The sequence below is a fragment of the Muriicola sp. SD30 genome (genome assembly GCF_041205185.1).
GTDB lineage: Bacteria > Bacteroidota > Bacteroidia > Flavobacteriales > Flavobacteriaceae > Muriicola.
Window position 1 is genome coordinate 230686 of the sequence record NZ_JBGEWB010000002.1, and the last position, 115343, is coordinate 346028.

At 43.5% G+C, this 115343-nt stretch carries 94 protein-coding genes and 3 tRNA genes (2 of these 97 only partly in view); 39 read left to right on the forward strand and 58 right to left on the reverse strand.

Annotated features, from left to right (window positions below):
* The 3 genes in view from mnmG to AB8P51_RS06130 are tightly spaced (at most 6 nt apart) and all read right to left on the reverse strand, a layout consistent with a single transcriptional unit that may run on beyond the window.
* On the reverse strand, positions 1-1249 hold the 5' portion of the coding sequence (mnmG, locus tag AB8P51_RS06120) for a tRNA uridine-5-carboxymethylaminomethyl(34) synthesis enzyme MnmG (protein WP_369747909.1). 620 nt of this gene lie to the left of the window's left edge; only the first 1249 of its 1869 coding nucleotides appear in the window; the start codon lies at positions 1247-1249; its stop codon lies off the left edge, out of view.
* A 6-nt stretch (positions 1250-1255) separates the two neighbouring features.
* Positions 1256-1675 carry an rRNA maturation RNase YbeY gene (gene ybeY, locus AB8P51_RS06125; protein ID WP_369747910.1) on the reverse strand — a complete coding sequence of 140 codons (420 nt, stop codon included), beginning with the start codon at positions 1673-1675 and terminating at the stop codon, positions 1256-1258.
* Entirely contained in the window at positions 1668-5024 is a 3357-nt protein-coding gene (locus tag AB8P51_RS06130; protein ID WP_369747911.1) for a DUF4175 family protein, read from the reverse strand. Before AB8P51_RS06130 ends, ybeY begins: the two co-directional genes overlap by 8 nt.
* Positions 5025-5097: 73 nt before the next feature.
* Here AB8P51_RS06130 and AB8P51_RS06135 point away from each other — a divergent pair, with 73 nt between their 5' ends.
* The 3 genes from AB8P51_RS06135 to AB8P51_RS06145 all read left to right on the forward strand — a co-directional run bounded on the left by AB8P51_RS06135 (position 5098) and on the right by AB8P51_RS06145 (position 8806).
* Entirely contained in the window at positions 5098-6174 is a 1077-nt protein-coding gene (locus AB8P51_RS06135) for an alkane 1-monooxygenase (RefSeq protein ID WP_369747912.1), read from the forward strand.
* A gap of 68 nt (positions 6175-6242) precedes the next feature.
* Positions 6243-7754, forward strand: coding sequence for a glutamate--tRNA ligase (gene gltX / locus AB8P51_RS06140; RefSeq protein ID WP_369747913.1), 1512 nt, complete (start codon positions 6243-6245; stop codon positions 7752-7754).
* A 122-nt stretch (positions 7755-7876) separates the two neighbouring features.
* On the forward strand, positions 7877-8806 hold the full coding sequence (locus tag AB8P51_RS06145; protein WP_369747914.1) for an SPFH domain-containing protein: 930 nt from the start codon (positions 7877-7879) through the stop codon (positions 8804-8806).
* A 228-nt stretch (positions 8807-9034) separates the two neighbouring features.
* Here the strand turns inward: AB8P51_RS06145 and AB8P51_RS06150 are convergent, their stop codons facing one another.
* Positions 9035-10720 carry a glutamine--tRNA ligase/YqeY domain fusion protein gene (locus AB8P51_RS06150; protein ID WP_369747915.1) on the reverse strand — a complete coding sequence of 562 codons (1686 nt, stop codon included), beginning with the start codon at positions 10718-10720 and terminating at the stop codon, positions 9035-9037.
* A gap of 231 nt (positions 10721-10951) precedes the next feature.
* Between AB8P51_RS06150 and AB8P51_RS06155 the strand changes: the two genes are divergently transcribed.
* From AB8P51_RS06155 to AB8P51_RS06185, 7 genes are all read left to right on the forward strand, one after another.
* Positions 10952-13207, forward strand: a complete 2256-nt coding sequence (locus AB8P51_RS06155; RefSeq protein ID WP_369747916.1) for a gliding motility-associated C-terminal domain-containing protein — start codon at positions 10952-10954, stop codon at positions 13205-13207.
* Positions 13208-13215: 8 nt separating this feature from the next.
* Positions 13216-15285, forward strand: a complete 2070-nt coding sequence (locus AB8P51_RS06160) for a PorP/SprF family type IX secretion system membrane protein (protein ID WP_369747917.1) — start codon at positions 13216-13218, stop codon at positions 15283-15285.
* Positions 15286-28695, forward strand: coding sequence for a T9SS type B sorting domain-containing protein (locus AB8P51_RS06165; protein WP_369747918.1), 13410 nt, complete (start codon positions 15286-15288; stop codon positions 28693-28695). It abuts the gene before it with no gap.
* Between the two features lie 21 nt (positions 28696-28716).
* Complete coding sequence (locus AB8P51_RS06170; RefSeq protein ID WP_369747919.1) at positions 28717-29661, forward strand: type IX secretion system membrane protein PorP/SprF; 945 nt, start codon at positions 28717-28719, stop codon at positions 29659-29661.
* A 43-nt stretch (positions 29662-29704) separates the two neighbouring features.
* Positions 29705-30061: a dihydroneopterin aldolase gene (gene folB, locus AB8P51_RS06175; protein ID WP_369747920.1), complete on the forward strand. Its 357-nt coding sequence runs from the start codon at positions 29705-29707 to the stop codon at positions 30059-30061.
* Positions 30062-30120: 59 nt separating this feature from the next.
* Positions 30121-30192: transfer RNA gene (locus tag AB8P51_RS06180), tRNA-Cys, on the forward strand.
* Positions 30193-30289: 97 nt separating this feature from the next.
* Positions 30290-30360 (forward strand) — tRNA-Cys (locus AB8P51_RS06185).
* A 33-nt stretch (positions 30361-30393) separates the two neighbouring features.
* On the opposite strand, the gene AB8P51_RS06190 is transcribed toward AB8P51_RS06185, so the two are convergent.
* The 3 genes from AB8P51_RS06190 to rnr are packed head-to-tail and all read right to left on the reverse strand — an operon-like array spanning position 30394 to position 33993.
* A complete protein-coding gene (locus tag AB8P51_RS06190; RefSeq protein WP_369747921.1) occupies positions 30394-31071 on the reverse strand; it encodes a LysE family translocator in 678 nt (225 codons plus the stop codon).
* 10 nt (positions 31072-31081) lie between these two features.
* Positions 31082-31756, reverse strand: a complete 675-nt coding sequence (locus AB8P51_RS06195; protein ID WP_369747922.1) for a head GIN domain-containing protein — start codon at positions 31754-31756, stop codon at positions 31082-31084.
* Between the two features lie 53 nt (positions 31757-31809).
* Entirely contained in the window at positions 31810-33993 is a 2184-nt protein-coding gene (gene rnr / locus AB8P51_RS06200) for a ribonuclease R (RefSeq protein WP_369747923.1), read from the reverse strand.
* Between the two features lie 605 nt (positions 33994-34598).
* On the opposite strand from rnr, the gene rpiB reads away from it, so the two are divergent.
* From rpiB to AB8P51_RS06215, 3 genes are read left to right on the forward strand one after another with little or no spacing between them, the layout of a single operon-like run.
* On the forward strand, positions 34599-35030 hold the full coding sequence (gene rpiB / locus AB8P51_RS06205; protein ID WP_369747924.1) for a ribose 5-phosphate isomerase B: 432 nt from the start codon (positions 34599-34601) through the stop codon (positions 35028-35030).
* A 39-nt stretch (positions 35031-35069) separates the two neighbouring features.
* Positions 35070-35981 (forward strand): cation diffusion facilitator family transporter, encoded by a 912-nt coding sequence (locus AB8P51_RS06210; protein WP_369747925.1) that lies wholly within the window; start codon positions 35070-35072, stop codon positions 35979-35981.
* Positions 35982-35989: 8 nt separating this feature from the next.
* Positions 35990-36430, forward strand: coding sequence for a GNAT family N-acetyltransferase (locus AB8P51_RS06215; protein WP_369747926.1), 441 nt, complete (start codon positions 35990-35992; stop codon positions 36428-36430).
* Between the two features lie 39 nt (positions 36431-36469).
* Here AB8P51_RS06215 and AB8P51_RS06220 read toward each other — a convergent pair whose 3' ends face one another.
* The 7 genes from AB8P51_RS06220 to rnpA form a co-directional block, all read right to left on the reverse strand.
* Positions 36470-36844: a hypothetical protein gene (locus AB8P51_RS06220; protein ID WP_369747927.1), complete on the reverse strand. Its 375-nt coding sequence runs from the start codon at positions 36842-36844 to the stop codon at positions 36470-36472.
* A 106-nt stretch (positions 36845-36950) separates the two neighbouring features.
* Positions 36951-38021, reverse strand: a complete 1071-nt coding sequence (locus AB8P51_RS06225; protein ID WP_369747928.1) for a Gfo/Idh/MocA family protein — start codon at positions 38019-38021, stop codon at positions 36951-36953.
* Between the two features lie 79 nt (positions 38022-38100).
* Positions 38101-38961, reverse strand: a complete 861-nt coding sequence (locus tag AB8P51_RS06230) for a fructosamine kinase family protein (protein ID WP_369747929.1) — start codon at positions 38959-38961, stop codon at positions 38101-38103.
* Positions 38962-38964: 3 nt separating this feature from the next.
* Positions 38965-39963, reverse strand: a complete 999-nt coding sequence (locus AB8P51_RS06235) for an MBL fold metallo-hydrolase (RefSeq protein WP_369747930.1) — start codon at positions 39961-39963, stop codon at positions 38965-38967.
* Complete coding sequence (glgP, locus tag AB8P51_RS06240) at positions 39960-41603, reverse strand: alpha-glucan family phosphorylase (protein ID WP_369747931.1); 1644 nt, start codon at positions 41601-41603, stop codon at positions 39960-39962. Before glgP ends, AB8P51_RS06235 begins: the two co-directional genes overlap by 4 nt.
* A gap of 148 nt (positions 41604-41751) precedes the next feature.
* Entirely contained in the window at positions 41752-43380 is a 1629-nt protein-coding gene (locus tag AB8P51_RS06245; RefSeq protein WP_369747932.1) for a S41 family peptidase, read from the reverse strand.
* Positions 43361-43747 (reverse strand): ribonuclease P protein component, encoded by a 387-nt coding sequence (rnpA, locus tag AB8P51_RS06250; protein WP_369747933.1) that lies wholly within the window; start codon positions 43745-43747, stop codon positions 43361-43363. The genes AB8P51_RS06245 and rnpA overlap by 20 nt, the downstream gene beginning before the upstream one ends.
* 119 nt (positions 43748-43866) lie before the next feature.
* On the opposite strand from rnpA, the gene AB8P51_RS06255 reads away from it, so the two are divergent.
* Both AB8P51_RS06255 and AB8P51_RS06260 read left to right on the forward strand, forming a co-directional pair.
* Positions 43867-45717, forward strand: a complete 1851-nt coding sequence (locus AB8P51_RS06255) for a CBS domain-containing protein (RefSeq protein WP_369747934.1) — start codon at positions 43867-43869, stop codon at positions 45715-45717.
* Between the two features lie 3 nt (positions 45718-45720).
* Positions 45721-46914 carry a succinylglutamate desuccinylase/aspartoacylase family protein gene (locus AB8P51_RS06260; protein WP_369747935.1) on the forward strand — a complete coding sequence of 398 codons (1194 nt, stop codon included), beginning with the start codon at positions 45721-45723 and terminating at the stop codon, positions 46912-46914.
* A gap of 6 nt (positions 46915-46920) precedes the next feature.
* Here AB8P51_RS06260 and AB8P51_RS06265 read toward each other — a convergent pair whose 3' ends face one another.
* The 6 genes from AB8P51_RS06265 to AB8P51_RS06290 form a co-directional block, all read right to left on the reverse strand.
* On the reverse strand, positions 46921-48783 hold the full coding sequence (locus tag AB8P51_RS06265) for a M1 family metallopeptidase (protein WP_369748473.1): 1863 nt from the start codon (positions 48781-48783) through the stop codon (positions 46921-46923).
* A gap of 7 nt (positions 48784-48790) precedes the next feature.
* Complete coding sequence (locus AB8P51_RS06270) at positions 48791-50467, reverse strand: S8 family peptidase (RefSeq protein ID WP_369748475.1); 1677 nt, start codon at positions 50465-50467, stop codon at positions 48791-48793.
* A gap of 1 nt (position 50468) precedes the next feature.
* Positions 50469-51368 (reverse strand): SMP-30/gluconolactonase/LRE family protein, encoded by a 900-nt coding sequence (locus AB8P51_RS06275; RefSeq protein ID WP_369747936.1) that lies wholly within the window; start codon positions 51366-51368, stop codon positions 50469-50471.
* The gene (locus AB8P51_RS06280; RefSeq protein ID WP_369747937.1) at positions 51352-52212 is read right to left on the reverse strand and encodes an MBL fold metallo-hydrolase; all 861 of its coding nucleotides are present in this window, start codon (positions 52210-52212) and stop codon (positions 51352-51354) included. The genes AB8P51_RS06275 and AB8P51_RS06280 overlap by 17 nt, the downstream gene beginning before the upstream one ends.
* A gap of 73 nt (positions 52213-52285) precedes the next feature.
* Positions 52286-54511, reverse strand: a complete 2226-nt coding sequence (locus AB8P51_RS06285; RefSeq protein WP_369747938.1) for a SulP family inorganic anion transporter — start codon at positions 54509-54511, stop codon at positions 52286-52288.
* On the reverse strand, positions 54508-55380 hold the full coding sequence (locus AB8P51_RS06290) for a universal stress protein (protein ID WP_369747939.1): 873 nt from the start codon (positions 55378-55380) through the stop codon (positions 54508-54510). Before AB8P51_RS06290 ends, AB8P51_RS06285 begins: the two co-directional genes overlap by 4 nt.
* Before the next feature lie 165 nt (positions 55381-55545).
* Between AB8P51_RS06290 and AB8P51_RS06295 the strand changes: the two genes are divergently transcribed.
* Positions 55546-57399, forward strand: coding sequence for a cation:proton antiporter (locus AB8P51_RS06295; RefSeq protein WP_369747940.1), 1854 nt, complete (start codon positions 55546-55548; stop codon positions 57397-57399).
* A gap of 4 nt (positions 57400-57403) precedes the next feature.
* Here the strand turns inward: AB8P51_RS06295 and lepA are convergent, their stop codons facing one another.
* Together lepA and AB8P51_RS06305 are read right to left on the reverse strand one after the other, a co-directional pair.
* Complete coding sequence (lepA, locus tag AB8P51_RS06300; RefSeq protein WP_369747941.1) at positions 57404-59200, reverse strand: translation elongation factor 4; 1797 nt, start codon at positions 59198-59200, stop codon at positions 57404-57406.
* A gap of 52 nt (positions 59201-59252) precedes the next feature.
* On the reverse strand, positions 59253-60359 hold the full coding sequence (locus AB8P51_RS06305; protein ID WP_369747942.1) for a hypothetical protein: 1107 nt from the start codon (positions 60357-60359) through the stop codon (positions 59253-59255).
* Between the two features lie 38 nt (positions 60360-60397).
* Here AB8P51_RS06305 and AB8P51_RS06310 point away from each other — a divergent pair, with 38 nt between their 5' ends.
* The 3 genes from AB8P51_RS06310 (at position 60398) to dusB (ending at position 65197) form a co-directional block, all read left to right on the forward strand.
* Positions 60398-61624: a DUF4910 domain-containing protein gene (locus tag AB8P51_RS06310; protein WP_369748477.1), complete on the forward strand. Its 1227-nt coding sequence runs from the start codon at positions 60398-60400 to the stop codon at positions 61622-61624.
* A 115-nt stretch (positions 61625-61739) separates the two neighbouring features.
* Entirely contained in the window at positions 61740-64151 is a 2412-nt protein-coding gene (locus tag AB8P51_RS06315) for an outer membrane beta-barrel family protein (RefSeq protein ID WP_369747943.1), read from the forward strand.
* 53 nt (positions 64152-64204) lie between these two features.
* Entirely contained in the window at positions 64205-65197 is a 993-nt protein-coding gene (gene dusB, locus AB8P51_RS06320; protein ID WP_369747944.1) for a tRNA dihydrouridine synthase DusB, read from the forward strand.
* Here the strand turns inward: dusB and AB8P51_RS06325 are convergent.
* Both AB8P51_RS06325 and rbfA read right to left on the reverse strand, forming a co-directional pair.
* Entirely contained in the window at positions 65194-66393 is a 1200-nt protein-coding gene (locus AB8P51_RS06325; protein ID WP_369747945.1) for an ABC transporter permease, read from the reverse strand. The two genes, dusB and AB8P51_RS06325, sit on opposite strands and share 4 nt — an antisense overlap.
* Positions 66394-66786 (reverse strand): 30S ribosome-binding factor RbfA, encoded by a 393-nt coding sequence (gene rbfA / locus AB8P51_RS06330; protein WP_369747946.1) that lies wholly within the window; start codon positions 66784-66786, stop codon positions 66394-66396.
* Positions 66787-66937: 151 nt separating this feature from the next.
* On the opposite strand from rbfA, the gene mce reads away from it, so the two are divergent.
* The gene (mce, locus tag AB8P51_RS06335; protein ID WP_369747947.1) at positions 66938-67339 is read left to right on the forward strand and encodes a methylmalonyl-CoA epimerase; all 402 of its coding nucleotides are present in this window, start codon (positions 66938-66940) and stop codon (positions 67337-67339) included.
* A 646-nt stretch (positions 67340-67985) separates the two neighbouring features.
* Complete coding sequence (locus AB8P51_RS06340) at positions 67986-68870, forward strand: DUF808 domain-containing protein (protein ID WP_369747948.1); 885 nt, start codon at positions 67986-67988, stop codon at positions 68868-68870.
* Positions 68871-69331: 461 nt separating this feature from the next.
* Here the strand turns inward: AB8P51_RS06340 and AB8P51_RS06345 are convergent, their stop codons facing one another.
* Positions 69332-72622 carry an amidohydrolase family protein gene (locus tag AB8P51_RS06345; protein ID WP_369747949.1) on the reverse strand — a complete coding sequence of 1097 codons (3291 nt, stop codon included), beginning with the start codon at positions 72620-72622 and terminating at the stop codon, positions 69332-69334.
* A 433-nt stretch (positions 72623-73055) separates the two neighbouring features.
* Here AB8P51_RS06345 and AB8P51_RS06350 point away from each other — a divergent pair, with 433 nt between their 5' ends.
* Complete coding sequence (locus AB8P51_RS06350; RefSeq protein WP_369747950.1) at positions 73056-73700, forward strand: hypothetical protein; 645 nt, start codon at positions 73056-73058, stop codon at positions 73698-73700.
* A gap of 281 nt (positions 73701-73981) precedes the next feature.
* Here AB8P51_RS06350 and AB8P51_RS06355 read toward each other — a convergent pair whose 3' ends face one another.
* From AB8P51_RS06355 to AB8P51_RS06365, 3 genes are all read right to left on the reverse strand, one after another.
* Positions 73982-76768 (reverse strand): prolyl oligopeptidase family serine peptidase, encoded by a 2787-nt coding sequence (locus tag AB8P51_RS06355; RefSeq protein ID WP_369747952.1) that lies wholly within the window; start codon positions 76766-76768, stop codon positions 73982-73984.
* A 184-nt stretch (positions 76769-76952) separates the two neighbouring features.
* Positions 76953-77378, reverse strand: a complete 426-nt coding sequence (locus AB8P51_RS06360; RefSeq protein WP_369747953.1) for a hypothetical protein — start codon at positions 77376-77378, stop codon at positions 76953-76955.
* 253 nt (positions 77379-77631) lie between these two features.
* Positions 77632-78552, reverse strand: coding sequence for a nuclear transport factor 2 family protein (locus AB8P51_RS06365; RefSeq protein ID WP_369747954.1), 921 nt, complete (start codon positions 78550-78552; stop codon positions 77632-77634).
* Between the two features lie 209 nt (positions 78553-78761).
* Here AB8P51_RS06365 and AB8P51_RS06370 point away from each other — a divergent pair, with 209 nt between their 5' ends.
* Positions 78762-78953, forward strand: a complete 192-nt coding sequence (locus AB8P51_RS06370) for a hypothetical protein (RefSeq protein WP_369747955.1) — start codon at positions 78762-78764, stop codon at positions 78951-78953.
* A 349-nt stretch (positions 78954-79302) separates the two neighbouring features.
* Here AB8P51_RS06370 and AB8P51_RS06375 read toward each other — a convergent pair whose 3' ends face one another.
* From AB8P51_RS06375 to AB8P51_RS06385, 3 genes are all read right to left on the reverse strand, one after another.
* Positions 79303-80160 carry a family 16 glycosylhydrolase gene (locus AB8P51_RS06375; protein ID WP_369747956.1) on the reverse strand — a complete coding sequence of 286 codons (858 nt, stop codon included), beginning with the start codon at positions 80158-80160 and terminating at the stop codon, positions 79303-79305.
* A 113-nt stretch (positions 80161-80273) separates the two neighbouring features.
* Positions 80274-80642, reverse strand: a complete 369-nt coding sequence (gene hemG / locus AB8P51_RS06380; RefSeq protein ID WP_369748479.1) for a menaquinone-dependent protoporphyrinogen IX dehydrogenase — start codon at positions 80640-80642, stop codon at positions 80274-80276.
* Positions 80611-80802: a hypothetical protein gene (locus AB8P51_RS06385; RefSeq protein WP_369747957.1), complete on the reverse strand. Its 192-nt coding sequence runs from the start codon at positions 80800-80802 to the stop codon at positions 80611-80613. Before AB8P51_RS06385 ends, hemG begins: the two co-directional genes overlap by 32 nt.
* Positions 80803-80960: 158 nt before the next feature.
* Here AB8P51_RS06385 and AB8P51_RS06390 point away from each other — a divergent pair, with 158 nt between their 5' ends.
* From AB8P51_RS06390 to AB8P51_RS06415, 6 genes are all read left to right on the forward strand, one after another.
* Complete coding sequence (locus tag AB8P51_RS06390; RefSeq protein WP_369747958.1) at positions 80961-81146, forward strand: hypothetical protein; 186 nt, start codon at positions 80961-80963, stop codon at positions 81144-81146.
* Positions 81147-81306: 160 nt separating this feature from the next.
* Positions 81307-81564, forward strand: a complete 258-nt coding sequence (locus AB8P51_RS06395) for a GIY-YIG nuclease family protein (protein WP_369747959.1) — start codon at positions 81307-81309, stop codon at positions 81562-81564.
* Between the two features lie 298 nt (positions 81565-81862).
* A tRNA-Ile gene (locus AB8P51_RS06400) sits at positions 81863-81936 on the forward strand.
* 367 nt (positions 81937-82303) lie between these two features.
* Positions 82304-82771 (forward strand): hypothetical protein, encoded by a 468-nt coding sequence (locus tag AB8P51_RS06405; protein ID WP_369747960.1) that lies wholly within the window; start codon positions 82304-82306, stop codon positions 82769-82771.
* A gap of 93 nt (positions 82772-82864) precedes the next feature.
* A complete protein-coding gene (locus AB8P51_RS06410; protein WP_369747961.1) occupies positions 82865-83488 on the forward strand; it encodes a porin family protein in 624 nt (207 codons plus the stop codon).
* A gap of 166 nt (positions 83489-83654) precedes the next feature.
* On the forward strand, positions 83655-84101 hold the full coding sequence (locus AB8P51_RS06415; RefSeq protein WP_369747962.1) for a hypothetical protein: 447 nt from the start codon (positions 83655-83657) through the stop codon (positions 84099-84101).
* A gap of 200 nt (positions 84102-84301) precedes the next feature.
* On the opposite strand, the gene AB8P51_RS06420 is transcribed toward AB8P51_RS06415, so the two are convergent.
* From AB8P51_RS06420 to AB8P51_RS06460, 9 genes are all read right to left on the reverse strand, one after another.
* Positions 84302-84784 carry a DUF6730 family protein gene (locus tag AB8P51_RS06420; RefSeq protein ID WP_369747963.1) on the reverse strand — a complete coding sequence of 161 codons (483 nt, stop codon included), beginning with the start codon at positions 84782-84784 and terminating at the stop codon, positions 84302-84304.
* Positions 84785-84795: 11 nt separating this feature from the next.
* Complete coding sequence (locus AB8P51_RS06425) at positions 84796-85665, reverse strand: relaxase/mobilization nuclease domain-containing protein (protein ID WP_369747964.1); 870 nt, start codon at positions 85663-85665, stop codon at positions 84796-84798.
* A complete protein-coding gene (mbpA, locus tag AB8P51_RS06430) occupies positions 85662-85958 on the reverse strand; it encodes a mobilization protein MbpA (protein WP_369747965.1) in 297 nt (98 codons plus the stop codon). The genes AB8P51_RS06425 and mbpA overlap by 4 nt, the downstream gene beginning before the upstream one ends.
* A complete protein-coding gene (locus AB8P51_RS06435; RefSeq protein ID WP_369747966.1) occupies positions 85955-86908 on the reverse strand; it encodes a toprim domain-containing protein in 954 nt (317 codons plus the stop codon). Before AB8P51_RS06435 ends, mbpA begins: the two co-directional genes overlap by 4 nt.
* Positions 86909-87116: 208 nt before the next feature.
* Positions 87117-88322 carry a primase-helicase family protein gene (locus AB8P51_RS06440; protein WP_369747967.1) on the reverse strand — a complete coding sequence of 402 codons (1206 nt, stop codon included), beginning with the start codon at positions 88320-88322 and terminating at the stop codon, positions 87117-87119.
* Between the two features lie 8 nt (positions 88323-88330).
* Positions 88331-88633, reverse strand: coding sequence for a helix-turn-helix domain-containing protein (locus AB8P51_RS06445; protein WP_369747968.1), 303 nt, complete (start codon positions 88631-88633; stop codon positions 88331-88333).
* 138 nt (positions 88634-88771) lie between these two features.
* A complete protein-coding gene (locus tag AB8P51_RS06450) occupies positions 88772-89620 on the reverse strand; it encodes a hypothetical protein (RefSeq protein WP_369747969.1) in 849 nt (282 codons plus the stop codon).
* A 332-nt stretch (positions 89621-89952) separates the two neighbouring features.
* The gene (locus AB8P51_RS06455) at positions 89953-91200 is read right to left on the reverse strand and encodes a tyrosine-type recombinase/integrase (protein WP_369747970.1); all 1248 of its coding nucleotides are present in this window, start codon (positions 91198-91200) and stop codon (positions 89953-89955) included.
* A gap of 416 nt (positions 91201-91616) precedes the next feature.
* Positions 91617-91736, reverse strand: coding sequence for a PrsW family glutamic-type intramembrane protease (locus tag AB8P51_RS06460; protein WP_369748481.1), 120 nt, complete (start codon positions 91734-91736; stop codon positions 91617-91619).
* An 81-nt stretch (positions 91737-91817) separates the two neighbouring features.
* Between AB8P51_RS06460 and AB8P51_RS06465 the strand changes: the two genes are divergently transcribed.
* A complete protein-coding gene (locus tag AB8P51_RS06465; protein ID WP_369747971.1) occupies positions 91818-92036 on the forward strand; it encodes a hypothetical protein in 219 nt (72 codons plus the stop codon).
* Between the two features lie 84 nt (positions 92037-92120).
* On the opposite strand, the gene AB8P51_RS06470 is transcribed toward AB8P51_RS06465, so the two are convergent.
* Positions 92121-94301, reverse strand: coding sequence for a prolyl oligopeptidase family serine peptidase (locus tag AB8P51_RS06470; RefSeq protein WP_369747972.1), 2181 nt, complete (start codon positions 94299-94301; stop codon positions 92121-92123).
* Positions 94302-94515: 214 nt separating this feature from the next.
* Between AB8P51_RS06470 and AB8P51_RS06475 the strand changes: the two genes are divergently transcribed.
* Both AB8P51_RS06475 and AB8P51_RS06480 read left to right on the forward strand, forming a co-directional pair.
* A complete protein-coding gene (locus AB8P51_RS06475; protein ID WP_369747973.1) occupies positions 94516-94806 on the forward strand; it encodes a DUF2188 domain-containing protein in 291 nt (96 codons plus the stop codon).
* A gap of 107 nt (positions 94807-94913) precedes the next feature.
* The gene (locus AB8P51_RS06480; protein ID WP_369747974.1) at positions 94914-95048 is read left to right on the forward strand and encodes a hypothetical protein; all 135 of its coding nucleotides are present in this window, start codon (positions 94914-94916) and stop codon (positions 95046-95048) included.
* A 117-nt stretch (positions 95049-95165) separates the two neighbouring features.
* On the opposite strand, the gene AB8P51_RS06485 is transcribed toward AB8P51_RS06480, so the two are convergent.
* The gene (locus tag AB8P51_RS06485; protein ID WP_369747975.1) at positions 95166-96095 is read right to left on the reverse strand and encodes a hypothetical protein; all 930 of its coding nucleotides are present in this window, start codon (positions 96093-96095) and stop codon (positions 95166-95168) included.
* 81 nt (positions 96096-96176) lie between these two features.
* Here AB8P51_RS06485 and AB8P51_RS06490 point away from each other — a divergent pair, with 81 nt between their 5' ends.
* Positions 96177-96920 (forward strand): DUF6090 family protein, encoded by a 744-nt coding sequence (locus AB8P51_RS06490; RefSeq protein WP_369747976.1) that lies wholly within the window; start codon positions 96177-96179, stop codon positions 96918-96920.
* On the forward strand, positions 96917-97693 hold the full coding sequence (locus AB8P51_RS06495) for a DUF6090 family protein (RefSeq protein WP_369747977.1): 777 nt from the start codon (positions 96917-96919) through the stop codon (positions 97691-97693). The genes AB8P51_RS06490 and AB8P51_RS06495 overlap by 4 nt, the downstream gene beginning before the upstream one ends.
* 25 nt (positions 97694-97718) lie before the next feature.
* Here the strand turns inward: AB8P51_RS06495 and AB8P51_RS06500 are convergent, their stop codons facing one another.
* The 3 genes from AB8P51_RS06500 to AB8P51_RS06510 all read right to left on the reverse strand — a co-directional run bounded on the left by AB8P51_RS06500 (position 97719) and on the right by AB8P51_RS06510 (position 101426).
* Complete coding sequence (locus AB8P51_RS06500) at positions 97719-98552, reverse strand: peptidylprolyl isomerase (RefSeq protein WP_369747978.1); 834 nt, start codon at positions 98550-98552, stop codon at positions 97719-97721.
* Positions 98553-98681: 129 nt separating this feature from the next.
* Positions 98682-100454 (reverse strand): adenylate/guanylate cyclase domain-containing protein, encoded by a 1773-nt coding sequence (locus tag AB8P51_RS06505; RefSeq protein WP_369747979.1) that lies wholly within the window; start codon positions 100452-100454, stop codon positions 98682-98684.
* 57 nt (positions 100455-100511) lie between these two features.
* Complete coding sequence (locus AB8P51_RS06510; protein ID WP_369747980.1) at positions 100512-101426, reverse strand: RICIN domain-containing protein; 915 nt, start codon at positions 101424-101426, stop codon at positions 100512-100514.
* A gap of 286 nt (positions 101427-101712) precedes the next feature.
* On the opposite strand from AB8P51_RS06510, the gene AB8P51_RS06515 reads away from it, so the two are divergent.
* Both AB8P51_RS06515 and AB8P51_RS06520 read left to right on the forward strand, forming a co-directional pair.
* A complete protein-coding gene (locus AB8P51_RS06515; protein ID WP_369747981.1) occupies positions 101713-102126 on the forward strand; it encodes a hypothetical protein in 414 nt (137 codons plus the stop codon).
* Between the two features lie 102 nt (positions 102127-102228).
* A complete protein-coding gene (locus AB8P51_RS06520) occupies positions 102229-102681 on the forward strand; it encodes an endonuclease domain-containing protein (RefSeq protein ID WP_369747982.1) in 453 nt (150 codons plus the stop codon).
* 144 nt (positions 102682-102825) lie between these two features.
* Here AB8P51_RS06520 and AB8P51_RS06525 read toward each other — a convergent pair whose 3' ends face one another.
* Together AB8P51_RS06525 and AB8P51_RS06530 are read right to left on the reverse strand one after the other, a co-directional pair.
* A complete protein-coding gene (locus tag AB8P51_RS06525) occupies positions 102826-102954 on the reverse strand; it encodes a hypothetical protein (RefSeq protein WP_369747983.1) in 129 nt (42 codons plus the stop codon).
* A 163-nt stretch (positions 102955-103117) separates the two neighbouring features.
* The gene (locus AB8P51_RS06530) at positions 103118-105613 is read right to left on the reverse strand and encodes a DUF2339 domain-containing protein (RefSeq protein ID WP_369747984.1); all 2496 of its coding nucleotides are present in this window, start codon (positions 105611-105613) and stop codon (positions 103118-103120) included.
* A gap of 179 nt (positions 105614-105792) precedes the next feature.
* Between AB8P51_RS06530 and AB8P51_RS06535 the strand changes: the two genes are divergently transcribed.
* A complete protein-coding gene (locus tag AB8P51_RS06535) occupies positions 105793-106287 on the forward strand; it encodes a heme-binding domain-containing protein (RefSeq protein ID WP_369747985.1) in 495 nt (164 codons plus the stop codon).
* A 32-nt stretch (positions 106288-106319) separates the two neighbouring features.
* On the opposite strand, the gene AB8P51_RS06540 is transcribed toward AB8P51_RS06535, so the two are convergent.
* The 9 genes from AB8P51_RS06540 to AB8P51_RS06580 form a co-directional block, all read right to left on the reverse strand.
* A complete protein-coding gene (locus tag AB8P51_RS06540) occupies positions 106320-106742 on the reverse strand; it encodes a DoxX family protein (RefSeq protein WP_369747986.1) in 423 nt (140 codons plus the stop codon).
* A 71-nt stretch (positions 106743-106813) separates the two neighbouring features.
* A complete protein-coding gene (locus AB8P51_RS06545; protein WP_369747987.1) occupies positions 106814-107326 on the reverse strand; it encodes a peptide-methionine (S)-S-oxide reductase in 513 nt (170 codons plus the stop codon).
* Positions 107327-107449: 123 nt separating this feature from the next.
* A complete protein-coding gene (mscL, locus tag AB8P51_RS06550; RefSeq protein ID WP_369747988.1) occupies positions 107450-107851 on the reverse strand; it encodes a large conductance mechanosensitive channel protein MscL in 402 nt (133 codons plus the stop codon).
* Positions 107852-107904: 53 nt separating this feature from the next.
* On the reverse strand, positions 107905-108831 hold the full coding sequence (locus AB8P51_RS06555) for a DUF3078 domain-containing protein (RefSeq protein ID WP_369747989.1): 927 nt from the start codon (positions 108829-108831) through the stop codon (positions 107905-107907).
* A 34-nt stretch (positions 108832-108865) separates the two neighbouring features.
* Entirely contained in the window at positions 108866-109195 is a 330-nt protein-coding gene (locus AB8P51_RS06560) for a YegP family protein (protein ID WP_369747990.1), read from the reverse strand.
* Positions 109196-109291: 96 nt separating this feature from the next.
* Positions 109292-110110 carry a mechanosensitive ion channel domain-containing protein gene (locus AB8P51_RS06565; RefSeq protein ID WP_369747991.1) on the reverse strand — a complete coding sequence of 273 codons (819 nt, stop codon included), beginning with the start codon at positions 110108-110110 and terminating at the stop codon, positions 109292-109294.
* A 13-nt stretch (positions 110111-110123) separates the two neighbouring features.
* Positions 110124-110315 carry a hypothetical protein gene (locus AB8P51_RS06570; protein WP_369747992.1) on the reverse strand — a complete coding sequence of 64 codons (192 nt, stop codon included), beginning with the start codon at positions 110313-110315 and terminating at the stop codon, positions 110124-110126.
* Positions 110315-110947, reverse strand: a complete 633-nt coding sequence (locus tag AB8P51_RS06575; RefSeq protein WP_369747993.1) for an RNA polymerase sigma factor — start codon at positions 110945-110947, stop codon at positions 110315-110317. The genes AB8P51_RS06570 and AB8P51_RS06575 overlap by 1 nt, the downstream gene beginning before the upstream one ends.
* A gap of 379 nt (positions 110948-111326) precedes the next feature.
* Complete coding sequence (locus tag AB8P51_RS06580) at positions 111327-111503, reverse strand: hypothetical protein (RefSeq protein ID WP_369747994.1); 177 nt, start codon at positions 111501-111503, stop codon at positions 111327-111329.
* Between the two features lie 167 nt (positions 111504-111670).
* Here AB8P51_RS06580 and AB8P51_RS06585 point away from each other — a divergent pair, with 167 nt between their 5' ends.
* Entirely contained in the window at positions 111671-112717 is a 1047-nt protein-coding gene (locus tag AB8P51_RS06585) for a hypothetical protein (protein WP_369747995.1), read from the forward strand.
* Here AB8P51_RS06585 and AB8P51_RS06590 read toward each other — a convergent pair.
* Both AB8P51_RS06590 and AB8P51_RS06595 read right to left on the reverse strand, forming a co-directional pair.
* Positions 112703-114166, reverse strand: a complete 1464-nt coding sequence (locus tag AB8P51_RS06590) for a transporter substrate-binding domain-containing protein (RefSeq protein WP_369747996.1) — start codon at positions 114164-114166, stop codon at positions 112703-112705. The genes AB8P51_RS06585 and AB8P51_RS06590 overlap by 15 nt on opposite strands.
* Before the next feature lie 67 nt (positions 114167-114233).
* A complete protein-coding gene (locus tag AB8P51_RS06595; RefSeq protein WP_369747997.1) occupies positions 114234-114971 on the reverse strand; it encodes a sulfite exporter TauE/SafE family protein in 738 nt (245 codons plus the stop codon).
* An 86-nt stretch (positions 114972-115057) separates the two neighbouring features.
* On the opposite strand from AB8P51_RS06595, the gene AB8P51_RS06600 reads away from it, so the two are divergent.
* On the forward strand, positions 115058-115343 hold the 5' portion of the coding sequence (locus AB8P51_RS06600; protein WP_369747998.1) for a sodium:solute symporter family protein. 1526 nt of this gene lie beyond the right edge of the window; 286 of the gene's 1812 nt are visible here — the first part of the coding sequence; it begins with the start codon at positions 115058-115060; the stop codon falls past the right edge of the window.

A 115343-nucleotide genomic window follows, 5' to 3' on the forward strand; every position in this document is an offset into this window, starting at 1 on the left:
TGATCAGATCATCAATAAGCACTCCTATATAGGCTTCGTCCCTCTTCAAAGTAAAAGGTGGAAGATCATTGATCTTCAGATGGGCGTTTATTCCTGCCATCAAGCCTTGGGATGCAGCCTCTTCATACCCTGTGGTTCCATTAATTTGCCCTGCGAAATAGAGATTCTCTATGATCTTTGTTTCCAGGGAATGCTTTAATTGCGTTGGTGGAAAGTAATCGTACTCTATTGCATATCCCGGACGAAAAAACTTTACTTTTTCAAAACCTTTTACCGATTTCAATGCCTTGTATTGAATATCTTCTGGCAGAGATGTTGAAAAGCCATTTACATACACTTCCACTGTATCCCAGCCCTCTGGTTCTACAAATATCTGATGGCTCTCCTTGTCTGCAAAACGATGAATTTTATCCTCTATTGACGGGCAATATCTAGGGCCGATACTTTTTATTCTGCCATTAAACATTGGAGATCTGTCGAAACCCTCTTTAAGCAATTCATGTACATCTTTAGATGTATGAGTCATGTGACAATCCCGCTGAGTTTTTAAAACTGCCGTATCTAAATAAGAAAATTTTTCAGGGAATTCATCTCCGGGCTGTGGAATCATCTGAGAATAATCTAAAGACCTGCCATCCACTCTTGGGGGAGTTCCGGTCTTCATCCTACCAGAATCAAATCCTATTTCTGTCAATTGCTCGGTTATTCCTGTAGCAGAACGCTCGCCTGCCCTTCCACCTCCAAATTGTTTATCCCCAATATGAATTAAACCATTTAAAAATGTACCATTTGTTAGCACTACAGATTTCCCCTTTATATCTAATCCTAGGGAAGTTCGTACTCCAACAACGCGCTGGCCTTTCATCAATAAACCGCTAACCATTTCCTGGTAGAAATCGACATTAGGCGTTCTTTCCAATATAAGTCGCCATTCTTCTGCAAACCTCATTCTGTCATTTTGGGTACGAGGACTCCACATCGCAGGGCCCTTACTCTTATTGAGCATCTTAAATTGAATAGCAGATTTATCAGAGACTATACCACTATAACCACCCAGGGCATCAATTTCCCTAACAATCTGTCCCTTGGCAATTCCACCCATAGCAGGATTGCAGGACATCTGTCCTATAGTCTGCAAATTCATAGTAACCAATAAGGTTTTAGACCCCATATTAGCTGCAGCAGCTGCCGCTTCTGCGCCCGCATGGCCCCCACCTACCACGATTACATCATATTCCTTTTCAAACATAGTCGTCTATTGTTCCACGTGGAACATTTTCATTTTTTGATTTTCTAATTCCCGCATCTTCTCCCGATCCTTGTCAGTCTTATCATCATAACCAAGAAGATGTAATATCCCGTGCACCATCACTCTTCTTAATTCCTCCTCAAATGTTACGCTATAATTCTCAGCATTCTCTTTTATCTGGTCGAGCGAGATAAATATATCTCCTGAAACTTCATTATCCTTATTGTATTCAAAAGTGATTATGTCCGTGAAGTAATCATGCCCCAGATAATCCTGGTTTACCTTTAAAATCTCACTATCATCTGTCAGTATATAGACTAAGTCACCTGCATATTTCGATTCAGAAGCAATTACTTTTTTAAACCATTCAGTATATTTATCTTCGTCCTTAATTGAATACTTAGTATTATATACATATTCAACCATCCTTTCTAAAATACATTTTAGCTCTTTCTTTATAAAATTCCTGCAAAGGTAATACTTGTCGCCTTAATATCTCATCAACACCCTCCTCCTGGATAAAATCTGATCGTTTCTTTATTAAGGGCTTATCATATTCCCTTTTTCCTTCTTCACTCTCTCTTTCTTCCTTTTCGCCCTGTTCCAATGCCGCATTCTCAAGTTTCAACAACTGTTGCTGAATACGGTTGGCCTTATCTATGGTTCTCTGTGTAATACCATTCTCGATAAGGTCTCTTTCAAAGTCTTCCATTTGTTTCGCCAATCTTCTGGCCAATTCCTTATCCTCTTCTAATATTAAAGTCTCCAATTGCTGCTCTAACTTCCCTCTGATGAGTTGTTGTTGTTTATATATCTCGTACAATTCTCCCAAATCCTGATCTCCAGATCCTTCTTCCCCAGATTCGCCCTGATCTCCCCCTTCACTTCCTTTACCTTCCTTGCCTTCTGCACCATCCTCTCCTTTCTCACCCTTTTCCCCTTCTTCACCTTCTTTCTTTGAATTCATACTGTCCTGAATCCCTTGCTGTCCTTTAATGATATCCGGCAACTGAAATCCGTCTTGTTGTTGTCCGCTACCCTGACCCTGACTTAGAGATTGTTGCATATTACTTAAAACATTCGCAAGGAAATCGGCGAGATTATTAGCGGCTGTAAGTACATACTGTTGATAAGAGGCTCCCTGATAAGACTGTCCCTCCGCCAAACTCTCCAATGATTGATCAATATTATAGTATACCTCAGTAATCTGTTCATTTACAAATTCTGCTATCTCTGCCTGTCGCAGGGACAAGGCAAATAGGCTATCGTCTACATGTTCAAACAACTTTTTTAACTGTTGCTCCTCCTTTACAACGTTGGAAAAATAAGCTCTTCTTTGATCTGACCCCTGTAACCGATCTAACAAGGCCTCCTGTTTAAATGAAAAAATGACGAGATTGTCAAGAATCTGCCTTAACATCTCGGCATCCTCAGCAATGGAAGATCCGCCTCCACTGACTGCAGATTGCTGCAATTCCTGACTCAACTGTTTCATTTTAGCTGCAGCCTGGCGTTGTTTCGACTTTGCATTTTCATTATTCTGATCAGAATTCTTTTCTTTCTTATCTGCAATTTCCTTTTCCTGACCCTGGCCTATTTCTTCCAATGCCTCTTCGAGATCCTTCCTGATGCCGGCTTCCATATTTTTCCTATCCTCAATGGGCAACGGTTTTGTTAATTCCTCATTTGCCTTCCTTAATTCCTTTAAATCCTCTGATATTTCTTCAAAATTGTCATTAATCTTCTTCTGCTCCCTTAAATTAAATTCCCTTTCCTGATTTAATTTACTTAAGGTTTCTTCCTTTTCTGACAGCTCCATTAACCGCTTTGCCAATTCATTTGCCTTTTCAGTTACGTAGTACTTCTTAGTTAGTTCGAGTAACTGACTTAGGTTTCTCTTACTGTTTTTCTGGCGTTTGCCGAGTTCCTCCAGTTTTTTTGCAAGTTCTTCCTTGTCTATCTTTTCTGCCAATTCCCTTAGTTGTTCTAATAAACGCTCATTCTTCCTGGCTTCTATTTCCTGTCTTTCTAATCGTTCTTTTAGGAGTTGATCTATTTCATTTTTCTCCTGCTCATCCCCCATGGTTTCCTGAAGTTGCTTACTGAACTTCTCCATAAGTGCTTCCTGTTGTTGTTGCGCCTTTAGAAAATCCTTTATTGCCTTTTTATCATTGTAGTTTAGGGTATTCTTTTCCCTTTGATTCTTTTCAATTTCCCTGAGCATTTCTTCCTGTTTATCCATCTCCTCAATGCCCTTGTCAAAATTGTCTATTACCTCCTTCCGCTCATTTAACTGTCTTCTGTTCTCCTGGTCCTCATTGAGGATGTTGGTACTAAATACCCTGCTTTGGGCCGTCTTCCCCGAGTGGATAGCATCATTGTCCCTTACCCTGAAATAATAGTTATATGTGATTCCACGCTCAAGATTAAGGCCTGTGGGGAAATCGTAAAAGAACTCATAATCCCTTGTTTCCGGCCGATCGAGCTCTAATAAATTAGGTTCTTCTCCCTCTCCTTCCTTGAAATAAACTAATTCAAGTCGGGTTAGACCATAATCATCGTTAGCTATTCCCTGGTAACTCACAGTATTATTAATGGTGTCCCTGATCTCCGCAATATTGATTGTCGGATTTTCGTCTTTAATAACCCGTATTGCATAGGTGAGGTTTTCGTACTCTTTTAGTCTCGTATTGGAGGTGGTCACCTTATAATTAAGGTCGTTATCTAGTCTCCTGTTAAATTCAAAGTTATCCTGGTTTCTTGAAAAACTATAGGAGCTATCAGCTGTGATGAAATTGACGTCGGTTGTGTTCTGGCCTTTTATCTGCCATTGTATTGTTGTGCCTTCAGGAACTACTGCATTTCCCGTGCCTAGAAGCGTGTCCTTCCTTGTGCTTATATAATCAGGGTAGTCAAGGACACTAAAGAATTCAAGTATAGAAGGCGCAGCCAAAGTTTCAAGAGTATACGATTTTGATCGCACTCCATTTGCCGTAAAATAGAATTCTTTAGACTGTTCAGGGGCTTTAAATGTATAAGTGTACTGCCCGTTAACTTCCTGCATAAGGCGTCCCTTTCCATCTACATTTATATACGCTAGTTCTGGCTTTACCTCTCCCTCGGTCATCAAATGAAGAGTAATATCCTGCTTTTCTATTGTTTGCAGTTGATTGTTGAGTACTATAAATTGAAATGGAGCAGGCCTTTCATACGCCAGATCATAATGTACAACCCGGTCAAAAGAACCTATGAAATCTTCCATTTTACCGGACGCCCACACCAAAACCAGCAATAGCAAAGGAAAGGATAGATATTTGGCGTATTTAAACGCTTTTTTGAAATCAATTGCCTGTTGAAAAGGGATTGGAGATAATTCATTTGATCGTTGTTCTATACTTGCCAGTAATAGCTCTGTCTTCTCTTCATCTTCCGCTAAATCCAATAAGTTTAGGAGCCTGTCGCCTACCTTGGGAAAGTGATTGCCGATTATTCCTGCTGCGCTTTTCAGATCGAGGCCTTTCTGCAGTCTGAAAAGAGACATTAAAGGCATCCCTATATATCTAACAAAGAGAATGGCCGTTCCTATTAATACAGATATTAGAAGTATAGCTCTTAAATCACTGCCCAACCACAGAAAGTATTCCAGGGCCAATGAAGCCATCCAGAACAACAATGCCATGGCCATAAATAAAAAGCCTCCCTTTAGTATCTGCGTTTTATAATACTTGGAAATAAAGCCCGAGAGTTTATTCAGGATGTTATCGTAACTCTTCAAATTCTGTTATATTTAATACCAAGATACCCGATATGCCGGTATAGAGGCGTAAAAAATTGTTAAAAAGCTAAAGGTGAAGGATTTAAAGTATTTAGCAGCTCTTACTATTCCACTTTCCGCTATAGTAGGAATTACCTTTGGTGGGTCCTGGAGTTATTTTACACCATTTTACGCTTTTGTCCTCATTCCTGTTTTGGAAATTCTACTGCCACAGGATCCTGAAAATTACAATAAAGAAACGCAGGAAAAAAGATCACTAAATGTATTATTTGATTGGTTGTTATACATTAATGTTCCTATAGTTTATGGCTTGCTTTTCTATTTCCTTCAGGCATTGTCGAACCAGCAGTATGCAACATTTGAGGTAATCGGCCTTATGTTCTCCATCGGTATTGTCCTGGGAACAAACGGCATAAATGTAGGCCACGAGCTGGGCCATAGACAGGGATCATATGAGCGTTATCTCGGTAAACTCTTGTTACTTCCTTCGCTTTACATTCACTTTTATATCGAACATAATTTCGGGCATCATGTTCATGCTGCTACCAGGGAGGATCCCGCTACGGCCAGGTATAATCAGACGGTATACTCCTTCTGGATTAGCTCTGTTTACAGGCAATATGTAAAAGCCTGGAAAATTCAGCAAAGGTTGCTTCGCTCCCAGAGCCTTAGCTTCTTTTCTTTTAAAAATGATATGCTCTGGTATCTGATCTTTCAGCTAGTTTATCTTTCTGTTGTTTATTTTTTCTTTGGGCATGCCGTGCTTTGGTTTGCCCTGGGGGCCGCTATTGTTGGATTCTTGCTTTTAGAAACGGTCAACTATATTGAACATTATGGTCTACTTCGAAAAAAATTGCCGTCGGGAAGATATGAGCGCGTGAGGGAGGTCCATTCCTGGAATAGCAATCACGTCATGGGAAGAATAATATTATATGAACTTACCAGGCATAGCGACCATCACTATATTTCATCAAAAAAATATCAGCTGCTCGACTGCCATGAAGATTCCCCACAAATGCCATTTGGTTATCCCACTTCAATGGTGCTTGCCCTGATTCCGCCACTCTGGTTTTCGATTATGAACCCGAGGATTCCCGAACCCATGAAAACCGATATTCCATCCGGTAAAGAGCTCCGGTCAATTGCCTGAGCGAGGCCATTACTTATTTTTGGCATTCGGCCGCTACCTCCTATCTTTGCCAACTGAAATCAGCTTCCATGAACGATAAAATTCGCGTACGCTTTGCTCCAAGTCCAACCGGTCCATTACATATCGGAGGGGTTCGTACGGCATTATTCAATTATCTTTTTGCAAAAAAGCAAGGGGGCAAATTTGTCCTCAGAATAGAGGATACAGATCAGAACCGGTATGTGGAAGGGGCGGAAGAGTACATCATAGAAGCACTTAACTGGTGTGGAATCCCTTTTGATGAGGGGCCGGGGAAAGAGGACCAATATGGTCCTTATCGCCAGAGTGAGCGAAAGGACATCTACAAAAAATATGCTGAACAACTCGTTGAAAAGGGGAAAGCGTATTATGCCTTTGATACTGCAGAGACACTCGACTTCCACAGAAAGGATCACGAGGAAAAAGGGAAAACATTTATATACAACTGGCATAATCGCAAAAAACTTTCGAACTCATTAGCCCTAAGCCCTGAAGAAACCAAGGCTAAAATAGAGGCAGGGGAGGAGTATGTAATTCGTTTTAAGACTCCGCATGAAGAAACTATGCATTTAAAGGATCAGATACGTGGTAATATTGAGATTGATGCTTCTTTATTAGATGATAAAGTATTGTTTAAAAGTGATGGAATGCCTACGTATCATCTGGCCAATGTGGTTGATGACCATCTTATGGATATCACACATGTTATCAGGGGAGAAGAATGGCTGCCGTCTCTGGCCCTGCATTGCCAGCTATACGACGCCTTTGAATGGACACCGCCTGTCTTTGCACACCTTCCTCTAATTATGAAGCCCACGGGCAAAGGGAAATTGAGTAAAAGGGATGGGGATAAAATGGGATTTCCTGTATTTCCCCTTTCTTGGGAATCTTCAATAGGTTACAGGGAGGCGGGATATTTTCCTGAAGCCGTTGTGAATTTTCTTGCCATGCTTGGATGGAATCCTGGAGATGATCGGGAAATGTTCTCTTTAACAGAATTAATTGAGGCCTTTAGCCTGGAGCGTGTCCACAATTCGGGTGCCCGCTTCGATCCTGAAAAAACCAGATGGTACAATCATCAGTATCTTCAACAAAAACCCGATGATGTGCTCGCCGCTTTATTTATACCTCTGCTGCAAGAACAAATGGGGTCCCTGCCTGAGCATGTCGACCATCAATACGTTACTTCTGTAGTCTCACTTGTAAAGGAAAGAGCTGATTTTGTCAATGACTTTTGGGAACTGAGTTCCTATTTCTTTTCCCGACCACAAGGCTATGAGGAAAAAGCTGTGAAAAAGCAATGGAAAGAACATACGCCCGGAATTCTCAAAGAAGTGTCGGGCATCTTGAATAACATTAAAAATTATGATTCGGCTTCTATTGAGGAAGAGGTAAAGCAATGGATAGCAGATTCGGGGAAGAGTTTTGGTATGGTGATGGCCCCGTTGCGATTGGTTATTGTGGGCGGACTAAAAGGTCCACATCTTTTTGATATTCTTGCCCTGATTGGCCGAGAGGAAAGCCTTGCAAGAATTGAGTTTGCCGTAGAGCAATTGCCGTAAAAACAATACTATCAACTCCTTTTTATTTCCTTTGAATAAGGTGTATATTGTAACAATTATGTTCAATTAGCGACATATTAGTTACACTATTTTCAATTCACTTTCTAAATCAATATTATTTTATGGGCAATTTTATTCTTATTCCGATTCTGTTTATCGGATTCGTTATTCTTCTCTTGTCGTTTTTTGTCGTAAAACAACAAACGGCTTTAATTGTGGAACGTTTTGGAAGGTTTCACAGTGTTAGAAATTCAGGTCTGCAAATGAAGATTCCTTTGGTAGACCGAATTGCAGGTCGGGTTAGTTTGAAAATCACTCAGCTCGACGTCATCGTTGAAACCAAAACCCTGGATGATGTATTTGTTAAACTAAAGATCTCCGTACAATACGTTGTTATAAAGAGCAAGGTATACGAAGCCTTTTATAAATTGGAATATCCCCACGAACAAATTACGTCTTATGTATTTGATGTAGTACGTGCCGAAGTACCCAAAATGAAACTCGATGATGTCTTTGTGAAAAAAGACGATATCGCCATCGCTGTAAAGGCAGAGCTGCAGGATGCTATGCTGGATTATGGGTATGATATTATCAAAACCCTGGTGACCGATATAGATCCGGATTCTCAGGTAAAAGCAGCTATGAACCGAATTAACGCATCTGAAAGAGAAAAAATCGCGGCTCAATTTGAAGGAGATGCCGCACGTATTCTTATCGTTGAGAAGGCTAAGGCCGAAGCGGAAAGTAAAAGATTGCAGGGACAGGGTATTGCCGACCAGAGGAGAGAAATTGCCCGTGGTCTTGAGGAATCTGTTGAGGTCCTCAATAAGGTAGGGATCAATTCGCAGGAAGCTTCTGCCCTTATCGTGGTTACACAACACTACGATACCTTACAGGCCATTGGAGAGGAAACTAATACTAATCTTATCCTTCTTCCCAATTCACCCCAAGCCGGAAGTGATATGCTAAACAACATGGTTGCCTCATTTACAGCGAGTAATATGATAGGGGAGGCAATGAAAAAAGATTCTCCAAAAAAAAATAAGGAGTAGCCTCTTAATTTCTTAAATAAATAAACCTGAAGCCAACTAGTTTCAGGTTTTTTTATTTTTTAGTCCTTAGAAGCAGCATTCTGCGTTTAAGGGCTTTCTACGCACTTTCAGTAGTGATACCACATTCTCCTCCAGCTAACTTTTAAAATCCCGCTATATAAGTTCCTGTGGAGGCGATTTTAATATAATATACCTATTGTTTTATTTTTTTAAATAGTATTTATCTATTTATTGTTTTTGGGCGATTTTAGCCCAGCTATCCCTGAGAGGAACCGTTCTGTTAAAAACTAAGTTTCCCGGTTTCGAATCCCTATCAACATTAAAGTAACCTATTCTCTGGAACTGAAAGTGATCCTCTATTTTTGCAGAAGAAAGGCTTGGTTCAACATAGGCTGAAATGACCTTCAGAGAATCGGGATTAATAAAATCCATAAATTCCTTATCCTTATGGGTGTCAGGTGATTCATCGGTAAAAAGCCTATCGTACAGGCGTACTTCTGCCTCTATTGCATGAGGAACAGATACCCAGTGCAAAGTTCCCTTTACTTTTCGAAGGCTTTCTTCGGTACCGCTTCCGCTTTTGCTTTTTGGATCATAAGTGCATTGGATCTCCACAATATTTCCATCTGCGTCTTTACTACAACTTTCGGCTTTGATGATATAGCCACTCTTTAACCGTACTTCCCCTCCTAATTTCAGGCGGAAGAACTTTCTGTTGGCCTCTTCCTTGAAATCGCCTTTTTCAATGTAGAGTTCCCGGCTAAAAGGAATTTCTCTGTGTCCGGCCGACTCATCCTCAGGGTTATTTTCTGTTTGCAACCATTCGGTATTTTCCTTTGGATAGTTGGTAATCACCACCTTTACAGGATCCAATACAGCCATTACCCTGGGTGCTTTTTTATTGAGATCTTCCCGCACATGAAATTCAAGTAAAGAAACATCTACAAGATTTTCTCTTTTGGCAATCCCGATCGTATCCGCAAAATTGCGTATCGCCTCCGAGGTATATCCCCTTCGTCTAAGGCCTGATATGGTAGGCATCCTTGGGTCATCCCATCCCTTGACTATTTTTTGGTCAACCAGTTGAAGTAGTTTTCTTTTACTGACAACGGTATGACTTAAATTCCTCCGAGCAAACTCCCTCTGTTTTGGCCTGATCTTCTTTTTATCTGCTACCTGGTCCAGAAACCAATCGTATAATTCCCTGTGAGGAGCAAATTCCAGGGTGCACAAAGAATGTGAAACCTGCTCAATATAATCGCTCTCCCCATGCGTCCAATCGTACATCGGATAAATACACCAATCGGTATTTGTGCGATGATGTGCCTTGTGCAGGATGCGATACATGATGGGATCACGCATCAGCATGTTTGATGCAGCCATATCGATCTTAGCCCTTAGTACGTGACTTCCCTCGGGGTATTTGCCTTCCTTCATCCCGGCGAACAATTCAAGGTTTTCTTCCGTACTTCGATCCCGGTATGGGCTGTTAGTTCCGGGCTCTGTAGGAGTTCCCTTTTGAAAGGCCATATCTTCAGACGACTGGCTGTCTACATAGGCTTTTCCTTCTTTGATGAGCTGAACTGCCCAGTCGTAAAGCTGCTGAAAGTAGTCGGATGCATAACACTCCTGGTCCCAATTAAAGCCCAGCCAACTGACATCCTTTTTGATAGCGTCTACAAATTCTTTTTCTTCCTTTACCGGGTTGGTATCGTCAAACCTAAGGTTTACCGGGGCTGAATAACGCAACCCCAGCCCAAAATTCAGGCAAATAGAACTTGCATGTCCTATGTGGAGATAGCCGTTAGGTTCCGGGGGAAACCGAAAACGCAATTGGCTTTTCGGAAATCCGGCTGCCAGGTCTTCCTCCACGATATGTTCAATAAAATTCAGCGCTTTATTTTCTTCGCTCATTCCCTGTGTTTAGAAGCCGCAAAGTTAAGAAAAATGGGGGTATCAGGCCTATAAAAAAGCCTATCCATACAAATAGAGCCATTTCACAACATATTTAATCAGGCCCACAACATTAAATTCTCCCCCCAGTATTTATATGACATATTTGTTAATGAATACTATGGGATTTAGAAAAACTGGTGGAAATGAAGAGAAGTTAGCCAGAGTAGTCCCCCAAAACTACGCCCACTTATGAAAACAAAATTATTCTACAACATTCGGGTTTTGCTGTTGCCGGTCTTCCTACTAGTCCTGAGCAATATGCATTCCCAGGTACTCAACGCCCCGGTTGCTGCGCCAAACCAGACCCCGCCGCCAGGATCTACACCCTGGAATAAGGCATGTGCTTCCTCATCTTTTAACGATTACTGGGTAAGATTTACCTGGAACCCACCTATGGTTAACACGGATAATGAATTTATTCTAGAACTCTCAGACCCTGATGGGGACTTCAGTAGTCCGGTTGAACTGGCGAGGGATGGAAGTAAAAATCTTGTTTTTGACTTCTATATGCAATTCGCCATCCCAACAGATACCCGTGGTGAAAATTACCGGCTTAGAGTGCGAAGTACGAGTCCGGCCGTTACAAGTCCGGCTTCAGATCCTTATCCTATGTACTACATCAGCGTTAATACGGGGTTGACCATTAGACCGCAAGGTCAGGCCGACTTTGGGGATGGGACAGCAGAAGTATGTGATGGTAACTCAATTACCCTTGAGGTTTATGGCCTGCCGAATGCCGATACATACTCTTACAACTGGTATCGTTCGGGAACATTGCTTTCTGAAAAATCGGAATCGATCACCGTTACTTCATCAGGCATGTATAACGTAGAAATTGATTACGGAGCTTGTTCGGGCTCAGGTAATACCCTATCCAATATAATAGATGTAACCACAGGCACAAGCCTGGGTATTGCAATAAATCCTCCGGCCAAAACCGATCTGTGTTCTGGCGAAACCCTGCCCCTGGAGGCCAATATCAACAATTCCAGTCTTACATACACCTGGTATAAAGATGGGGCAGTGATTCCGTCTTCAGACAATTATATATATACAGTAGATGCATCTACCCCCGGTTTTGAGGGAGATTATCAGGTAGAGATCTTCGGGCCCGGAGCGTGTATTGAGCGCTCTGCAGTAGTTACCATTACCAATGCAGGTAATTTTACTGTCACAAGAAATAATCCAGCCAATGTAGTATTGCTGCCTGGACAAAACACAACATTAAGTGTCACTACTGATGCTTCCTCCCCAACTTACCAATGGTATAGGAATGGGAGTCCGGTTGCGGGAGCTACATCATCGAGCCTCCTCGTCAACGATACGGAAACGGGAAGCTATTTTGCCAGGGTTACCCTGAGCGGTGGTGCCTGTACCTCAACTTCGGTTGATTCGGAAGTTACTGAAGTAGTTACCCCAGCATCATTTGAAATAGTTGTTGACTATGCTACCTCTTATGTGGCTTGTGAAAATACAAGTATTGTCCTTGAGGTTACTACAATAAATGCCATAGATTCAGGGGGTAACAGTACTGATGTTACCAGCTCTGTGATCAATGATTTTACCTATCAATGGAAAAGAGACGGAATTGATGTGGCCGGAGAAACAGCTAGCTCTATCAGTCTGACCAACCCTGCCGAAAACGGTGCATATGCACTGGATGGAGATATTGGTACTTATTCGAGTACCTCTAATTCATTAAGTGTTCAATTATTAGTCAATGAAACCCTTACAATAACCAGTACAGGTACGGTAAACTGCGGACCAGCAGAGCCAATTATCATAAGCACTACTACTGACCTGAATGGTGAAACTTTTACCTGGAATCAAAACGGAGTTGACATGGGCGTTGCCACGCCTGAACTTTCAGTTACCGAAGCGGGAACATACCAATTGGTATTGATGAGGAACGGCTGTCCTCTGCCGTCTAATGAAATCGTTATTACTCCTTTTGATGAGGATCTAATTGTCCTCGATCCCGGGGCTGACATCGTCTTTCCCGAAGGAGGTTCCAGAACTGTAACCGCTAGCGGGGGGACAAGTTATCGCTGGTTAGACAGCAACAATGTAGAAATGAGCAACAGCGACTCCATGACCTTTTCTGAAGAAGGAGATTATACGCTGGTTGCCTCCGTAGGCAATTGTCAGGTAATAAGAGATGTAAGTGTGACCTATCTGGACACTTTCAGGGTGCCCAATGTGATTACCGTAAATGGTGATGGGGTCAATGATCAGTGGATCATTCCAAACTCTTATTCCTACCAATCAGATGTGAATGTTATCATATATAATGAAAAAGGCGTTGAAGTCCTGAATGAATTTAACTATCAAAATAACTGGCCTTCCTCTTCGGTCACCTTTGCGAAGCAGAACATGGTGTTCTTCTACAAAATAAGGAACGGAGGCGAAGTCCTTAAACAAGGAACTATTACTGTTATACGTTAACCCAACCAATGAAACCAAAAATTTCCCTCTTATTGCTCTTATGCGTGATGGCCTTTCTGGGTGTAAATGCCCAGGATGAAAATCCGTTTATTACGTATGATGTGCCATCTCAGAACCTGCTGAAGTTCAATAGGTTTCTGATCAATCCAACCTTTTCCACGGTAAGGGAAAACAAGTCGTACATCAACCTCTTACACAGAAATCAGTCGGTCACCTTTGACGATAACAATCAGACCTATTTTCTGAGTTATAGTGGGCGGATGAACGACCGTACCGGATTGGGTCTGAGTTTATATACTCAAAGGGAGGGTATAGTAAGCAACTACGGAATACTCGCCAATTATGCCTATGGGGTAAAACTCAGTGATAAAAGTAATTTTACCTTTGGTGCCAATGTCTCCTATTACAACAGTGGATTTGATGAGAACCGGGCCAACCCCGTGGAAAACGATCCTCTGTTAAATGGTTTCCAGGATGTATCCCTTCTTTCTTTTCAACCCGGATTCAACCTTTCCTACGGCAAATTCGACATTGGAATGTTTGCTGAAAACCTTTTTGATTACAACCTGAAATCACAAGAGTCTGTATCCGACTTTAAAGACAAGACTTTTTCGGGCCATTTACAATATACCCATCAGTTTGAAAATGCTTCCGGTATCCTTGAAAATGCCCGACTCATGCCGCTGGCCAGAGCCAGGAAAGTAGGGCAGGACGACTTTGTCCTTGGGGGAAATCTTATCCTTGACCTCCCTAAACTAGGATGGGTACAAGGGGGTTATGATAGTTTTTACGGAGCTTCTGCCGGAGTTGGATTTAATCTGAACAAAAGACTATCTATTGGTTATACAATGGAAAAAGGCCTATCCAACAACTTTGACAATTTTGGGGTAACACACGAACTCTCCTTTGCTTATTCTATTACACCTAACCTTACCGAGGACCGGGTAATGCTAGAAGATTCAGAAGAGGCTCTCGCTCAGAATGAGGAAGACCCGAATAATCTACTTGATGAGAATCTGACCGATAAAGACGAAGAAATAGAAGAGTTGAAACGACGCCTGGCAGAAAATGATGCTATCCTCGCAGAATTGATGTACAGACAGGATTCTATCGAAAGCAATCGACAGAAAGATCTGGAAGATCGCTTTGAAAGAGTTATGCGAATGGTGCGAAGAGAGACTGCCGGTGACAGGCCTGATCTGGAAAAACGTGCTGAGGAAATGTACTTTATTAACAATGACAAGTCGGCCCTGGCTCAGGAAACTACGGATCCTAAAGAGTTTAAAACCGATCAGTATAAACAAAAAGAGCCCGCTGCTGTTATTGAAAAACAACAGACGCAGGATGTGGTAGCACAGGTGAAGAAGTCGCGTGAAACACCCAAAAGAACTCAGACTACATCAGGGGTTAAAAGCAGAAAGTTCCGTGATCTCAAAGGAGTTCAGGACGGATATTATGTTGTTGCCAATGTTTACAAAGACGAGCATTACCTCAACAAATTTGTTGACGCTATGACCGAGGAAGGCTTTCCGGCCAACTATATCAAAAATCCTGACAATGGGCTTAAATATGTTTACCTGCAGCGATTTGACAGCTGGAAAGAAGCTGAAGAAGCCTACCATACAAAGCTCGGAGGCAACTATGCCGGGGATCTTTGGGTGATGAATGTGCAAAACCGATATAGAAACGATACCTATCTGGCCAATGCTAACAAGATCAAAGAACGCTCTTCTGAATTCGGTACAGATGTACTGCAAAAGAACGTTGTTGTTCAGGACAAAGTAGCGGCAAATATCCCGGATGAACAAGATCCCGGACTGTACGGCGGCAATACAGATTATTATATAATTGCCAATGTCTTTGCCAATCCGAACAATGCAAAAAGATTCGTAAGACTACTTAATTCCAGGGGCTTAAGTGCCAGTTACTTTGTGAATCCTAAAAATAAATACCGATATGTATATTTAAAGAAACACAACTCCTGGAATAACGCCTTAATAACCTACTACTCAAAACTCAATGACGCTTATAATGACAAGATGTGGATTATGCGCGTCACCCCAAATCTAATAGCTTAAATGAGACCGAACTTTACCCGAAAAATACTGCTTGTTTGTTTAGTCCTTTTTTCATTTTTGGGCTATGCTCAGGAATTTACCCCTTTTACTATTCGATACCAGAATAATATAAAGGGTGACCTGACATTTATTGCAAACAACATCGTAAACCGTGACGGAGGAACTGGAAGTACAGAACCCGAAGATCCGTATAACGCAACCGGCAACTCTTCTACCTACAATGACTGGTTAAATCAACAGTATATTGATGTAGACAGCGATCCCACTACTTTTAGCTCGAGTTCTGCCACTTTCGCCTTCCCCAATCCAAATTGTAACCTGATCAGGTACGCAGGACTATATTGGTCCGCAACCTATCCCAGTGAGCAGGCTGGGCAGGCCCTGGGAACCAATCGTCAGAATGATTTTAATCAGGTAAAACTCATGGTGCCCGGTGGCGCCTATGTGGATATTACCGCCGATCAGATATTATATGATGGTTTCACCAGTGGAGACCCTTCTGTAACCCAGAATAGTCCTTATGCCTGTTATGCAGACGTAACTGGGCTGATAACTGCACTTGCAGATCCTTCAGGGGATTATACGGTGGCCAATGTGCGTTCTGTTGTGGGCTCACTTTCTCCGGGCGGTGGTGCAGCTGCCGGATGGACCCTGGTAATCGTTTACGAAAACCCTACCCTCACTGGAAAATTAATTACAACTTTTGATGGTTTTGCCCGTGTACGTAGTGCAAATCCTACCGTAGACATTAATTACAGCGGTTTTAATACAATTCCCGCCGGGCCAGTAAGGGCAAATATCGGTGCTGCAGCCCTTGAAGGAGATAACAGAATTACCGGTGATAGAATGAGGATTAGTGCTGCAAGCATCCCTGGGTTTACCACTATCAGTAATGGAGTAAATCCTGCCAACAACTTTTTTAACAGTAATATTACACTGGATGGAGCAATTACTACCAACAGGAACCCTAATAGTGTAAACACCCTGGGTTACGATACAGATATGTTCTTGTTGAACAACCCATTAAACTCTGTCATTCCCAACTCGGAAACCGCGGCAACCTTCAGGTTTACCTCCAGTGGAGATCAGTATTATCCTTTCTTCAACTCCTTTAATATTGAAATTATTGAGCCCAATATCGTCGTTGAAAAAACGGTAGAAGATATTGCAGGTAATGATATAACCGGTCAAGGTGTTAATTTAGGACAGCTTCTGGATTATGTGCTGGCCTTTCAGAATATAGGGAACGACGATGCCACCAACTATGTGCTTCGAGATATCCTCCCCATAAATGTAACAATTGATGAATCAAACCTGGTCTTGCCACCCGGGGTCACTTATGTATACGACCCTGTTGCTCACGAAATTTCATTTAACATCCCGGATAATATTGTTGAAGAAGGAGACCCCGTAAGGGAGATCAGAATGCGGGTGCAGGTGGCTGAAAATTGCTTCGACTTTGTCGATGCTTGTACAGACCAGATCCCAAACCAGGCTTATTCAACCTACCAGGGGGTAATCAACAATAACGTGATTACCGATGATCCCTCCGTATCTGATTTTGACAGCTGCGGATTTGTTACCCCCGGGGCAACCAACTTCCTTCTCGATGACCTGGAAAGTTGTGATTATAGCAGAACTGTACAGCTTTGTGGAGACGATGTATTGCTCGACGCCGGAGATAATTTTGACAGCTATGTCTGGTACATTGATGAAAATATGGACGGATTGATCGATGCGGGTGATACCATAATTGACGATGGGGACCCGGATAATGATCCAAGTACACAATTAGTTACTGAGGTTGGAATGTACATCGTTGACAAGATCATCGCCGATCCCTGTAAAGGATTTCAGGAGATCATAACAGTAGAAAACTTTGGGGCTACCCAGACCAATCCTATAATCGATCTTATCAATGACACTTCCAATACTGTTGAGGGAGAGGTAGTCACCTGTCCTAATGACGGAGAACTTTTGCCTAAAGTCTTCTTGTGCGGACTTAATGATACCGAATTAATCCAGATAAACATCCCTGATGCGGATAGCATTGAATGGGAGCAATTAGATACCGCCAGTTGTTCTTCAGCAGGAGCTGATTGTGCGAATAAAAATTCGGGCTGTACCTGGAATAATGTGGGGAATGGTAATAACTTCCTCGCCTCTGATGCGGGGGAATATCGTTTGATTATCAACTATCAGAACGGTTGTTTTACCCGGTTCTACTTTAATATTTTTAAGAATCCCCTTAATCCCCAGGCCAATGTTACAGACCTTATCTGTACCTCTCCTGGTAACATCACCGTTACCAATATGCCTGTCGATTACGAATATCAATTACTAGACGCTACCAATGGAAATATCCTGGTACCGTACAGCTCAAATAACGGCCCCAGCTTTACCATCAACAGCAATGGAGCATATACCGTAGAAATGCGCCAGCAAGGAGTTACGGGTGGATGTATTTTCAGATTGGAAAACATTGGAGTATTAACCCGTGATTTTCAGGTAGATATTACTACCACTGATACGGACTGTAATGGGCTGGGCGAAATTTCCATTTCCGTCCTGGATGTAGAGCCTCAATATTACTACGAAATATCCCAGGGAGGAACCACCGTCGATACATTTGGACCAAGTGCAGATAACAATTACACGTTTGTCAACCTAAATGATGGGGTATACGATGTATTGGTAACTACAGATGATGGGTGTAATTATACAGAACAGGTCACTATAAACGATCTTACAGATCTTGATCTTACAGCAACTATATCACAACACATAAGCTGTCGGGAAGGAAATATTCAAATGAATTCTACAGGGGGACAAACACCTCATACCTATGCCATTTGGTCTTATGTTGATGAATTGGGAAATACGGTTACTTCTTACACAAACCCAAGTGATATCCCCCCCTCGGAGTTTCAATCAAGTGTGATTTTCGATATTTTAGATCCGGGGGATTACACTTTTGTTGTTGTTGACAGAAATAATTGTTTTGCTTTTTCTAATACGGTTACCATAGTTTTGGTGCCTTCTATTGAATACGATCCTACTACAGTTATCGACGAAACTTGTTTTGGCGCCGCGGATGGATCTATTAGTTGGAATCTAACCAACACGAATGGATATCAGCTAACTTTCTACCTTCTCGATGAGAATGGTGTTGAAATCGCTAATAATTCTTCCGGGATATTTACAGGGCTAGCACAGGGTGATTACACAGTTCGCCTCAATCAGAGAAAGGGAGGTTCCTCCTGTGATTTCTTCGAAGATTATACCATTTCAGGGCCCACTAATGGTGTAACCTCAACAGCTGTGTTGATTCAGGACTATAGCTGTACTCAGTTTGGCATTATTGAAGCTCAGGGCACTACCGGAGGAACAGCTCCTTATGAATTTAGCATAGACGGCGTAAATTTTGTTTCAGGTGCCGGTGCGGAAACATTCTCCGGCCTAACAGATGGCACATATACAATAACTGTCAGAGACGCTAATGGATGTCTTTTAGTTACGAATCCGGTAGTGGTAAGTCCACTGGATGTTCCTACTGATATCAGCTTCTCGGCGACTACTCCAAACTGTCCTACCCTAACGTCTGATGTTGCCCTATCAGTAACCGGAGGTGTAGGGGCAATTACCTATGACATGATCGCGCCTGCGGTTATAAATAATGGGAACAATAATGTATTTGCCGGACTTAGTCCGGATACCTATACCTTTAGGGTTACAGATGCCAATGGTTGTTTTTATGAAGAAAATTACACCATTGCGCCTGTTGTGCCTATTCAGGTTAATGGAACATTAGTAAGCAATGTTACTTGTTTTGGGGGATCTGATGGCGAAGTCGAATATAATGTCAGTGGTTTTGGTGGCACATATGCTTATACAATTAACGGAGGTGCAGCAGTAACCGGCCAGTCGGCTAATACTGTTAACCTTAGTGGACTTGCCGCTGGGGATTATACTATCATTGTTACTGATGAAACTACAAACTGTACCGATACAGATACCATCACGGTAAGTGAACCCGCAACGGCACTGTCGTTCACTTTTACAACAACACCTCTTACCTGTTCTTCGGATGCTTCTGCAACCATCACCGCAAGCGGTGGATGGGGCGGATACTCATATGAGTTAGAACAGCCCGACACTTCAGTGGTGGGACCACAGGGTAGTAATGTGTTCTCTGGCTTAAGTCAGACCGGAACCTATACAATAACACTAACCGATTCTGAGGGTTGCGTTGTTACCGATACGTTTGTAATCAGCGCACCGGGAATTCCAACCCTTACCCTGGATCCGGATACCGACCTGTGTTATGATCCTTCAACAGGGGTAACCCTTAATGCGAATGTTAGCGGGGGAATTGCTCCTTATGCTTACAGTCTAAACGGAGGGGCAAATCAGAGCTCAAATGTTTTCGCCAACTTAACTCCGGGTGCATATACCGTTGTGGTAACCGATTCTTATGGGTGTACTGCTACTTCAAATACCGTAACCATTGAGCCTCAGCTCACTGTTAGCGGCATATTAACAAAAGAACTCGATTGTACCGTATCTCCGGATGCAGTAATTGATATTACCATCAATGGGGGATATGCTCCGTTTAGTTATCAGGTGAATGGTGGGGCCAGTAACGCAGTTGTGGGTAATACTTTTACCTATACAACGGCAACAGACGGCTCTTTTACCTTCCTTATCACCGATTCTGAAGGCTGTACGGCCCAAACCACAATGGTTGTGGATCCAATTACAAACCCGGTAGCTACGCATACTTTTACAGATCCAACCTGTGACAGCAATGCTGATGGTACCGTTAATATTATTATTGACCCTAACTTTGGAACAGCTCCTTACCAGGTAGATTTTGACGGGGCCGGATTTACAAATCAGACTTCTTATAGCAATCTGGCCGCAGGGACCTATAACTATACGGTTCGCGACAGCAAATCCTGTACCTATACAGGAAGTGTCACCCTTACGGCTCCTAACCCTATTTCGGCAGATGCAGTAGTTATCCAAGCCTATACTTGTCTCCAAACCGCAAGTATACAGGCGCAAAATATTACAGGAGGAACTCCCGGATATACCTACAGCATTGATGGAGTAACATTCCAGGCTTCTGATACCTTTACCGGACTTACGGATGGCTCATACACTATTACTATAATGGACAGCAACGGCTGTACTTTTGTAACTGCAAGTGCAGTGGTGCCTCCTTTAGATCCACCTACAGACATTTCCTTTGTGGCAACCCCTCCCAACTGTCCGGCAGAAACTTCGGATGTAACCTTAACAGTAACCGGGGGAATAGGGTCTATTACCTATGAAATTATCGCGCCTGCCGCAGTAAACAATGGGAATAGCAATTTGTTTACCAATCTTGCCCCTGATACCTATACTTTCCGGGTAACAGATAGTTATGGATGTACCTACGATGAGAATTATACTATTAATCCAGTAACCAAGGTTCAGGTTGCCGGCGTATTGGTAAGTAATGCGTCTTGTGTTGGAGCTTCAGATGGGGCTATAGATTTTGCGGTAAGCGACTTTACAGCTACTTATGCCTATACAGTTAATGGAGGAGCTGCAGTAACCGGGCAGTCGGCTGCAACCATAAATCTAACAGGGCTAGCCGCTGGAAATTATACCATCGTCGTCACTGATGAGACGACGAACTGTACGGACACGGATACCATCACAGTTAATGAGCCGGCATTGCCATTGGCATTTACCTTTGTAGTGACTCCTTTAACCTGTACTACAGATGCCAGCGTAACTATCACCGCCACCGACGGATGGGGCGGATATACCTACGAACTCGAACAACCCGATACAACGGTACTTGGACCACAAGCAGGAAATTCTTTCTTTGGTCTTAATCAATTGGGTACTTATACAATTAACGTCACCGATGCCGGCGGATGCACCGTTACAGACACTTTTGATATCGTTACGCCTGCAAATCCTGTCGCAAGCATAGATCCTGCTTCAGATCTGTGTTATTCCTCTACCAGCCTTGCAACAGTAGTAGTTGGGGCTGCCGGAGGCCTGGCTCCTTATTATTACAGTATCAACGGCGGACCAACGCAAACGTCTAATACATTCCCTGACCTGATCCCGGGCAGCTACACCTTTACAGTGATCGATTCTAACGGATGTACCGATGATGTTCTTCAGGACATTGAGCCTCAACTTACAGCTACTGCTACACTTACAAAAGACCTTGATTGTTCTGTTTCGCCAGATGCAGTAATCGATGTAACAACCTCTGGTGGCTATAGCCCGTATTCTTACGAAATTGACATCGACGGAGCCGGTTATGTCGCTTATGGTGGTGGTTTCCCTTATGTGACATCTGCTGCAGGCACCTACCAATTCAGGGTGACTGATAATGAAGGCTGTGTTGGAGAATCGAACGTGATTACTGTAACACCTGCAGTAGATCCGTTTGCGACAGCAACGGCAACTGATCCCACCTGTAATGGAGATACAAATGGAATTGTAGAGATCAATGTAGATCCAAATTTTGGTATCTCTCCTTATGTCATCAGTTTTGACGGATCAGCATTTACCGCTCAGACAGTTTATACCGGTCTGGCAGCTGGAACTTACAATTATACGGTCAGAGATGACAAAGGCTGTACTTATACCGATAGCGTTACTCTTAACGATCCTGTCCTTTTCGACGCTAACGTTGTGCCTACAGATGTTTCCTGTGGTCCTGGTGGCGATATTCCTGGAAGGATTGACATCAACATTACTAGTGGAGGAGTGGCCAATTTTACTTATACGCTCTATGATAATTCAAACAATATTGTTGTCACAACAGGGCCTAATCCTATTGTTAACACCCCATCTACAACAGCAACTTTTGACGGTCTTTTATTCGGAGATTATTACGTCCGGATTATAGATGCTAATGGATGTGAGTATTACGAGAACCCTGTAAGGATCAGAGCAAATCCATTCCTTACACTAAATGCTGGTACAGCCATAGTTGATTGTCCTACAGGGGGAACGGTTGAATTGTCTGCCGATGGGGGATCGGGTGATTATACCTTTACAATCTATGGAACGGCCATAGGCCCAACTACAGAGGTGCCCGGTGGTCCGTTAGAAGAGATTGCAACCTTTACCGGGTTGAATTCGGGTCAAACATATATCTTCCAGGCAATCGATAATGTTAGTGGTTGTTCCAGCTATGTGGAAGAAACTATTCCGACGCTTTCCAGCATTGATGTGGTAGCGACTCCTACGGTTACCGACGTACTGTGTTTTGGTGATACCAACGGAAGTATCACTTTCCAGATCGAAGGTTTTGATCCAACTGTAACTGATATTAATTACAGTGTTTTGGAGACGCTAACCAATAATCCTGCTTCGGGTCCCGGTGTGTATACCGGTACTGCGACAGGTCCTGCTGGTGGTCCCACAGGATCAGTGACTATTAACGACATTGTCCCAGGAGATTATATCCTGTATTTTGAAGAGGTTGGCGGAACTCAGTGTTCTAACACATATGCATTCAGAATCCTGGAGCCAACTCCTATTTCGCTTAACCTCGTTGATAACAACAATGCCAATTGTAACGAGGATGCGCAGGTAACCGTATTAGCCAGTGGTGGTACAGGAGCACTTACTTATGCTTTTGTGGAAGATGGCGTGGCGCCTCTCCCTGGTGATTTTACTGCCAGTAACTACGCAGAATTAGATCCGGCTGTAAATACAGACTGGGATGTTTACGCCCAGGATGCAAGCGGATGTATTTCGCCTGTACTGGATGTAGTTATAGCCTCTGATCCTGAACCCTTTATTTCTGCTGCGGTACTCAATCAGTGTGCGGCTGACGAGGGCAACTTTATAGTACGTGTAACCCTGGACGTTGCTGGGGTAGGGCCTTATAACATCAGTGTAAATGGTGGTGCTTACCAGTCGACTACCCTGACTAATGCAGGCGACTTTGTTGACTTTACCGGACTTACCTCAGGGAACTACACTTTTGAAGTAAGAGACTCTAATAGCTGTGGTAATTCGGATAATGTAGTGATCTATGCCCCTGCTTCACTTTCTGCTGAAGCCCAGGTGCAACCCAATTGTTTTGCCAATGATGGGCGGATACTACTTACACCTTATGGTGGCTCAGGAGTTTACACCTATGAATTGTTCCTTGGAGCCGTTAGCCAGGGCCCACCACAATTATCGCCTTTATTTATAAATCTTGCCCCGGGATTATATACTGCTTATGTATATGACAGTCTTGTTGCGGGATGTGGATCTTCGGTCAATATTGAACTGGAAGTGCCTGCTTCAGTATCATTTACACCCGCACAGACCAATGTTTCTTGTGTCGGTGGTAGTGATGGCACTGTTACAGCTATTTTGGATCCTGGAATGGATAATCCTCCCTACGTATATGAATTGTATGATAGCACCGGCCTCTTTTTGCTTGCCGGCCCACAATCAAATAATACTTTCACCGGATTAGCTGCAGGAGATTACGAATTATTGGTGCGTTCTTCCAGATTATGTGAAGACCGTGTCGCCATTACCATCACGGAGCCATTAGCAGTAGACGTAACGGCAACTGCAACAGATTTTGCCTGTGATGCCAGTAATTCTGTAACCCAGGCAGTCATTACTGCCGTTGGTGCAGATGGTACGGCCCCATACACCTATAGCATTGATGGGGTGAATTTCTTTAGCAGCAACACCTTCAACATCAACGATACGGGAGTAGTCCAAAATATTACCGTAACGATCCGTGACAATAATGGGTGTACAGATACAGATCTGGTTACTATCAACCCATTGCCAACGATTAGCGATGTTTCTGTTGCTCAGATCACGGCAATTACATGTTCAAATGACGAAATAGCGCGGGTTACTGTTACCGGTGGATCAGGAGATTTTGATTTTGATCTTCTGCCATTAGGATCAGTACCAACGATATCTCCAGGTGCCGGTATTTATACTGCTGATTTCACCCTTACTGCTCCCGGAGACTATGTTTTCAGAGTAACAGACAATGTAACAGGATGCTACTTTACGTCTGCTCCTTATACCATTGCCCCATATGATATTATAGAAGCCGTAGCTACAGCAGTTACTCCGGTAACCTGTTTCGGGGATACCGATGGAGAACTGTCTATACAGGTCAATAATTACCTCGGAAATTATACCTACCAAATCTTTGATGACACAGCTACGCCAATCACAGGTGTGATAGGAACGGATACCTCTGTGAACCCCAGAACGATTTCAGGACTGCCTGCAGGCAATCTCTACGTTGAGGTGATTGCAACAGACACTCCATTCTGTGATGATATTTCCAATACGGTAACTATCGGTTCACCAAGTGCTCCGGTTGCTGTTTCTGTAGTATCTAATATCAATGCGAATTGTAATATAGGTGCTCAGCTTACCGTACAGGGAGCTGGTGGAACACCGGGCTATACCTATGCCTTTATGCCTACAGGAAACATTCCTGTCCCGGCTGACTATACGGCTAGCGCCAGCGCTGTCCTCACACCAGCTGTGTATCCGGCAGATTATGACGTCTATGTTCAGGATACGAACGGATGTAGCACTTTCATTACGGTAACCGTTAATGAAGATCCGCTGCCAACAGTAACTGCGCCTGCTTATGCAACAGACCAGTGTGCGTCAACCGGAAATTCATATACTTTTACTGTTGTTGGTACTGGTGTGGCCCCACTTGAGTACAGTGTTGGCGCCGGATTCCAGTCGAGCGCTACCATTACGGTTTCTGCTCCGGGTACATATACCGTAACCGTTAGAGATGCCAATGGGTGTACAGATACAGATACGATCACTATTTTACCTCCTTTAAGCCTTACTCCGGATGTAGTTGTACAGCCATCTTGTGCCCTTAATGATGGAGAGATCCTGATCACTGCTAGTGGTGGATCCGGCAGTTACGAATACGACCTTCTTGATGGAGGTGGAATTAGCGTTATCGGAGGTATCCCTCAGGCTTCAAGTACCTTTACCGGACTTGCTCCTGATACATATACGGCAATCGTTTACGATATTTCAGGATCGGGATGTGATGCCCAGGCTACTATTACCCTGGAATCTCCTACGCCTGTAACATTTACTTACAGCAAGGAAGATGTTTCCTGTAACGGAGGCAGCGATGGATCAATCAACGTGAGTCTTGACCCGTCAAATGACAATCCTCCTTATACCTATACCCTCGATGATGGAACAAATCCTCCTGTGGTACAGTCGAGCCCTATTTTCAGTGGTCTGGTTGCCGGAACTTATGATATTACAGTTACCTCAGACAGGAATTGTATCCGTACTGAAACTGTAGTCATTGACGAACCTCTGCCTTTGGCGGTAACAGCTACTGCTACCAGCTTTGCCTGTAATCCGGACAATTCAGTTGCTCAGGCGGTGATCACTGCAGTGGCCACAGACGGTACAACTCCATATTCTTACAGTATAGACGGTGTTAATTTCTTTAGCAGCAATACCTTCAACATCAACGATACGGGTGTGGTTCAGAACATCACTGTAACTGTCAGGGACGACAACGGTTGTATTGCTACGGATATGGTTACTATCGATCCGCTTAATGTGTTTACCGCTAGTGTAAGTCAGGTTACAGCAATTTCTTGTGCCAATCCTGAACAAGTACTGATTACAATCAGTGATGATAGCAACCCTGCTAATACATATACCATTGTTGCTCTACCCGTAGGTAATCCGGATGCAACTCAGACTGCTACTCCAACTAATGTAACGGCCGAGTATGACCTGACTGCTGTTGGAACATATGTTTTCCGTGTCACGGATGATGCCACTGGTTGTTATTTTGACACCGCTCCTTACGAAGTGTTGCCTTACGACCTGATCGATGTAGTGGCCACCGCTACTGCGCCGGTTGTATGTTTCGGTGATTCTAATGGAGCGCTGCAAATCGATGTGACAGGCTATACAGGAACATATAATTATGAAATATTCACCAGTGCCGGTGTTTCTACGGGAATAAGTGGTGCCGGAGACACGGCTACCAACCCGGCAACTATCAATGGATTGCCTGCCGGAAATTACTTTGTCAGGATTACGGAAACTGCTCTGCCTCTTTGTACAGAGGATTCGAATATTATTACTATTGTTTCGCCAAGCTCAGCGCTTACTGCGACCATTAGTGAAGTGGCTAACGTAACCTGTACCAATGATCAGGGTGAGATCCTTGTTGATCCATCTGGGGGATATCCTCCTTATGATGTCGTATTGACTAATACGACTACCTCACAGGTTTATACTGTGAACGGGGTAAATAGTCAATCCTTTACGGGTCTTTCTGCTGGAAATTACACTGTTGACATAACCGATGCCGGCGGATGCGTGTTGAATGATGTTATTACGCTTGTTCAGCCTACACCGATCACCGCAGATATTACAGGCGCACCTCTTGTGCTTACCTGTTACGGCGATACCAATGCCACTGTATCTGCTGTCAATGTTGTCGGTGGGCAGGGCGTATATCAATATCAATTAAACTATTACGATCCTACCGGAACCGTAATCGATTTCACCAGCGGAGGACAAACCAGTCCTGTGTTTGACAACCTGGGTGCCGGAATATACAGCATTACCGTATCAGACGGGTGGAACTGCGATGTGGAAACCGTACAGGTAACCATTAGCGAGCCTTCTGATGTGGAAAGCAGCCTTATTGAGGCATCTATGCTGACTTGTACCAACAATGCTCAGATCACCCTTTCTGCTACCGGAGGAACCGGACCTTATCAGTACAGTACTGACAATGTTGTCTTCTCGCCCATGTCTGGCGGAAATACACATACCTTCTCCGTTGGAGCTGGTGTATATCAGTACTATGTAAGGGACTCATTCGGTTGTGAGGCGAATATCAGTAACCAGGTTAGCATTGACGCTGTTCCGCCGCTTATGATAAACCTCGACCTCAGCGCTGCTGTGATCAACTGTACCGGGGAAGCTACTGCAACTATTATTGCTGAGGCTACGGGCGGACTTGGAAACTACCAGTATGAATTGTATTCAGATGCAGCCTTGTCGGTATTACTTGCAGGGCCTCAGGCTAGCGATACCTTCAGCGGTCTCAATGCCGGAAGTTATTACATCAGGGTAACCAGTGGAGATTGTGTGGAGGTAACTAATGAGATTCTTATTACCGATCCTCTTCCATTACAGGTAGATCGCCAGGAATTTACAAACGTAACCTGTGCAGGAGAAGCCGATGGAACAATTACCGTTGAAGTATCTGGAGGAACTGGAAATATTCTATACGCTATTTCCCCTAACCTGAACCAGTTTGATACAGTCAATTATTTCGACCGACTTGCTCCTGGTGTTTACGATGTGATCGCACAGGATGTAAATGGGTGTTTTATCCCATTCCAGTTTACAATCACAGAACCTGCTCCGGTTGCTGCAACAGCTACTGCGCAGCCTGAGATCTGTGCCGGAAGTGAGGATGGTACCATAACTGTTAATGTATCGGGAGGTACAGCGCCTTACCGAACTGCATTGAATACCACTGTGGATTCGGCCTTTGTTCAAGACCAGTTCTTTTACTCAGACCTGGCTGCAGGTACTTATGTAGTATTCATCAGGGATGCTCAGGATTGTGAAACCAACGTAATCGTCGAAATAGAGCCGGGAGTAAATCTGAATGGTATTGTTGAGCCCGTATACGAGTGTACAGGAAATATTCCGGACAACTATATCAATATTGCTATGGATGATCCATCTGTACTTGGTTCCATCATGTATGCTCTTGATTCTACCGATCCTTCGGATATGCAGTTGAATCCTGACTTTACGAATATAGCTCCGGGATCACATTATATAGCGATTTCACACGCCAATGGTTGTGTTCTGACGCTTGATTTTGAGATCGATAGCTTTGAGCCCCTGACTCTCGTGCTTGAGCAAAATAATATTAATGAGATCACTGCAATTGCAGCAGGAGGATCACCACCGTATACTTTCTATTTTAACAATGACGATAACGGTGAAGACAATACATATTACATCACTGAGACTGCAACGCATACCGTAAGGGTGGTAGATAGTCTTGGATGTGAGATGGAAGCCCAGATCTTTATGGAATTTATCGATATTGAAATTCCCAACTTCTTTACCCCTGACGGGGATGGAATGAACGATCTGTGGTTGCCGCGAAATATGGAAGGCTTCCCTGAGATACTAATCAAAATATTTGACCGTTATGGTAGGGAGATCACCGTCATGTCGATAGACCATACCGGATGGGACGGAATGTACAAAGGATCAGAACTGCCTACCGGAGATTACTGGTACGTTGTAAAACTTAACGGTGAGAGAGATGACAGAGAATTTGTGGGACATTTTACGCTCTACAGATAGGAGAATTTAACTGAAGCTAATATGCGTAAGTCGATCGTTTTAGGAATAATAATGTTGAGCGTAATGTTCGTTAAGGGACAGGAGCTTACCCTGCCACAGCTGTCTCAGTATCTGGCAGATAACCCTTTTGTGATGTCTCCGACATATGCAGGGATAGGGGATCATATCAAGGTTCGAATCAATGGACTTACTCAATGGGTGGGTATCGAAGACGCTCCTGATACCCAGTCCCTGGCAGCCGACGCCAGAATCGGGAACAAATCAGGTCTCGGAATGCTGTTATACAACGATAGTAACGGAGAGACAAAACAGCGGGGGGCCAGATTGTCTTTTGCTCACCATTTAACGCTCGACCGTTATGACGACGAGTTTGTGTCCTTCGGGATCTCCTATAACTTCAATCAATTCAGGATAGACATTGAAAATTTTGACGGTCCCGACCCCAATGTTACTGACGACAGGGCAACTACCAATCACAATTTTGATGTAGGGGTGCTGTACAGAAAAGACAAGTTCTATTTTAGTCTCAATGCTTCAAACCTTTTGGATAAGGACCTTTCTAATTTTAATCCCGTTTTTGAGCCAAACCGCCTGCGGAACTACTACGTATACACCGGATATCGTTATACAAAAAATAAAAACAGCAGATTGGAAATAGAGCCCTCTGTATTCTTTCAATGGTTTGAAAGTGACGGTCGATCTGTAACCGACCTCAATGTAAAGTTTCGCTGGTATGATTTTGAAGATTACTACTATGCGGGGGTTACTTATCGATTCCTGAATGATCAGATCGGTAATCCACTTTACATCGCCCCGATTATGGGCCTTAAAAAGAGTAATTTCTATTTTGGGTATTCCTACCAGATTATTCTTAATGAAATCCTTGGTTTTAGTACAGGTACCCACGTAGTAACACTTGGGGTAGACCTCTTCCAGGGGCTTAGTAATTGTCGCTGCACCTACTAGATTAAAGTGTTTTTGGGTTACCTTTGCCCGAGAATCAGTTGCATTGGATACAGTAAGCCTAAACAACATCAGACTATACGCCTATCACGGATGTTTACCCGAAGAAACCCGCATTGGATCTGATTACAGGGTGGATATCAAGGTAAAAGCCTCCCTGGAGAAAGCCGCCATATCCGACTTATTGGTTGACACTGCCGACTATGTGACTATTCACCATATCGCAAAAGAGGAAATGAAGATTCCTTCCAAACTTCTCGAACATGTAGCAAAGCGAATAGCGGATAGAATCCTGAAGGAAATCCCTATTGTTGAGAGCGGAAAAGTAAAGGTGGCTAAGATCAATCCACCAATAGGGGGTGATGTGGCTTCCGTCTCGATAAGCTATTCATTTTCTCGATAAGCAGAAGGTAAATTCCGTGTTTTTCAGAGTCTTAATTCTTATCTTTGCAAGTAGACAATGGCATTGTGGTCGAATTGGATAGACGGAGCTGCGCAACAGCTTTTATGGTGGTTCGAGTCCACCCGATGCCTCTTCGTTTTACGCATTATTTAAGTAACGCACTAAATTAAGGCAGTGCAAAATGCGTGATGTTTCCATCTTATTTTTGTAAATTTGCTGCTTTGCAAAGGCATCGTGGCCGAGTGGCTAGGCACAGCTCTGCAAAAGCTTGTACAGCGGTTCGAATCCGCTCGATGCCTCAAAAATACCCCGTTTATCAGAGCGGGGTTTTTTTATTGGTCTTCGGCCTCTTTTATCAATTCTATGCCTTTTTCTATATTGAACTTGTCTTTGGGGAGGAATCCCTTTACAATAAGCACAACTCCGCAGATAACTAAAATAACACCAAGGCCTTTTTTTACAAGGCGTATTCTCTTTGGTGTAAGTTTTCGTTTTAGTTGCTTCGCAAGGAGAATCTTAAAGATGTCGGTGATAAGATAGGCGATGAGCATGGTAGAAAAAAATACCATTATCCTGTTCGGGTCATTGTCGAGGCTGGGACCCACTATAATGATTACCCCAAGCCAGAAAACAAGTACGCCTATATTAATAAAATTGAGTAAAAAACCCTTTATAAACAGCCCCAGGTATCCCGTTTTACTTGTATGCACATCGGTTTTGTCCTGTGCGGGAGCCTTGTTAAAGAGAATGGTGATGGCATAGACCAGAAGGATTACACCTCCGAAAACATATAATCCGGGTTGGTTGCTTAGGTTTTCCAGGAGTTGAAAGCTACTGAAGTAGGCGATTGTAAGGAATAGGATGTCGGCTATTATAACACCAATATCAAAGACCAGACCGGCCCTGAAACCTTTGGTTGCGCTGGTTTCCAGAAGAACAAAGAACACCGGCCCGATCATAAAACTCAGGAAAAATCCGAGTGGTATCGCTGCCTGAATGTCTTCAACCATTGCTTTAGAATTACATTCGTTCTATTTTGCCTCCAAATACTGTCTTTTCCTCCATTTTATCAGGATCTCCATAAACATAAACAGTTCCGCCTGCCTTCACACTCACTTTTACGTAAGACGTGGCATTTATTTCAGCTGATGAACCTGCGTTTACATTTACCGTGGTAAACTTAGTTTTAAAGTCTTTGCCTTTATAAACGCCCCCTGTATTGATCTGAACATCCTGATTGTCTGAGTTTCCAACCGCATTGATCACTCCTCCGGTTACAGCTTTTATCAGTAGTTGTTCAACCTCAGCCTGAGCGTTGATCTCTCCGCCTTCCTGAGCTTTGAGTTCCAATATATCCTGGTTGATGGTTTCTTTAGTTGTAATTCTTGCGTCTTCATTTACATCTATAACCATCAGATCATCAGTATAATACAAGTCGATAAATGTCCTGTAACCGCTGAAAAGCTTAACGATCTCCATTCGAACCTTCAGTACTCCGCCTGAATTAACAAAAGCTACTTTGGAAGTATTTGCCCCGGTGATCACAGCCTGATTTTTATCGGAGCGGATTAAATTTACAGAAAGGCCATCGTAGACCTTCACTTCTGAAAATGCATCCAGATTCTGTGTTACCTTCCCTTCCTGCGCCTGCAGGTTAACCTGGCATATAAAAAGTAGTAAAATCAACTTTTTCATCTGCTATTCTCTTAGGATATCCTATAAAGAACGGATAAATATTTGAAAACTTGCTAAGCTTTCCCCAGAAGACTAAAATCGAGGTGTCTTTTTACAAGATCTGTATCCTTAACCATAACACGGACTTCATCGCCTAACTGATAAACCTTTTTTCTCCGTTCTCCTACTAAGGCGTATTGCTTTTCATCAAAGGTATAATAATCGTCTTTTATATCCCGGATCCTGACCATTCCTTCGCATTTATTCTCAATAATCTCCACATAAATACCCCATTCGGTAACCCCGGAAATAACACCCACAAACTCCTGGTCTTTATGGTCCTGCATAAATTTGATCTGCATGTATTTAATGGAATCCCTCTCGGCGCTCGACGCCAGATATTCCATGTCTGAAGAATGTTTACACTTCTCCTCGACAGATTCCGCATTTACCGACTTTCCTCCCTCGAGATAATGTTGCAGTAAACGATGTACTATTACGTCGGGATATCGACGGATTGGAGAGGTAAAATGACTGTAGTAATCGAAGGCGAGGCCGTAATGACCAATATTATCCGTGGTGTATATCGCTTTACTCATACTTCTTATAGCCAGGGTGTCGACCAGATTCTGTTCCTTCTGCCCTTTTACATCCTCAAGAAGCTTATTTAAGGAAGCGCTAACGGTCTTTTTGTTGTTGAAGTTAAGCTTGTGTCCAAACTTTGATATAATGCCGTTTAAAGCCATTAATTTGTCTTCGTTGGGTTCATCATGGACCCGGTAGACAAAAGTCTTCTTGGGTTTTTGCTTCCCGATAAAGGCCGCTACTTTTCTGTTAGCCAACAGCATAAATTCCTCTATGAGTTTATTTGCCGCTTTAGCCTCTTTAAAATAAACACTTAGCGGTTCATTTTCTTCATTGAGATTGAACTTAACTTCCAGTTTATCAAATGAAATGGCGCCAGCATTCATGCGCCTTTCACGCATGATTTCGGCTAACGAATTTAGTTTTAGTACCGCCTCCTTTATCTCCTCAGAAACTGAATAAGCCTTCCCTCTTATTGAAACATCCCCACTGATATCCCGGCTTTTGTTTTCAATAATATACTGTGCCTCTTCATAAGCAAAACGTTCATCAGAATGAATCGCAGTTCTGCCAAACCATTCACTTTTTACCTGGGCCTTGTCATCAATCTCAAAAATCGCCGAAAAAGTATATTTATCTTCCTTAGGCCGCAATGAACAGGCGTTGTTAGACAGGATTTCAGGTAACATTGGGACCACCCTATCTACCAGATATACCGAAGTTGCCCTTTCGTAAGCTTCTTCATCCAATATACTATCAGGAGTGACATAATAAGAAACATCCGCAATATGAATGCCTACTTCATAGTTTCCGTTGGGAAGTTTCTGGAAGGACAAGGCATCATCAAAATCCTTTGCATCCCTGGGATCGATCGTAAAGGTGAGAACATCCCTCATATCCCTTCTTCTCGAAACTTCTTCTTCTTTAATTGCCGTATCCAACTTGTTGGCGTAGTGGTCCACCTCTTTTGGAAAATGATAAGGAAGGCCGTATTCGGCAAGGATGGCATGAATTTCTGTATTGTGTAATCCGGGAAGACCTAAAACTTCAACTACTTTCCCGGTTGGTGAGTCTGCATCTTCTTCCCATGAAAGTATCTCAACAATCACCTTTTCTCCATCCTTTGCCTTCCCCACAAGGTTGATCGGAACAAAAATGTCTGTATACATCTTATGATCCGTAGGCCGGACAAATGCAAATGATTTATGTAAATCAAATATTCCTACAAAATTGTTCTTTTTCCTTTTCAGGATATTAACAACTTCTCCTTCCAGTTTATTGGATTTTCGTTTTGGCTTCACCAGAACTTCTACAATGTCCCCATCAAAAGCCCGGTTGATCTTATTGTTCGATATAAAAATATCATCATCCAGGCCGTCAACTATTACATAAGCATTTCCTCTGGCTGTAACTTCAATCTTACCTTGGTGTAGTATTTTATTTTCCAGGGACTTGTACTTACCTTTCTCAAATTCCCTGATTCTCTCTTTTGCTTTAAGCTGACCTAACCTCTTAATAAGTATATTTCTTCCTTCGGTATCGTTTATTTCTAGTTTTGATGCAATCTGCTTGTAATTAAAACTTTTGTTGGGCTCTTTTTCCAGGACTTCAAATATTCCTCTTGTTATCTCGTTCTTTCTATGTTGATTAGCCCTTTTTTTCTTCTTGGTCATTCAATATTAATTTGGGCGCAAAATTACGAATTATAATCCACTGACTGCTTATTGAGGTCGACAGATGCCAACTCTTTATCTATTTGTTAACATATATAGATACATATTTACTTTTTTAATTTAAATAATTTAAAAAAATGGGTATGATGATAGCTTGTTAACTCTGGGGATAAAAAAGTGTTCTATAATTTGTAATGAACAACTTCTTTACTTTATAACTAAGTTTTCAAGTATAGATTACACTATAAATAAGTTGATTAGAACACTTATGAAAAGATGTTGATAAACTGAATAAACAACAACTAGTTTATAAGTTTATCTCCTTCTGAGTGTTAACTTCACCTTCTTTTAAGTGAATAAGACCCTATTAACTTTTAAGGATTTTATTTTGGAAATTATCGAATAAATCTAAGTGCACAATTTGTATTAAATACCGGAAAGAAAAAGCAAAATCTTATTGTTCAGCTATCAACATTTTTAAGAAACAAAAAATGGTTGTAAATCAAGGGATTAAACAAAACATTAATTTAACAATGTTAACAAGTTTAATCAGATGTTTTAAGTAGCAGGATTTGTACCTTAGTAAAGAATTTATCTCTAAACTCATGAAAATTGCCATTGGAAATGACCACGCCGGAACTGAATATAAACTAGCAGTAGTCGGCTTGCTTAAATCCCTCAATATTGAAGTTATCAATCACGGCACTGATAGTTCGGATAGTGTGGATTATCCCGATTTTGTTCATCCGGTTGCAAAGGACGTAGAAGAAGGAAATGCTGAAATTGGAATAATCATTTGTGGAAGTGGAAACGGCGCATCTATGACAGCCAACAAACATCAAAAAATCAGAGCTGCCCTTTGCTGGAATAAAGAGATCACTGAACTGGCCAGAGCCCATAACGATGCAAATATCCTGAGTTTACCAGCCAGGTTTATTTCCCTTCACCAGGCCCTTGAGATGGTACAGATCTTTTTAAACACGCCTTTTGACGGAGGACGACACGAAAGAAGAATTGAGAAAATGGCGTGTTCCTAACAGGAACTATCAGCAAGCAGCCACATTTTAATATTTTGAATGGCGCACTCACATCACCATCACCATCACCACGAAAAGCTGAGCGGTAAGAAACTACTGATCTCCATTCTCCTGAATATTGTTATTACCCTGGCACAAGTTATAGGGGGGATTATTTCAGGTAGTTTAGCACTTCTCTCGGATGCCCTTCATAACTTCAGCGACGTACTTTCACTTATCATCAGTTATTTAGCCAATCGATTTACCAGCAAACAAGCTTCTGCCACAAAGACTTTCGGGTATAAAAGGGCTGAGATTATGGCCGCTTTCGTAAATTCTGCAACCCTCATCGTTATTGCTGTCGTCCTAATCAAAGAAGCCGTTGAGCGGTTTCTGCAACCCGAGCCTATTGCCCCGGCCCTGGTTATATGGCTTTCCGCCCTGGGGATTCTTGTAAATGGATTCAGCGTACTACTTCTTAAAAAAGATGCAGGCCAGAACATGAATATGAAATCTGCATATCTGCACCTGCTTACAGACATGATGGCTTCCGTAGCCGTCCTAATAGGTGGTCTGCTGATGTACTTCTATCAACTGTACTGGGTTGATCCTTTCCTGACTATCGTTATTGGCCTCTATTTGATCTATATGGGATACGATCTACTGAAGTCTTCTTCGAAAGTACTCATGCTTTTTACCCCAGACCAGATTAAAGTGGATGAGATCGTCAAAATCGTTGGGGATCACCCCGCCATTAAAAATGTACACCATGTGCACATCTGGCAATTAAACGAAAGGGAGATCCACCTTGAAGCCCATATGGATTTTTACGAAAACATTAATCTGAATACCTTCGATGAAATATTGAAAGACATAGAAGAAAAAGTCTTTCATGAATTTGGTATTACCCACCTTAGTATTCAACCGGAATTTGGAAAATGTCATTCGAATGAGGTGATAGTACAGGATTAAAACAACTTATGGAAATTAACATCAAGTCGTACAAAGATCTGAGTAAAGCGGAATTGTATCGCATTTTGCAACTGAGAAACGAAGTCTTTATAGTAGAACAAAATTGTCCTTACCTGGATATTGACAACCTGGATGAAAAGGCATATCATGTACTGGGGTTTAACAAGGCAGGTATATGCGCTTATACCCGGGTATTTGAGGCGGGAGATTATTTTAAAGACCCCAGCATAGGGCGGGTGGCTGTATCTAAAGCATCAAGAAGTTTGGGCTATGGAAAAAAAATAATGCAGGCGTCTGTTGAATTCATTGAGACCAAGTGGCCTAAACAGCCCATAGTGCTTTCAGCCCAGCTTTATCTGAAAAAGTTTTATAAAGAACTAGGATTTAAAACCAAAGGGGAGGAGTATCTCGAAGACGACATTCCACACATAAAAATGATCAGGCCATAGATTTCTCCATGGCCTTGATTCCAAATAAATTAATTAATTCTAGATTTTGATCGGAGTCTTGTTGGTCAGGTTGATATCCTCCAACAGGTTGTCTGTGAATTTATAATGCCCTTTTGTAGTAATGATCCTGAAGGCATCAGACTTCATCCGGCTGAGCGCATCGAGGAAGACCCATTTTGTTTTTAACAACTGAGGTTCATCTGTTTTTAAGCTGATCTCAAAAAAATATCTTTTTCCGTCTTTGTTGGCCACAATATCCGGAGTAACAGTCGTTCCGTTCTTTTTTCTTAAAAAGGATTTGGGTTTGTCGTACCCGTCGAGATCAACCCTGATCTTGTCAAAACCCCGGGCCTCAAGGTGATGAACGGATTTCTCAATAAAGTCTGTGTGCTCTTTTTTGTCTGCTTTTACCATAGTGATCAAGATACAAAAAAATGATGAGACCCCCAATTTCAGAAAGCTGATTAACAGTGTGTTAAGATACTCAACAAAGCAATTTATACGATACTCCCTTGCTGTTTCATAAAGAAATTGTCTTTCCCGTCTTCACGGATTCATCTGCAGCCAGGACTACTTTCAAGCTAAATACTACGTCTTTAAGATGAGATGAGAGGTCAGTATTTTGACGAATGGCATTTAAAAACAATTTTTGTTCTAAAAGACACAATTGGTCGTGATCAGGTTCATCCTTCGTGGAAATATACTTGTCTTTCTTAAGAAAACTCCCCTGAGCATCCAGTTCACTGGAATGGATTTTCAGGGCTCCGGTTCGGGTGTGCCCCTCCACATCATCAGAAGAATCCAGTTGTGCATCTGTGATAGAAACACACCCTTGAGGCCCTATTACATCTTTGACAAAAAAGGCCGTCTCACTCATCATAGGCCCCCACCCCGCTTCGTACCATCCCACCGAACCATCTTTAAAACGCACCTGCAATTGTCCGTAATTGTACATCCGGGAATCAATCTCATCAGACAGCCGCGCTCCGATCGCAGAAACGCTTACCGGTTCTGATCCGGTCATCAGACACATCACATCAATATAATGCACACCGCAGTCTACAATAGGCGACATCGATTTCATCAATTGCTTATGGGTGTACCACTGGGGACCCGAGCTCTGCTGATTGAGGTTCATCCGCATAACCAATGGTTTTCCCAAGGTTTTGGCAATCTCGATAAATTGCTTCCAGGTAGGATGCACCCTAAGAATATACCCAACCACCAGCTTTCTGTCTAATCGGGAGGCGAGAGCTATAAGTTCCTCAGCCTTTTCAACTGTCTCTGCCAGGGGTTTTTCTACAAAGACATGCGCCCCCGCTTCCAGTGCTATTTTCACATACTCAAAATGTGTATCCGGATAGGTATTCACAGAAACGGCGTCCGGACTAGTTGTCTTAAGAGCCGAGCCATAATCAGAATATGTGGGCAGCCCCCCAAGAGACTGAGACAGCTCTTCCCTGCTTTGTGGAGACCGACTAACCAATCCAACTATCTCGAATTCATCAAGATGATGATACGCTCTGGCATGACTGGCGCCCATATGGCCACAGCCCACCACCAGGACCCTGATTTTGTCTGTTTTATTCATAAGGATTAAAGAAATTATAAAAGACTGCCACCTAAAGATATGGAAAAAGAGGTTCTTTTTTTACAGCGCAGGCAGGGACTTAAAAATATCGCTTTACAATATCACGTACAGAAGAAGCGTAAGAAGAACCAAAAATATTGAGGTGCACCAGCAGGTAATACAATTGATAGAGTTCAATTTCCGCCTGGCTGGGCAAGGGACGATCAGAAGCCTCTTCATATGCATGGTAAAATGAGGAAGAGAAACCTCCGAAGAGTCGAGACATGGCAATATCCATCCCCGGATGGGAATAACTTACGCCGGGATCAATGAGGTAAGGTGACCCATTTTTTGCAATAAGATAGTTTCCACCCCAAAGATCCCCGTGTATGAGTGAAGGTTCACAGGGGCTACATATATCGTGTAGCCGCATTTCTATTTTATCAGCTGGAGGAACGTCTCTTTTGCTCAAAAGATCCTTGTCATGTGCCATTTTCAATTGTGGGAGTAGTCGGCTTGAAGTATAGAATCCGGCCCAGTTATCGGCGCGGGTATTGTACTGGGAGAGGGAACCGATATAATTATCTGTATCCCATCCAAAGCTTGCTGCTTTTGCCGTATGAAGCCCGGCCAGCTGCCGCCCAAGTTGGACCATGTCTTTTTCACCCGCACCTTTAGATTCTATATATTCCAGTAGCAAACACCCCCCCGATTCCATTTTCGAAAGGTGTATAGCCCGGGGCGTTTTTATAAACCCGGTTGCGGCAATGGCCTCAAGACCGTCGTTTTCGGCTTTTAGCATGGAATATCCCATATCTCCGGCCTGGTACTTACAGAAGAATTGATCAGTCCCCGCAGTAATTTTAAGCGCCGTAGAGATATCGCCACCTGAAACCGGCACAAGAGATGTGATTTTTAGCTCGAGAGAGGATTCAATATACTTTTTCAGCTCATTTTCCATGGCCTATAACTCAAATTCCTCTCCAAACTCTGCAACGCGAAATCCATTTGAGATCACTTTTTTGTACTCTTTGCTTTCAGGGGACAGCAGGGGATTGGTATGGTTAAAATGGATAAAATAGATCTTCTGCTTTTGGGCCGGAGGAAGGGAGTTAAACAAAGTCATACTTTCAACAACAAAAGGATGCGGGATCTGAGAAAGGTCGCGGGTATTGAGCTCCTCTCCATTGAAAAAGGTCGCATCTAAAAACGCGTAATCAACTTCTGCAATCAGGGTGGCTATGTCTCGTTCCCACCGGCTCCATTTATCAATATCCGGGATAAAAAGTGCTTTTTTAGCCGGCCCTTTTATTCTATAACCCACGGTTTCTGAATATTCGTCCCTGTGGGGCACGCTGACAGTCACAATGGAAAGGGAGGGCGTAAGGCGCTTAATGGTGTCTCCAGAAATTCCTTTTAAAACAATATTTTTCTGCTTTACCAATTGATCCCAGGGGCCGTTGTTTTTCAGAAAATCTATCATCCTGGGCATCGCATAAACCGGCACTTCGAATGCATTAACCGCTTCTTTCCCAAAATACATGAGTCCGGTATAATGACCAATGTGTGCATGGGTAAGAAAAACACCGTCGGGCATTTGGTCTACTGAGGTGTTTGCAATCCTGTTTAAGTTGTGGAGCTGAGAAGTGATATCAGGAGTTGCTTCAAGGAGAAACCGTTTACGGGCTTCTTTATCGACCAGGCCAAGAGATACGACTTTCCGGGCCGGATCCGGCTTATTATAGAGATCAGCACAACAACTCTTTTTACATCCCAGTTGAGGAGATCCGGCATCCTGTACCGTTCCCAGGATAACCAGCTTTACTCCCTTATCAGCTTCTGTAGTTCGTGATTTATTGAGATTGCCCCGCTCCTCCGTTTTGTTTTCTTTGCAGGACCAGGCCAGTATTAACACTATTGCAGCCCCGTATCGGAACAACCGTATTATGGGCCATGTTTTCATTGATACAACTCTTTGTAGTATTGGATTGCCATCCGATTGCTTGAAAATGCGGGCACGACATCGTCCATTCCCATAAAGACGACTTCAGACCATTTATCAGGAGCATTGTAATACATTGGCAAAACTTTTTCCTCCAGGCACTGGTACAGATTGGCACTATCAAAATCGTCCTGTTCGTGAACCGGACTCTTATAGTCAGCTTCAGGCAGAATAAAGCTGTTCTTTTCATTTTTCGCGAACTCGGGAATCCATCCATCATTGACAGAGAGGTTCACACTGCCGTTCATTGCTGCAGACATTCCGCTTGTTCCCGAAGCTTCTCTGGTTATCCGTGGTGTATTCAACCACACATCAGACCCCAGTTTTAATTTTTTGGAGAGCGCCATTTCGTAACCCACCAGTACGGCGGTATTGGCACGGTATTTTGTAAATTGAACCAACCGGTCAAAGACTCCAATAGCCCCTGTATCTTTAGGATAAGGCTTTCCTGCCCAGATAATTTGGACCGGATGCTCTGTGCTGCTCAATATCCTTTCAAATCGCTCCATATCGCGCAGTAGCAGGTCGGCTCTTTTATATTCAGCAAAGCGACGGGCCCAGACAATGGTGAGTACTTTGGGATCGAAAAGTTTTCCAGTTTGATCGAGTACCACATCAAAAAGCTCTTTTTTTAATACGGCTTTTCTTTTATGAAAGGCGGATACATTTTTGTTTTTTCTGGCTTTCTGAAGTGAAATATCCTGCCAGAATTTTTGATTTTGTGCATTGGTAATGGGAAAGATTCCACCACTGCCCGTATTTCCATTCCACATTGCACGGGATACCTTTGCGTGCAATTTGGAGACCGCATTGGTCCTTTTTGCCATGCGCAAAGCAGCCACCGTATAGCTCAATCGATCAGAACCTCCTGTTTCCTTCATCAGCTCATCATGAGACAACTTTTTCCCAAAAAAACCACTGTCGTTCAGCACATGAGCATCCCTTTCCACATTTCCTGCCATTTCGGGGGTGTGCGTTGTAAAAACCATTTGTTCTTTGCCTACTCCCTGGTTGCGCAGATAGTAAAAGGCCGGTAACGCATGACCCTCATTGAGATGGTAAATATCTGCCCCGCCCAGTGCCTCTACCAGTTTTGCGCCGCCAATTCCCAGTACGATACTCTGGCAAATGCGGGTAAGTTCATTACTGTCATATAAATTATTCATGATAGACCTGGAAAGGTCATCATTGCCCTCGACATCTGTTGTTAATAAATATATGGGCACAGAGCCAAAAACAGAGGGCTTTAAGACCATCGCCCTGACTTTAACTGCATTATTCCCGAATATATTGACCTCCACTTCGTGTCCGGAATCTTCTAGAAAACTGTAATGTTTTTCAACAAAATGGGGGTGTAGCGTCTGGTCTTTATTTCTCCCCTGGTCGTAGTAACCATACTTCCACAGCATCCCGATCCCGACAAGGTTCTGCTTCAGCTCAAATGCCGAAAGCATATGCGATCCCGCAAGAAATCCGAGACCTCCTGAATATATTTTCAGGGCCTGGTGAACTGCAAATTCCATACTAAAGTAGGCCGCCTTTTTCTGGAAAGCTTTATCTGGCCTGTAGGGATGATACCACTGATGATATTTACTGCTCATAGATGCGTTTCTTTAAGATGGCAGTAAAAATATGCAAATCCGGACATTTAGACGGAAAATGACAATAATCATTTATAACCAAACAGGCCTCAACAGGAGAAGGTTATATGTACCGTATAGCGAATTCTAAAAATAGTCCGAAAGTGGGTTATCTAAGAACTGCCTGGTATTTAGAAGTGTCCTTGAGAAGCTCGCTGCTGGTTAAGATGGCCTCATCGTTTTGGAGGTAATAGTCATAGAGTCCTTCACGGTAGAAATATCTTTTGATGATTTCGTCAGTGAGTTGTTTCCCGATCTCTTTCTCATAAGTATCGAGGGCTTCATATTTGCTTTTCTCAATGGAACTCAGCAGGGCCTTTGCATCTGCCATTACTGTAGAATTGAACACCTCCTTATTCTGACCAGAGAGGGTTTCTTTTAGCACTTTTTCAGCTTTGGTCTCAAATTCGAAAGAACTTTTTGCAACATGTTGTTTAAAGCCGTCATAATCTGAACGGGTAAAATTAAATGACGTCATTTCGGAAAGCGGATGGCCGTAATAATAATCCGTGGCATAATTAAAGATGACGCCATTATTCTCCAGGGCAGTTATGAGATCGTTGCTTTTTAGGGAAGCGATCTGAATGTCGGGCATCACGCCGCCGCCATCCTGGACCTTTCTGCCATTCCTGGTTTGGAAATCCTTAAACTCAGTATTCCTGATGGCATTGCCATCATCGTCCCGGTTCCAGTAATCGAGCGACTGAATGCACCTGCCCGAAGGGGTATAATAGCGGGAAATTGTCACTTTTAACTGAGTTCCATAGGTAAGTTTCAATGGTCTTTGCACCAGCCCTTTTCCAAAACTTCTCGCTCCGACAATCACCGCGCGGTCCAGGTCCTGCAAGCTCCCGGATACAATCTCACTGGCTGAGGCACTTCGGCCATCAATCAGCACCACCAGAGGAATCTCTTCATCCAATGGCTTATTCCTTGTCTCATAGGTCTGGTTGAATTTCTTAACCTTTGATTTTGTCGTCACCACAAGCGTCCCTTTTGGAACAAAAAGATTGGTTACATTGATCGCTTCGGATAACAAGCCCCCTGGATTTCCCCTCAGATCAAGAATCAACTTTTTCGCCCCTTCGGCCTTTAGAGAGAGTATAGCCTCCTTGGTTTGAGAAGAAGCCTTTTTGTTAAATCGCGAAAGCACTATATAGCCGGTTTCGGCATCAACCATTTTAGAAAAGGGTACGGCATCTACTTCGATGGCCTGCCTTTCAATGGTGGCGTTATAGGTTTTTCCCTGTCGGGTATACCTAACATCAACGGAAGTTTTATTTGCTCCTTTCAGCAACTCACTGGCATCGTCCTGAAAATCGGCAATTTCAATTCCTGAAATGGAAATAAGTTCATCCCCGGCCTTTAGTCCGGCTTTGTCTGCGGGATACCCCTTGTAAGGCTCTATGATGACCAATCTGTCATTGTATGATCGCACCAGAGCTCCGATCCCGGAGTATTCCCCTGTGTTGTTGATACGATATGATTCCACATCCTGCTCATTGAGGAATTTGGTGTATGGATCAAGGTCGTCCAGCATATTTTTAATGGCTGTATCCATTAATTCTGCGGGATTGGTTTCATCCACATAATTCATATTCAATTCCTTGAAAAGCGTGGTGAATATTTCTATCTGTTTTGCAATTTCAAAAAAATCAGATTTGAAACTACTAGCCGCCAGAAAAACGAAGGCTGCCAGCACAGGAATGAGCACTCTTTTATGAATCATCTTTTTCATTTGCTTCTCGAGTTAAAAATTTGTCGAAAATGCCCTGCATCTTCTTTTCTATAACGTTAAAAGATGGCATTTCCTTACCAAGGTATAAAAACATTAAGGCATAGTTTCCTTCTGTTTTGTTAAAAAAAATGTGCTTATTGAGACGATAGCCCTCCCTGAGTAGCCGTTTTACCCTGTTTCTTGAGACGGCACTTTTAAAGTTTCTTTTAGGCACAGAAAACCCCACCTTCATTCCGGAGGCTTTATTTTCGGTTTTCAGATAAATTAATTTTAACGGAAAGACCGTGATAGAAGATCCTTTGGTAAAGACTTCCTGAATTTGTTTTTCGTGTTTTAATTTTTCTTCTTTGGGTAATGTAAACTTCATCAGAAGGCAAAAATAGCAAGAATAAACTTGCGCGGCAGGGATGATAATTGTCATATTTTCACCACAACTAAGGCGGTATCTTGTGGTCCTGCATGAAGTTCACGAACAATTGAGTAGTTATGGGAGAAAAAATAGTCAGGAAGATTAATAACCACGAAGACAAAAAGGAGTATATCGACCATCTCCTGAAAGACATCGAGACCCTTGAATTGATGTTAAACAAGGGCCTTTTTTCAGCAAAGCCCATTCATATTGGAGCGGAACAGGAGTTCTGTCTGGTGGATGAATCCTGGGATCCTTCCAGCCTTGGGACTGAAATACTTGAAGATATTGCTGACGAACACTTTACCTCTGAACTCAATAAGTACAATCTGGAACTCAACCTGGACCCCCTTAAATTAGAAGGAAGCTGCTTTTCAGATCTTCACAAACAGCTCAACACTCTGATGACAGTGGCCAAGGACGCCGCAGCCAAACACAAGGCAAAAGTGATCCTGACAGGAATATTGCCAACCATCTCATACAAGTACCTCCAGTATGATTATATGACGCCTGTTGACAGGTACAAGATTCTCAACGAGGCTATACAGGCAATTCGCAAAGACGATATCGAATTACACATTAAAGGGGTTGATGAGGTCAATCTCCACCATGATACTATACTGTACGAAGGTTGTAATACCAGTTTTCAGGCCCATTTGCAAATCGATCCGGAGCATTTTGCAGAGTCCTACAATTGGGCACAGGCCATAGCCGGCCCTGTCTTATCTATTTGTGCCAATTCTCCAATGCTGCTTGGGAAAGAACTATGGGAAGAAACCAGGATCGCCCTCTTTACCCAAAGTGTTGACACCCGCAGAAGTACTTTTATTCTCAATGAGAAAGAATCTCGTGTGAATTTTGGACAGGACTGGGTAACCGGAACCATAGCCGATTTTTACAAAAACGCTGTGGTTAATTTCAGGAGCCTGGTAACCACGACATTTAACAGCGACAGCTTAACTCAGTTTCATCAGGGTGAAATACCAAAACTTAAGGCTTTATCCCTGCACAATGGCACTACGTACCGCTGGAACCGACTCTGTTACGGCATAACCGATGGGAAACCTCATGTTAGAATTGAGAACAGATACATGCCTTCCGGCCCTACAACCGATGATGAAATTGCCAACATGATGTTCTGGGTAGGACTTATGCATGGCAGACCAAAGTCGCTGGATAACATCCATACAAAAATGGATTTTAAAGACGTAAAGAGTAATTTTTTCAGTGCTGCCAGATACGGGATGAGCGCCCAATTCTACTGGGAAGGGAAGCTTATCAGCAGCAAGGATCTGCTTCTCGACCATTTACTTCCAATGGCCTTCAGAGGGTTGTATAGTATGAATATTGAACCCAGGGATGCCGAGCATTACCTTTCCATCATAGAAAGGCGAATCAAATCTCAAACCGGATCCCGATGGATGATCAATGCTTACCGCAAACTTCTGAAAGAAAACAAGACTTCAGAAGCGCTTAAAATTCTGGTTGCCACCATGTATGAAAGGCAGCAGAAACGTTATGCGGTAGACGCCTGGCAATTACCCAGGGGAGACGAATACAAGATCCCCGATGACGAAATTCGGGTAGGCGACCGTATGAATACAAGGACGATAACCGCTCAGGATATAGACAGTCCGGAACTGGTCTTGAAAATGATGTTGTGGAAAAACATTCACCATGCACCTATACTTGATAACGACCTCAATCTTGCAGGCTTACTGAGTTGGGTGGACGTGAAGCACTTTCAGAACCATCCGGAGGAGCGCCCCGATAGTCTGAGAGATATTATGAAAACCGATCTTATCACAGTGACCGAAGACGTATCTTTAAGCAAGGCTAAGCAAATGATGGACGAAAATAATATTCACTGTCTGCCAGTGGTTAAAGAAAAGAAACTGGTAGGAATTATTACCAGCAACGATCTCTAATTGATGACAGAAATTATTACCCCTCACGATACACGAATGAAAAGGATCCTCGGCCATATCAAAGGCAAGGAATCGGGCCCAGTCCTTGTCTTTTTTGGAGGAGTACACGGAAATGAACCTTCCGGAATACAGGCTCTTGAGCATGTCTTTGACGAACTCAACTCAAGAGCATATCCCATTAAGGGAAACATTTATGGTATAGCCGGTAACATTCCCGCTTTACTGGCGAAAAAGCGATTTCTGGAGAGAGACCTCAACCGCATTTGGTTCAAGGATGAAATCCAGGGAATGGAAGAAGGAACCCAAAAAAATGTCACTTCAGAAGACCGGGAACGCCTGGAAATTCTTCAGGTAATCAGAGATCTGCTCACGGCCCATCATGAACCTATTTATTTTATCGACTTTCATACTACATCAAGTAAAACACTTCCGTTTATCACTATTAATGACGCGATGATTAACCGGAAGTTTGCCCGCCAGTTTCCCGTACCCATTATCCTGGGGATAGAAGAATACCTGGAAGGTCCTGTATTGAATTACATCAATGAATACGGCTATGTGTCTATCGGGTTCGAATCGGGGCAGCACGCCACCGAAGAAGCAAAAATCAACAGTATTGCATTTTTCTGGCTGTGCCTGGCGTATTCAGGTGCCTTAACTGCAGATGCCATTCCAAATTTCAACGACTATGTACAAGAGTTGAGGCAATCAGCTGCCCATAACCGGAATTTCTATGAGATCACAGAGCGCTACGCTATTGAGCCCGGGGATAGCTTTACTATGGAACCCGGTTTTGAAAGCTTTGAGTCGGTTAAAAAGGGAACTTTCCTGGCGAAGCACAATGGTAAATCTGTGGTCGCTTCCAATAAAGGCATTCTTTTTATGCCCCTCTATCAGAAGCAGGGTGCAGAAGGGTTTTTTATGATCAGGCGTATTCCAAAATGGGTACTCAGCCTTTCCGGCGTTCTGAGGAAAGTAAAGGCAGATCATTTGCTTGCACGTCTTCCAGGAGTATCCTGGAAAGACAAAACCAAATCTCAATTGATCGTAGATCTCAGGGTAGCCCGTTATTACAGCAAGGCCTTCTTTCACCTGCTCGGGTACCGCAACAGAACAATAGACAGCGAACACATCCTGATTAAGAACAGGGAGAAAGCAGCCCGAAACGACCTTTACAAAGACAGTCCCTGGTTCTGATCTGTTCTACTGCTGTTCGGCAAGCCAGAGATTGTTGTTGACTCCAATATCCGCCATCAGCTGTGAAGGGTCAATGACCACTGCTTTTATACTGGAAACAGGTTTGCTGAGCTCGAAACGGTAATCGGGATAGGCCCAGGGCCAATCTTCCAAAACAGTTCTTTTTACCTGTCCGTAAGGATTCTCCTTTTCCCCGCGCATCATCCGCAAAGGAATGTAAAAGGTTTCCTGAGCTCCGTCATTGTACACCACAAGAATATCCAGAGGCATGGGCATAAGGCCTATTCGCTCGAGGACCACCTCTGTGCCGGTTCCTGCTTCATTTACCGCTTTGATCCCGTAATCAATCGTATTGGTGGTTTGAGTCCAGTCTGTTAGATACCAGTCGAGCTCCATTCCGGATATTTTCTCTGCAGTCCGCTTGATGTCGTTTGGAGTAGGGTGTTTAAATTTAAAATCGGCATAGTATTTTTTCAAAGTTGCCATTAACTTATCCTGCCCTATGATATATCCAAGCTGAGCCAGGAACACGGCCCCCTTGCTATAGGCAGAACGCCCATAAGCTACATTAAATTCAAAACGGTCTGCATGGGTGCTTTGAGGTTGTTCTTTTCCCGATTGCACCAGGCTGTAATAGCCATCGTAAGATCCCTGAAACGGGTTAGGATTTTGTCGATTCATTATGGTATTCATACAGAGACTGGAAATAAAAGAGGTAAAGCCCTCATCCATCCATTCGTGCTTTGCTTCATTGGTAGCTAATATGTGCTGAAACCATGAATGCGCCAATTCGTGTACCATGACCCCCACAAGGCTCTCAAATTTTCGCTCTCCGGTTATCAAAGTGCTCATGGCGTATTCCATTCCGCCATCTCCGCCTTGTACCACTGAATATTGTTCGTATGGGTAAGGGCCGATATTTTCATTAAAGAACTTCATGGCCTGTGCTGTTTTGGGCTGAAGGTTTTTCCAGTTCTCCAGGATTTCAGCTTTGTCTTTATAAAAAAAGTGCAATACAGGTCCGTTTTCCATCCGATAGGAATCGTGAATATAATCGGGATCTGCCGCCCACATAAAATCATGAACTTTTGGTGCCTTAAAGTGCCAGGTAAGGGTTTTTCCCTTCGCCTTTTTCACTTTGGTTTCGGGCGTTTGGTAACCATGACCTATTTCATCCGGGTTTTGTAAGTAACCGGTACCCCCGATGGTATAATCTTTATCAAGGGTGATCTTCACATCAAAATCTCCCCAAATCCCATGAAACTCTCTGGCGATATAAGGATCGGCGTGCCAGCCTTCAAAATCGTATTCTGCCAGCTTGGGATACCACTGACTCATGGATAATGCAACACCCTCCTTATTATTCCTGCCAGACCTCCTTATCTGCAACGGAACCTGTCCTTCAAAATCCATCTCAAAGGTGCTGGATGTATTGGGCAGTATAGGATGGTCGAGGTCTACGACAAGAACAGTGCCTTCTAGTTGATAGGAAACCGACTTTCCATCCTGTGCCAGAGATGAAGCCCTAAGGTATCCTATCTCATCGGGCGATAGAGATGCAATCCTACTTTTATCATCCTCCGTCATACGTTTGTCCGGATCGGCGATAGTCTGCAACCTGATATCCATCTCACTTCCCGGCTGGAAAGCATTAAAATACATATGGTAGAATACCCTGTTGAGGGTGTCGGGAGAATTGTTGGTGTACACCAGGCTTTGTGTTCCAGTATATCTGTACGTTTCCACATCCATATTCACCTCCATTGTGTAATCAACCGCCTGTTGCCAGTACGAATGATTGCCTTGTGCATAACTGACTCCGGCCAGGAAAACCAGAACTATAGTGGTTGTAATAAACTTAATTTGCATTCTCATATTACGGTAATTTTACTTTAGAATCTGACACTCTTTGTGCCATGATAAGGGCGTTGTAGGCATTGACAATTTTTCCTGATCGGGAAAGCTGGTCGAAAGATCTGGACTTCGCAGGATCTCCTGCCACTACAACTGAAAGTTGAGTGCTCAGGCCTGAATCCATCAGTATCTTTTTAACCTCTGCAGCAGAGAGTTTTGGGAAGTAAGACCTGATCAAGGCGGCAACTCCGCTAACCGCCGGGGCGGCCATGGAAGTTCCACCCTGGAATTTATACTCACTCCCAGGCATGGAAGAATAAACTGAACCGCCTGGTGCAAACACATCCACATTTCGCGACCCGAAATTAGAGAAGGAAGCCACCATTTCAGAACCATAAGTATCATTTATGGCGCCTACAGTGATTAGATTTTCAGCAAATTCCCGTTCCCCGTTTTTGTGGTCATTTGGGTAATTTACATTTTCGGGACTATCGAGGTCATTCCCATCGTTACCAGCGGCGTGCACAATTAGAACATCATTCTCTGCCGCGTATTTAATGGCATCATACACCCATTCTGCTTTTGGACTAAACGATTTACCAAAACTACCGTTGATGATTTTGGCTCCGTTGTCTACGGCATATCTGATGGCCAGGGCCACATCTTTGTCGTATTCGTCTCCGTTTGGCACGGTCCTAACACTCATAATTTCCACATTGTTGGCCACTCCGTTTACTCCAATGCCGTTATTTCGCTCCGCGGCAATGATCCCGGCCACATGTGTACCATGGCTTTCATCGGCTACGCGATTTGAAGGGTTGCCGTTGCCATAGTCTGTGTCTGAGAAATCATAAGGGTTATCACCAACAACTTCTCTGCCATTGAAATCTACATTGAGATGGTAGTCGAGCTTTTCATTGTAAACAGCAAGACCTTCATCAGCTCTTTCAATGTCACCTTCAATAAGTTCAATTACCTCAGGAAGGCTGTCTCCGTAATTGAACATTTGTTGCACCACACTAATGTTGCGCTGAAAATTTGAGTCGGTTGTGGTGATAGCATCAACCTCCTCTTTAGAATAATCTTCCTTTCCCAGATTTTTTGCCACTGCCTCATGAGATTGTTTTACAATCCCGAGGATTTGTTCGGTTTGTTGTTTGGTACTCAGGATCATCTGCCTGGTTTCCCTGGCTTCTTTTAGTTCTTCATCAAGCTTTTTCCTCGCTTTTGCCTGTAAGGCTTCATCGCCTAAATTCAACCTCAGAATACGGGCATGTTCAAGTTGTTCATTATAGGCTTCTCCCAGGAAATTATAGCCGTGTACATCATCGATATAACCATTTCCGTCGTCGTCAATGCCATTTCCTGCCTTCTCGTCCCTGTTTGTCCAGATAACTTCATCCAGGTCTTCGTGATCGAGATCTATGCCGGAATCGAGGACGGCCACGATAACCGTATTTCCTTTTTTGTTTCCAATAATCTCTTCATACGCACGATCAACACTCATTCCCGGGATAGTGTCTGTAAGCAGATCAGCATGTCCCCAGGACTGTCTTTCTTCCTCTGTCAGAGCCATAACCTTCAGGGGCACTGCGTCTATATTTTCAATTGGGGTTGATACAATATTTATACTGCCGCATCCAACCGTCAACAAACCAATACCCCAAAGGGCAGCCTGTATTTTCATCTTCTTTATCATCTCAATCATCTTTATGTATTTTACTGTAATAATTTCCTTTATAAGGCACCCGGATAAACTCAACACATCCGCGGTCGGCCATGGTAACATAGACGGTTTTTCCGTCCTTTCCTCCAAATGCCAGGTTCGAAGGGTTTTTGCCCTTCAGTTTTATCTCTTTGAGCAATTTTCCTTCCCGGGAAACCATCACTACGGTTCCTTTTCCGTATCGCGTGATAAGTAAATTCCCTTTTTCATCACATCGCATCCCATCGAGACCAAAATCTTCAAATTGAATCAAAAGTCTTTTATCAGAAACGGTTCCATCGGGCAGAATGTTGTATTTCCAAACCTTCCTCTGAACCGATTCATTTACGTAGAGGAATTTGCCGTCCGGACTCACCTCTATCCCATTGGTCGTTCCCATTCCGGTCTCTAGTAAAACCAGCTTTCCGGCAGCAGGAACCATCCAGAGATTTCCACTATTATTTCCCCAATTAGGATCGCTGAGGTATATAATACCTGCATCCGATATTGCCAGGTCATTGGGCTGGTTCATCTCAGGCCCATCAACCCATACCTCCGGAGTCCTTGAACCACTCTTTACCCTGTATACCTTATGTCCGGCATAATCAGCTATGTACATATGCTGTTCTTTATCAAAGCGTATGCCATTTCCAATGCTGCCTTCAGGGAGGTGGAAGTATACTTCTGCCTCTCCTTTCTCATTTACCCTTCCTATGGTTCCCTGCTCTTTAAAATTTACCGCAAACAGCATCCCTGAACGATCTACAGCCGGACCTTCAATTCCTTCAGTAAAACTAAATTCCGGGATAAGGTCTGTGCTTTGAAAGGCGCAGGAAGTGCCACACAAACCTATCAGGAAAAACCCCAGCAGGAAGTTATTATGAGAATATTTCATCAAAAGAATAGGTGTTTTTCAGGCGCACCCCTTTATCGGTGTGCTGTAGTGTACAGATCTCGTTGTGAGCGTCGTGTTCCAGAAATAAATAGAAATTCTCATCTGCCGCCTTGTTGAGGAATATCTCTTTCTCCGGTAGTGTAAGTAGAGGGCGTGTATCATACCCCATTACATAAGGCAGGGGGATATGTCCCACAGTAGGCAGAAGGTCGGCCATAAAAACAAGTGTTTTCCCTTTGTACTGCAGATGGGGTATCATTTGCTTGTCTGTATGCCCGTTAACGTATAAAATATCGAAATTCAATTCGGGAGATGATCCAAAAGCGGATTCGGGCATTTCCACAAAAGACAGTTGTCCACTTTCCTCCATGGGAAGCAGGTTTTCTTTGAGAAAAGATGCCTTTTCCCTGGCATTGGGTTCTGTGGCCCATTTCCAGTGGGGTTCATTGGTCCAGAAAACAGCATTTTTAAATGCGGGTTCGTATCCCGTTCTGTCGGCATTCCACTGAACACTGCCCCCACAGTGGTCAAAATGCAGATGGGTCATAAAGACATCTGTAATATCGTCACGATGAAATCCGGCTTTTTTCAGGGAGGCGTCGAGCGAATGATTACCCCAGCGGTAGTAGTAGCTGTAGAATTTATCTGATTGCTTGTTCCCCATTCCGGTATCAATCAGGATAAGCCTGTCTCCTTCTTCAATAAGGAGGCATCTTGCCGCGATATCGATCATATTATTGCTATCCGAGGGATTTGTTTTGGTCCATAGAGATTTCGGTACTACACCGAACATAGCCCCACCGTCTAATTTAAAATTTCCCGCTTCTATAGGATACAACTTCATGAAATCAATAAAACAGGGCGCAAATTAAGAAAAGAGTGACCGATTACATCGATTGAGCAGATATTTTAACAATTCATTGAGCATACTCACTCTGCAGAAGGATCTTTTTCAACTGTTGCCCGAAGTAGATCATGCGTTTGATCTCTTTAACGCTAAGGAGGCGTTCCTTTTTAAGTATAAGCAATGCATTTCCATTCGATTCCACATGATAATAAGGATGGCTCTCCAGAAAAAGGACCAGTTCATCAGAAAAAACTTCAGAAATCCCCTCAGGATCTTCTCCGCTCAGGCGAAATCTCTTGCTGAAATCGGGATGGTTAGGCACTTCCACTTCTTCAAAACCACTGAGGTTATAGAGCAGCGCTAACAGACCTTCCTTATCAAGTGTAAAAACGGGGATGGACGAAGGGAGAGGCAGGTACATTACCGTTGATTTGATGACTTCTTTTGCGATAAACTCTCCTTCTGTAAATTCAACATCAAAGACAGAAACCTTATTCTTTACGTCTTCGAGTTGATTATAGCAATAGGAGATTTCTTTGGAACTAAAAAAGACAAACTCCCTGAGAAAGGCAGTCTGGGATTGTTTTTTCGGTATGTATTTCCAGTCAAAATCTGCAGCTGTAGCCTTGAGGTCTTCCTGGCGCTTTGTAAAATACCACTCTATAGGCTTTAGGGCCCTGAACGGAATTATTTTACGTATGGCAAAGGGATGCACCGAATCAGTCTCGTGTTTATCAAGGCCAATGAGTTCCATATGCCCCCCTTTTAGATCAAAGATCTGCCGGTAATTTTCGAGCCCCTCCAAGACGGTATGATCCACAAAACTGCACATAGAGAAATCTAGCACCACCTCTTCTGTTTCCCGGATGGCATCGAGCTTATTCTTTAGCTTGTAAAAGTTCAGGAAACTACAGAAATGCTTTACACTGATAAAATAATTTCCCCCATCGGCCTCCCTGAACATCAGGATATTGGGCTTAAAGAGATGGGTGATAAACAGTAAAATACTCTTGTTAACCAGAACATGAATTATAAAAGTAACGAGAATCCCTACGGCTATTCCCGTGATAAGATTAGTGAGCAAGGTAGCGAGGACAGTGGAAAAGAAAATAAGGATCTGCTCTTTCCCCACTCCGGCAATTCTCTTCACCAGGGCAGGTGTGGCTAGTTTATAACCGGTATAGACCAGGATAGCCGCCAGGGCAGAAAGGGGAATTTTCCTGAGTTGTTCCTGGAAGAGCAGGACAAAGGCCAGTAAAAACATGGCGTGAAAAAAGCTGGCAGAACGATTTGTGGCCCCGGTATTTACATTCACAGAACTTCGGGCGATCACAGTAACCACATTGAGTCCACCCAGGAAACCACTGATTACCGTGGCCAGGCCAAGGGCTTTTAAATCCTTGTTTACATTTGAATGACGGTTCGCAGGGTCTAGCCTGTCCACAGCTTTTATACTGAGCAAGGATTCAATCCCCGCAATGAGGGTAATGGCAAAAACTGCAAAGATAAATTTCTGACTCAAGGCCATTCCAAAATCCGGATAGGCCAGGGAGGCCAAAACATTATCAGGTATTGGAATCAGCAATTCCTTATTTATGGGATAAGGGATGGCCAGGAATGAACATAAGTAATGGAAGCCTATTGAAAGCAAAAGGATCCACATAGGAGCAGGGATCAGGTGCACCCATTTGCTCCTTATCTTCCCGTAGAAAGCCATGATCATTAAACTTATAACACCTACAATGGCTGCAGCTACCACACTACCGCCATCGCTCTCCCAAAGAGAATACAATCCGGAGGGTATATGTAGGATCAGCGTCATAATATTCCCAGCCTCATTGTTATGGCCAATCATAATATGAAATTGTTTGGCCAGGATCCCAATCCCGATTGCGGCCAGCATCCCCTGAATGGTTGAGGCCGGAAAAAAATCGGCCAGCCTACCCATCTTTAGAAACCCGAGCAACATTAGCAGAACCCCTGAGCAGATCACGGCAGCAAGGGTAAAGAGATAACCCTGGTAAAGATCTCCCCCACCCAGGGTAGTGATTGCACCGAGGAGGACGATTACCAGTCCGTTCCCGGGCCCTGTGATGGTGACATGCGATCCCCCCAGTACTGCCACCAGAATCCCTCCGACAACAGCAGGAATTATCCCTGCGATAGGCGGGGCCTCACTGGCCAGTGCCAGCCCCAGCCCCAATGGAAGGGCAATAAGGGAAACCACAAATCCTGAAAATATATTTTTGGGCAGGCCTTTAACAAAACCACCGATTTGATCTTTATTTACTGTCATTTCTGATCGCGTACTATTAGGACGTCTGTTGGGAGGTCAGATAAAATATATTCTATATCGTGAGGAAAAATTCGGTCGAGCAGCCCCGACTTTTTAGGAGCGTTTATTACCAGCAGATCGGCCCTGACTACCTCTGCATAATGCCCGATTGAATAGCCGCGTTGCCCAAAAATACTTTGAATCTTTACAGCTACCGACGCCTTAAGGTTAGCGGGAATGTCTTCTATTATACTCTTTACCCTGGCTTCCTCTTTTTCTTTTAGTTGTTCCTTACGCAGGGAAGCCTTTTCAAGGGATTCATCATCTTCAACTGTAATATGCAATTCTTTCTGTGTGATTTCTTCCACGATGGTAATTTGCTGTACGCCCAATACCTTAGAAACTTCAAAGGCTTTGAGCAGGGCAAAGGGAGTGCTGGGGTCGTCAAATCCATTCACCACAATGTGTTGGGAAACTACCCTAACAGCAGAAGGCTTGATCATCAACAAGACAGAACAGCTTACCTTGCGAGTGAGGTTCCTGGCGATGGTTCCCACATAGAACTGATACATATTTTCATGCTGAAGTGCCCCGAGCACAAGCAGATCTACTTTAAAGGCAGAACAGGCATTTACAATGGTATCCACCGGCTTTCCCTTCATCCAATGCACTTCCGGATGGTTTTCGGGATACTCAACAGACCTTAGTAAGCCTTCTATTTTAGCTTGATTTTCAGCGGTTTTCTCCCCGACATGTAGTAGAATCAGTCGGGCATTAAAGTAATAGGCAATACGGGTGACCTCCATAAGATTTATTTCCAGGGAGGGGGAGAAGGCAAAACCGAAAAGCAGAGTCCTAAAAGGTTGTAGTTTTGATCGGGGTTCGGGCATGGGGCGTAATATAACACAATTAACCAAAGTACACTCGTATGCTTTCCACCTTTAGCGCAGGAAATATGGCGCAGCTGGGTTGAGGTTTGTAGAATATTGTTTTTATTTGTTAAAATTAGAAGAGGGAAGAGTTAGATTTTCCTCTCATAAAAGAATAGAAGAGATATGCTGGAACTGGCAGGGATTATTATTCTGGGAATTATTGCACAATGGGTAGCCTGGCGCCTTAAACTTCCCGCCATCCTTCCCCTGATTCTAATCGGCTTACTGGTAGGGCCAATAGCGACTCTTTACACTGAAGACGGACAAAAGCTTATTGAGCCCATCTGGAACGGAGAAAAAGGATTATTCCCGGGAGATGGACTCTATTATTTTGTCTCCCTGGCTATAAGTATTATCCTTTTTGAAGGCGGACTTACCTTAAAAAGATCAGAGATTTCCAATGTGGGTCCTGTGATCACGAAACTGATTACGGTGGGAACCATTGTCACTTTTTTTGGAGCAGGGATGGCCGCCCACTTTATCTTTGAGCTCAGTTGGCAAATCTCCTTTTTATTTGCAGCTCTGGTGATAGTTACCGGTCCAACGGTGATAACCCCTATCCTCAGGAACATTCCATTAAAGAAGGACGTTTCTGCCATATTAAAATGGGAAGGAATCCTTATTGATCCCATAGGGGCATTGGTAGCGGTATTGGTCTTCGAATTTATCAGTGTTGGGGAAGGACAGGCCTATACTAAAACTGCCCTGATTGAATTCGGGAAGATACTTCTCTTTGGAACTACGTTTGGTTTTACTTTTGCGCACGCCCTGGCCTTTGCAATTAAAAGGAACTTTATCCCACATTATCTCCTCAATGTGGTTTCCCTTTCTGTTGTCCTCCTGGTTTTTGTCGAATCGGATATTTTTGCGCACGAATCGGGCTTATTGGCTGTTGTAGTCATGGGGATGGTAATGGGAAATATGAATCTCCCTAACCTGAAAGAGTTGCTGTACTTTAAAGAATCGCTCAGTGTTTTGCTGATCTCCATCCTTTTTATACTGCTGGCGGCAAATATCAATATCAGTGATATGGAGCTGATCTATAACTGGAACACAGGAATACTATTCCTTGTCATTGTATTTCTGATAAGGCCTATTGGTGTCTTTTTAAGCACCAGGGGATCGGGCTTAAAACTCAATGAAAAACTTTTTATCGGATGGGTGGGCCCCAGGGGGATAGTAGCTGCTGGTATTGCCTCCCTCTTCGGCTCTAAACTAATGGCCAAAGGGGAGCCAGGGGCAGAATACATTACCCCATTGGTGTTTATGATTGTACTGGGAACGGTCTTGCTGAATGCCACTACCGCAAGGTTGTTTGCCAAATGGGTGGGTGTTTTCCTGGAGCGATCAGAAGGAATTCTGGTTATCGGGGCCAGCAGGGTCTCTCGCCTAATCGCCAACTATCTCAAAAACAACAACCGGCATGTGGTTGTGATCGACAACAACGCGACCAATATTGAGAAATGTAAAAATATGGGGCTCGAAGGTATTGTGGCCAATATCTATTCTGATGCCTTAACAGACAATATTGAGCTCAACGATGTAGGTTATCTGATGGCCCTTACCGGGAATTCGGAGATCAACAAATACGCCATCAATAAATTCCAGAAGCAATTTGGAGAGAACGGGTCATTCCGGCTGGTAGACTCCGATGAGATGAACGATCCGGAAAACAATCCTAAAGAAGGCTTGTTTTCACACACGGATGATTTTATAAAACTAACAGAAGCTGTAAGGAAATTTCCCGCCATACACGAAGTAGACCTGAACGACCAGGAACATTACGAGGGACTGATTGAAATTACCAAGGCTGACGATTATATCATCCCAATTTTCCTAAAGGCCCCTGATGGTAAATTACAGATCATCACATCCTACAGTAAGGAATTTACTGATATAGGAGAGGGCTACAAATTGGTTTACCTGGGGAAACGCTTTGAATCGGCCGAGGCTCCTAAAGCTTTAGAAGAGGGGTAGATTTCTAATCGTTGAGTTTTAAAACGGCCATAAAGGCTTGCTGTGGAATTTCCACATTCCCTACCTGCCGCATTCTCTTCTTTCCTTTTTTCTGTTTTTCGAGAAGTTTTCGTTTTCTGGAAATATCTCCCCCATAACATTTGGCAGTCACGTCTTTCCTCAGGGCCTTGATGGTTTCCCTCGAGATGATCTTGGCGCCGATGGCAGCCTGGATAGGAATGTCAAACTGCTGTCTCGGGATGAGTTCTTTTAATTTTTCGCACATTTTCTTGCCGATGTTCGCTGCATTATCAGCATGGATCAGGGCAGAAAGCGCATCCACGGGCTGAGCATTTAGCAGGATATCAACCCTCACTAGTTTGGAAACCCGCATCCCGATTGGGGCATAGTCAAAAGAGGCATATCCCCTGGAGACCGTCTTGAGCCTGTCGTAAAAGTCGAATACGATCTCTGCCAAAGGCATGTCAAAATTTAATTCCACCCGTTCTGTAGTCAGGTATGTCTGATTGGTGATCTGACCGCGTTTTTCGATACAAAGCGACATTACATTTCCTACAAAATCCGACTTGGTAATGATGGTAGCTTTGATATAAGGCTCTTCCACTCGATCCAGGGTAGATGGATCGGGCAGGTCAGAAGGGTTGTTTACAATTATGGGTGCATCCGGATCTTTCCTGGTAAAAGCCTGGTAGCTTACGTTGGGCACCGTGGTGATAACGGTCATGTCAAATTCGCGTTCCAGACGCTCCTGTATGATCTCCATATGGAGCATCCCCAGGAAGCCACAACGGAATCCGAAGCCCAAAGCCGCACTGCTCTCCGGGGTAAAAACCAGAGAGGCATCATTGAGCTGTAATTTTTCCATGGAAGACCGCAATTCTTCAAAATCCTCGGTGTCTACCGGATAGATTCCTGCAAAAACCATGGGTTTTACATCCTCAAAACCAGCAATGGCATTTTTGGTGGGGTTGTCCGAGTCGGTAATGGTATCTCCCACCTTTACTTCCCTGGCATCTTTGATTCCGGTAATAAGATATCCAACATCCCCCGCTTTTATACTTGGACGGGGATGCTGGGTAAGTTTTAAGGTCCCCACTTCATCGGCGTAATAACTCTTACCGGTGGCGACAAATTTGATTTTTTGTCCTTTTCTGATCTCCCCGTTGATGACCCTGAAATATGTCTCCACACCACGAAAAGGATTATAAACCGAGTCGAACACAAGAGCCTGTAATGGCTCATCCACGGTTCCACTGGGCGAAGGAATTCGTTCAATGATGGCCTTGAGGATTTCCTCTATCCCAATCCCGGTTTTAGCGCTGGCAGGAATTACCTCTTCGGCATCGCAACCCAACAGGTCTACGATATCGTCTGTCACTTCTTCCGGATTGGCGCTGGGCAGGTCTACCTTGTTTAAAACAGGAATAATCTCCAGATCGTTCTCAAGCGCCAGGTAAAGGTTAGAGATGGTCTGAGCCTGGATGTTCTGGGCAGCATCAACCACCAGCAGAGCCCCTTCACATGCCGCGATAGACCTCGATACTTCATATGAAAAATCCACATGGCCGGGAGTATCGATTAGGTTGAGGATGTACTTTTCCCCTTCATAGGTGTACTCCATCTGTATGGCGTGACTCTTAATCGTGATGCCTCGCTCCCGCTCCAGGTCCATACTGTCTAAAAGTTGCTCTTTCTTTTCACGTTCGGTAACCGAACCCGTAAAATCGAGCAGCCTGTCGGCCAGGGTACTTTTCCCGTGGTCGATGTGGGCAATGATACAGAAGTTCCTGATGTGTTTCATTTTCTTTTTCTTGCGCAATCTTAAAGAGCCGCAAAGATACTGCGAAAATTACTTATTCCTGCCACTCGGCTATAAACAAGTTGGTATCTCTGGTCCCTCCGTTATTGCGATTGCTGGAAAAGGCCAGATATTTTCCGTCATTGGAAAATACCGGGAAGGCGTCAAAGGTCTCCCCATGGGTTACGCGCTCCAGATTTTTCCCATCGATATCTATAAAATATAAGTTAAAAGGAAAGCCTTCTTCAGCTTCAAAATTGCTGGAGAATAAGATTTTTTCCCCGGAAGGGTGAAAGAAGGGACTCCAGTTGGCATTCCCGAGAAAGGTGAGTTGTTTTAGGTTGCTACCGTCGGCGTCGCAGATAAATAACTCCATTTCAGTGGGCTGTACCAGGCCTTGTGCCAGTAGCTCCTTGTATTCTGTAACCTCTTCCTCCGTTTCGGGCCTGCTGGCTCTGAAGATGATCTTGGTCCCGTCAGGGGAGAAGAATGCACCCCCGTCATAACCCAGTTCATCCGTGATCTGCCTCACATCACTACCGTCGAGGTTCATCGTGTAAAGCTCCAGGTCTCCACTTCGCATTGAAGTAAAGACGATCTTATCCCCTTTGGGAGAGACCGTGGCCTCTGCGTCATAACCAGGCTCATCTGTTAGCTGATCTACAATGTTGCCTTCCAGGTCGGCTACGAAAATGTCAAAAGAGTCGTATACCGGCCAGACGTATTTCCCGTTGGAACGCAAGGGAACTTCAGGGCAGGCCTCGTCTGCCAGATGGGTTGAGCCATAAACAAAGTGTTTGTTATCCGGGAGAAAATAGGAGCAGGTGGTACGCCCCATTCCGGTACTGATCATAGGGGGGATGCTGTCCTGAAAAGCATCCGTAGAATTCATCAGGAAGATCTGGTCGCATTCCATACCCCATTCTTTATTGTTCGATTGGAAGATGAGCATACTGTCGTCAAAACTCCAGTAGGCCTCGGCATTGTCCCCGCCAAAGGTGACCTGGCGGATCGACTTAAAGTATTTTTCCTCGGGATAGATCAGGGTGTCTGATCCCGCCATCAGGGAAGTTTCTGTTTCTGTTGTCTTCTCTGTTTTCTTTGGCTCGGATTTACAGCTAAAGACAGCAGTTATCACCAATAAAAGAAGTATTTTTCTCATCTGTTGCTTAATTTTGTTCAAAAATACCCTCAAAAATGATGAAAAAAAGTATTTGGCTCGTTTTTCTTGTCGTATTTCTCTCCTGCAGGCAGGAGCCTGTTAAAACCTATACCCTCTGGGACGATGTAAGTTTCCTCGCAAGTGACTCCCTGAAAGGCAGGGAGACAGGAACAGCCAATGAACTGATGGCGGCGGGATATCTGGCAGAAAGGATGGAAAATCTCGGCCTGAGTCCGGCCGGAAAAGCAGACACCTACTTCCAGACCTTCACTTTTAAACCCAAGAAAGACCCCCATCAGGAGATACAATACGTGGAGGCTTCAGACAGCACCATAACCGGCACAAATGTCATCGGCTTTATCGACAATAAAGCTGAGAAAACAGTAATCCTCGGAGCCCATTATGACCATCTTGGTATGGGAGGCCAGGGTTCACTCCACCGTGGAGAGGCAGCTATCCACAATGGTGCCGATGACAATGCCAGCGGGGTAGCCGTTTTACTGCAACTCGCACAACAATTAAAAACAAGTGAGCTCAAGGGGAACAACTACCTCATCATGGCTTTTTCAGGAGAAGAGATCGGCCTGTTGGGATCGAATTACTTTGCGAAAAACCCGACAGTAGACCTGGAAGATGTGAATTATATGATCAATATGGATATGGTGGGTCGCCTACGAGACAGCAAGGTGCTTTCGGTAAGCGGGACAGCCACGGCCCCTATCTGGCCACAAGTCCTCAATTCTACTAACCAGGACTTTGAACTGGTGCTCAAAGAATCGGGCGTAGGCCCTTCAGACCACACCTCTTTCTACCTGCAGGATATCCCTGTACTCCACTTTTTTACCGGACAGCACGAGGACTACCACAAGCCCACTGATGATGCCGATAAGTTGAACTACGAAGGCATGGAAAAGATCACTTCCTACATTATGGAGGTCATTACCGAACTCAATGACGATGACAAACTGGCCTTTAAGAAGACTAAAAACGAAAGCGAGGAAGTACCCCGCTTTAAGGTAGCTATGGGCGTGATCCCGGATTACCTCTACGACGGGGAAGGTATGCGGATTGATGGGGTAAGTGAAGAAAAACCGGCACAAAAGGCCGGATTGCAGAAAGGAGATGTGGTGGTTCAGATGGGCGACAGTACGGTGACGGATATGATGAGTTATATGCGGGCTCTTTCGGCTTTTGAGGAAGGCGATAGTACTTCGGTTGTCATAGACAGGAATGGAGAAAAGATCACAGTAAAAATCACGTTTTAAGGACAATTAGCATCCTTCAAAAAACAGTAGAATCCAATACCCTGAACGAAGAGTTACCTTTTCTTACTGAGGCATAGGAAATTATTTCATAGATTTACAGACAACCTACAACACTGTGAGATACCCCATCTTTATCTTTTTGGGCCTGCTTCCCTTGCTTTGTCTCGGGCAGAGTTTAAAGGTATCCGGCTCCGTAAAGGATGCAGAGGGAAAGCCATTACCCTATGCCAATGTCATCCTTCTACAGGTATCAGACAGTACTCAGATAAAAGGGATTTCGGCCGACGACAACGGTCGTTTTACCCTTGACAACATCGACCCAAACATCTACTACCTTCAGGCCGCGTATTTCGGCTACAAGTCGGTTTTAGTAGGCCTTGACATCAGGAAAAACATCGAGATTGGGGCTATTGTACTCGAACCCGACAGCAATTGGCTTGAAGCAGTGGAGGTAACAGGAAAGCAGCCCCAGATAGAACGGAAGCCAGACCGCATCATCTTTACTGTGGAAAACACAGTGGTGAGTGAAGGCAATGCCTTTGACATCCTCAGGAGATCCCCCGGGGTCATCGTTTCACAGGAGAATATGGAGATACGCGGACAGCAGGCTACGGTCTACCTCAACAACAGGAAGGTACAGTTGTCTTCGGATGAAATCAAGGATTTCTTAAGGGGCCTTTCGGGAAATATGATCTCAGCGATAGAGGTGATCCCAAATCCACCTGCAAGCTATCAGGCTGAAGACGGCCCCATTCTTAACATACAGACCACAACTAACGTTGCCCCCGGCTATAAGGGCAATATCAGGGCTCAGGCAGAGCAATCGGTCTTTCCTAAATACAGCCTGGGTACCGGGCATTATTTTAAAAGTGAAAAATTCAGCTTTTTTGCGAACTATACGGTTAGCCCAAGGAAGGAATTTATAGATTCTGAAATAGGGATTCGTTTTATTGATCCGTCTAACACGGTTTTTGCCGACTGGAATACGGATAACGAAATCACCACCCGCTCCTGGGCGCAGCAGGGCACCGTGATCCTGGATTTCAATCCTTCGGAACGCGACCTGCTTAACCTCACTTCCAACCTGAGCGTTTCCCCCAATAAGGAGATCAGGAATCAGGTATTTACGACAATGCGAAATGGGATGGGGCAGATCGACTCTACCCTGCAAAACGAAAGTAGTCTGGATGACGACCTATTCAATATTTCCACCGACCTCAGCTATGAGCGAAAGCTTAAAAAAGAGGGTTCTTTTATCAAGCTTAATGCCCATTATACGTACTACGACTTTTCGCGCCAGCAAACCGGAGCCAGTGATTATTTCGATTCGGCCGGACAGTTTATCCGCACCTTTGGCTTTTCCACAGATGCACGCCAGGATATTGGGATTGTAACAGGGCAATTCGATTTTTATACTCCTACTAAATCGGGAAATTTTGAGACCGGGATTCGGGGGTCATCTATCAGATCGAACAGTACCATAGATTACTTTGACGTTAACAATACCCAGCCCCCGTTTAACATAGCCCTTTCCGACGTATTTGAGTATGACGAAGAGGTAGGAGCCATCTATGCAAGTTTTTACCAGGATTGGGGGAAATGGTCTCTGAAGGCCGGACTTAGAGGAGAACAGACCCATGTAGAGGCCAGGTCAATCGCCCTTGATCAGATCAACACCCAGGATTATTTTGAACTCTTTCCTTCATTTTTTCTCAGCAGGAAATTGGGCGAGGAGAATAGTTTTACGTTTGACTACAGCCGGAGTTTAACCCGCCCTAAATATTCAGACCTGAATCCCTTTCGTTACTTTCTCAATGAGAACGATTTTGACGAAGGAAATCCTAATTTAGTACCCAATTTCAGTCATAATTTTAATCTTAATTTCACTATTAAGGACACTTATTATATTGATTTCTATTACCGCGATAACGGCGCCTATATCAGTCAGCTTACCTTCCAGGACAACCAGAACCAGACCCTGAGGGAGATCAAGCAAAACGTATTGGAGAGCACATCGTACGGGATTGATCTCACCCTTGCCACTTCCATCACCCCAAAATGGTATCTGTATTTCTACAATTCGATCTTCTATGAGGACGAGACCTTCCTGGCGGTGGAAAGTGCAATCGACAGTTATAAAAACAAGGTATCGGGATACTATGGCAGTTTGAGTAACAGCTTTACCCTTTCAAAAGACGGCAGCTGGAAAGCGGACACATCTTTTACCTACCTCAGTGGTTTCCTCTACGGGTCCTTTCAGGTTTCAGACAATGCCATCCTTAATGCCGGGATTCGGAAATCACTCTGGGACAACAGGGCTGTACTTTCCCTTACCGCTGAGGACCTGCTCCGCAAGGCCAACCCCACCTTTGTTTCCCGCTATGCAAATCAGGACAACACCTTTTTCGGGAGGCGGGAAACGCAGTTTGTAAGGCTGAGCTTTACCTATAATTTTGGAAACTTCAGGCTCAATAATAATGATGGGGAGATCCGGAAAAGTGAACTTCAACGCCTTGATAACGAGTAAATTCCTGTTAATTCGCGCTTTATTTTTAATTTTGCCGTCCTGAAGCAATAGAAATGCCAAAAATAGGAGACATACAATTACCCGATTTTCCACTCCTGCTCGCGCCTATGGAGGATGTGAGCGACCCGCCTTTTCGCGCCCTCTGCAAGGAGCAGGGTGCCGATGTGGTCTATACGGAATTTATCTCCTCTGAAGGCCTGATCCGTGATGCTGCCAAAAGCGTAATGAAGCTCGACATATACGAAAAGGAACGGCCGGTTGGAATTCAAATCTTTGGCGCCAATCTGGATTCCATGCTGCAGTCGGTGGAGATCGTGGAAAAATCAGGCCCCGACATTATAGATATCAACTTTGGTTGCCCGGTAAAAAAGGTCGTCAGCAAAGGAGCAGGGGCAGGAATACTAAAAGACATCGACCTTATGGTCTCCCTTACCGAGGCTATGGTAAAGCACACCAAACTGCCTGTTACGGTAAAGACGAGGCTGGGATGGGACCATGATTCCATACGCATTGTTGAGGTGGCCGAAAGGCTGCAGGATGTGGGCTGCCAGGCCATCGCCATTCACGGCAGGACCAGGGCACAGATGTACAAAGGAGAAGCCGACTGGCACCCTATAGCCGAGGTAAAGAATAATCCCCGGATGCATATCCCGGTCTTCGGAAACGGGGATGTTGACAGTCCGGAAGCGGCTATGCGAATGCGGGACGAATTTGGTTTGGACGGGGCCATGATTGGGCGGGCAAGCATTGGTTACCCCTGGTTCTTTAAGGAGGTAAAACACTATTTTAAAACCGGTACCCATATGGCGCCACCCACCATGGAAGAACGCGTGGATGCCGCCAGGAGACACCTGCAGATGGCGATCGACTGGAAAGGGGAAAAGCTGGGGGTCTTTGAAACACGCAGGCACTATACCAACTACTTTAAAGGGATCCCGAATTTCAAAGAATTGCGGATGAAGATGGTGACCAGCGATGAGGCTGCAGACGTGTTTGCCGCCTTTGACGAAGCCCTGGAAACTTTTGGGCACTACCAGTTTGCCTAAGCAGCCAGGAGTTTTTTATTGACCCTGCTGCTTGCGATCTTAGAGGCGATTACTCCCAGCACGACAATAGTTCCCAATACAATCAGTACATCAAGGGCCCTGTATTCAACCGGATAGGCCAGGGAAGGCGTAATTTTAAGCCAGCCAAACAGGAGCTGTGACCAGATAAGGAGGGAGGCTAGAAAGATACCAAGCAGGCCTCCGAGACCAGTAACCAGAACGCCCTGTAAAAAATAGATACGGCGAATTTCTTTCACTGTTGTCCCCAGACTGTAGAGGGTTCGGGAATTCTGTTGCTTGTCGAGTATCATCATGATGATGGCCCCAACTACGTTAAACAATGCAATGATAAGCACCAGGGTAAAGATTAGATAAGTGGCCAGGTTTTCGGTATTGAGCATTCGGTAAAGGGTGCTGTTTTGTTCTTCCCGATTTTTAAGCACAACGCCCGTCCCTAGTACTTGCTCAATTTCTGTTCGGACATCCTTAGGGTTGACATCCTCAGCTAGTTCAAAATTTATTCCAGAGATCTCATTAGAAGTCCGTTCTAAAAGGGCCTGCACCAAAGGCAGGTCGGTAAAGACATATTTCCTGTCGAGGTTTTCTTCCACAGCATAGACTCCAGAAGGCACCAGCGCCAGCTGGTTATAAGGTTTGGCCTGAAGGGAGGGGCTGCCTTTCCCCGGTTTTGGCGCCAGGACAATGAGGGGATTTCGGTAATCGTTGATCACCAGTCCCAGCATATTGGCAATCCCCAGACCAATGACGCCTTGTTGGTTGTCGATGGCCCAGTTTCCCCAATAAAGGGCAGAATCGATATGGGTGGCGCGGGCATAGGACGAATCAACACCTTTTATCCAGGCAACATGACTCTTTTGTTTGTAGGTGAGGTAGACTCGTTCTTCCAGTTCGGCAGAAAAGGTGGTGACGCCCTCAATCTGCTGTAGCTGACCCTTTTGTTCTTCTGTAAGTGTAAAGTATTTCCCTGTAAGGGGTTCGGCTTTGAGGGAGGGGTCAAAGGTCTCGCTAAAGGAGAGGCTGAAGGTTTTTAGTCCGGCAAAGCCAGAGAGTACGATAAACAAAGCTGCAGATCCGATGACAATAACCAGGAAGGTGATAAAATTGATGACATTTACCGCGTTCTGGCTGCTTTTGGCGCGCACATAGCGCTTGGCGATGTACCAGGGGAAGTTCATTCAGGATTTCTTTCTCCTGGGGAGGAGGTCCGGGTTTTCTATGGGGTTTTCCCCTTTCTTCAGGGAGCGTTCAATCCCGTCTATGTATTCCAGGGAATCGTCGAGGTAGAAGTGCAATTCGGGCATTCGCCTCAGCTGATTCTTTGTGCGCTGTGCAAGGGCGTGTTTGATCATGGGTTGCTGGGCCTTCATCCCTTCGAGCAATTCCTTACCCTTGGCATTGGGGAAGACGCTCACGTGAACCCTGGCGATGGAGAGGTCTGTGGTAACGCTTACCTTGGTGACGGAGATGATGGTCCCCTGCATGCCCCCATCTGTGGCGGCGCGCTGCAGGATGTCTGCCAGATCCTTCTGGATTACTCCGGCTATTTTTTTCTGTCGCTGCGTTTCCATGGGGCAAAAGTACGGAGAATAATGTGTAATTTCGAAGGTGGAAGTACGAAGTTGGAAGTTAGAAGTTAGAAGTTAGAAGTTAGAAGTTGGAAGGTGGAAGTACGAAGTTGGAGGTACGAGGTTGGAAGTTAGAAATGCGAAATAGGAATTGATGAAAAAAATAGAACACCTGGGCATCGCGGTAAAAGACCTGGAAAAGAGCAATGTCCTTTTTGCCCAATTATTTGGAACGGACCACTACAAAATGGAAGAAGTAGCTTCTGAAGGCGTAAAGACTTCCTTCTTTAAAACCGGACCCAACAAGATCGAATTGCTTGAAGCCACGAGCGCAGACAGTCCCATCGCGAAGTTTATAGAAAGGAAAGGGGAAGGCATCCACCATATAGCCTTTGAGGTAGACGATATCAGGGCCGAGATCGCAAGGTTGAAGGGCGAAGGCTTTACGGTTCTCAACGAAGAACCAAAAATGGGCGCGGATAATAAATGGGTGGCCTTTCTTCATCCGAAGACTACAAATGGAGTTTTGATAGAGCTCTGTCAGGAGAGGGAATAATTAAATTGGTATATCCCTCCAGTTAGGTGATTAAAAGGAGGGTGGTTAAAACGACATACTAGCAGCAAGTTTAAATTCTCAGGGTAAATTCTAACCTTATTTTCTTTTTATGTTCATTTTACCTTGATGCAAAATGAACGAAAAACATCAAGAAGATTTTAGGAAATTTTTTGCCCTGATAGTCATCATGTACAAAAACCAGGGACGTGGCTAACGCTCCATGCTCTTTTTAACTGCGCCTCCCTTCGGTAGGCTCGTTGAACGCAATTCCGCTGGCCACGCCCTTATTTCTGAAAATCTTCGAGCGACTTTTTTATAGTCATGCGTGACATTCATTTAATACAAAGCAGAACAATGTAATATCGATGTCATATCGAGCGCTTGTCTGCCTTGGACACCCCGTGTGTCATATCGAGCGGAGTCGAGATATGACACTTGCCATTTATCTAGGTCTCGACTCTCATGCCTAAGGCAGACAGGCGCTCTACCTGACAACAACAAAGTATTCCCTTCCTGGGAGTGCCCCTTATGCATAACAGCTTCAGGGACGAAGAGGTCAGGGGTTAGTAAGGCTGTTGTCTATAAATCTAGGTTAGTACCTCATTATTAAAACTCATAAATTATATTTGAGCCTTAATCAAAACCTATGGCTTCCGGATTTTTCGCCATTTTAGACGATGTGGCAACCCTGCTTGACGATGTTGCTTCCATGAGCAAAATAGCCACTGAAAAGACGGCTGGCATCCTGGGCGATGATCTTGCAGTAAATGCGGAAAAAGCTTCAGGATTTGTCTCCAAAAGGGAACTCCCGGTGCTTTGGGCCATCACTAAAGGTTCCCTGCTCAACAAGATCATTATCCTGCCCATTGCCTTTTTGCTGAGCGCTTTTATTCCCTGGATGGTGGTCCTTATTCTTGTGCTGGGTGGACAATACCTTGCCTTTGAAGGAGCCGAAAAAATATACGAATTCTTTGTGCCCCACGAGCACGCCCATATCCCAGCAGATATGAAAGTTGAGAGCAAAAGCGACATATTAGCCATGGAAAAAAAGAAGATCAAGTCGGCTATTGTCACCGATTTTATCCTCTCCATTGAAATTGTGATCATTGCCCTGGGCACGGTGCTAGACAAGCCCCTTACGGTTCAGATCCTGGTGGTGTCTTTTATTGCCTTACTCGCTACGGTGGGAGTGTACGGCATTGTTGCTCTGATAGTGCGGATGGATGAGTTCGGCACCCGATTGATCAATCTCAATGGGGAAGACAACAGCATTTCGGATAAGATCGGACGGTTTTTTGTCAATGCCCTTCCTGTGGTGATCAAATCGCTATCCGTTATCGGCACCCTGGCCTTGTTGTTGGTTTCCGGGGGCATCTTTGCCCATAATCTGGATTTTCTTCACAATCCGTTTTCTGCTATTCCTAACCTTTTTTATGAATTTGTCCTTGGATTGCTAATTGGGTTTCTGGTTCTTTTGGCTTATAAAGGAGGGAAGAAGCTTTTTAAAAGGGCAGGCAATACGCAACCTTAAAATCTGCTTAATTAATATCTCAGGGCAATTACTATTCTTTTTATTTTTATGTCCATTTTGGCTTGATCGCAAATGCGCAGCATTCATGAATACCCATAAAAAACAATAGATATGACATGAATAAAATGGACGAAAAGATCAAGAAAGTTTGTAGGAAATTTTTTGTCCCAATAGCTCCAGGAAATTCTATTTCTTTTTGTTGGGGACAAAAATCATGGAAGGGGCTTACCGCTCCATGCTCTTTTTCGCTAGGGCGAAACGCCCGCCTTCCAAAGTCTTGTACGGCGGACAGGCAATTCCGCTGGCCACACCATTATTTCTGAAAACCTTCGGAAACTCTAATTTAACTTTATTCCTCGCCCCTCTAACTTCGTACTTCTAACCTTGCCTATCGTTCTTCTAAGTTTTCTTCAGCCCCCGTTATTTCTAAAATTCTCAGTTTAGTGAGCCTTGCAATAATTTTATTGATGTCCCACATGACACCCACAGCCCGGGCGAGTAAAACTCTGGGCCGCATCATGCCAGGGGAAGGCCTCATTATATTTGTTGTTTTCCCACCAAAATTGGGTTCTCGACTTTTCCGTATTGCCAATTTCATTCATAGAGGTAGTGTCGTATAAGCGTCCATTGACCATCGTATGGCTCACCGAATTCGTATTCCGGATATCCTCCAGCGGGTTCTTTTCCAAAACAATAAGATCAGCCATTTTCCCGACTTTTAAAGAGCCTATATCCGCTCCGGCGCCAATATAGGTAGCACCATTGATAGTGGCCGCTTCCAAAGCCTCCATATTGGTCATTCCGCCCTGCTGCAGCATCCAAAGTTCCCAATGCGCCCCCAGCCCCTGCAATTGACCATGAGCTCCTAAATTTACTTTTACGCCGGCATCGGTTAGTGCTTTTGCGGTTTCGGAAACCAAAATATGCCCGTTCTTGTATTCCTCGTCAGGGATCATCATTCTATACCGTGACCTGGCATCGATCAGCGCCCTTGGTGTATATTTCAGTAATTTTTCATTTTCCCAGACCTTGTCCTTTTCATAAAAATAAAACTCCCCGTTAATACCGCCATAATTGACTATGAGTGTTGGGGTATAGCCCGTATTACTCGTCTTCCAAAGCTCTAAAACGTCCTTGTACACCGGGGCCACAGGAATATTATGCTCCACCCCGGTATGCCCGTCCATGATCATGGTCATATTGGTATAAAAAGTAGAACCCCCTTCAGGTACTACATTGATCCCCATTTCACGAGCTGCTTGCATTACCTGCTGCCGCTGTTCCCGGCGGGGTTGGTTATAACTTTTAACCGATTGGGCACCAAAAGCCTTTGTCCTCCTGATGGCAGAGCGGGCATCTTCCAGGCTGTTTATCGTTGCTTTAAAATCCCCATCTGCCCCGTATAAGATGATCCCCGTAGAATATAAGCGGGGGCCGGTCATTTCTCCACTTTTAATCATTTCAGACATGGCAAAAATGGTCTCTGTATTTGCGGAGGGATCGTGCGCCGTAGTAACCCCATAGGCTAAGTTGGCAAATAACTGCCAGTGTTTTTGAGTGGATAAGCCATAGCGAAAGCCCCCAATATGGGCATGTGCATCAACGATACCCGGCATAATGGTCTTTCCAGCCATATCGTATACCTTAGTATTTCCAGGGATGGCTATTTCCGCCGAAGTGCCGATACTTTCAATGCGGTTGCCGTTTACAAGGATGGTTCCCACTTCAATCACCTCACCATCTTCCATGGTGATGATCCTGGCATTCGTAAAGGCAATTCTACCCTTTGGTTTATCCACTTCTGCTATCACCCCCACTTTTATCCCTACAGAATCCATTTTTCCCACTTTTTCCGGGGAGCCCGGTAAGAAGGTAAACCTGTCTTTAATGTCATTGGAAAAATAGTTGTCGCCCAGGGTCCAGTGAATGGTTTTACTGTCTGAGGACCAATGAAGGTTGATCCCGGCATCTTTTGCAATCTGAGAGACCGGCACCAGGGTAGCCTTGTTGTCCAGATCAATTTCCTTTCCGGGGAGCAATAAGGGTGCTATATAGGCCTTGTGTAAGGTGGTAAATGCAATCCATTTGTTATCCGGACTCGGCACGAGTCGATTGGCGTACTTAGATTTTATATGTGTTCTTTCGTCTTTCCCGTTGAGGTTGACAGACATCAAGGTTTTGGTAAGATTTCCAAAATAGGTGCCCCCTTTCTGGTATAAGATGCGTTCTCCATCTGCCGAAAATTGAGGATATTCTCCTTCGGAAATAAGCCTTTTTATGTTGTTTCCGTTAGCATTCATGGTATAGATCCCCGGTTTTTTGTCATAGGTAAAACCCTGATCTATATTCCCCGATTCCTTTCTAAAAGTGATCTGTTGCCCGGAAGGGCTAAAGGCGGGCGTTCTGTATATTCCTTTTTCTGCGGTTAGCTTTACTGATGTGCCTCCGTTTACGGAAATCTTGTGTATGGCACCTAAATTTTCGTCATTCCAGCTTACGTACACCAGCTCTTTTCCATCCGGGGAAAAGGAAGGTTCAAATTCAAAGTCGGTAGCCTTGGTCAGTCGTTTAGGGGCACCGTTTGGTAATTTTTTGGTCCACAGATGGCCCAGTGCATTAAAAGCCAAGAGCTTGCCATCTGGCGAGGTCACTGCCTGCCTGATAACCAGGGCAGTAAACTCATCTTCCGGGATTGGATTATTAAAATGCACAGTTTCCGCTATGGGAATGCTGGCATCTATAGAAAATGGAATGTTGGTTACCTCCAATGTGTTGATGTCAATTTTATGGAGCTTGCCTTTATTCCAGAATACGATGGCCGAGTCATCGGGCATCCAGCTAAAGTTGGGATATGTGCCAAAAATAGCCCAGGCCTCTTGCTGATCCTTGTTCAGGCTGTCTATAAGCGGCCATTCTTCCCCGGTTTCAAGATCGTGGAGATAGAGAACCGTTTTGGTACGCACACGCTTTACAAAGGCTAATTTTGTTCCATCTCTGGAGACCTGTGGTCTGGCGGCTCCACCTGGGCCACCGGTAATGGTGGTTGTTTCTCCTGTTTCAAAATTATAGCGTTTAATGACATAAATCTGACTATTGGGATCCTTGTTGTATTGAAAATTTCCTCCCGGATACACGTCCTCACTGTAGTATAAATACTTCCCATCCGGAGATATACAAGGTTCATTTACATCTTGCTGATCGTTTTTTCGTTTGGTCAATTGCAGCCCGGAACCCCCGGTCTGGTGATATTGCCAGATCTCGCCGGCACCCAAAGAGCGCTGTGATGTAAAGTGTTTTCTGGCTACAATGTAGTTCCCGTCGGGGGTCCAATAGGGATTGTTCAGTAAACGGAATTTTTCTTTGGTAATCGCTTTGGCTTCTGATCCATCTGCATTCATCATCCAAATATTATCGCCCCCTCCCGCATCACTTGTAAAAGCTATTTTCTTGCCATCCGGACTAAAACGCGGCTGGATCTCAAACGGGATTCCGCTGCGCAATACTGTTGCTTTGCCACCGGTGATGGGCATGGAATAAATATCTCCCATCATATCAAAAACCAGGGTTTTCCCGTCCGGACTTACGTCCAGGTTTATCCAGCTACCCTCGTTGGTAGTGAATTCATGATTCTTATAGTTAAAGGAAGCACCGGGATCAGCCACATTCCAGGCGGTGGAATCTTTTATTTGCTCTTGAGCAAGGAGGGTAAAGGCCGAAAGGAGCAACACGGGAAACAATAGCTTTTGAGACATGAGTCGGAGAGTTTAATTGGTTGCCTAAATATAGCGAAATGAGATTAGAAGACTGGGGTTTTTGTTGGTCGGATAGAACTATGAATGCTTCGTATTCAGAATGTTGAGAAGCGATATCTTTGGACAGGAGTTACAAACTTACGCCAACGCGGGGTTTCTGGTCCTTTTGGTTTATAAAGGAGGGAGAAGTTTTTCAAGTCAATAAAATAACCTTCTTTTATCGCAAGCTGAACTCTCATTTTTAACACTTATTCATGCCCTTGGGTAAGTAAATCCTCACTTTCGGACAGTAAAAGAGCGTATCCATCCTCATAAAGGGTTTGCCCCTTTTATTTTGGTGTAGTTTATATTACTTCACCGGCACCCTTCTGATACGGCCTGAGAAGTGCATACAGCTGTTTATCAGCTTTTTCTAACCTTTAAAACCAACCAAATGAAAACACCATTCTTATTTAGATTGAGGCATGTTTTAGTATTGACCTCTTTGTTCGCTTTTATCTTTGTCCTTTCCTGTACTCAGGATACAGAAATTGATCCCGCTGAGGATCTAACAAGTGTTAACGCTAAGTCTTCAAAGGGCAAAAAAGCGACCAGGGCCTGGAAAGGCAATTTCACGAATGTAGGCGACTTCTCAATACCTCTTGTTGATTGCAACCCGGTAGAGGCAGGAGTTAGCTTACCAACAAATTTTATTTCAGGGAATATGACTCATTTGGGAAAGATACAAATGGGCAGCTATGGAAGACCTCAGCCGGGAACCTGTAACCTTACTGGTCCTAATACTGCAGATGTAGTTTTCCATGTAAACTATATAGGTGCTCATGGTGATATGATCACAACTGTAGAACACGTTACGCTGACGATCGATTTTGAAGCCGACCCTAATGGACTAACTGGTTCTTTTGACAACACCTTAGATGAAAATGGGAACAGAATACCTATTACCATCTTATCAGGTACAGGCAGGTTTGAAGGAGCGACGGGAGAACTTTACTTTAAAGACGCTATCTTTCTTCCTGATCCCAACGGTCCTGGCACCATAAGTTCTTGGAGACTTCACGGTAAGATCACGTATTAGAAACTATTCAGGAAATAAGAAAAAACCCGGTCAATTCCATTTGACTGGGTTTTTTACTTTTTTATTTATTTTCCTATCAAGCGCCTTCCTGCCTCGGACACTCTGCGTGTCATATCTCGACTCCGCTCGATATGACAATTATAAGGTATTCCGCTTCGTCGCTGAAGCTGTGAAGCGTAAGCGACCCTCCCGGGAGGGGACAAAGGGGTGGGTAAACCTACCTTCAGGGACTCGGTATTAAACCAATTCCTCCTTCCTCTAACTTCGTACTTCTATGCTCACTATTCTTTCATCAACTCCAATCCCTGATTCACCCCTTTTTCCATAGCGGGAACGCCTCTGTCCATCCAAACCGGGTTGGGTGCACCCTTGAGGTAATGGTCAAAAAACTGCGCCATACGGATGTTGAAATCCTTGCGGTTTTGCAGTTTGAGGGGCCAGTGGGGCTCGCCGTTGTAGTTTAAAAACCAGGAGGGCTTGCCGAGTCGTCTCAGGCTTACAAAGAGCTCTATTCCCTGGTACCAGGGGACATGCCCATCGGCATCATTATGCATGATGAGCAACGGCGTATTGATCTTGTCGAGATTAAAGATGGGGGAGTTTTCAAGGTATCTAGTGGGATATTCCCAGGGTGTTCCCCCTATCCTGCTCTGGGTGTGTTCGTACTGGAATTGCCTACTCAGCCCGGTCCACCAGCGGATGCCTCCATAGGCACTGATCATATTGGGTACCGGAGCCCCTGCCTCGGCTGCCTTAAAAATGTCTGTTTTTGTTACCAGGTAAGCGATCTGGTAACCACCCCAGCTATGTCCCTGCACCCCGATATTATCCTTGTCAACAAATCCCTTTTCAATCAGGGAGGTGACGCCCGGGATCACACAGTTATAGGCGCTTTCTCCCGGATATCCGATACGGTATTTTACATCCGGGTTAAAGATGAGGTAGCCCCTGCTGGCGTAAAACGGATAGTTGATGGTAGAGCGGCCCGCAGTAGGTGCCCGGTGGCGGTACAGTCCGTCTGAACTGCGCTCGTAGAAATTTACCAGCATGGGATATTTCTTGTTTGGATCAAAATTCTCGGGCTTTACGAGCATGCCTGTGAGCTTTTCCCCATCCAGGGAGGTCCAGTTGACCAGCTCAACAGTACCCCAGTTGTATTCTTTCTGCTGGGGGTTTGCATTAGAGATCTGAGTGACTTTACTAAAATCCTGGTTGGCCACCCTCAGGTCTGGAAATTCGGTAAACGATTCCCGGGTAAAGAGGAGGGTTTGTGCCCGTTTGGCTTTGGCCGGATAGCCATAGTCATAGGGCCCGCTTAAGAGGGGAGTGAGTCGGCCCGACCTAAAATCGTAATGGGCGTAACCCGACGACTTATCCGTTTCCTTAAAGGTGGTGAGTAGTGCTTTTTTAGAAGTATCGATATGGTCTTGTTCCGGATCGAGGATGACGTAGCGGTAGACGGTTTTTGTCTCGCGGCCTTTTGTTAGTCGGGTTGAGGCTCCGGTCTCGGGGTTAAAGCTCCAGATGTCGTAGCGGTCATAGAGGAGCAGGGCCTTGTCATCTTCAGTAAAGCCTGCAGTGCCGTAGGCCCAGGGATGGCTGGGACTGTCGTGCAGCTCGTTGTAGAAGACCTTATCCGGGGTTAGGGCTAGGTATTTTCGTTTTGCAATACTGTAGGCAAACCAGAGGCTGTCCGCATTGTGGTAGCCAAAGATGTACTTGCCTTGCGGACTCAGTTCAACCCGGCCAGGTATTTTGGTAAGGGCTTTTACGGCCGTGCCACTGCTGAGGTTTACCACGGCATAGTCGCGGGCGCGTTGTCCTGTCCATTGCGATTCCAGGGCATAGGGTTCCGGGTTACGCAGCAGGGCGTAGGCGGCATTTCCGTGTCGGGTGAGGTCGGCCTCGGGGTAGGTGGCATTGGCCAGCTGAGTAAGTTTGTTATTCTGGTTGAGGTGGATGACAGAGAGGAAGGCACTTGTGGTGTCATTTTTCATCTGCAATTCCTGTACGGTATAGAGGCGGGGCTCGTCATAGGTCCAGACCTCCACGTTCACGATCTCCTCCTCGAGAAGAGAGGTGTCTTTGATGATGGGGGGCACGGCCAGGCCAAAATAGAGTTTTGATTCGTCTTTGGAAAAACGAAGTTTTTCATAGGCTGAAGGGCGGAGGTCGTTGCCGGTTGTATTGGCGTCTACGATTTTTTCAGCGGAGCTCATCCCCACCTGCCAGTGGTAGAGTTCTCGGGGTCGGAGTTGCACTTTGGTGGTATCAGTGTCTGCGATAAAGCCCAGGTGTTTTCCTGTTTCGCTAAAACTGAGCTGGGCGTAATCGGCTTTTTTGGCCTCGTGAAGGAGGGTCCGACTTTGATTTACCAGGTCCATTACATAGACGGCATAATTGGAACTGTCTGTTTCACCTGTGGTGGCCCAGGCCAGGAATTTTCCTTTTTTGGCAAAGGTGTAATCCGTGACGAATTTAAGGGTGTCTTCCTCTTCGGTTTCCAGGGATCTGAGGACAAGGTGGTAGCCATTCTTTTTGCTTACTTTCTTGGCCTTGCTTTTCTTTTTCTTGCTTTCGGTGCTGTCTTTGACGGTATCTTTGGGAACTTCAATTTCCTCTAGTTGATATGCGATGTAGCCGCTCCAGTCTTCGGGGATTTGATAGGATTTTACGTTTCCAATTTTTTCTAAGGTTTTGTTGCTGAGGTTGTAGATCCCCAGGCTGTCTTTAGGGAGGTCTTTCTTTTTCACTTTTCGTCTTTTCATGGCCATCACGCTGTCTTTCCAGGCGGTGATGGAAAAAACCAGGGTTTTGGAATCGTCTGTGAACCGGGGTTTGGAGGCCCGCTCATAGGAAAAAACGGATTGCCCGGTGGCAGTTTTAAGGTGGAGGAAGTGGTCTTTTTCGCCTTTTTCGAGGCTGTAAGCTACGTATGCCCCGTTGGGAGAAAGGCGTTCACCTTCAATAGAGTTCCAGAGCTCAATATCGGCATGGTCCAGAACCTTTTTCTGGGCGGTTAGGGAAAGGGAAAGAAATAAAAGTAAGAGCATAATAAAAGGCTTCATAAGAAAGGTTTTAATGGAAGCCCTAAATATAGTATTTCTGATTGTCATATCTCGACTACGCTCGATATGACATTAACAAAGTGCTCCGCTTCGTCGCTGAAGCTGTGAAGCGTAAGCGACCCTTTTGGGTGGGTAAACCTCAAGGGAGATTATAAAGAATACTTATCGGAAACTACTGTATTGCCTAATCAGAATAAAAAGAGGGGGGAGGTAGTGCGGAGTAGCTTTTTCCTTCTGATCCGTCTATATACGACCACAAACCCGTATCATCAGGTAGTTCCGTTCCGGGGGCAACAGAGGCAGAGTGGAGCCATTTTGTTTTTTCAACAATTAGTACCCCATCAATTTTTAAGGTGATTCGTTCCAGGCCATCATTTTCGAGGGTAGAATCATTGAGCCTGACGAATAATCCCAAATTCTCTATTTCTTCGGTTTTAAAAGTGGAGGACCAGGGTAAAGTTACCTGATATTCATTACCATATCCTCCGCCTTGTATTCTATTGGATATTCCCTGTCCGTTTACTTCCCAAGTAATGTTGAATTTCTCCACAGCATCATCTTTGCCACAGCCAAGGATCAGAAGAAATAGCAGCCAAGTAATTTTTTTCATAAATGTTCTATTTAGAAAAAGAATATATAGGTAAAACGAAATTCCTTTTAAAATATGACACTAGGCATGTTCATTTCATCGAATAACCAATAAAGACACCTCTAAATAGAGCATAACTAGTTGAATATTAAATAATTACAGAAATATTATTCCGCCTTATTTGAATCAATTCAAACCCAGGAACGTATTAAAATGTAAAAACCCGGTCCCTTATCGGAACCGGATCTTTTATTTTAACTAGTACAGTCAGGGCTTAATCAAGCCATTTACTGCTGAAATAAGCCATAGAGCGGGTGATCTTGCCTTCGTCATTAAAGTCGTGCACATACATGATGGGCATTACGATCTTTTTGTCATCCGATTTTCGGGTAAGGCGGATGTCCCACCAGCTTTGCACTGTCTTACCATCTCGCAGGTCGTACTCCAGATAGTCGGGGTAGCCTCTTACGTCTATGGAACTGACCGTGAATCTGGACATCATCCCCTCCAGATAAGTCTTAAATTCCTCCTTGTTCATAAACTTGCCCTGCTCCATTTCCAGATTTCGGATGCGGGCCTTGTCGTCGTAGAAGCTTAAGGCGGTTTCCATATCCCCGTGTTCAATGGCATGGATCAGCCTGCGCACTCTGTTGATATTGTCGTGGTGGTTGTAGATCACCCCGTTTTTGCGATCTTCAAAACTCTCACCAATCTCCTGATATACCGCCTGGTTGTGGTAACTGATAGCAAGATCAATCAGGCCGTCCTTAAAGCGATACATACGGTGTACAGGTACGTCGATCTTTACGCCTGTTTCGTTGTGTACTCCCTTCATCTGATCCCAGGTTTGCACCCACATTTGCCCGTCCTTGTATTCCAGGGCATCGGGGTAGGCACCCGGAGAAGGGGTAAGGCTGAGGTAGGCCACATTTTTATTCCACCATTTTGCCCCGCCTGCATAGTTGGCTTTTGTGCCTCCTTCTGCATCCTTATTGGTTCCTGAACCGTTAAAGGCTTTAAAATCCTCGTGTAGGTAGGAAGCCACTTTAGCGCTGTCCCCGGCTACCCATGCGGCCTGCATGGCATTCACCTTGGCGATGGCTTCGTGTTCTTTGTAAATGGTTCCGTTTTTCTCTTTTTGGCCGTAGGCCGTCATCAAGCCCAAAGCAAGGGCTAAAAGCATTACTTTTTTCATTGTGGTTGGTTTTAGGTTGGTAACAATTAATTGATTTAAGGTACGGATTATTATTTAATAAATTGAATTGGAGAAAGTTATCCTATAAACGAGTTTATTTCTGAAAATCTTGGGGATGCTCTGAAAAGACATCCTAACAGAAGTTTAACACCTCATATTTGTATATGGCCCAGGATTTTTTAGGTTTTAAGCTTCTAAAAGCGAGACTTATGAAATTGATACAGATCAAAAGGAGAACAAAAACTGAAAAACGTTATACCCAGAAGATGGGGAAACTCATTACAAAGGTGACCTATATAAAAAAGTACGTGGCTGGCTTGCCCGTAAAAACCCTGCACAAGTACAGGGAAACTTATTACGGGGAAGTAAAGAGCTGTGAAGATTGCAATCTTTTTGTTTAAAACTGTTTCTTCGAACTTTCGGGATGCTAAATTTTAGGAGTTGGAGACATTCAATCAAATAAAAAAGGAACTATGTCATATCGAGCGCCCGCCTGCCTCGGGCACGGGAGTCGAGATATGACACTTGCTATTAATATCGGTCTCGACTCCGCTCGACCTGACAAACGACTCCACTCGATATGACATTAACGAGGTGTTCCGCTTCGTCGCTGAAGCTGTGAAGCGTAAGCGACCCTCCTAGGAGGGGACAAAGGGGTGGGTAAAAAGATAGACCAATAGTAATCCACTATCTACGCCCATATTTCTGAAAATCTGCGGAATCAGTATTTGGTATTTGCCGGCGGCAGGTTTATTTTCTTGACTCGTGCTTTACCCAGTCGACTTCCATAACCCATTCTCCTGTTATGGGGTTATCTGTGATCTTGGCAAAGTTTAGGATGGCAAACATGGGTTCGGGGTAGTTGTCTCCCTCGCCCTCATTGCGGTATACTTCTTCCCCGTCTAATCGGTATACCAGGTCGCTTCCTTCCCATTCTACAGAGTATTCGTGGTAGTCGTCCAGAGTGGCCGGAAAGTCCTTTCTATAACTCCACCAGTCGCCCTTATCACATTCGCCTTCGCTTTTAATCGCCCCGGTAGTAAAGTGGTCTTTTTTCACATCTCCGTGGTGCTCAAAGATGTCGATCTCCCCCGAGCCGGTAAGGGGCCAGCAGACGGTTTCATCGGGCTCTTGTACTGGGGATTCGTTGTTACGGGCACCCAGGAGCCACCAGGCCGGGAACATGCTGGGCTGTCCATTACCGTGCAGGCGCAGCCGGGCCGTCCATTTCCCTTTGACAAATTCTTTTCTGTTTTTGGAGCAGATCCTCCCGGCCATATAGGGAGTATCCGGGTGTTGTTCCCCGTGCTTATCGAGGTTGTCACAAGGACGGGCTTCGCCAACGTTTACGACCTTGAGCTTTAAGGTACCGTTACTCACTTCCCGGGTCCCGTATTGCCCATCGGGAACGTAACATTGTTTTTCGTTATTGACCCATATCCGCTGGTCCTGCCAGTTTTCAGGATTAATGGTTTCAAAATCGTCTTCGAAGTCGGTTTCCCAGATCTCAACGGCGGCTACTTCTGTGTTTTCTTCTTTTTTCTCCCCCGACTTGCAGCTTAAGGCCAGGACCAGCCCAAAGGCGAGTAAAATTCGGTTTGATCTCATTTTATAAAGGGTATTGGATATGGCTATCTAAGGTAGGGATATTTTTCAAAAAAGGGCATCGATTAAAGCCCCGGAAGTAGTCATAATCCGGCTGTAAATTTGTATAGATAGCATTACAGATTTACCAATTTTTCAGCAAAGGCTTCCACCTTTTTCCAATCGGTGTATTCCTTTACTGTGCGGGGGTTTGTAGGGCCTTTGGTCATCCACATAATGAGTCGGATCATGGTACGGTCAAAGAAGGAATATCGGGGATAGTCGAGCATACCCGCAAAGGTTGCTGTCATATGGGGGCGCCATGATATTTTCTTAAAGAATTTAACTACGTACGGATTTGTTTCCGGGCTGCTTTTCTCAGTTTTTCGGGCGACGAGGTTTACAGAGAAGAAGGCGGTTTTCTTTGTTTCCAGTTCCTGCTTGCTGGAATTGATCAGCTCGATGATCTTTTTATCATGTACTCCGTAGCGGATGCTGGCTCCCAGGACAACCCTTCCAAAAACGGCTTAGGTCTCCGTTAAAATCCTCAATATTGATGATCTCCACAGGCTGATCATGCTCTAAAAGCACCTGCTTTAATTTTTCACAGATCTTGAGGGTATGGCCGTCAACGGAGGCATAGATCAAGGCGGTTTTTTCTGGCATTGCTGTAGGGTCCTGGATGCTAAAAGGAATTCCTTTTCGGTTTAAAGAGGATTAAACTACTATTTTTTACAGAAACGGAAAGAGAATCAGACTTTTAAAATCTCCGAATTAATTCTAAATTGAGGATGTATAAACACTAACCAAAATTTATATTTCAAATGGATTACAAGAAATCGTTACTAAAATTAGCCATCAGTCTTTTGTTATCACCCCTGGTGGTGTATCTCGTTTTGTTAGCTGCCAAGGCAGCCGGATCAACCTATGAAATGACACATGGGGAAACGTTTATCATCTGGTTGTTAATGGCCATTGTGATCAATCTTTCCATCACAAAGAAGAGTTAGGTAGGAGGGCAACTTTTTTAAAAGGCTCTTAAAGGAGGCTTATTTTGTGCTTTTCATTATGTCCTGGTATTGCAGTATCCTGAAATATGTAGTAATATTGCATGCTCTTTGCCGAGGTTATTTCTTTCTTGTGAAGAAGTAAACGACAAAGGTTGACATAGTGAAAGTGTATGTGCTTCGAAGTGAACAGGACGGCAGGTTTTATGTAGGTATGAGTTCGGATATCGAAAAAAGAATTATTGCACATAATTCTGGAAGAACAAAAAGCACAAAAGGGTATCGTCCTTGGAAATTAATACATTTAGAGGACTTTCCGGAAAGAACTTCAGCAAGAAAAAGGGAGAAATATCTAAAAAGTGGATATGGAAAACAGTGGCTGAAGAAAAAGTACACTAACGTTCATAAAGAAGAAGAATAAAGGTCCTACCTACCTGTTTAAGGCAGGCGGGCCTGCCCACCTGGCGGTACGGCAGGCGGGTAGCTCAGCTGGTTATCTACTGGTCTATCGACACAGCAGACAGGGAGCACCTGACTCATAATCTCTTTGAGATTATTATTTTTGACATATTGATTTTATTCGGTCCTACCTGCCCACCTGGCGGTACGGCAGGCGGGTAGCTCAGCTGGTTATCTACTGGTCTATCGACACAGCAGACAGGGAGTACCTGACTCATAATCTCTTTGAGATTATTATTTTTGACATATTGATTTTATTCGGTCCTATAGCTCAGCTGGTTAGAGCACCTGACTCATAATCAGGGGGTCCCTGGTTCGAGCCCAGGTGGGACCACGTAAAATCCTTCTAAGTCACTGATTTAGAAGGATTTGTTTTTTTAGAGGGGGCATAAAAGGGGGCAAATAATCTATAACTTTTTTGTGGTTTTCCTTATTTAAGATAGATTCGGCCACCGAACATACTTTTGTTATAACACAGCCAAAAAAAGGTGCTTTTCATAAGGGTGAATGCTGTTTTAACCAGCTCTAAAGGCTTTCATTTGTTTTGCAGAATTCTCGAGGAAATGAATTTCACAACAATTAAAGTGCGATTCACAACAAAAACAAGAAACATTACAACAACGGGGTAGGGAATTCGTTGTTACAGTTGTTTAAAAGTCAACAAAGCAAATAATACTATTTAAAATTACAAAAAGTAAATTATGAAAACCTCAAATCTATTCAAATCAATCATTGCAGGAATAATGGTATTGACCGTAATTTCCTGTAGCAAAGACGATGACCCCACCGCAAGTGTTACGGTCAATGGAACTACTTTAACAGCAACACCTTCTGACTTTACAGTCGGTGACCAATCTGATTTCAATGGAGACATCGATGCAAGTTTTACGGGCAACGGTGGTTCCGCTACCCGTATGTTCAGCTGGAACAATGGCTTGGCAACTGCGGATTACAATGCCGATATCACAGCTACCACGGATGGTACCTTCAATATGATCGTGACCGATGCAGACGCAAATATCGTGTTAAACAGATCTTTGAACGGAGCGGTTGAGCCTGATTCTTTCTCTGGGGTAACCGATGCCGGAACTGCTGGGATATGGACGGTGACAATTACCGTCGAGTCTTTTAGTGGTGATGGAAGTTTCTCTTTGAGCGAAGGGAACTAAATAACAATATAGTACAGTTTTTTGGTCAGATTTCCAGATTATTTCTGGTTAATCTGACCAAATTTTTTTTAACTTAAGATAAAAATTCTTGTTATGAAATTACATGTATTTGCCTTATGCGCATTGTTAACAGTCTCCGTTAGCTCTTTTGCACAGGATGTTGAGTTTGGAATTAAAGGGGGGCTCAACTTTTCAAGTATCAATGTTGATCCGCAAGAGGACCTTCCCAATCCCGATAGCAGAATTGGATTTCATCTGGGAGGTGTAGCGAACTTCGGATTGAGTGAAAAATTGGACGTACAGTCAGAACTGTTGTTAAACACCGTTGGCGCCAAGTTTGAAGGGGTTGATGATATTGAACGTGTCAAGCTTACCTATTTGAGTCTATTAGGGGCATTCAAATACAATATTGACGAAAACTTCAACATTGTTCTTGGGCCACAGATAAACCTATTGACCGGTGGTGAGTTTGAAGAGGAGGACAAGATTGAAAACAGCAAGGAATCGTTGGATGCCAACAATTTTTACAAAGGAACGGACTTCTCCTTGGCATTGGGGGTAGGCTACAAAATTGATGATAATATTGAATTGGGTGTCAGATACAACATTGGTCTTACGGACAATAATGATGATGCCATTGAGGAAGGTTTTTTTGATTCAAACCAAGCCTTAAAAAACAGGTTTATACAACTTTCAGCGATATTCTTTTTTGATTAGAGCCTGATGAAAGGTATCTCAATTTGCAACTTGCAAAGACTATCTAAATTATAATAGCGAGTAGTAAAATAACCACCAAGTCTTAAAACGCCTTTGACCTAGAATAAGAAAGTAGGGTTTTTGCCGTTATTGTTATTGTATAGGCTAATAAAATATTATCAATATCATGAGACTTAAAAAAATTTTCTTTGCTATTCTTTTTGTATCGGCTGCGACCGCATTTGTGGCCTGCAGCAATGATGACGACGATGCCATGGTCCAAGTGAGGGTGAACGGAACCGTTCTTTTCGACGATGGTGATGATTTCAATGGAGACGTTGATGGCGACTTCACCGGAAATGGAGGAAGCGCCACAAGGACTTTCGTCTGGTTGAACAACCTGACCACCGCTGACTACAATGCCGATATCACGGCCACATCAGAAGGAAGCTTTCAAATTATTGTCCGAGATTCTGAGGCCAATATTGTATTGGACAGAACAATTCAAGGAGGGACAGAGCCTGATAGTATTGATGGTGTAACTTCTTCAGGTGCTTCGGGATTATGGACCGTAACCATTGAAGTGACCAATTTTAATGGTGATGGAAGTTTTTCTTTAAGCGAGGGAGACTAGATTAAGAGATACTAAACCCATTTGATAAAGCCCCAGAACGGGGCTTTTTTGTTAGCATTATTTATTCTGAGCGTTTATTGAAGACAAAAAATTTGCATATCCATCCCAAATCTTACCCCTAAACTTTGCGCATGGATCCTGTTTTGATTTTATAGCGTTCCGGTAGATAAGCGTAAAATAAAATCGGAATAGGGCGCAGCCTACTTTTTGGACTTGGTAGAGTCCACCTCTTTCCCATTTAATCGCCATGATTCATAAGATTCAAATAGTCCCGGATTTTCGTCAAAAAAGCCCCTTAACGTTGTGATGACCTCCTGCCGTCCAGATTCAAAGGACTTTTCGCGTATGGAATCCAACCGTGAGACTTTTACTCCCAGATAACAAATGCTAACAAGGGAAATCGTCCAGACCGCTATCGTCAGCCAGAACAATGTCCTTGGGATTACTTTGGCGTTTATCACCGCTTTCCTAATGGTGTCGGTATTTTGGTCAATGGATTCCATGTTCCACTTTTCCTTTTCCAGATGTTTATGGAGCAATTTCTGTATGTCATCGGTGGAGGCTTCCACCTTTATGTTATCGACGGTCTCTGTAAGCTTTTTTAGCCTATCGATGGACTTCTTGAAGCCGTCCAGCTCATCGGTCAGCAGTTCCATCACCTCATCCAGTTTTTTGTATCCCATGATTGTTTCTATTAATATCCCATTCCACTATCCATTGCCCGTTTTGCGGCCTGCTCCAATGTTTTTCTTATCAATTTTAGTGAGGCATTTGAAACAAGTTCCGCTGCCTTGCCAGCTATGGCCAATCCCTTGGCAGATTCCAACTGTTTGTTGAGCGCTATGCCGTGTGAAAGTTGTTTGGTCAAGTTTCCGCCCGACATCGAACGGTGTACCTCACTTCCCTTGAAATTGTGCCCCTTGTGCTCGAACCGAAACCCCTGAAGCTTTCCCGCCTTGTTGATGCTTGGGATGACCTGAACCTTTCTTTCCCCCATGGCCCTCATGTAGTCCAATAAGGTTTTTGGCCGTTCCTTGTCCATGACCTGGTCGTGGATGCGCTTGATGCCCTGACGGATGTTAGAAGTCTCCATTTCCTTTTCTAGCTGCACCATTTTCACCGTGGTAAGCCCCTTTTCCATGGCAACCTTTTCGGCCATCTGTTGGCTACGTTTTCCGATGAAACTGTCCTTGTAGGCTTTGCCATCAAAACCGATACGGTTTGCGTAAAGGTGTACATGGGTATGGGCCTTGTCCCGGTGTACAAAGGCTATGGCCTGCCTGTCCTGTAGATTCATCTTTTCCAAAAAGCTTTTGGTCAGTTCTCCCAGCTCTTTGTTCGAAAGGTCCTTACCATCTTCTTTGGTGGGACTGAGCACAAAGCTCAGAGTGTTCTTTTGGCAACGGGGGTTCATCTCCTGCACCAATTTGAACTCCTCGGTCACCTGTTTGGCAGTTTCCCCGGCCAGGTTCTGGCTGTGGACTACCTCGGCCCCTTTTTCCTGGTTCCAGCCATATCCCATGGACTGGCCCGTGTGCGCTATGGATTTTCCCTTGCCGATCATTTCCCAAAATTGTAAAGGTGCTTCCGTATCTCCTCGGCCAATAGTTCCACTTCCTTGGCCAATAAGGGATTCCTGTTTCTGAACATATTTCCTATTCGGGTAAAGTTGTTCTTGTACTGAATTAATGTTCGATAGCATTCCAATTGTTCTTCCGTTAATCGCTCGATAACGCTATTGCCAAAAGCGGAGCTCCTGCAATATTCAGATAGGGAAATGCCTGCCCTTTTTGCCCTTTTTTTGAGCAGTTTCTTCTCGTAGATGGAGCATCGGAATTTGATGTAGTCTCTTTTCATTTTATTTTTTCTTTGCAACCATCGGGAGCAAAGCAAGATTGTTTTTGTGGCAACAAAAACACATCTTGAATTCCCTGCCCAATACATTCCTTAGTTACCCCTATCAACCATTCGTTCATATCCTTAAAACCATCATATAGATGGGAATTGTCATTGGTATTATGCGATTGTTTCAATAATAATCCTGTCTTTTCTTTTCCTATTCCGTCATTGTCCAGAAAGAGGTCGATTTGGTCATAATATTTGAATTGTACCAAAGCCTTTTCAATGAATGCCGTAGAGTTCAAAATCAAAAAATCATGAGTGCCTTGAATGTTCGGTATGAGCTCCAACAGGGAAAGCATATCGAACATCCCCTCCGTGATAATCAATTTCTTGTGGCCGTTCTTGAAAATGGATATGGTCTTCGGGGACGTCGAATTTTTCCAGTACTTGTTCCGCAGTTCCCAACCTCCGTCAACATTCTCCAGACCAATGGCAAAATAAGTCTTGCCCTTGGTTCGATAGTGTACCTCCTTGCAGAGCTTTTGTGCCGTTTCCAAAGAAATGTATCTGGATTTCAGGTATTGCCTCAATGCAGCATGTCTGATTTTAGTGGTTCTGATAATCTTGATTTTGCTTCCATCGCTATCCGGAAGCTGTATGGATGGCAGCTGGTGAAAAGAAAAAGAGGGATTCTGTGTGGAAAGCAGCTTAAGTGCCTTACTGACAGTGCAGTTTTCCAATTGGCAAACGACATCAATGATATTTCCCCCGATGCCTTCCCCATGGTCGTACCAGCGGTTGATTTTTTTGTTGACCTTAAAGGAGGCTTGTGTCTCTGACCGGAACGGACTCAGATACCAAGCTTCTTTTTCCGTTTCCCGGACTGGAAAGTGCCCGGCCCTGGCCAGCGTAGTGATCAGGCAAAGGGTACGGGCTCTTTCGCAGTCCATTCTTTCTTTTTTCATAAGCGATTGTATTTGTATAGAATTTTGATGATTTGATGACAAATTATTGTCAGCCATTGTTTTCACTGGGCTTAAAGGCATCATCATTTTTTCATCGTCTCATCGTTTTTTATTTATTGTTCCTTTTTTCTGTCATCATTTTTTATTTTGATGAAAGAGTGATGACAAAGTGATGACAGCCGCAACGTTTGCCATCATTGACCTTAACTCATTCCATCATCGTTTCATCAAAATTTTGGTTCAGAAATTTCTTCTCGATTGTAAAGTACCTACCCTTGGCATCTTGCATATTGATTTCCCCATTGTTCCAGATAACAATCCGTTGGTAGCTGTTCGAGTTTTTTTGATTTTCGAGTTTCCAGTCTTTTTTTAGCAACCGCCTTAGTTGGGTCATGTCGGTTTTTACTCTCGTTTTGCTTAACAGACTTAGGGCATCCATGGGGCAGATGTCGATGGACTCCAGTTCAAACTTGTCCATGGCGCTCAGTAGGATACTGGCCAGTTCCTTTTCGACGCGGTTGCGATTATGCTGCACCAAAAGTTTCAGTGCTGGAGTGTGCAATTGTTTTGGGGTAAACCACATTCGGGTTGCTTGCTCTGAATAGAGTTTCCGATTGTTCAAAAAATGAAGGAAGGCCGGAATCTCAACTACCAAACGATCCAGAAAATCGGTTTCTTCCTTTTTGAGCGGAAAGATCTTTCGGACCCAGAACCGTGTCTCGTTCCCATCAATTTTGATGAAGTTATACTCATTGTTGCTGCAGAGAATAAATTTACCAAAGAACTCGACTTCGCGTTTGTCCTTGCCTTTTGCCTCCAACATACTCCGGTTTGTGGTGCTCAGGTATTTAATACGTTCGGTCAGCTCCTCCTTATTGAACAGGACTTCATCAATACAGATGAGCAATCTGTTTGCCCAATCCGAATTGAACTGGCTGCCAAAACTATCATTGGTCAGGTAGGTCAGATTATTTCCGAATACTTCTTTCAACCATTTCAGGAAGGAGCTCTTACCGGTGCTTCTTTCTTTGGATACTAAGCACAAGATTGGTAATATCTGGGTTGGTCTGGTGTATAGTAATTGAAGATAATCTAACCCAAGCTCTATTTGCTTTCCGAAAATGTGTTCCAAGAATTTCTTGGTGGTGCCTATTTGTCCCTCTAAAGGGGAATGTTCCAAAGGGAAATAGATATTGTAGAAACCATGATGCTCTTTTTTGAAGTCGAGATGGTTGGGTATGCAGGCAAAGCCATCATATTTAGGAACTGTACTCAAAAAATCTTTTCCATGATCTTGTTTGATGGTATGCTCATTCCATACGACCAATTGCTCATTGAAATGCCCAGAAATAGAGGGGCTTTTGACCAATTTGTAGTAGGTAGTGCCGACCCGTATGTATTGAACTGTTGTCATATTGCGGGTTATTTTGAAGTTGTTCTTCTTAAATGTGGATTTCTTTTAGCATATTCCAACAACTCCCTTTTTGAGTAAAAGGGGGAATCTCCAATTTGGTAATAAGGAATTTTATTCTGCTTTTTCCATTTAATCAAACATTGTTCTGATTTGCCTAGAAATTGCGCTGCTTCCTTTTGTGTTAAGCGGTCTTCCTCTGACAGAAGCGGTGATTCATGAATTAATGAAGTTTTTTGAAGTCTTTTTATGACCAGCTCAATGGTGTTTTCTAAATCCTTCTTTGTGAAGCCGTATAGTATAGGGTTTGACATAGTTTAGTATTTTACGTGAAACAATGTTTTTCACTGCTAAACTAGATTCATGAGTGTTTCAAATTCTATTACCAACAATAGTTGGTAACGGAGAAACTATGTTTGTCTTTGGCCAAAAGACTATGCAAGAAATATTCTTTACGAAGTTGGTAAGTATTTATCAATTATTGAGTTCACTTTTCTGATGGTATCCTGGTGCAGATTCTTTTTATAGGCAAAACCTTCTGAAAAATTTCGGCGGATAGTTTCAGATGATAAAAGGCAATTGTCAATAAAAATTTCAAGAATGTCTGCCATCTTCAAATCCGAATTGAGCCTTTTATCATTTATGATGACATTGCGCTCCAGTAAGTAGCGAAGTAAGGCGATAAATTCTTTGATTTCATCCTTGGTCAAATCCATTGTGTAGGCCCTAAAAATATTTTGACAGTTGTATTTTGTGGCATCATAACCCTTGAAGCCTCCAAAAACTGCCGAAAAGCGCACCGCTTTAAAATTGTTTAGGTTTTCTCTCGCATACCCATCTAAGATTAGGGCAAATTGCTTTTGGGTAATCATTGGGTTTAGGATTATCCGATATTTAAGATTAACCTCACTAACGGTTTTATTTACATCAAGAATATCCCCCTTTAAACCCTTGGCATCAAGCGTCACCCCGTTGTTCACAATGTTTATGTTCTTGACTATTGCTTGCTTGATACCATCGATATTGTTGAGAATGGATGCTTCTGTTGCATACTTGGAGGTAATAAAAAAAGCTCGTTCAAATGGGGTTCTGTAATTGAGGTAATCACGAATCCATCCAGACTTTTTAAGTCTTTGGGAAACCTCACTTTTAAATCGATGATAGTCTAGCTCTGATACGAGAGATTTCTTAAAAGAATCAGAGTTCAGTTCGTTTAGAAGGATGCGTTGCCATTTCGGACTGTTCTCAAATTGTTTGACAAACTTCTCTAGATTTAGGTCTTTGGAGATGATTGATTCCAAAACATATTGGTAAAACAGTTTCTTTTCCTTCTCTCTGAATAGTTTAAAGGTAGCGGTGTAAAAGTTGGAGTATTTGATATTATTGAAGTTAAGAGGCAAAACTTTAATTCCTTTTAGGTAAAGCCAATTGACAAATGTTATTGTCAAAACCAATATTAAAACCAAAATGCTTATGAAAGGTCGCGCATCTAGCAGATGTTTGACCTGTGCTTGTAGGATTAGCCAAGAAATACCTACCCCCATGGATGGTAAGATGAATAATAATACGAATTCGTTTAAGGTCAATAGGCGAAAAAGAAGATAATTATAGTATGATTTCATTGTTGTTTTGCTTAATGGGTCAATTCCAAAAGATCCCAGGTATTTTCCATTTCTTTCTTTTTAAAACTTTCCGATACATCAACATATCTCTTGAATGACCTTTCGTCACTATGATTTGATATTTCTTTGATGACCGCTTCTTTCATCCCCAGCATAAGACTCACCGTAATAAATGTTTTTCGGGCTGTGTGACTTGTAATGAGTTTGTATTTGGGATAGGTCTTGTCAATACGCTTTTGACCAATATATCGGGTAATCGTAGTTGGCGAGTCAATTTTTGCCCTACAACAACAAGTCTTGATGTGTTCGTTTAATTTTTGATTTGAGAATAATGGCAATGGTTCGTAAATGGTGTCCCTATATCGCTGTAAAATTTCTTGGCTGTATTTATTGAGAGGGATGGTTTGGTCCATTTTGCGGGTCTTGACGATATTGATTTTAAGATAGTCTTCGAAAATATTTGAAGATTGTAATTGTTTAATATCACTGTATCGAAGCCCTGTAAAACAACCAAAGCAATAGAAATCCCGTACTCGGCTAAGCTTTTTAGTGTGAAACTTAAAGTTATAAAGGCGCATGAGTTCCTCCATGGTGAGACATATGACCTCTATTTTATCTTCTGTGCGCTTGAACTTCTTGTATTCCAGATTTTGATGATACCCTCGTTCAAAAGACCAATTCATGTATGTTTTTAAAATGGCGATGAGTTTTCCAAAGTAGTTGTTTAGTGTGTCTCTTTCTTCGAAACAATAGTCACGGAACTTCTCATAGAATTCCATATTGATGGTATCGAAATGGAGTGAGTAAGAAGAGAAGGTTTGAAATTGTCTCAAGAAACCTTTGACCGTCTTGTATTTTTTAACGGTTCCCAGTGCTTTTGTTGTGCGGCTAGTTTCAATGAATTCAGAAAAACTTTCGAAGAATTGAGGGGCAAGGGCGTTTTCCCTGAAAGTCTTATCTGCTATTTTTTGCTCGAAAAGTGCTTTTGAGGGAGTAATATGGTTTAGATGGAAATATCTGAAAATGGTGTGGACTCTATCGGCGAACTCATCGAGTTGCTGGTTGTATTCGACATGATTGTTGTATGGCTCAACTTTGGTATTTGGTTTTATTCTTTCTTTTTTCCAATGTTTTGGAAGTACCTTAACACCATTAATATTTTTACGCACACGGTTACCATTGAAAGTGATAATCGCACGAACTGGTGAACTACCGTCTTTGTTTTTCTTGTCCTGTCTTATAACAAAGGTTAATTGCATTTAATGCTGTTTAGCTTCATTTGTATTCATTTCTATAAAACTATGTAAAAAGGGGGGCAAAATAGGGGGCAAATTGTATCAAAAAAAATGATAAAAGCTGTTAACCAATATTCACCTAAACCCTTATATGCTCTAAGTTAAGCAATTATACAATACTAAATACAGCTAATAGAAAAAAAGGGTTCAGGTGGGGCCACACTCTAAACTCTTTACTTCTTAAACGGCGACGCATCCATATGTTCCAAAATGGACTTTTTGGCTATGTACAAGGCAATAACAAGGGTTACGATGCCAACGATCCAAATGCCTTTTACCAACTCCATAAATAAGAAATAGTCATATAAGGCATGAATTAGTACGGGGATTAGAATTGATAAAAGGATATACACTAATTGACCCTTCCTCTTGCTTTTGGCCTAGCCCAAATAATAACCCATAATCACTGCAAATACAAAATGTGCCGGTACGGCGGTGACCATTCTTAGTATAGCAAGGGATGCCGCATCTGGTTTTTGTGCCCGGGGTGGTACGCATATTTACTTTCCAGACACAGTCCTTATTTGGAATCCTAGAATGAATAGAGATTAATCGCTTATTTTACACAATATATATAGCACATGGCATTGCATATGAATCTTAAAGAATACGAAGAGAAGAAAAAGACACTTCGGCTTTCATGTGAATGTGGTTGGGAGGGAAATGCAAGTGAAGCCTATGGAGAACTTCATGAGGCCGTACTTGATTTTGAATGCCCTAAGTGCAATAATATGCTGCTGATTGTTAATCTTATCGTGGATCCTGAGAAATATTTTAATTGGAAAAAGAAGAAAAAATAGACATACAATTCGGACACGCAAAAATTTACCAGAGATTAAATAACAGTCATTCATTGGGCGATACCCGCAGCATCATAACAGAATTTAATTTTCCATTTGTTGGATGGTAAAATAAAGAACTCGACTATAGTCATCCACCCAATCAATCTCATGCTCTGCATCATATTTGATGTCTATTAAATGTAGTCTATCTGGTGAATTACTATTCTCCTGCAAGAACGCAATATACTTACCGGCCGCTGAGGGTGAAATTAAATAGTCTTTAAAACCAATAATCATTAGGCTGCTGGGATATTCGGTTTTTGTCTTCAGATTAGTTACCGGATCCATTGCAAGGAGATTCTTAAAGCTTTCCTTATTTTTTATCGTGCCAAACTCATACAAAATATCAGTATCATCTAATTCTTCGATATACTCCGTGCGAAGCAAATTCAAATTGGGAATAAAGCCGGTAAAAACCCTGTATAAATCCGGACGTTCATTGACTGCCATGCCACCTGCAATTGCTCCTGCACTGTTTACATTTAAACTCAACATATCTTTTTTGACCAGATTATTTTGAATTAAATATTCACTACAGGCAATAAGATCTTTCCATGAATTCGGCTTTTTCTCCATTTTACCTTCCTCATGCCATTTGGGCCCCTTCTCTCCGCCGCCCCTGACATGGGCCGTAGCATAAATATTACCCTGATTGACAAAAGCAGCAATAGGGGAATGAAACCATGGACTTTCAGGAAAACCATAGGCTCCATAGGCCGTAATAATACCTTTCGCGCTGCCATCGAAAGCATGGTCTTTCCTTCTCACAATACTTAAAGGAACTTTAGTTCCGTCATGTGAAGTAACTTCTACTACTTCACTAATTATTTCGCTAAACTCGGGGTAATCTGGCCACATGCCCAGCTCCAGGAAGTCAAAACTTTTATCCGAATTTAAGTAGAAAGTTTTTGGATTGGAGGTCCAACCATAGAGCGTAACCCAAATATCATCAAGGTAAGGAGATCTATAGTCAAACCCTATATCACCAGGAGAAAAGGGTAATAGTATTTCTTCTGTCTTTTTTGTCAAAGGATCGTATGAATACAATTCCTCTGAAATTCCATCAGAACTAAGTCCAAAATAGACTTTACTCTTCGTTACTTTAAAATCACTCACTTGAAGACTCCCATTTCCGCGAAATACAATCTCCGGGTTTTTAAAATCCGGTCTTTTAAGGTCGACAAAACATAGCTCAGTATTTCCATCGTGCACTCTTTTAAAGTAGTACTTGTGATTCAATTCGGTACCATAGCTGTACAGTACTTTGTCTTCCGGACTAAACAAATGCTTCCAGTTAAAAACACCCTTTTTATAATCTTCTATGGGCAAGTAATAGCAATCCCAATGATCTGCAGCATTACCTTCATAAATGAACAGGTAATTACTTTGCTCAGATCGGATTCCTGGAACCGGGTAGAACTCAGGGTTTAGGTTAATTTCATTCAAACCGTTTTTATAAATCGGTTTTGGGTCTGCATTTAAATTATCTATACAGTACTGGACGGTATAGCTGTTTCTATCGTTTACATCATCTCCACTGTTGGGATATAAAATATAGAGAATACAATTGTTGTCAGTTGACCATACGATAGCGCCCGCTTTATTCGGCTTTGCATTTGTCAAGGTTTTTCCCAATTGCTTTTTCGAAGCAACATCGAGAATTATGATTTCATCGAAGAACATTTCCGGCTTCCCCATTGCGACAGCCACAAATTCTCCATTGTAAGAGGGTTCATAGAATGAAATTTCATATTCTCCGTCTTTATAAGTAGAAGAATCAAAAATTAAGTTATCAGTGCTATCATCATTTCTATAATACAATAGCTCTGAATTCTCTTTGGAAACGGCATCCCGGAAAAAGGTCAGTCCGGATTCATTAAATTTTAATCTACCTGCAGGATGCGATTCTCTATTCTCCAGTTCAGTGTGCCGATTAAGCAATACTTCATATTCAGGGTTCTGAAAGTAATTCTCGGCAAGAGAATCCTGACGTTTAAACCAATTACTCACAACGGGATTTTCGATATTTTCCAGGTTGGAAAATTCGTTGGTATAGGTGATCCCAAATTCAGTGACATCAATCTTCTCATTCTCAATTATTGGGTATTCAACCACGGCCTTTTCACTACAGGAAAGCTGAATTAAGGAGAACAGGATACACCAATAAAACCCAATCTTTTTGAACCAACTAAAAATCCCTAAGGATGATTTAGGGATTTTCAAGTTTTGGCAATTAAAAAAGGATGTTATTAATGTTTCCAAGTTAAAAGACGAATTTATTTTTTTGGTTTCTTTACTTTACTCTAATCACTAGGAGCGTCATCTTCTCCTTAATTTATTATATAAGTGAAATATATAAATTTTAGAGAGGGTTTACTACTATATACATTGCATTCAGCGTTTAAATCTGTATATTTTTGAATACTAATAAATCAAAATGCCCAAAAGCAACAACTCCAGATCCTGGATAGACATTTTAACGGAGCTTGTAGAGCTCTTTTTTAAAAGCTCCCGCCAGAGCAAACGAGGAAGGACATGGCACCAGCATGTAGTTCCTTATAAGGATGGCTGGGCTGTAAGGCGGGAGGGGAATAAACGCATCACCTCAAAACACCGGCGGCAGGATACGGCCATCAGAAAGGCAAAACGCCTGGCCAGAAAACGCAAGGCCGATGTCATCATCCACAGAGCGGATGGAAGCATACGCGACCGGATTAACTACGATTAATAACGGGCTGAAAAGCCGTAAAATGAACCTGATAAATATCATATCATTTACGTATATGACCCGCTACATTTACTCCCTATAATCATAAACAGTAATAAACAGTATTTATGAATACAGCATTAAAGCTCCCCCTTGTTGCATGGGAGAACGGCATAGTGATCATTGGTGTTTTTGCGGTGGTGGTTATCCTCATTATCGTAGTGGTCATGAATATGATGAGCAAGGGAAAGAAGAAGGAATAGAAAAACTTCTCTGGCCTCTAAATATGAAAGCATCATAACTAACCCTGGCTAAAACCTGCCATTTTCCTGTTGATCTTTCCTATAAGCAGGATGCTTGTGAAATTTGGTTTTTCACTCCTATTTTAATATCCCCTCCCAGGGTTGTACAAACTCCCTTCCTGGGCAGTAACTGATTCCGTACAGCTTCCCATCCAACAGATATCCCGAATGATAGTATTCATAGGTATTATCCCGTGTAGTAAAGGCAAAATACAGCACCTCCCAGTTGCGGTTGAGTTTGGCATCCTCCAGTGGACTACCGTAAAAATACCCTTGAAAAGTGTTGCCTGATACGGCCGTGACCTCAAAAGGCTGCAGATAGGGATCGGCATCAGCAGAAGGCCTGAGGTCGATCTGCCAGTTTCCTTTGATAGTTTGTATTTCCTCAGTTGCTAAAGCATAATTAAGGCATTGGTCAAGATAGAAATCGAAGACCTCTTCAACCTCTCTTAATTCCTTGTTTTCCAAGGCTACTATCAAGGAGCGGCAGTCTCCGAAATATTCTTTTAGTCGTTCCCTTTTCAGGCCAAATATCCCCTGGGTAACCCGTACCATTTCCCTTTCCCCCTCCAGGTGGAACAGAGGAAAATTGTCTACAAAGTTATTGTCGTCATCAATGAATTCCAGCAGGTAATAGGCTAAAGGTCCATCCCTCCTTATAAGTCGGAGAAACACATTTTCTGCATTCGGATCCAAATAATACCGGAACTTAAAAAATGCAGACTCTTCCCTTAGGGGCAGGGATTCATACACCCGTCCACCGGCGCGATAACCCAGGATTTCTCCCGGACGATATTTTTGCCTGGAAGACCGGCCCTCAGGGATAAAGCGGATACGGCTATACATTTCCACAAAGGGCTCTGAAGAGCGGTCCTTTACCTGCCCCCGCAGTGTGTCACCCTCCAGGCTAATGATATAGCCGGGTTCATAGCCTTTTTTCTGGGCATGGAGAGTGCCAAGGAAGGAGATAATCAGAAGTGGTAAAACGAAACGAAGCTGTAAAGTCATATCGGTGGTTTTGCTCTTTAGCATCAAAGATATTGCCAAATATTTAAGTACATTAGGTGGTGTTATAACCAGCCACCAATTATGATCAAGTTTTTTAGGCGTATAAGACAAAAACTCCTTTCCGAAAATAAGGTTTCTAAATACCTCCTTTACGCTATCGGGGAGATCTTTCTGGTGGTTGTCGGGATTCTGATCGCTCTATCCATCAATAATTGGAATGAAAAACGGATCACCAATGAGAAAGAACAGCACGCCTTGCTGGAAATTAAGTCGGACTTGGAGCACAATATCAACAGGTTGAACTACATCATCTCCGATCCGGAAGAAGGGATAGAAAGTATCATGGAAACCATCGATATTGTTGTATTTAATTTGGAAGAATCCAGAGTCTATAATGATTCCATGGCACAACATTTTATAAGGCTTTTCAACTACCCTGATATCGCCTTAAAGTCGAGCGGATACGAGTCCCTCACTTCAATGGGCATGGATCTTATATCTGATCATCATCTCCGATCGGAAATAGGCATTTTATACACGTATCAGATTCCTTTAGTAAAGCTCGCTTTCAGGGAAGTTCGAGATGATTTTTATCATTATATGCTCGATTATCTGAATGGATATTTTGTGAGTCGTTTGGATGAAAATGGCAGGGCCATACGCTTACCCGTAAATTATGATGAACTTATCAATAACCGACAATTCATAGAATCTCTTAAGAACTATAAGTACGTATATGATTATTTTATCAGGGAATCCAAGATCACATTAAATGAGTGTAAGGCACTACTTCAGGAAATTGAAAAGGAAATTAAAGTACAATGATTAAGTTTTTCAGGCGAATCCGCCAACAATTGCTAACCGATAATAAATTCAGTAAATACCTCCTCTATGCTATTGGGGAAATCCTATTGGTAGTCATCGGAATCCTGATCGCCCTGCAGATCAACAATAACAATGAGGCACGAAAACAACGGGCTCAGGAATTACACTATCTGAAAAACCTAAGAACCGACCTGATCCTGAATATTTCAGAACTAGACAGGTACATTTCAACTAGGAATTCAAGGATAGAATCTGCCAATTACGTGCTGGAGCATTTTGAAGGGAAACCCCTGACCGACCTGAATGCCTTTGCGTTTCATACCACCAATATCTATATCTGGCAAAAATTTACCCAGCAGGATAACACCTTCCAGGAATTAGTCAATTCGGGGAACCTGGCCCTGATTTCCAATGACAGTATTAAAAACGGCTTACTCAACCTGCAGGCCCTCTACAAGAAACTAAAGAACGAAGAGGAACACTTCCGCTACGATGCGGAGATCTTGCTTTACGAGCCCTCCTATGCTGTACTCGACCTGAATCCCATCGTTAAAAACTTTACCTATCAGGTTACCGAAGGGAAGACGGGGGAGAATGTGGAACTTTCCAGGGAGAATTACGAGGCCATGCTAAAAGACCTGAAACAGAAAAACGGCTTTGTGATGGCCGTTTATGAATTCTCAGTCATGAATGGGCAGTTTAATGCGATGAAGACCATGTGTGAGAACATAATTTCCCTGATCGACATGGAAATAGAGGCGGAAGATGAGTAGCAAAGAAACGGGCTCCTTCTGAAGCTTATTCCACCACCCTTATTTTCAAGATCCTGACATCCTCAAGGGGTCTGTTCATATCACCTGTATTTACTTTGGCAATGGAGTCAATAACGTTGAGACCCTCTACCACTTCCCCATATACAGTATAGTTCTGATCGAGGAAGGCGGTTCCTCCTTCTGTTTTATAAACTTCTCTCTGTGCAGGAGGTATGGTATACTTCTCAAAATTGGTATAGGTGGTGGCCATGTTTCTTACACTGTCCTGAAGGGTTCGGAATTGCCTCCAATTCTGGGCAGAATCGGCTTTTTTCAATCCTTCATACAGTTCCTTATACTGGGGATCGTGTATCAGGTAATGTTCAGCCAGCCATTCATTGATGGTGTTTTCGGCCAGGGTGAGCAAGCTATCTGTCAGAACCTGTCCCTGGACCAGGTAAAACTGCATTGAGCTTGAAGCCCGTTCGGGATTGCCGGTCCGGGCCGCAGCAAGGGCCCCTTTTTTGTGAAACAAGTCGGGGTGAAATTCCGCAGGCACGGTATAATCAAGGTCGCCGTTCCCAAGCGTATCTCCGGCACTGGCAATTTTGCTATCCGGATCACCTCCCTGTACCATAAAGTTTTCGATCACCCTGTGAAAAAGAAGGCTGTCATAGGCCTCTTCCCGGGCGAGTTTTAAGAAATTATCCCGGTGTTGAGGCGTCTCATTGTAAAGGGCGATACGCATGGTTCCCTTATCGGTCACCATCTCTACCATTTCTCGTTTCTTTTCGGGCTCTTTCTCTTTTTTGGTTTCGCAGGCTACTATACTCAGGAGTAGCAGGAGAGTTATTACTAGGGAGATTCTGGAATACCTCATAAAATGGATAGGGTTTAAAATGATTTTTCTAATAGAAATTTAGACATAGATGCTTTAAAGATAGGATTATGTTGGTGCCCCCCGGAGAAAATTTAATTTCATTTTTTAATGGCAGTGAGTTCGGCGAACTTATGCCGCTTCCTTCAGACTCACAAAATACATTTCCATAGCCCCTTTGCCTTTTACTTTTACCTCCCCTCTTTTCTCAAATTGCAGATCGGGATCACCCTGCAATAATTCATAGGTATTACGGGAGATATTTACCTTCCCCACTTTGCTGTTACTCTCCATCCGGGAAGCTGTATTTACGGTATCTCCCCATAGGTCGTACTGGAACTTTTTTACTCCGACAATACCGGCGACAACCGGACCTGTATGGATTCCGAGGCGCATTTCAAAAGCCGGTTTACTTTCGGAATCTAATTGATTTTTGCGCTCTGTGATAAAGCGTTGCATTTCGAGTCCGGCCAGAACAATGTTTTTTACTGCTACCTCTGAGGGTACGGGAAGACCCCCGGCCGCCATAAAGGCATCGCCGATAGTTTTAATTTTTTCGAGCTCATACTTTTCACAAATATGATCGAAGGCTTTAAAACATACATTGATCTCACTAACCAGTTCCTTGGCGGATAACTTTTCGGCCGTCTGGGTAAATTCTTTAAAATCTGAAAACAGGATGGAAACCTGGTCGAACTCCCTTGCTTCTGCACTCCCATTGGCCTTGAGTTCTTCGGCGATCTCTTCGGGCAGGATATTGAGCAAAAGGGCTTCAGACCTGTCTTTTTCCTTTTCGATGATCTGTTTGGTCTTCTGTATGAATTTATTACGGCGGTACAAGCCTATGGCAAAGAGGCCCACCAGGAGCATGGCAGCCCCGGTGCTGTAGGCGATGATCTTCTGGGTCTTTTTTTGTTCGTTCAGCAGGTCAACTTCCACCTGTTTCTGGGATACCTGATAGCTGGTTTCCAGGTCGGCCATTTGCTGGATGGACTCCATATTTCGCACGCTGTCGCGATACGCGATATGGTCTTTGTAATATTTATAGGAAGTATCAGTATTTCCCATTTGCTCGTGAAGCGTAGCCAGTTTCAGGTTGGTCTCGCTCATTTGGTCTTTCAGGCCATAGGTAGAAGCCAGTTTCAGGCTGCGTTCGGCATAATCGAGGGCCAAATTAAGATCACCTTTATTGATGTAAACATCAGACATATAGGTGAGGTAAGCGGCAATCCCATAATAGTCTTGTTGCTCCTCCAGAAGGGTAATAGCCTTATCAATGTTGGCCAGGGCCAGGGCTTCATTACCCTGCATGGCATAAACCAAGCCCATATTCCCCAGGTTGTAGGCCACGCCAATGGGATAGCCAAGGAGATCGAAAAGCTCTGCAGATTCATTGAAATGGAGAACTGCCGTGGCAAGACTGTCCTGATTGAGGTATTCATCCCCGGCATTGAATAGGGCAGTGGCAAGTTTAACAGAATCCTTTATTTCCCTGAAAATAGGGATGGATAGGGAATAATAATCGGTGGAGTTCTTATGGGCACCAGAGACGGAATATACATCCCCAAGGGCTATATAGGCGTTGCCTTCCCTTTTTTTATCCCCCAATTGTCGGGCAAACTCCAGACTTTTAAAATATGCTTCCAGAGCTCCGTCCAGGTCGCCCAGCAAACGTAAGGCTGATCCTTCGTTATAGTATGCCTGTAACAACCACTCAGGCTTCTCTGTTTTAGATGCCAATTGTCGGGCATAGTACAAAGAACTATCGGGATTATTGTGATTAAAGGAGATTTTTGACAACCATTGGAGGCGCAGGCTATCATTTGAATTATCACTTTGCTTTAGCAACCTTATCAGGCTGTCGGCTTCTTCTTGATTTTGAGCCATACCCTGCCTTATTCCCATAGTCAGGAAGATTAAAACCAAAATGAAACAGCTCGGTTGCCTTAAATACAATTCGCTTTAATTACTGGGATCTACTTTTATCTTAGGATCAAAATAATAGGTTTTGGTCACTCCCCCGTTGGTGAGTGTAAAGGTGATAGTATAGGCCTCATTGTCTGTTCCATCCGGAGGAATGGCTGTCCAGAGCACCTGTGCCTGTACCTTTCCGCTGTTGCCTATCGGAGTAACGGGACCAAGAACATTTTCACCAGACCCCTGTTCATAGGTAATATTAGTAATCGCATCCGAATAGCCTGCTTTGTTACTATTGCTACCTGCTACCGCCTGCCAAGTTACCTCACTTCCGGGATTTAATATGGTTTCGAAGGAGCTTTGATTGCCATTCTCTTTTCCTCCCCTGTTATCATCTCCCATAGATAGGTAGGCATTCGCCTGGGCATCTGTAAGCCTGGTTTGATCAGGGAGCGCAAAGATGGAGGGATAGTCGAGAATAGTCATTGTAACGGTTACATTTTTAGGGGTCTTGGCCTCACTCTGCATCCACAGGAAATTGGTTGTTGTTGGGATGTTACCCTGGCAAGCCCTTCTTCCGTTTTCATTGCCGCCATTAAATATGTTTAAAAATTGCATGCTGCTTTTTACCTGGATCTTAGACCAGCCTGGATTGGACGGATCTGGCGCTATCTGCCATAAAAAATTTTCGGGTGCCGCACTGGGATTTGGCAGGGGATTCTGGCCCGCTGTAGCACCGTTATCATTTCCTCCGTTGAGAACGTTGAGGTACTGACCACTGCTTCTTACCTTAATGAGCGACCATCCTGGTACAGAAGAAGGAATTACTTCCCACTCGAAATTATCGGTTGTAGGGGTTGCTCCCTGACAGGCTTCCGTACCAGCGGCATTACCGCCCCATGCGATGTTAAGCCATTGTCCTGAACTTTTTACTTGAAATTTTACATAGTTGTTTGGCATGTTGATTGGTTTTAAATATTAATTCCGTTAAGAAAGATAGTCTATTTATACGAATGCTATCAGCTGACTAAATTTTGAAAGTTCAAAGATGTAGGGCGAGGTGGAAACCTTCAGAATTACAGGGATGAATTCGACTAAATAATGTCCCAAATACCTGTAGAATTTACCGAACGATTTTTCTGACAAACTCAGGGAAAGTGGTTTTGGAAGATTTTATTGGGATTCGAAAGAGCTTTCCTCAAAGCAACCCCCTGCTGTTTTTGCTATCTTAGAAGAAAATTCTACCATGTCCCGATTACTTGTTTTGATTTTCCTGATATCGATTTCCTGTAGTTCCTCTAACGACCCGTTTGAGTCAGATCGATGGGTTTTAGACAGTACCTATTCCTACATGACACAGACGGAACAACAGGCCTCTGAGATGGACTATACGGAGAAGTTGGAGTTTGTATCCAACGGCCTATTTCTGAAATCCCTGACCCGGGATGGGGATACTACCGTCGTGGAAGGCCGATGGGTGATAAGCGAAGAGGGGGGCAGATCGGGGTATCTGGTCACTTATTCTGAAGATCATGATTTTGTTCGAAATTGCTTTGCTGAACCTCAGGAATTTTTCTTTGAGGCTGATGGCATGCTTATCCAAAGCGATTTTACCCCCTGTGACGGACCTGAGTTTCGCTATGTTCGCTCATCCGACTAAGCCGCTATGAAGTTTCAGCGGTAGATCTCACCTTTGTACTACCCTCAATCCCATTAATAAAGTGCTCCCCTCCTTGGAGGGGATTAAGGGGTGGGTCAACCTATGAGAAAAATAATACCCTATCATCCATATCTCGTTGTCCTAGCCAACAAACTCAGGAATAATATGACCTACGCCGAGATTGTCCTATGGCGAGAGATCAAAAACAAGAAGTTAGGAGTGAGATTTAGCAGACAAATCCCTATTGACAGGTATATAGTAGATTTTTACTGTAAGGATCTAAGATTAGCTGTGGAGGTTGATGGTTCCGTTCACTTTGAGGAAGGGAGTCATAAATATGACCTAAAAAGACAAACCCGACTGGAGTCTCTGGGAGTGCGTGTGATGAGATTTAGTAACCCTGACGTTAAAAATAATCTGAGCTGGGTTTTGGATGAGATAAGGAGGGAAATTATGGTGTTGGGACCCACCCCTAGGCTCTTCGTCGATGAAGTTTTTAAGCGTAAAGGGCCCACCCCTGGCCCCTCCCGGGAGGGGAAAATCAGGAGGAAATGACCTTGCGAGGTCCCCACCTTTGTATAATGCCCCCTTCTCATTAATAAAGTGCTCCCCTCCTGGGAGGGGATTAAGGGGTGGGTCAATCATAAAAAAAGCCCCTGCTTCTGCAAAGGCTTTTTCCATTTGATGAAAAAACAAGCACTAACTCAAAATTCCGTACAACCCAATTATAAAACCAAGGGCGATCAGCACCAGGATTACCTCCAGACTGATATTTAAGGCCATTAAGATCTTGTTTAAAATGGGGTGTTTTTCTGTATTTGTTTCCATAGCGACGGGGGATTTATACGTTCATTTTCTCTATATAAGATACCTCATTTTGTGGTGAAGCGGCCTATAATTGTTGTGAAACCCCAAAATCCTGTGGTGAAGCTCAGGACAGGAGGTCATACGTCGATTAAATCGGATTAACGGTACAGTAGTACAATCTCCCTTATTCTCCCCAAATCCGACTTCTGAATTTGTTGTACAGAAAGGAAATGATAAGCAATAAGACACCCAGGACCACAAAAAGGCCCGTTTTCGCCAGGGTATTCAGGTTGGCCAGGTCGTAGAACACCAATTTGATGAGCGTAATGCTGAATAACACCAAAGCGGCGATACGAAGGTGTTTCCTGCCCTTCCAGATACCTATGCTGATCAGAGCAAGTGCATACATACCCCAAAAGATGGTTATCCATAGTTTGTAAAGCCGATCCGCCCCACCAAGGTCGAGCCAATGGATCAGTTCACTACTAAGCACCCATAACAGGGATACAGCCAGAATGAGATCCCAGGCCGGGGTAAATGCCGCCTTTTGAAAGCTTTCCTTTAAATAGCGATAGGACACGAAAAAAACGAGGCCCATAAAAAGAATGGCAATGTACCGGATCAGGAGGTGGAATATCCCCGCTTCAAAGCCCTCATTAAAACTTTCGCCCAGGTAGCTCTCCCGCAGTTCACTCAGATCATAGAGGCCTATAGTTAGAAAGAATACGAGCCCAAGGCCTGCCAGACAAAGCCCCAGCACACCAAGCATCCTGCTTTTGATCCATTGGGAATTTACAAATAACAGGGTAGCAGTATAACCCAAGAAATATATCATTCCCCAAAGGGTTTGAAAAGCCCCCAGATCATAGTTATAACTCCTGCCATAAGAAACTTCGGTCTCAGAGGCCAGGAACCGGCCTTCCCAATAGTAACTTATCTCCAGGGCGACTGAAGCGTAAATACCCAGTAGAAGTAAGCTGCCTAAACCTATGGAGATAAGTCGCCATATCCCTGTATTTTTCTCATATGCCCCCTGGTATTTCTGATTGTGGTACAGATAATTAAAGTAAGCCAAAGCCGCACAAAAGAGCACAGAGGTAAGAAAAGTAGGATTCAGGAATGCTGTAAAAGCTTCTTCAGCATCTTCGTAGGCCCAAACCCAGTCTTGCACAAGGCTTATTGCAGACAATAGCAGAAGGGGGTAGGCGAGTTTTTCATAGATAGGGGCATTTTTGGTTTTACCGATATAGAAGAGGACAAGGGCTTCTCCTAACCATAAGAGAGTTACCCAGCTCCCATCAAGTTCAACCGGAATGCTGAGGGTGAGGAAGACCAATACCAGGCCCGAAATAAGGTAAAATATATTCCTGTCGATCCCTTTTCGGCGGTACACGAGAATTCCAATCCCAAGATGCAGGATGGCATTGCCAAGCGTAAACAGCCCCAGGTAATTTTCACCATCGGCCTGCCCTGTGAGTAAGCCATAGCCAAGCCCGTAGAAAATAAAGGAATTTGCCATAACCAGAACAATATCCAGGGATGAGTAAACCTCTTTCTTCAGGATTTTATAGGCCAGGAAAGTAGCGTAGAAAAGCAAAAAGAACAGCGCACTGAAGGCCATAGCAAGGATAAAATGGACTTCGGCATCATAGGTCGCAGCCACCCAACTCACAACAATAAGCCAGCTTAGCCCGAATGCTGCCAGGTATAATGGTTTCCAGTATTTTTTAAAGGCAACCACAAGGATTCCACTGTTAATAATGGTCATATAACTAAACAACACCAGGGCATTTCCTTCCCCGGTACTGAGTAAAAAAGGAACGGCATAAGCACCAACCAGGCCGATATGTGCAATAAACTGTTTGTTAAGCTGAAGGGAAGCTGCAACCGTAGCTACCGTAAACAGTACCATCATCAGAAAGGCTGCATAAGACGGGAATAAGCCGTAAAAATCATATGCCGCATAGGTAATAAAATAAAAGATAGTCATGGCACCACTGAACAGTACTGCACTAAAATTGTCGTACTTTTTTTGTAGGCGGAAACTAAGTCCCAAAAGTGCTGCCCCTACCAGATACCCCAGCAGGATACGAACTAGCGGACTGATAAGATCATTCTCAATGGAGTATTTAGCTCCTATCCCTACCCCGATAATCAGCACGGCAATACCGATCTTGCTGATGATATTCTCTCCGATATACTTTTCGAGATCTGAAGTTTTCTCACTGGTAGAAACCTCAGGAGTGGCCTTCCCATCTCCTGAATCCTGAATAGGAATTGCAGGGGTAGAAGCAGACAAACTTTCTTTTTCTGGCAGGCTAACCCATAGGATCATATAGACAACTGCTCCTATGCAAAACAGCAGGGCAAAAACCACCCACAAAAAGCGCATTAACGCCAGATTCATCCCTGTGCTATCAGCCATCCCGGAGCAAACTCCCCCCAGGATTTTATTGCTGTTAAGTCGGTAGTAGTTCCTTCCAGCCACCTCCCTTTCTTCCCTCTGGGCTAATACCTCTGGTTTTGCAGCCTCCGCAGCGGGGGCTGTTACTGCTTCATTTTTCAGCTGATCGATCTCGACTCTAAGGGCTTTAATTTCTTCTGAAAAATGGGAGTGTACCTGACTTAGTAATTCCAGTTTTTCGGTTAGGCGGTTGATCTGATCCTGACGATTCTCCATAATTCCCGGAAATATTTGGAAGGGGATGTTTGTATTCGTTGAACGGACTAAAGATAGGATTAAATCTCTATCCTTAAAGCTTCCTTAAAAGGGTGTTAATTTTTGGAAATGGTATGTGGACTCTTGATTATTTTCAGAGAAAAAGTATAGTTTTGGAATGTAAACCTAATCCAATTATCATGTTAAAGAAAATCGGAATCGTCTTGATCCTTGCCTTTGTGGTGATCCAGTTCTTCAGACCAGAGAAAAACAACAGTAACGATCTCACTTATGATATCAGCACAAAATATGAGGTCCCTGAAGAGGTAGATAAAATACTGAGGGTTTCCTGTAATGATTGCCATTCAAATAATACGGTATATCCCTGGTATGCTGAAGTTCAACCTGTAGGCTGGTGGCTGAATGACCATATTGAACACGGGAAAGGCCATCTGAATTTTTCTGAATTTACCAAAAGACCTATCGCCATTCAGAATCATAAGCTAGAGGAAACCATTGAAATGGTGGAAGAGAAGGAGATGCCTTTGAAGGACTATACCTATTTCGGTTTACACCCGGAGGCCAATCTAACGGATGAGCAGCGGCAGTTGATCATCAAATGGGCTAAAGATCAGATGACCTATCTCGCGAAGACCTACCCGGCAGACAGTCTGGTGATGCCCAGCAGGAGGTAAGCTTTAATTAAAATAGATCAAAACCTAACCGACTATTTCTGCATCTTCAGATAATAGTCGAGCGAGTGTTTCCCCGATCCATAGAAAATAAAGAAAGCACAAATCAGAAATACAACAACAGCCTGGATGAGGTTGCTCATGACCATTACGCCCAGGAAATTGGTAAGGATGGCCCCTATCAGAATGGGCATCTGCAATGCAACACTCCAGCGTGTCAACAGGCCAATGATGATAAAAAATCCTCCGACGAAATGGGCGGCTGCCACGTAGTGGATGATCATCATACTGCCCGGAAGTTCGCGGAAGGGATCCATAACCAGGGCCATAGCTCCCGCATCAGACATAAAGTCTACTCCTTTTAAGATCAGAAAGAACCCAAGAGCTGCACGTATGATGTCGAGCCCGTAATACGTATGGGCATTGGCCCATTTATTCCATGCCTTTATTGTTCCCATAACGCTGAAATTTTAATGATTACCCTGTATAAGGTACTCATTATTAGGCAGATCACAAAACGTCGGTAGCGCTATTCTCCTGCTTCAGAAAGGGAAATTTTATCCGGATCTAGTTGCTTTCTGTACTTTTTCCGGAGCTTATTAAGTTTAGGATTGATCACGTTTCTGCAAAATGGTTTCTCAGGATCCCTGCGATAATAATTTAGGTACTCTTCACTGTTTTTCCTGAAATCATTAAATGGGAGTACCTGGGTAATCAGCTTTTCTGAATATTCTGTTTGTAATGCTTCCAGTGTATTTTCCACTTCAGCCTTTTGGTTTTTTGAGAATACGTAAACCGCTGATCGGTATTTCTTACGCATCTGGTGAGCTGAGGTGGCACTATGGGTATCGAGGTGGATGTGTAAGAGATCCCAAAGTGTTATTTCTGCAGGATTAAAAGACAACAGTATCGCCTCGGAAAAAGACATGGCTTCAGTGGAAGAAACCCATCCCTGCTGTACATCCGAAACCCCTTTCAGGCTTTGAAAGATCGCTTCGGTACACCAGTGGCAGCCTCCGCCAAGACCTAATTTCTGAATCATGTTAGTAGATCTGTTTCTTTTGCAATGTATAAAACAGATACTGAAATACGGCAGCACTTTAAATTGAAAAACCCCCTGACAATGATCACACAGGGGGCCTTTCGTTGATTTGGGGTAATATGCTTACTTTTTCAGCAAGTCGCGTATCTCTGCCAGTAATTCTTCCTGACTAGGTCCTTTAGGAGCAGCAGGTGCTGGCGGCGTTTTGGTTTTGTTATATGCCTTAACGATCATAAACAGCACGAACCCTACGATAATCAGGTTGACGATAGTGTTGATCCACGCCCCGTAACGGATGGCGTTTTCAGCAATGGCACCGGCCTCTCCGGCAACTCCTGAAGCTTCAGTAAGTACGTACTTGAGGTTTGCAAAGTCGACTCCCCCGGTAAATTCACCAACTACGGGCATTACGATGTCGTTTACAAATCCGTTTACTACCAGGCCAACGGCTCCGGCCAGGATTACGGCTACGGCAAATTCAATGACATTGCCGGTCATAATAAAATTCTTGAATTCTTTTAGCATTGTTTTAAAGTTTAAATGATTAATAATTGTGTTTAGTATTCTTGTTACTCTTATCAGAATGCATAGCTAAGACCAATGGTCCAGTATGTCTGCAAGTCGTTATCTACAGTGTCGAAAGTCTCAGCTGTATTGCCCAGGGTATTAATAGAATAGTTCAGGGCTTCCTGCTTGTTGTTTCTCAGTCCAAAGTCGAAACCAACCCCAATCATTTTCCACAGCGTATAGGAAAAGGAGTTAATCCATGTCCAGTTGCTGAGATCTCCGCTTTCATAACTCTGGAATAAAGAGAGGTTACTCTTAAAGTTTACAGCTCCCACCTGACGGGTATAATCGGCAACGATTTTTGCTCCAAGGGAGGAGTTAAAGATGGTGTCCTCACTGCTGAAGACAAAGTTGTAGTTTAACGGATGGATGACCACTACCAGGTTGTCAGTGGGTGTCCAAGTTCCCCCAACCCCAATATCGAGGTATCCCGGATCGTTGAAATTATTGAGGATGGTTGTACGGTATTCCCCAAGGGTAGATATCGCAAATTTTTCACTCAGTTTTCGTCCGTAAAGGGAAGTGATATTAAACACATCTGTGGCTTCCCGGAAGCTGTCAGAATCCGTTGCATCGTCCTTATCATCGAGCTTTACCCACTGGAGATTCACATTTGCCGAATTTCTCCAGAAGAATTTTTCTTCCTTGAGATTTGCAAAGGCGTTGACAGTAAACCCGATATTTCCTGCCGAGTTGTTAGGGAACCCCTGGGAATACCAATTGTTAAAGCTAGACAGGTTGACCCCTATGGTGCCGAATGCCCCGGTCTTCCAACCTGGCAAGGCATCAATTTGTGATTGAAGGGCGTTTACCCTGCCCTGGATAGCCGCGATAGAATCCTTCTTTACGGCCTTTTCTGCTTTGAGTTCTGCTTCGGTTTGCGAATAGGCAAACATTCCTGCCAACAGGAATAAAGCAAGTAATCCTCTTTTCTTCATCGTTCTTGTATTTGTAGTTATCAATTAATTCTATTTAGGACTGGTCATCGATGGAAGCATCCACCGCATTTTTCTTTACTGAGGCGATCCCATTTTCCATCCCGCTGGCATTGGAATACATCTCACTTGTACCAATAATTTGTCCGTTTCTCGCTTTCATATTAAAATACGGACTGCCGTTTTTAGCTGTTTTCCTGTCGAAACGTTTGTCTTCTGAGGCGTTGTTCATTACCGAATGAATCCCTTTCTTGCAGCTCGCTTTACTCTTGTAGGTTTCGCTACTCAGGATGACCTGTCCGTTAGACGCTTTCAGATCGAATTTGTACTGACCTGATTTTGTTTTTCTGATTTCAAATTTTCCCATTGTTTTAATTTTACTATTTAATTACTCTATTTATTGATTTATATTTCTATTGTACTGGTTTCTGTATGGTGACGGGATTCTTCTCCCTGTTGTTACTTATTTCAGTTCTACCTTGTTTTGTACCAGATCCTCTATAGGAATCACAATTTTCCCTTCTTTGGTCTTGATAGTTACAAGGATTCCTTCTATGGCCTCAATCGTACCTTCAATTTTTTTGGTTTTGATGGCGTCCCCAACAGCATAAGTCTTTCTGGCATAGAAGGTGTTCAACAACTTCCCCACTACTTCTCTCGATCCCAGGCCGAGGCCAATGGCAAAAGCCAGGAGGAAGGCCCCAATAATCATGGTGATATTACTGGTGATGATGGCCGTATCGATTCCAGCCTGGTTAAGGGCTGTGACAAGCACGAAGATGATGATCATATAGTAGACGATGCCACTAATGATCTTTGAACCCCCCACTCCCATAGAATCAAAAATGCTTATCAGGGCCTTTTTAATGAGTCTGGCAGCATACATCCCGATCATAAAAATAACCACCGCGCTAAGCAGTACAGGGAGGTATCTCAGAAGGTTTGATATTTCTGTGGAGATGATAGTAAGACCCATGACCTCTGCAGCTACAATGATAAAGGTGATCCAGAGCACTCCTTTGATAAAGCCGAGAAGTATCTTTATTACATCTACTTTAATCTTGCTCTCCTCTCCAAATAAATGGGCGTCGTTTATTTTATCAGACAGTGAATCGACCCGTGCCAGTCTGAGAATTTTTTTCAGTACAAACCCAATGATCTTGATAATCAGCCATCCGATAATCAGGACGATGATTGCGCCAAGGATGCCGGGCAATGCCGAGACAATATCCGAGACTATGGACTTTAGTGAGTCTGTTGCTAAGCTTCCTAGTGTTTCCATAATAGTGAAGTATTTATTGGTCTTTTTTTCTTGTTTTAAACAAACTTGCGATTAACTCCTTCGTATTAAGCGTATATAGGGAGGCGAGGTCCATAAATAGTTTGGCAGCAGCCACATCCTGCATCACCTTCTTTTTCAGGTTTGGCGGAGCCTCCATGATTCGTTTGCCGAGATCTTTAAAAGGATTTTGTACGTTTTCTGCCATCAGGGGATTGCGTTATAGGTTGCTAATGTTTTTGCCTTGGCTCTTTTCAGTCGCATTTTTACTGCACTTTCCCCAAGGTCTAATAAGGCGCATAATTCTTTTACCGAAACATCGTCCTGGTATTTTAGCAGCAGCAGGGTCTTGTCTTCCGGAGGGATTTGTTCCAGTACAGATTTTAATTTATCAGAACGCATGTGGAAGAAACTCCTGTCTTCTACCTCACCAACCAGTTGATGTTCTGTTGCATCGAACTTTTCAGATTGTTCACTGATCTTTCGCCCTTTATTCCTGGTAACATAATTGACGCAAAAGTTATAGGTGATGGAATAGACCCAACTCGAGAATTTGGAGATACCCCTAAAGCCGCCCAGCTTGATATAAATGGTAAGGAAAACCTCCTGGGTGAGGTCTTCTGCCTCGTCTTCAGATTGGGCAAACCCGGAGCACTTGGTATACACCCTGTCTGCGTACCGGTCGTAAATAATTCCGAACAGCAGGGTGTTGTTTGTCACCACGATCTTCTCTACCAATTCCTCATCAGAGAGTTGGCGATAAGGATGATCCTTGTCGAGGGCCGATTTATTCCGATCCCCGATGACTACCAGAAATAATTTTCTAAGTATTGTTACCATGAGTTACGGTTGGTTGCCATTCTGAGCAATGATAACGGCCACCAAGATAGTGAAACATTAAAGCATAGCGACAAAAGCGTTCATGGGCGGCCCATTGAACAGCTTGCATTATACTTTTCGATTTCATTTCAGTTGATTTAGTTATTCATCGGGATGTGTTCCCATACTTAAGACCCCTTTTTTTGACGGTGGTCACTTTTTCCCGAAATTTTTTAAATAAAATATTGAAATGGCAAGCAAAAATCATTGTACTATCGGTGCCGGAAGACCTTTGAATTAAAAAATCCGGCAGTAGAACTACCGGATTGTCATGGTCCAATTGATGTAATTTTTCAGATATTAAAAGCCCGGGTAGCAGCATAACCGTAAGGGCGACTCTTTATTTGACCGCCAGAGAGGTGTCAAATTGATTTAAGGAGGAAGCGACATAGAATTCGGCTTCCCTGGCTAATTCAGCAGAATACTCCTGGTAGGTTAAAATAACGAGGGTTACTATAGTAATTAACAGCAGTCCCGTACATATCCTGGCTCCAAATAATCGTGTTGATTCATCCATTAGATCACATTACTGGTATAATTCACAAGTTAAAGAAAAGTTAATACATTAACAATACCTTAACAGTCCTTTCTTACAACAGGAGTTTTCAAGTGGTCACTTATTCATCTGCTTGTGCAATTATATGTATCTTACAGGGACAGATCAGCCAGATAAAAACCAAGAGTATGAAAGCCATCATTTTCAGCTTTCTCTTCACTTTAAGCTTTCCCGGATATGGGCAGGACATCGCAGTAGTTAATTCAGAAAAAGCCTGGTCACCACTTTTCAGTGAGGAGGCACCACTCTCCATCAAACTTAAGTATTCTAACAAGCAGGTAAAGAAGGAAACCAATGACAGTACTTACCTCGCTTCTATGATCTGGTATAAGGCGGGAAATAACTGGGATTCCCTCTCGGTTAAACTAAGGGCAAGAGGAAATTTCAGACGAAAAACCTGTTATTTCGCTCCCCTAAAATTAAAATTCTCTAACTCCAGGATTGAAGGAACCCCCTTTGAAGGCAATAGGAAACTCAAATTAGTTCTTCCTTGTCTGCTAGACAGAAATACCAGTGATTATGTACTAAGGGAATACCTTGCTTATAAACTATACGAAATTCTGGCCCCCTATCATTTTAAAACCCGCCTTACCGAAATATCTCTTGTTGAGGCAAAAGGCAGGCGGGAGGTCTCACATAGCGTATTGGGATTCCTTATTGAAGATATGGACTATTTAACGCTGCGATATAAAGGGCAGGAGATAAAACGACTTATCCATCCACTGCAACACGATCCTATCTCCTCCATCCAGAACTCTTTTTTTCAGTTTATGATTGCAAACACCGACTATTCTACCAAGCAACAACACAATCAGAAACTTCTGTTCACCAACAATAAAATTATTCCTGTCCCATACGATTTTGATATGTCCGGGCTGGTCAATGCTCCTTATGCCGCCGTAACCAACATACAGAATTTATCCGGCTCCATTTCGATGGTTACAGACAGAATCTATAAAGGATATGAGCGCGAAGAGGCATATCTGGAAGAGGTGAGGCAGGCCTGCCTGGCGAAAAAACCGTTTATGCTCAATGAAATTGTCAAAATAAAAGATCGGTTTCAGGATCCGGGTCAGTACAAAGAAGCTGCCGATTTTATCACCTCCTTTTTTGATATACTGGAAGATGATAAAAAATTTACAAAACAGATTCTGGGTAGGTTAAGAACCCGCTAGACTTCTGTTTGCCGGCTCCTCCCTGTCGATAAATTTCTGGTAATGGTCGTATCGTTGAAAGATCTGTTCAACATATTGAAAAGGCTCCAAACCTCTTACATAACCGAACTTAACTACCTCATGATTGTAATTTTTAGGAAAACTCAGGGCCAGGATCATCTTTTCCACATGATCGTCCCAGATACTGTCTTTCAGCCCTTTTTCACGTGCCAGGTTCTGGGCATCCAGAACGTGACTATACCCACAGTTATATGCTGCCATTGTAAATTTAATACGCTGAACGGTGTCTTTCACTTGTGCAAAATTCCGATATAGCTGCCTTAGGTATTTAGAGCCAGCGCGGATCACCTCTCCGGCATCGGCAGTTTCGGTTACTCCTAAATCCTGTGCAGTTCCTGGCATAAGCTGCATGAGTCCCTTTGCACCGGTCCAGGATTCTGCATTCGGATCGAAACGGGATTCCTGATAAATGAGGGAGGCCAGTAACCGCCAGTCCCACCCCAGTAACTTGGAGTTCTCCTTGATAATAGGATCGTACCGACTGATTTGTTTTTGGTTAAGGCTGTAAAATGGGCTATTGACCCTTCGTCTGAAACTCCTTTTATTTTTAAAATACTTGTTGTAGATAACGTAATAGTCGGTTTCCTTTTTTTCTTTTTTAATCCACTCATTGGTCGCCTTTAGCAATTGCTTTGCTTCGGGCCTTAAAGCCCAAGCAATGCGCTGGGAGAAACTCAAAGGAACCGACACATCCAGATTAGGGTAGTAGGATGCATTGATGGATGCCAGGTTTTTATCCGCCAGGGTATATTTAATCTCCCCTTCTGCTACCATTTTTATTATTTCATCGGTAGCGTAATTCCCGGTTAAAGTATCAATGATGATTTCACCCCCGATTTCACGGGAAAGATTTTTTATCCTTTTAAAATAGGAGGAGTTTTTTCGGACAGAAACGGTATCCCCGATAAGTTCTATGGGATCACTCACCATCCTCTCCCGGATGTTGTCTAGGGTCATTTTACGCCAGCTATCAGGCTTGCGCTGCACCAATACCTGTTCTGTGATATAAAGGTATTCGGCAAAAGAGACTTCCCGTTTACGCTCAGCAGTAATTGCCAGACCGTGGGCCACAATGTCTACTTCGCCTTTTTGAAGTTCGTCCAGCATTTCGTCCAGGTCACGGGAAACGTGAAGCACCAGTTCTACCCCAAGGTCGTCGGCAAGTCGTTTGAGCAATTCGTATTCATACCCCATGGGTTGGCCCCGATAGAGAAAATAACTCGTAGCACTATAGGCAATAAGTGCATGTAATTTTCCATCGGCCTGTATCTCTGCCAGGTCTCTTTTTGCCTGCTTTACTGGTTGAGTACTATTTTTCCCCACTTTGTACTCTTTACAGGAGAACAACAGCAGGCAACACAGCAATAAAGATCTCTTGAAATAGTTCATGATACAGGGAAGCTGAAACCTAAAGTCCAGCAAATCAATGGGTAAAATACTAAAATTTACGGAATGACTATCTAAACAATAGAATTAAAGCACCCAGAGCGGTAAGGAAAAGTATCATTTTTCTGTAGAAAGCTTCCCGGATGATCCTTACAAGTCGCACCCCAAAAAAGAGCCCCAGCACCACCCCCGGAAGAAGTTTGGCATTGATAAGCAGGGTATCGAAAGTGATGGTTTTCCATACCAGGATATGAAAAGGCAGTTTAAAGAGGTTGATAATTAGGAAAAGCCAGGCCGCGGTTCCAATAAATTCATTTTTTGGAATCCTCATTGCAAGAAAAAAGATATTTGAAAAAGCCCCGGCCAGATTCCCGATCATGGTCGTGATTCCGGCCATGATTCCCATTATTCCAGCAAAACCCCAATGTGTGGGAACTACTTTAGACTTGCGCATATCCCACCAGGTCATCATTACCACACTGCCCAATATTACGATTACCATAGCCACTTTAAAAGTGTCTTCAGGAAGGTCGTTTCCCAGTATCACCCCGAGGACTACTCCACTCATCATCCAGGGGAGGAAACGACGGATATATTTCCATTGGGCGTGCTTGTTGTAATAGGCCACCGCAAATATATCGCCCATAACAAATAATGGCACCAGCAGACCAGTTGAGGCGCGTGCCCCAAAAGCCAGGGCCATGAGGGTAATAATGATAACTGCAATGCCTTTTACACCTGCCTTGGAGATACCCAGTACAAAAGAGGCTAAAAAGGCAAGAATCCAGGAGGTAAAGGTAATTTCCACAGTTGATTAGTCAGTTAGCCCTAAAAGGAAAGGGTAAAGGTATTCCAAAAAATAATATCTTTAACCGCCAACCATCGCACTCCCATATGGAACTCAGCACTCTGGATTATAGTTTTATCATTGTTTTCTTCTCCACTGTCCTTGCTATAGGGATCATAGTTTCTAAAAAATCAGGTAAAAATACTTCTGAGTTTTTTCTCAGTGGCAGAACCATGCCATGGTGGTTGCTGGGACTCTCTATGGTGGCAACTACTTTTTCCACAGATACTCCAAATCTGGTTACAGACATTGTCAGGACAAATGGAGTTTCAGGGAACTGGGTATGGTGGGCATTCCTTATTACGGGTCTGCTTACCGTTTTTGTATACGCCA

What these genes read in the sequence shown, in the direction of transcription:
- AB8P51_RS06210 (WP_369747925.1), top strand. Translation starts at nt 35,070, where the DNA reads ATGGCGCACTCACATCACCATCACCATCACCACGAAAAGCTGAGCGGT.
- lepA (WP_369747941.1), bottom strand. Translation starts at nt 59,200, where the DNA reads ATGAAACACATCAGGAACTTCTGTATCATTGCCCACATCGACCACGGG.
- AB8P51_RS06260 (WP_369747935.1), top strand. Translation starts at nt 45,721, where the DNA reads ATGACAGAAATTATTACCCCTCACGATACACGAATGAAAAGGATCCTC.
- AB8P51_RS06255 (WP_369747934.1), top strand. Translation starts at nt 43,867, where the DNA reads ATGGGAGAAAAAATAGTCAGGAAGATTAATAACCACGAAGACAAAAAG.
- rbfA (WP_369747946.1), bottom strand. Translation starts at nt 66,786, where the DNA reads ATGGAAACGCAGCGACAGAAAAAAATAGCCGGAGTAATCCAGAAGGAT.
- AB8P51_RS06570 (WP_369747992.1), bottom strand. Translation starts at nt 110,315, where the DNA reads ATGGCAGAAAACGTACAAAATCCTTTTAAAGATCTCGGCAAACGAATC.
- AB8P51_RS06390 (WP_369747958.1), top strand. Translation starts at nt 80,961, where the DNA reads ATGGATTACAAGAAATCGTTACTAAAATTAGCCATCAGTCTTTTGTTA.
- AB8P51_RS06490 (WP_369747976.1), top strand. Translation starts at nt 96,177, where the DNA reads ATGATCAAGTTTTTTAGGCGTATAAGACAAAAACTCCTTTCCGAAAAT.
- AB8P51_RS06545 (WP_369747987.1), bottom strand. Translation starts at nt 107,326, where the DNA reads ATGATTCAGAAATTAGGTCTTGGCGGAGGCTGCCACTGGTGTACCGAA.
- AB8P51_RS06145 (WP_369747914.1), top strand. Translation starts at nt 7,877, where the DNA reads ATGGGCAATTTTATTCTTATTCCGATTCTGTTTATCGGATTCGTTATT.
- AB8P51_RS06280 (WP_369747937.1), bottom strand. Translation starts at nt 52,212, where the DNA reads ATGAAGTTGTATCCTATAGAAGCGGGAAATTTTAAATTAGACGGTGGG.
- AB8P51_RS06285 (WP_369747938.1), bottom strand. Translation starts at nt 54,511, where the DNA reads ATGACAGTAAATAAAGATCAAATCGGTGGTTTTGTTAAAGGCCTGCCC.
- AB8P51_RS06195 (WP_369747922.1), bottom strand. Translation starts at nt 31,756, where the DNA reads ATGAAAAAGTTGATTTTACTACTTTTTATATGCCAGGTTAACCTGCAG.
- AB8P51_RS06215 (WP_369747926.1), top strand. Translation starts at nt 35,990, where the DNA reads ATGGAAATTAACATCAAGTCGTACAAAGATCTGAGTAAAGCGGAATTG.
- glgP (WP_369747931.1), bottom strand. Translation starts at nt 41,603, where the DNA reads ATGAGCAGTAAATATCATCAGTGGTATCATCCCTACAGGCCAGATAAA.
- AB8P51_RS06590 (WP_369747996.1), bottom strand. Translation starts at nt 114,166, where the DNA reads ATGAACTATTTCAAGAGATCTTTATTGCTGTGTTGCCTGCTGTTGTTC.
- AB8P51_RS06535 (WP_369747985.1), top strand. Translation starts at nt 105,793, where the DNA reads ATGTTAAAGAAAATCGGAATCGTCTTGATCCTTGCCTTTGTGGTGATC.
- AB8P51_RS06305 (WP_369747942.1), bottom strand. Translation starts at nt 60,359, where the DNA reads ATGAGAAAAATACTTCTTTTATTGGTGATAACTGCTGTCTTTAGCTGT.
- AB8P51_RS06525 (WP_369747983.1), bottom strand. Translation starts at nt 102,954, where the DNA reads ATGGAAACAAATACAGAAAAACACCCCATTTTAAACAAGATCTTAATG.
- AB8P51_RS06415 (WP_369747962.1), top strand. Translation starts at nt 83,655, where the DNA reads ATGAGACTTAAAAAAATTTTCTTTGCTATTCTTTTTGTATCGGCTGCG.
- AB8P51_RS06465 (WP_369747971.1), top strand. Translation starts at nt 91,818, where the DNA reads ATGGCATTGCATATGAATCTTAAAGAATACGAAGAGAAGAAAAAGACA.
- AB8P51_RS06540 (WP_369747986.1), bottom strand. Translation starts at nt 106,742, where the DNA reads ATGGGAACAATAAAGGCATGGAATAAATGGGCCAATGCCCATACGTAT.
- AB8P51_RS06410 (WP_369747961.1), top strand. Translation starts at nt 82,865, where the DNA reads ATGAAATTACATGTATTTGCCTTATGCGCATTGTTAACAGTCTCCGTT.
- ybeY (WP_369747910.1), bottom strand. Translation starts at nt 1,675, where the DNA reads ATGGTTGAATATGTATATAATACTAAGTATTCAATTAAGGACGAAGAT.
- AB8P51_RS06530 (WP_369747984.1), bottom strand. Translation starts at nt 105,613, where the DNA reads ATGGAGAATCGTCAGGATCAGATCAACCGCCTAACCGAAAAACTGGAA.
- AB8P51_RS06575 (WP_369747993.1), bottom strand. Translation starts at nt 110,947, where the DNA reads ATGGTAACAATACTTAGAAAATTATTTCTGGTAGTCATCGGGGATCGG.
- AB8P51_RS06190 (WP_369747921.1), bottom strand. Translation starts at nt 31,071, where the DNA reads ATGGTTGAAGACATTCAGGCAGCGATACCACTCGGATTTTTCCTGAGT.
- AB8P51_RS06475 (WP_369747973.1), top strand. Translation starts at nt 94,516, where the DNA reads ATGCCCAAAAGCAACAACTCCAGATCCTGGATAGACATTTTAACGGAG.
- AB8P51_RS06520 (WP_369747982.1), top strand. Translation starts at nt 102,229, where the DNA reads ATGAGAAAAATAATACCCTATCATCCATATCTCGTTGTCCTAGCCAAC.
- AB8P51_RS06375 (WP_369747956.1), bottom strand. Translation starts at nt 80,160, where the DNA reads ATGAGATCAAACCGAATTTTACTCGCCTTTGGGCTGGTCCTGGCCTTA.
- AB8P51_RS06435 (WP_369747966.1), bottom strand. Translation starts at nt 86,908, where the DNA reads ATGAAAAAAGAAAGAATGGACTGCGAAAGAGCCCGTACCCTTTGCCTG.
- AB8P51_RS06345 (WP_369747949.1), bottom strand. Translation starts at nt 72,622, where the DNA reads ATGTCTCAAAAGCTATTGTTTCCCGTGTTGCTCCTTTCGGCCTTTACC.
- AB8P51_RS06495 (WP_369747977.1), top strand. Translation starts at nt 96,917, where the DNA reads ATGATTAAGTTTTTCAGGCGAATCCGCCAACAATTGCTAACCGATAAT.
- mscL (WP_369747988.1), bottom strand. Translation starts at nt 107,851, where the DNA reads ATGCTAAAAGAATTCAAGAATTTTATTATGACCGGCAATGTCATTGAA.
- gltX (WP_369747913.1), top strand. Translation starts at nt 6,243, where the DNA reads ATGAACGATAAAATTCGCGTACGCTTTGCTCCAAGTCCAACCGGTCCA.
- AB8P51_RS06355 (WP_369747952.1), bottom strand. Translation starts at nt 76,768, where the DNA reads ATGAAGCCTTTTATTATGCTCTTACTTTTATTTCTTTCCCTTTCCCTA.
- AB8P51_RS06170 (WP_369747919.1), top strand. Translation starts at nt 28,717, where the DNA reads ATGCGTAAGTCGATCGTTTTAGGAATAATAATGTTGAGCGTAATGTTC.
- AB8P51_RS06340 (WP_369747948.1), top strand. Translation starts at nt 67,986, where the DNA reads ATGGCTTCCGGATTTTTCGCCATTTTAGACGATGTGGCAACCCTGCTT.
- AB8P51_RS06235 (WP_369747930.1), bottom strand. Translation starts at nt 39,963, where the DNA reads ATGAAAACATGGCCCATAATACGGTTGTTCCGATACGGGGCTGCAATA.
- AB8P51_RS06290 (WP_369747939.1), bottom strand. Translation starts at nt 55,380, where the DNA reads ATGCCCGAACCCCGATCAAAACTACAACCTTTTAGGACTCTGCTTTTC.
- AB8P51_RS06270 (WP_369748475.1), bottom strand. Translation starts at nt 50,467, where the DNA reads ATGATAAAGAAGATGAAAATACAGGCTGCCCTTTGGGGTATTGGTTTG.
- rpiB (WP_369747924.1), top strand. Translation starts at nt 34,599, where the DNA reads ATGAAAATTGCCATTGGAAATGACCACGCCGGAACTGAATATAAACTA.
- AB8P51_RS06325 (WP_369747945.1), bottom strand. Translation starts at nt 66,393, where the DNA reads ATGAACTTCCCCTGGTACATCGCCAAGCGCTATGTGCGCGCCAAAAGC.
- mce (WP_369747947.1), top strand. Translation starts at nt 66,938, where the DNA reads ATGAAAAAAATAGAACACCTGGGCATCGCGGTAAAAGACCTGGAAAAG.
- AB8P51_RS06225 (WP_369747928.1), bottom strand. Translation starts at nt 38,021, where the DNA reads ATGAATAAAACAGACAAAATCAGGGTCCTGGTGGTGGGCTGTGGCCAT.
- AB8P51_RS06555 (WP_369747989.1), bottom strand. Translation starts at nt 108,831, where the DNA reads ATGAAGAAAAGAGGATTACTTGCTTTATTCCTGTTGGCAGGAATGTTT.
- AB8P51_RS06230 (WP_369747929.1), bottom strand. Translation starts at nt 38,961, where the DNA reads ATGGAAAATGAGCTGAAAAAGTATATTGAATCCTCTCTCGAGCTAAAA.
- AB8P51_RS06585 (WP_369747995.1), top strand. Translation starts at nt 111,671, where the DNA reads ATGAAAGCCATCATTTTCAGCTTTCTCTTCACTTTAAGCTTTCCCGGA.
- AB8P51_RS06515 (WP_369747981.1), top strand. Translation starts at nt 101,713, where the DNA reads ATGTCCCGATTACTTGTTTTGATTTTCCTGATATCGATTTCCTGTAGT.
- AB8P51_RS06220 (WP_369747927.1), bottom strand. Translation starts at nt 36,844, where the DNA reads ATGGTAAAAGCAGACAAAAAAGAGCACACAGACTTTATTGAGAAATCC.
- AB8P51_RS06565 (WP_369747991.1), bottom strand. Translation starts at nt 110,110, where the DNA reads ATGGAAACACTAGGAAGCTTAGCAACAGACTCACTAAAGTCCATAGTC.
- AB8P51_RS06480 (WP_369747974.1), top strand. Translation starts at nt 94,914, where the DNA reads ATGAATACAGCATTAAAGCTCCCCCTTGTTGCATGGGAGAACGGCATA.
- rnr (WP_369747923.1), bottom strand. Translation starts at nt 33,993, where the DNA reads ATGACCAAGAAGAAAAAAAGGGCTAATCAACATAGAAAGAACGAGATA.
- AB8P51_RS06365 (WP_369747954.1), bottom strand. Translation starts at nt 78,552, where the DNA reads ATGAAAAAAGTAATGCTTTTAGCCCTTGCTTTGGGCTTGATGACGGCC.
- dusB (WP_369747944.1), top strand. Translation starts at nt 64,205, where the DNA reads ATGCCAAAAATAGGAGACATACAATTACCCGATTTTCCACTCCTGCTC.
- AB8P51_RS06150 (WP_369747915.1), bottom strand. Translation starts at nt 10,720, where the DNA reads ATGAGCGAAGAAAATAAAGCGCTGAATTTTATTGAACATATCGTGGAG.
- AB8P51_RS06445 (WP_369747968.1), bottom strand. Translation starts at nt 88,633, where the DNA reads ATGTCAAACCCTATACTATACGGCTTCACAAAGAAGGATTTAGAAAAC.
- AB8P51_RS06385 (WP_369747957.1), bottom strand. Translation starts at nt 80,802, where the DNA reads ATGCCAGAAAAAACCGCCTTGATCTATGCCTCCGTTGACGGCCATACC.
- AB8P51_RS06295 (WP_369747940.1), top strand. Translation starts at nt 55,546, where the DNA reads ATGCTGGAACTGGCAGGGATTATTATTCTGGGAATTATTGCACAATGG.
- AB8P51_RS06245 (WP_369747932.1), bottom strand. Translation starts at nt 43,380, where the DNA reads ATGAAAAAGATGATTCATAAAAGAGTGCTCATTCCTGTGCTGGCAGCC.
- AB8P51_RS06440 (WP_369747967.1), bottom strand. Translation starts at nt 88,322, where the DNA reads ATGACAACAGTTCAATACATACGGGTCGGCACTACCTACTACAAATTG.
- mbpA (WP_369747965.1), bottom strand. Translation starts at nt 85,958, where the DNA reads ATGAAAAGAGACTACATCAAATTCCGATGCTCCATCTACGAGAAGAAA.
- rnpA (WP_369747933.1), bottom strand. Translation starts at nt 43,747, where the DNA reads ATGAAGTTTACATTACCCAAAGAAGAAAAATTAAAACACGAAAAACAA.
- AB8P51_RS06485 (WP_369747975.1), bottom strand. Translation starts at nt 96,095, where the DNA reads ATGACTTTACAGCTTCGTTTCGTTTTACCACTTCTGATTATCTCCTTC.
- AB8P51_RS06360 (WP_369747953.1), bottom strand. Translation starts at nt 77,378, where the DNA reads ATGAAAAAAATTACTTGGCTGCTATTTCTTCTGATCCTTGGCTGTGGC.
- AB8P51_RS06370 (WP_369747955.1), top strand. Translation starts at nt 78,762, where the DNA reads ATGAAATTGATACAGATCAAAAGGAGAACAAAAACTGAAAAACGTTAT.
- AB8P51_RS06350 (WP_369747950.1), top strand. Translation starts at nt 73,056, where the DNA reads ATGAAAACACCATTCTTATTTAGATTGAGGCATGTTTTAGTATTGACC.
- AB8P51_RS06160 (WP_369747917.1), top strand. Translation starts at nt 13,216, where the DNA reads ATGAAACCAAAAATTTCCCTCTTATTGCTCTTATGCGTGATGGCCTTT.
- AB8P51_RS06165 (WP_369747918.1), top strand. Translation starts at nt 15,286, where the DNA reads ATGAGACCGAACTTTACCCGAAAAATACTGCTTGTTTGTTTAGTCCTT.
- AB8P51_RS06275 (WP_369747936.1), bottom strand. Translation starts at nt 51,368, where the DNA reads ATGAAATATTCTCATAATAACTTCCTGCTGGGGTTTTTCCTGATAGGT.
- AB8P51_RS06455 (WP_369747970.1), bottom strand. Translation starts at nt 91,200, where the DNA reads ATGCAATTAACCTTTGTTATAAGACAGGACAAGAAAAACAAAGACGGT.
- AB8P51_RS06265 (WP_369748473.1), bottom strand. Translation starts at nt 48,783, where the DNA reads ATGCAAATTAAGTTTATTACAACCACTATAGTTCTGGTTTTCCTGGCC.
- AB8P51_RS06405 (WP_369747960.1), top strand. Translation starts at nt 82,304, where the DNA reads ATGAAAACCTCAAATCTATTCAAATCAATCATTGCAGGAATAATGGTA.
- AB8P51_RS06510 (WP_369747980.1), bottom strand. Translation starts at nt 101,426, where the DNA reads ATGCCAAACAACTATGTAAAATTTCAAGTAAAAAGTTCAGGACAATGG.
- AB8P51_RS06155 (WP_369747916.1), top strand. Translation starts at nt 10,952, where the DNA reads ATGAAAACAAAATTATTCTACAACATTCGGGTTTTGCTGTTGCCGGTC.
- AB8P51_RS06505 (WP_369747979.1), bottom strand. Translation starts at nt 100,454, where the DNA reads ATGGGAATAAGGCAGGGTATGGCTCAAAATCAAGAAGAAGCCGACAGC.
- AB8P51_RS06580 (WP_369747994.1), bottom strand. Translation starts at nt 111,503, where the DNA reads ATGGATGAATCAACACGATTATTTGGAGCCAGGATATGTACGGGACTG.
- AB8P51_RS06560 (WP_369747990.1), bottom strand. Translation starts at nt 109,195, where the DNA reads ATGGGAAAATTTGAAATCAGAAAAACAAAATCAGGTCAGTACAAATTC.
- AB8P51_RS06425 (WP_369747964.1), bottom strand. Translation starts at nt 85,665, where the DNA reads ATGATCGGCAAGGGAAAATCCATAGCGCACACGGGCCAGTCCATGGGA.
- AB8P51_RS06420 (WP_369747963.1), bottom strand. Translation starts at nt 84,784, where the DNA reads ATGGGATACAAAAAACTGGATGAGGTGATGGAACTGCTGACCGATGAG.
- AB8P51_RS06310 (WP_369748477.1), top strand. Translation starts at nt 60,398, where the DNA reads ATGAAAAAAAGTATTTGGCTCGTTTTTCTTGTCGTATTTCTCTCCTGC.
- AB8P51_RS06500 (WP_369747978.1), bottom strand. Translation starts at nt 98,552, where the DNA reads ATGAGGTATTCCAGAATCTCCCTAGTAATAACTCTCCTGCTACTCCTG.